We start from the raw sequence: 103,353 nt of genomic DNA on the forward strand, positions 1-103,353 counted from the left end.
AAAAGGTAATCGATATTAATCTAACAGGGGTATTTCTCAGCGCCCAGGCTGCTGGCAAGATCATGCTCGAACAAGGTGGTGGCTCCATTATTAATACAGCATCGATGTCTGCTCATATCGTGAACCATCCACAACCTCAATGTGCCTACAATGCGTCTAAAGCAGGTGTGATTCAACTAACCAAATCACTTGCGGTGGAATGGGCTACTAGAAATGTACGAGTGAATTCGATAAGTCCAGGATATATGGGAACAGAGCTTACTCTAAACTCCCCCAGTCTACAGCCATTAATTAAACAGTGGAATGAAATGACGCCAACGAAGAGGATGGGAAAACCTGAGGAATTACAATCCATCTGTGTTTATCTTGCGGGAGATACTAGTAGCTTTACAACAGGATCGGATTTTGTCGTAGATGGTGGTTTTACAAGCATTTAAGCTTAGATAATATTCGATAAGGATGTGAGGAAATGGGGAAATGGAACAAAAGAATCGGATATGGTGTAGGGGATTTAGGCTGTAATCTCGTTTTTAGTACGATGGCATCTTACTTAATGTTTTTTTACACAGATGTTTTCGGGATTACCGCAGCTGCTGCTGGTACATTAATGCTCGTTACCAAAATAATCGATGCCTTAACAGATACTGGCATGGGGCTCATTGTAGATAGGACAAAAACACGATGGGGACAGGGCAGACCATATTTCTTAATCGGCGCCCTTCCGTTTGCCATCTTTACGGTTTTAACTTTTATTGTACCTGATTTTAATATGACCGGAAAAATCATCTGGGCATATGTTACCTATTGCCTGTTAAGTACTGCTTATACGGTGGTCAATATTCCGTTAAATACGATTGTTCCTAGACTAACCTCTGATAATCATGAAAGAAATGTGTTGGTGACCTCTCGGATGATTTTCGCGCTTATTGGAACCGCTTTAGTGATGTCGATTACAATGCCACTAGTCGAATTATTCGGTCAAGGTAATATGCAAAAAGGGTTCTTAATCACCATGAGTATGTATGGATTGATTGCGATGCTGTTATTTGTGTATACATTTACTAATACAAAAGAGGTAGTCCCTCCTTCCGTGACACCAGGAAAATCGTCTATTTTACAAGACTTAAAGGGATTAACTGGCCAAACGATTATTTTTTTAGTGATCAATTTCCTGTATTTCGGTTTGTTTGTTATTCGAAATACGACCGTTATCTATTATTTTACCTATAACCTTGGTCGGACAGAATGGTTAACATTTGTTGGGCTATTCGGAATTCTATCTGGCTTACCTATGCTATTTGTCCTACCATGGCTCCAGAAGAAGATGTCTAAGAAAAGTGTGCTCATATTAAGTGCTGTCATCTACATCATTGGCGATTTACTAATCTTTCTCGGAAAGCCATCTCCTAGTCTATTAATTGTTGGTCTAGCCATAACTGGTCTCGGGATCTATGGAATCTTTGGTAGTACCTTCGCAATTCAGCCAGATGTAATTGACTACTCTGAATATAAGAAAAACCGTAGTATTGCTGGTATGATTGCAGCATTTCAAGGCTTTTTCGTTAAAGGAAGTATGGGGCTTGCCAGTGCTTTCATTGGATTATTATTAAGCATGGGTGGCTATGTTCCTAACGTGGAACAAACCACTATCGCCCTTCAATATATTGAAATTAGCTTTATATGGACACCTATCGTCATTTGCTTACTCATTATAGGTGTCATGTACTTCTATCATTTGGATCATAAGCGAGCAGAAATGGATGTGGAGCTAGAACATAGACGTTCTTTAACCGAGAAGGCGATGATGAAGGAAAATATGACGATGCAATAACGAGAAAAGGCACTGCCTTTTCTCGTTTTATTTAGGTAATTTGTACCAAAAAGCAAAAAACGATTCAGAATGCTCATGTTTCCTTTGAAATGATATGTTAATCTAAAAATGACCACTGAGTTCTACATAAAACTAATTGGTCACTTTAGTTGATGGGAGGTTTTAAATTGCCAACATATGCAGTGGTGGATAAGGAGACTTGTATTGGCTGTGGAAATTGTGAAGGAATAGCTCCAGATGTATTTGATTTTGACGATGAGGGATTAGCATTTGTTAAGCTTGATAACAACCAAGGCAAAAAGCAGATTCCAACCGATCATATGGAGGATCTAATCGAAGCTACAGGGTTATGCCCAACAGATTCTGTAAAGTTGTCCGAGCTACCATTTAATCAAAAATAGAAGGGAGTTACCTTATATGGCAGTGGAAGTCATTTCATTAAAGGAAATCACCAAATTCCAATCACGTGCGGAGGAGTTTTTTCCAATCAAATGGTACCAAGAAATGCTAGAAAATTCCCCTGTTTATTATGATGAGGCAACAAACACCTGGCATGTTTTTAAGCACAAGGATGTATTAGAGGTACTTACGAATTATGAGTATTTTTCAAGTGTCGGTACGAGAACGACGATTCCTGTTGGTGCGGATAACAAAGAAGGTTCACTACCAGAAAAAACAAATATCAATTTCGTTGACCCACCTGATCATCGAAAAAGACGCTCCTTATTATCTGCTGCATTCACACCAAGAAGTTTAAAAAATTGGGAACCTCAAATCCAACAAATTACAGATGAGCTAGTCGATCAGATGAAAACAAAGTCTACTGTTGATTTGGTTAATGACCTGGCTGCTCCTTTACCTAGCATCGTCATCACTGATTTATTCGGTATTCCCATTCATGATAGAATGCAATTTAAAGAATGGGTCGACATCCTTTTTCAGCCAATTGATACAACCAAAAAAGCGGAAAGTGAATGGAAGAAGCAAGAAGCAGCAAAAGCATATTATCAATACCTTTATCCTATTGTCGTCAGCAAAAGAGAAAATTTAGCTGATGATATAATCTCTGATCTGATCAGAGCAGAAGTTGACGGAGAAAGGTTTACAGATGATGAGATTATTAGAACCACCATGTTGCTTTTAGGGGCAGGTGTAGAAACAACGAGCCATTTACTTGCCAATACCTTCTACTCGATACTTTATGATGATACTTCTGTTTATCAGGAATTAAGAGAGAACCTGGATCTTGTTCCGAAGGCAGTTGAAGAAATGCTCCGATATCGTTTTCACTCTTCCAAAAGAGATCGTACAGTAAAGAAGGACAATCATTTATTAGGTCATGATTTAAAAAAAGGAGATGTTGTCGTTGCATGGATGAGTGCAGCGAATTTGGATGGAGATGTATTTGAAAATCCTTTTACATTAGATATTCACAGACCGAACAATGTAAAGCATCTAACCTTTGGTAAGGGTCCCCATTTCTGTTTAGGTGCACCACTTGCTCGATTAGAAGCAAAAATTGCATTAACGACCTTTTTACAGGCATTTAGTCGGATCGAAGCGATTCCGACCTTTGACCTAGAGAAAAATTTAACAGATTCCGCAACGGGACAATCTTTACTATATTTACCTGCTAGGATATATTCATAAATTAGATGGGAAGGGCCAAATATTTATTTGGCTCTTTTCTCTAATTGTAGGTTTTCTTCTAGCTTTAATCTCGTAGCTTCGATTTCCGTAATATCACCAAGGTTATGTAGCATGCCTCTTAAGATAACCGATCTTGGCTGCATACTAATTAATTCTTGTTCCATAATGGCTAAGGTTTCGATTGCTTCGGCTCGCTTTTCGCTTGATATGGCTAAGCTGTTCAATTCTTGCTTTAATTGTTTGATCAAATGAAGCGGGTGTTCTTTTTCTTCTACATTTTCTTGTAAATATAAGGACCATAAATTCTCGTTGATGAGCGGTTCATCGTTATTTGCCAGCATGCCCTTGAGAATATAATCGATTTGTGTAAAAAGTTTATGAACGATTTTATGAACATCCAACGGGAAATGCTTCCAATAGATTAACTCGATATACTGTCTTATCATTCCCATTAATAAAAAGGCACCATCTGATACAAATGGTTGGATTTTGTCCCCATATATTCTCAATAAATACTGCTCTGTCCATTTAATTTGAGCGATATTTTGCTGATGTAAATATGGAGAAATTTTATTAGATGCTAATTCAAAAAGATCTCGACTTTGTAACCGATAAAACTCATGATGGTTCATATAGTGTTTGATTTTTATTTCGAGCTCCTTCCTGAATTTTTCAGTGGTCGTGAGCGTCGCATCTAATTCGACCTGAGCAATTTCATCCTCGATACTTTGGAAATAATGCTGAAGGATGTTCAATAGCAGGTCTTCTTTTGATTTAAAGTACACATATAAGCTACCCTTTGACACACCACAAACATCCGCCACTTCCTGCATCGAGATTCGATGATAGTTTTTCGTTGAAAAAAGCTTCCTTGCTGTGATTAGTATGTGCTTTTCCTTGTCGACATCTTTTCGTCTCATTTTTAAAGCCTCCACTTAAACTCAAAGCCTGTTATATTTTTCTTGCCATTTGCTGTAATGGATCCCACACACCATTATAAGGTGGTGCATAGGCAAGATCTAGATCGAGTAGCTGTTTGACTGTCATTTTATTATATAAAGCTGTTGCTAAAACATCAATGCGTTTATCGACACCTTTTTTACCAATCACTTGTCCACCAAGTAAGGCATAGCTGTTTTTATCATAGATAAGCTTGATATGTAGGGTTTCCCCATCAGGGTAATATCCTGCTTGATTGTTTGCCTCTAACACTTCCACAGCATAGGGAAGCTTTAAATGGTTTGCTTCTTTTTCTGTTAATCCTGTGCGGCCTAGAGTCAGGTCAAAAAACTTTATGATGGATGTTCCGACAATTCCTTTAAATGTCAACGGATTTCCGGCCATATTTGCACCAGCAATTCGTCCTTGCTTATTAGCAGTTGTTCCAAGCGGAATGTGGTCATCTAATTGCTTCACGCGATGATACTGTATAGCACAATCGCCCGCTGCATATATATGAGGGATGGAGGTCTGCATATAGGCATTTACATGAATCGCCCCTTGTGCGTTCATATGAATGGCAGAATTTTGTAAAAAATCGGTATTTGGTTTCACACCAACGCTTAAGAGCACTAAGTCAGTGGAATAGCTCCCTTTATTGGTAATGACGGTATTCACTCTTTTGTCTCCAGAAAAACCTTCTACTTCCTCACCTAGTATTAAGGAAATTTGGTGCTTTTCTGCCTCTTGATGGATAATCGTTGCCATATCCAGATCAAAGATTGTTGCTAGCTGATCGCTACGTTGGATGAGTGTCACGTTCTTACCAAGCGAATGAAAGCTTTCTGCCATTTCTAAACCGACATACCCTCCTCCAACGATAGTTACATTCTTAATTTTGTTATTTAAATCTTGGAGTATGGCTTTTGTGTCTATTAATGTCTTTAATGGATGTATTCCATCAAGCTCTATCCCCTTCCAATTAGGGAGAACGGGATCAGATCCTGTCGCAATCAGTAAACGATCATAGTCTATTTCAAGAGCCGTGCCTGTCTTTAGTTGAACTCCATATACTTTTTTCTTTTTTTCATCAACATGGATTACTTCTGTAAAAGTTCTAGCATCTATCCCATATTTCTCTCTAAAGGTTTCCACAGTTCTTGCAATCACCTTATCTATATCTGGTACGACGCCATTAATAACATATGGCAGTCCACATTGCCCATACGAATAATCCTGCCCACGTTCTAATACCGTAATCTTAGCTTTCGAATCTGTCCGCGTGATTTCCATTGCAGCACTCATCCCTGCAGCAACTCCACCAATAATGACATATCGCATCAAGCGTGCCCCCTTTTTAATTTTCCAGTAATTCTTCACTACAGGATGGACAGAGGAGCTTATTATTTTCATTGGTTCCATCTAAAAATCCATCCCTACAATATACCGTCTCTCCACATGCCAAGCATTCGCCTACGATCTCTTCCAAGATATTGTCCCTCCGTTCTTTAAAAGATATTTTTAAAGATTGTAGCATATTTGTTTTGTTTATCCTAATGGAGAGATGAAGGTGGTTGGAGATTTTGGGAGTGGGCGAGCTTTTGGAGCTATTGTTTATTTTTGCGAGCGGTGTGGATTTTTTTGCAGTTGCTGCTTTATTTTTGCGAGTGGAGCGACTTTTTTTGCAGCTACTGCTTTATTTTTGCGAGTGGAGCGACTTTTTTTGCAACTAATAAAAAACGAAGGGAGCATATCACTTTAGCCCTTCGCTTTTTTCTATTAATTCACGATCTTGAATTTCTTAAATAATAACACACATATCCCTATAAATAACAACAGGCCACCTATTAGAAGAAAGGTGAAAAGATTGGTTGCTGTATTGGGAAGTGAATTTCCTTCGTTTTGATTCTGATGATGATCCTCTATTTTCTGTTCCTTTTCGCTTTGGTCATTTTCTAGCTTTTCTGACTCTTTTTCATTAGAGGGATTGTTAGTTGATTGATTGTCATTCCCGTCATTTCCATCTTTCTCAGGTGCTTCTTCCTTTTGTTCATCACTAGAATCTCCGTCCTGTTCGTTATTAGGCTCCTCTTTATTTGGATCCTCCTCCGGTTCTTTTGGTAACTCCGGTTGCTCTGGTTCTTCTCCTTGAAGATCAATAATTCGACCTTCTATCACAGGGTCAACCTGCCCATTTAGATCCTCGACCATATAGTCGCGTAGTTGCTCCCAGTCGATTTCGCCAATATCTTTTACTCGACCTTCCTCATATGCTTTGGCGAATACCTCAAAGCCGTCTCCACCTTTTCCTGTAAAATTATTCGTAGTGACAGAGTAGATCTGATCTTCGGCTATTTTTTGATATTCTCCGTTTCTTGCTATTTCCATTGAAATGACACGAGATCCCTCAGTCTCCCCACTGTCATAAGTGAACCTCATACCTGCAATTTGTAAAAATCCACCGCTCTCTTTTGGTGCTTGACTTACACTATGTTCGAGTATTTGTTTTATTTCTTGACCAGTTAACTGTGCTACGACAGGGTCGTTTCCGAAGGGGAGGACCGCCATTACTTCCCCAACTGTAATAGGGCCTTTATCAATAGCTGCTCGAATTCCCCCACCATTTTGCATGGCAATGACAACACTTGGATCCTTTTCTTTCGCCTTTGCTAGCATCGCATCTGTAATTAAATTTCCTAATTCTGTTTCATTGGCACGAACACTAACTTCACTATCACTAAGACGTGGATTTAACAAAGGTTTTGCTGCAACGGCACCTGTCTCTTGATCAATGATTTTGTCTATTTCCTTTTTGTATGGGGCTAGAATTTTGCTGGCATCCTCATTTGGTTCTTTTTCCGTGACATCGATTAATTGGCCTGCACTTTCAGTTACAACCCCATTTTCATTAAACTGCACATCGAGTCTTCCTAAGAGTTGAGCATATTGATATGCTTGCACGATAACCGTTGGGTCCTTGTCCGCTCCATTTTCATCCTTTTCGACAACTACCGGTTCTTCTAATTTTGAATGGGAATGTCCACCGACAATTACATCAATCCCATCGACATATTTTGACAATTGCAAGTCATTTCCCATGTCGGGGTTACTATCATAACCAATATGGTTCACTGCAATAATTTTATCAATACCCAATTCACTAAATTGATCCACTGCTCGCTGTGCTTCTTCTATATAGGATAAAAATTCTACATTGACTGGACTGGAAATATTCGCTGTATCCTCTGTGGTAAGTCCAAATATACCGACTTTTTCGCCATCGACTTCCTTAATGATTCCATCATAGACCATTCCACTTTCGGCAGATTCTATAAATCCATCATTGACGATCCCAGACATATATGGATCATTTGAAAAATCAACATTTGTGCCTAGTAATGGGAAATTAGCAGCTTGGACAAATTCTTCTAAGGATTGATGACCATCCTCGCTTGAACCGAGGTCAAACTCATGATTTCCAAATACCATGGCGTCAAAGCCCATCATATTTAATAAAGCTAAATCGGCCTTTCCTTTATACTGATTAAAGTATAGTGTTCCTGAAAATACATCTCCACCATGAAATAAAAGTGCCTCTGGTTCCTCTGCACGCACCTCGTTAATAGCTGTAAGCATTCTTGGTAACGGCTCTACATGTGCATGTGTATCATTCATATGCATGATCGTTAGCGAAAAATTCTCATTATCGCCTTCTGCTGCAAGGATACTAGTTGGTAAAATTAAAGAACTCGTGAGTAGAATAATAGTTAAGAGCTTGAATGAAAATCTCAATTGGCTACCTCCTTTTAGATTAGATTAATAGAATACGCTAGGACTTCTCCCATCATTGTAGAAATCCACTATTAACTAATCATTAAAAATATGTAAAAATTATGTAAAACTACTAATAGTTATAACATATTTCGGCAGGATTTTGGTAGTGTTTTCATTAATTTTATTGGGAATAGTTAGGATAGGTATCTTGGTGATCTCATGTGCGGATCGAGAGATTACCTCGATATAACTATTTATCTTGGTTATTTCACCAGCTCTCCGTACGAAAACCAATATAAAAAAATATATCTTGGTTATCTCGCGAGCATCCTTCGAGATAACCAAGATATAAGCTCAAAGACTAGCAGATTTTTATCATTCAATGAGAGAGGAAAGCAACCACTCTATCAATTCCCTGAAACTAATCCAAATAATTCAGGTAGCCATAAGGACACGGCGGGAACAAAGGTGACGATTAATAAAACACCTACAATGACGAAAAAGAAAGGCATGATTGGCTTTACCACGCTTTCGATTTTTAGTTTGGCGACTCTTACTCCAATAAACAGAACGGGTCCGACTGGTGGGGTGATCGTCCCGATACTCACATTTAATACCATCATTACCCCAAAATGAACAGGATCCATACCTAATTCCATGGCGATTGGGAGAAAGATTGGAGTGAAGATTAATACAGCGGGGGTCGGATCCATTAATGCGCCAATTATGAGTAGGATAAGATTCATAATTAACAGTATGATGATCGTATTATCTGAAATGGATAATAACAAATCTGAGATGAGTCCAGGTATATTCGTAAAAGACATCACCCATGCCATAATGCTAGAAACCCCTATTAGGAAAACGACAATCGAGGTAATTTTTGTTGCCTCTAGCAAAATTCGGGGTAAATCTTTGATTTTAATTGCTTTATAAATAAAAGATAGAATAAAGGAATAGACAACGGCAATGGCAGATCCTTCTGTTGCGGTAAAAATACCGCCAACAATCCCGCCAATTACGATGACGATGAGAAGTAGGCTCGGTATCGCATCGAGAATCACGAACAGCTTCTCTTTTAATCCTAGTGATAAATGGGAAGTATATTTGCGATGCCTTGCAATGAAAAAGGCGACAAGCATACAACCAAGTCCCCAGAGAATCCCAGGGATATATCCTGCCAAAAATAAGGCGGCGATCGACGTACCACCACTAGCTAAGGAATAAACGATCATAATATTACTCGGTGGAATAAGCATCCCTGTAGGTGCTGATGATATATTAACAGATGCACTGAATTCGGTACTATATCCTTCTTTTTTTTGCATTGGTGTCATGGTGGTACCAACCGCAGCGGCTGCAGCTACTGCAGAGCCGCTGATCGAACCGAAAAGCATATTCGCAATGGTATTCGTGTGCGCCAATGAGCCTGGCATTTTTCCTGCGAGGACTCGTGCACAATGAATCAGCCTTGAAGCAATCCCGCCATTATTCATGATCACACCTGCGAGGATAAAAAAGGGAATTGCTAACAGGGTGAAGGAATTCATTCCAGTGAACATCCGCTGGGCAGAGGACAAAAGCGCATCCTGAAAAAATAGAATATAGAGCATGGAAATCAGTGATGCGATTCCAACACTAATACTAATAGGTACCCCTATGATCAGACAAAACAAAATCCCTATTGCTAAGATCAAGCCAACTACTACTGCTATATCCATGCAAACCCCTCCTTGCCTCCATGATTATTCTGTTTTAACCTTTTTTCGTGTTTGGACTGTTTGATAGATGTTATACGTGCAATAGAATAAAATACACAAGCCACTCACTGGCATGACAGCATAAAGATAGCCAATTGGAATTTGTAAGGAAGCATTCATCTGTGTCCAAGCAAGCTCTGCAGCAATAAACCCACCGATAAGTAGCACAAATAAGGCAAATACCATATTCAGTGCCTCAATCACTATTTCATTTACAGCTTTCAATCCTTGTGGGAATTTATCCTTCACCACTTCCACTGCCATATGTCCTTTCTCCCCGAATACAATGGCTGATCCAAACATCACAAGCCAGACGAAGCAATATTTTGCTAATTCCTCAGAGACGACACTTGGGTTATTTAAAATAAACCTAGTTATCACCTGCCATGTCACAAGTAATACGAGAAAGGCAAACAAAGTAATACAAATAGCGGAAAGCGCTTGATCCAGTCGTTTTTTTACTGCATCCATTTCATCACCTCATTTATTACTCTAGCTTTTGCATTTTTTCATAGATTTCCTTTGCCTTCTCAGAGGTTAATTTTTCTTCGATCAGAGGTCTTACTGCATCTTGAAATACCTTCACATCAACTTCATTAAACTGTGCTCCCGCTTCCTCGGCCGCTTTTTTTGCTTGATCGACATCTTCTTCAAATAGATCATATTCTAAGTCGATGGCATTCGCTAATTCCTCTCGAAAAATAGCTTGATGCTCTTCTGACATTCCTTTAAAAAGATCTGCATTGATAAGCAAGTAATCAGGTAACATCACATGCTGGGTATAGCTATAATACGGGGCAACCTCGACATGTTTGAGATCATTGTAGACAAGCTCATTATTTTCCGCGCCATCGAGCACACCTGATTGAATCGCCGTATACACTTCCCCCTGCCCCATTGGTGTTCCGACACCGCCCATTTTCTCCATCATTTGCACATTTGTATCACTTTCCATGACACGTATTTTCATTCCTGCCAAATCCTCAGGTGTTTCTATCGGAGATTGGCTATTATAGACATTTCTTACGCCTCCATGAAATGCTCCAAGGACGATCATCCCTTGATCCTCCACAGAGTGGTATAAATCTCCTACGATATCTTCATTATTGATAACGGATTTCTGATGTTCCTTGGAATCAAATACATATGGCAAATTAAACACGACGAAATCTTCATTGAAGTTCTCCATTAAACTTCCACCTACGATAGACATCGCAATCGTTCCAGATTGGACAAGTTCTATCGTTTCACGCTGGGCTCCTAACAATTCGTTTGGTGATATCTCTACTTCATATTTTCCATCTGTTCGTTCCTTCAACTTCTCCCCAAACTCCTCCATTGCTTTAAATTGAGGATGATTCTCTGGCTGGTTGAAGGCTACCTTCAGTACGGTTGCTCCGGACGACTCTTCCCCTTCATTCTCTGTTGTATCCGCCGCTTTCCCACAGGCAGAAAGGAACACAATTAGGAAAACGCTTACTAAAATGACGGAAATATAAGACAATCTTTTCATTTTGAAACACCCCTTTTATTCTCGCATCCTACCATTAGTTACATGATTAACAGGATAAGACACTAGCTTTTCTTTCTTAAAACGAACGACTTCTCTGGCAACCTTATATTTTAACTCATATGCTGCTTGCTCGGAATACCAAGCCATATGAGGTGTTAGAATAATGTTTGCAGAATTTCGTAACGGTGAATCAATATCCAGTGGTTCTATTTCCGTAACATCGAGTGCAGCTCCTGCCAGCCACTTTTGAGTAATAGCATGAGCCAGTGCCTCCTCATCGACAATGCCACCACGTGAGACATTGATTAAATAACTCGTTTTCTTCATTTTTCTTAATTGTTCTCTTCCAATCAGATGATAGGCATCCTCTAATGGACAATGGATACTAATGACATCTGCTGTTTCTAGTAATGCATCAAGCTCTACTATTTCGATAAATGGTAGGACTAATTCGTCCCTTTTGTACTGATATTTAGGATCATAGGCGATAACTCGAGAGCCGAGGGCATGGACTCTTTCCGCAAAGGTACTACCAATTCGGCCTAATCCGATAACACCAACCGTTTGATCACGATGACGATAAATGGGAATGCTTTCCCGATAGTCCCAATTACCGTTTAAAACAGAAGCATTCATATGCATGATTTTTCTTGATAGATTGAGCATTAAGGCAAGGGCATGATCTGCCACTTCCTCTACTCCATAATCAGGAATATTGCAAACCTGGATTCCATATCTAGTCGCAGCATCAACATCAATATTATTGACACCAACCCCATACCGGACGATAAGCTGAAGCTTTGGTAGATGACGAAAAACCTTTTCTGTCATTGGTGCATATTGGTTCATGATTATTTCTGCTTGTTGACAGCTAGCGATCACATCCTCTTCTGTTTTGCATTGCTGCATTTCAAAATCGATTACTGCTTCTCGGAAAATTTCTGTTTCGATATCGATATGGTCATGGTCACAATCGGTAATCATCACCTTCATGTTTCTCCCCCCTTTTATTCAGTTATTTTAAAAATGGTCGACCACCTTCCTAAGCTTAAACAGAATCCCTCCTCATAATTTTTGGCTCAAAACGGTAGACAATCCCTTCCCGTCTTTTCGTAATGTTGCTTATTTTCTCTAACAATAATTCGGCTGCCTTTTTTCCCATCGCAAAAGCTGGTTGAGCAATCGTCGTTAATGCAGGATTATAGACACTGGCAAAGGTTACATCATCAATGCCAATAATCGCCAAATCCTTTGGAATCTGTAGCTGGTTTTCTTTCATATAATGAAGGATTTCGACTAATACTAAATCGTTTAAAGCAAGCATCGCATCTGGGGGCTCCCTAAGAGCTAGCATTTTCCTTAAGTGATCTCGGACATTAGTCGTTTCTACATTGGCGATATATTCTGGCCTTAAGGATAGACCATTTTCTGTGATAGTCTGCTTGTAGCCAGTGGTTCTCTCCATCCTTGGTGTTATATTTGGTAACAATGGTGGGGAGATCATAGCAATTCTCTGATATCCCTGCATCAAAAACGTTTGAATCGCTAATTTGCTTGCCTTTTCATTATCTAGTAGCACTGTATCAATTCCGACCCCTGAGACCATTCGATCAATAAAAACCGTGGGATAATTGGTCATTATCAATGTTTGATATAAGCTTTTGTTAGCACCTGTTGGAAACACGATAATGCCATCTACCTGTTTTGCTTGAAGCATTTCGATAAACTGCTTTTCCTTTCTGGGATCATCGTCTGCATTACAAGCAATGACATGAAAGTTTCTCTCACTACAATAATCCTGAATCGCCCGAATAATTTGTGTGGAAAACACATGCAAAATATTGGCTACAATCACCCCGATCGTGTTGGTCTTCTTCTGTTTTAAGCTTCTTGCTAAAAAATTTGGACTGTAGTTTAATTCCTTGATCGCAGCTTCAATGCGCGCTTTCGTTTCCCCTCCCATGTAGTCATATCTTTCATTCAAGTATTGAGATACAGTACTTTTGGATACTCCTGCGTGCTTAGCTACATCTGTTATCGTTATTTTTTTCATATAATTCTGGCACTCCTAAAGCTTGCATGATTACTAAATCGGTTTAGTATACATTTAGTAAGATTATAGATTTACGGAGGTGGTTTTAGAACAATTTTTATTAGAAAAATTGGCATATCCAAAAAAATATGGAACAAGAGGTATCCTCTTATTCCATATTTATGATTAATGCTGCATCCCTTGTTGTGGGGCTTTTCCATATTGTTGTAGCATCATACTTGTATCTTGAGCGCTAAGCTCAGGGACTTGATAGTAACCATTTTTGTTTTGATAGAGGAATAACTCATAGCTCATCTCAATCGCGTTTGGTACACTATCTGCAATCACTCTACGCAAAACTGGGTTGTTAATTTCTGCTGCTGCCATTGCTAATGCAGAAGCTGCAGATTTCGTATGACCTAACATAAAGGAAGAATAGCATTCATCCGTAAGCTCACTAACGGATTGTTTTGGTTGCTTCGGTTGTCCTGGATTCATGCCATACTTTACATCATTGCTTTCTTGCATCTTATATTGTTGTGTGGGTACTTGAGGATCTTGACCAGTATGGAAAGAATCTACAATGGTGTTATACATTTGTGTCATAAAAGCTGATTGACGTTGTAGAATGCTTTTCAATTGAGGATCTTGGATATTTTGATCATAAAGCTTGTACTGTTCTAAAATTCCAATTAAACAGCCAATCACTTCGTGTGCATCAAACAGCTCGTGCGCACCACGGTTTACATCCATTCCTTGGTTCGTCATATTTTGTGGCATTTGTGTACCACCTTGCATTTGATTTTGGTTTTGATTTTGCACAATCAATTACCTCCCATGTTTTAAAATTCACGTATATATTTTCCAATACTTAAACAAATATGTATGAAAAATATTGAAATTTCGATAAAAGATTTTCCTATAGTAAATTCGTCAATTGATTTCTCTAGGATAATTGCTTAAAGTAAAATAGAGAACATTGATTAAGGAGAAATGTAAATGGACAATAAGATTAGACTAGGGATCGTAGGTTACGGTAATTTAGGTAAAGGAGCAGTGGAAGCGATCAAGCAATCTCCTGATATGGAGTTAGTAGCCGTTTTTACTAGGAGAAATCCAGAAGCACTAGTTCTAAACGAGCCTGGTGTAAAGGTATTATCTATAAAAGATGCGGTTGAGTATCAAAAGGACATTGATGTCATGCTGCTTTGTGGAGGTTCAGCAACAGATTTACCGGAACAAACTCCCCATTTTGCTAGCATGTTCAATACAGTGGATAGCTATGATACCCATGCAAAAATCCCAGAATTTTACCAATCTGTTGATAAAGTTGCGACAGAGCATCACACAACAGCAATTATCTCTGTTGGCTGGGATCCGGGATTATTCTCGATTAATCGGGTAATGGCTGATGCAATTTTGCCTAATGGGGCGAATTATACCTTCTGGGGAAAGGGCTTAAGCCAAGGACATTCCGATGCGGTTAGAAGAGTGAGTGGTGTAAAAAATGGTGTCCAGTATACGATTCCGTCCGAGCAGGCAATAGAAAAAGTAAGAAGTGGCTCTAATCCGGAGCTAGCGACAGCGGAAAAGCACCTTCGTGTTTGCTATGTAGTGCCAGAGGAAGGTACAGATACTGGAGCAATCGAGCAGGAAATAAAAACAATGCCTCATTATTTTGCAGATTATGAAACTGAAGTCCACTTTATCACCGAAAAGGAGCTAAAACGCGATCACGCCAAAGCGCCACATGGTGGGTTTGTTATCCGTGGTGGGAATACAGGACAAGACAACAAGCAGATCTATGAGTTCTCCCTTCAGCTAGATAGTAATCCTGAGTTTACAGCAAGTGTATTAGTTGCTTATGCAAGAGCTGCTTTTAGGTTAAGCAAGGAGAAACAATATGGTGCCAAAACCGTTTATGATGTGACACTCGGACAGCTCTCGCCACGTTCTGCAGAAGAATTGAGAAAAGATTTTCTCTAATTCTCAATAAAAGACTGCCCTTGAGATAGTTCCAAGGGCAGTTTATCGTTAGCTTTATCGACTTTTCACCAATAGTTCTACTGCTTCCTTTACAAGCTTGTCTGTATCTTCTCCATTTTCGATACTGTCGCGTACACACTGCTCTAAGTTCATACTAACGATAAGACCAATCGTACGATCAACCGCACTTCTAGATGCAGATAATTGAGTGATAACATCGCGACAATCCTTTCCTTGCTCGATCATTGTTAAGACACCTTTGATCTGGCCCTCGATCCTTTTCAAACGATTGACCACAGATTTATTATATTCCATCATGACTCCCTCACTTTTTTTCACATGGTTTGTTGCCCATATTATACTCTAAATAAGGCGCTGTTTGTAATAATTGTGTTTATACTCTATTCGACAAAACGTTCCATAGACATGACGAACAAAGTATGATATTTTTTTGTTATCGATATCACTATTAGTCTTATGGGGAGGTGACGAATTATAGGCCTTACGTATTTAGCAAATGACAAATAGACATCTAGAGAAAACCCTTAAAAGAACATAGGGGTTTAATTTTTCACCTCTATTGAAAACGATTACAAATAGAAAGGTGTTATCAAATGTCAAAAACAAAATGGACCGCAATCGTTCTATTATTTATTATGCTATTGACCCTGCATTCCTACGATCGCTTATTTGCAGAGGAATTAGCTACACCACTGAAATTTGATTTTGGTTGTGAAACAAGCCCAACAATGGAAGAATATCTTCCCATCTCCAATAAATTATTATATGAGGCAGAAACAGGATACGGGTTAGATAAGGAAGTATCCTGCCGAGATCGTGGTGCTCCTGATGATTTAAGGAGAGATTTTACCAATGGAAAGGATTATTCCTTTATTGTTGATCTCCCCAATGGCGGTTACTTTGTCAAGATCATTTCTGGTGATCATATTGCTGCCAATAAGACCGATATCACAATTGAAGGGGAACAGCAGGATAGAATCGAGGCAACCACTAATCAATTTGCTGAAGAAATTTATCCAATAGAGGTCAAGGACCATCAATTAAACCTCACATTTGATGAGGATGGTCGAGTAAATAGTCTGGAAATTTATTCAACGAAGGAAACTAGTCCACCAGTATGGCCAGAGAATAGTGAGCTTATCTTGTCCAACATTACGGAAACTAGTGTCGACTTGAGCTGGACAATGCCAACAGATAATGTAGCGGTTACGCAATATCGAATATATCAGAATAATACATTGATCAAGGTGATTGACGCAGAGGCTACCGAAGCAGAACAAAATAAAATTTCCTATCATCTATCTGGTAGCGACCTAGATTTAACGAACACAGAGCTACGGATTGAGGCTGGAGATGCATCAGACAATTGGACAGAAAATGGACCAACTGCCCATACACAACGGATACCAGAGGAAATTAAAATCAATGGCCCGAATAAAATACAAGTATCGAATGAAGAAGGCAAGCAAATTTCGTATCAAGCTGAAGTGTTGGATCAGTTCGGCTTTGAGCTCTTAGAAGAAGGAGTAACCTGGGAGCTAGCTGGAAAAATTCCGAATAGCATTCGTCTTGATCAAAATGGCAAACTAACTATTGATTCTCCTCCCTCTTCCCCGTTAACGATGGTTTTAATAGCGATAAGCAAGTCAAACCCCGATGTAAAAATAGAGCAAGAAATTACGATTTATCGACCTGTAGAAGAAAGGATTATCATAATAGGCCCGAGAGGAATTGCCTTACCGGAGAAAGGAAAGAATACCTTTAGTTATCGTTCCCAGGTCATGGACCAATTTGGTGCGATCATACCAAATGCCGAGGTAAATTGGAGTATTACAAGTAATTCGCCTAAAGGTGTAAAAATGAGTCGGGATGGGAAGCTAACGGTTTCTTCAAATGCCAAAGAACAATCCTTTATGATTCAAGTAACTTCCGCGAATGATAAAAAGCTTTTCCAGAAAGAAAAGCTTCACCTCACGACAAAGCACTATAAATATTTACCAATTGATGGCGGTTTTACGGTGGAAAATGGCGAAGAATCCTATAATCGCCCTTTATACGGCCCTCATCACTCTCCAAGAATCATCGCCTTAGTTGGGGATAAGCCTGATAGTTTGCTCTTCCAAAATAGAGGAAATAAGGATCAAGAGAAATTAGGTCACGTATTTTTTGGTTTAAAAAACGGGAAGTGGTTTGCTGACTTCGAATCAATTACCTCTCGATATGTTTACGGACATCAAGAATATGAGCTACGAGATCCATCTATTGATGGAACAATACGGTTAAGTTTTGTTCGCCCTACTGATTCGGAAGGATTACTTATCAAGGTTACTCTACCAGATGCCTATACAGATGATTTAGTGGTGGCCTCTGGTGGTCGTGATTATGGGAGCTATGGTTCCCAAGATTATGAGTCGATGAAATTCCATCCGGAAGATACAGAAGGAACCGAAGTAAGCATCGAAAATAATTATTTTTCCATTCGTGGTGGTGGCCCGACATTGTATGGGACAGCTAATATCCCTTTAGCCTTACAGAAGGGAGACGCATCCGTTTTTTCTCAAGGGCCTGACGCACTCCTTGAAAAAGAAGCAGAAGCTCAGCCAATGGCAATTGGTACAACAGAAGGAAATTATGATAATTACATATATTTTAATATGACAACAGATGATATTGGGTCTCCTGAAATGGATGCCTATTTAACAGAGCCAGAAACCGTATTTGCAAAAAGCCTTGATTACTATAAGCAGCTTTCTCAATCGATAAAGTTGGATACACCTAATCCTTATTTGAATGCTGCACTTCCTGCTGCAAGCCTAGCTTTGGACGCCTCTTGGAGCAAACCAACCTTCATGCACGGTCCCATCAATTGGTTTGTCGCATTACCTGGATGGAGGTCTACTTATGGTGTTACCGCAGCAGGCTGGGAGGATCGAGCCTTTGAGAATGCCGAGGCCTATTTTGAAAAACAAGCATCCAATGGGAGAATACCATCTAAGCTAAATGGCGATTCCCATTACAATATGGGGGAAGTATTGGTCGATATGATGCTCTACAATTGGGAATGGACAGGGAATCTCGATATTTTTAAGAATGGTGGCTTTGATTTTATTGCCAAGCATTTAAGCTGGATGGATGAATACATGGAAACAGAGGATGAAGGATTATATGAAAGTCACCTCAATGCATGGAATACAGACAATAAATGGAACAATGGCGGAGGAGCGACTATCGCAAGTGTATACACCTGGCGTGCCAATAAAGAAATGGCTGCTATCGCTAAACAGTTAGGCAAGGACCCAACGATCTTTGAACAACGTACAAAACAAATCGAACAAGCGATGAAAGACAAGCTTTGGGTGGATGACATCGGCGTTTTTGGTGAATACAAGGATGTCTATGGCTTAAAAAGAGTGCATGCATCACCAGACCTCTCCAGTATTTATACACCAATCGATTTAGGATTCACCGATCCATTTGAAAGCTATCAAATGCTACAATTTTCAGAGAACCGTATAGAAAACGAGTTAGGGACTACTCCAAGAAATGGCCGTTTACCTTGGACTTCCAATTGGTTACCTAATGTCTATTCAAGTAGAGGTATCTACACAGCAGAAACGATCAATTTAATGCTCACCTATTATCGTCTAGGACTGACTGAGCAAGCGCGAGATCTACAGGCAGGCGTTGATGCAAACCTGTTTGCAGGACCAGGACCTGGTGTTCTTTCCTACATTCAGAATCAGGATGGATCTCAATCTGGGCACGTCGATTTTACCGATGTGACCTCGATGTATGTACGAACAGCTGTGGAAGGTCTATTCGGTATAAAGATGGATGTTCCAAATCAAAGGGCGACGATTCAGCCTGCGTTCCCTCAAGACTGGGAGTATGCCTCCATTGATACAGATTATTTAGCTTATGATTATCACAAAGATGGTGCAAAGGAAACAATAGTCATTCATAGCGAGAAATCATTAGCATACGATATTAGACTTATCGCCAAGGATACGAAGATTAAGTCCGTGAAGATAAATGGAAGCGCCGTGGATTATTCGCTCGAACCAGGGATTGGTCATCCTTGGCTGACCATAGAGACACCTGAGGGCAAGAAGGCGGAAGTGGAAATTACCTATCAGAATCCGAACAAGAAGCATATGCCGGAATTAAAGGCAAGCGCTGTCGGAGCTATCGATGAAGCATATCATTTTTCCGTAAAAAAAGGCAAAATTGTTCGTCTCCATGATCCTCAAGGAATACTTGATAGAAAGCAGTCGTCGATAAAAAATTCAAAGGCATCGGTTGTCCTTAAAAATAAGCCTGGTGCCCATACGTTCTTTGTGCTCGTGGAATCTGGGGAAAGCGAGATGTGGTTACCTGTCAATCTCAACCTCAAGGAGCCATTAGAAATAGTGGATGGACAGTTAGTCATAAAAAATGACGAAGCATTTGCTCAATTTGCGATCGAAAATAATAGTCAGGAAAACATCAACCTGAAAGGGACAGCACAGATTGCTGGAACCGATTTTCCTTTACACAGGATGATAAAAGCAAATACAACATCTGATCTGGTAACATTTAAAATCGAAAACCCATCCATGCTGACACCTGGCGAGAATTTACTGACAATTTACGGAAACAACAAGCAAGAAATTAAGACAAATATCGTAAACTGGGAATTAGATGATCAACTATCTGGTGCTTATCACAATGCTTACCAAAGCCACCCTATTGATTTAAGTAGCCTAGTAAACCAGGATTTAGCTAATTTACATCAGAACAAATATACCCCACAGCCTGAGTTGTTTTATTGGGATAATATCCCGAGTACGGTAACGGAATATGGGCTAAATTGGTGGCAATATCGAGATGGTCAAGATAAAGTGAAACCGAGCCTAACGAAGCTTGATTATGAAGGGGACCATTTTAAATCAGATATGGGGATTCCATTTTTAATTACAAAAGGGAAGGAAAATGCTGTGTTTACTTCACTCTATGATAACTTCCCAGACAAGGTCGAAATTCCTGTGAACATGACGGGGAATAAACTCTATTTCTTTCTGACAGTTGCTACCAATCACATGCAAAGTCGTATAGAAAATGCTAAGATCACGGTAAACCTTGAGGATGGTACGCAAGAAATATTACCACTTACGAACCCTGAAAATATAGATGATTGGTTAAAGGAAAATACCTCAAGTGCTTATGCACAAAGTGGATTTATCCAGGAGCTAGGTGACGGGGCACATGGTAACATTCTAAGTATCGACTTAGGCAAAGCCAAGGACATTGAAAGCGTGGAGCTTCAAACACTTAGTAATGAGGTTTTAGCAGGTCTTCTTGGATTAACAGTGCTCGAACAGAAATAAAAAATCTGCTACCATCAGTGGGGGTTTTCGCGCCCCCATTGATGGCTCTTCTTAATTTCTTCCTCCACGAGAATTGGACCTAGCTTTACTTCTTTTTTGTTCATTCGGTATCCTATCTCCATCCGTTCTCTTTTTCTTATGTGCGTTTGAATCCTTCGTCATCTTTACACCTCCAACCTTTTATTTTTTCTTTTCTAGCATAACCTCGATGTGTCAACTTATTCTATCTTGTCAAAGGTACTATTGATCGATAAGATGTGGAATAATTGTTGGTTCAGTTCTTCAATCGATGTCTTATATTGCTGCCGATGCCATTCCATTAAGATACCAAGGATCGCATTGGACTGATAGCTAATCAGATAATCTGTTTGGATATCGGATTGTATTTCATTATGATTTTCATGAAGCGAATCCTCCATAAAGGAACGAATCGTATCAAAAAGTAAATAATAATACATCATTGGAATATTCTCATCAAAAATAATTTGGTAAAAATCCTGATATTTCTTGACATGATCGAATATTTTGATCATATCTGCTTCAAGATTGTTAATATGGAAGTTCGTTTTATAATAAGGCTCTGAATAGGATAATCGAAAATCCTCGACAATTACTTCTAAATAGTGCTTGAAAACGCCATGCACATCCTTATAGTGAAGGTAAAAGGTACCTCGATTAATGTTTGCCAAGCGACATAGCTCTGCAATTGTAATAGCTTCTAAAGGCTTCTTTTTAAGTAATTGGAGTAAGGCATGCCGTAAACTTTCCTCTGTTTTGGTAATTCTTAAATCTTTTTTTCTCATTATTGAACAAATTCCTCCATAAATGTTTATTACTAGTCACATTCTGTATTTTTCGTTGTTTGTACTTCTATTATCTATCCATTATAATTTTTATTGTACACATGTTCAATAAAATTTGTTAGAGGAGGTTCAAAAAGTGAAATTGAAAGATAAAGTTGCTGTTATTACAGGTGCTGCTTCCGGTATGGGGAAAGAAATAGCTAAACTATATGCGAAAGAAGGGGCAAAAGTAATCATTGCCGATTTAAATGTAGAAGATGCAGAGGCTGTCGCCAATGAGATTAATAAAAATGACGGTGTGGCGAGGTCTGTTCAGACTAATGTCGCTAAACAGGATGATATTAATCACATGATCGATACGGCTATAGAAGAATTCGGCACATTGGATATTCTAGTGAACAATGCCGGTATTATGGACGGATTTGAGCCTGTTGGAGATATCCTTGATGATCGATGGGATCTTATCTTTGATATCAATACAAAAGGAGTCATGAGAGCAATTCGTAAAGCGTTACCGATTTTCTTAGAAAAGGAAAGTGGAATTATCATTAATACAGCATCTACTGGTGGGTTAAATGGTGCGCATGCAGGTGCGGCATATGGAGCGTCTAAGCATGCCGTGATTGGTCTAACCAAAAATACTGGCTATATGTATGCACCAAAAGGTATCCGCTGTAATGCCATTGCTCCAGGGGGAGTTGCCACAAACATTTCGAGCTCAATGAAAAATGTCAGTGAACTCGGGATGGAACGCACAAAAGCCGTTCAAGCGGTCATGCCAAGAGTTGGCCAGCCTGAAGAAATCGCTCAAGTAGCCTTATTCTTAGCATCAGAAGAATCAAGCTTTGTGAATGGAACAGTTATTACTGCAGATGGTGGTTGGACCGCAGCTTTCTAGAAAGTATTTTACGAGGTTGTCTTTGGACAACCTCTCTCTATGGAATAAATGCTTCCCTAGTTTTGGTTCATTTTAATCAAGGCATCTAGTCCAAATGCGGTTTATCCGCGTTATAAAGCACAGTTCAATCAAAGTAGACGGGAGTTGTCTATCTTATCTTGAATTACCCTAACCGCCTCCTCTACTCCACCAGAATGACGAAAGTCTTCGGCGAGCTTTTCTGCATTCTCAAGAAATGTCTGATTATTGAACATCGTATCCACTGCTTTTGCCAAATACTTTGGATGAATCCCTTTTAATTCTACTCCTGCACCAAGCTCTTTGACGCGATTAGCAATCATTCTTTGTTCACTATGCTGAGGAAATAGCACCATGGGAACACCAAAATAAAGACTTTCATGGACACTATTCATTCCACAATGTGTAATAAAAACATCTGCTTTCTGTAGAACAGCAAGCTGATCGACCTTGTTTTTTACAGTGAAATGATTGGGTATAGCACCTAAAGATTCGATCTTCGTTTTTTCTCCAACGGACATGACTACTTCATCTCCACTGTTTGCAAATGCCTTGATGCAATTTTGGTAAAATGCGTGGTTTTGATGAAGGACTGTTCCTAATGAAATATAGATAACTTTTCGCTCCTTGCTTACTTCCTGAAGTTTCGATGAGGAAGCAATAGAAGGACCGATAAATGAATATTTATTTGAAAAAGTATTCGCCATAGGTTGGAATTTTTTCGTCGTATAAACAATGGTATCTGTCTCATTATCATTTTGAATCAACGATAGAAAAGAATCTACTGGATATCCATACTTATTCAGTTCCTTGATTTTCCGCTTAATTCTTGGCATTCCAATGATCATTTTCACGATTTCTTTTATGTCTCGTTTCATTAGTTTTGCCGTATATTTATTAAAAGCAAATGTAGTAGTGGAACAGATATATGGAACGTTTAACTTATTGGCAAATAATTTGCCCCAAAAGCATAAGGAGTCAGAGATGATGCAATCAGGCTTAAATGCGGTTAGTTCTGTACAGACTTTTTCATCTAATGCGATGGTCGTATCTGCCACCATTTCAATCAATGCCGCAAAGTCCTTTCCTGCCTTACGGTCCAATTCCTTTTGTGACATTGGTGGCAAAAAGGAATCACAAGGTACGAAATAAGCCCCTGCTCCTTCTATTTTTTCTTGAAATTCCTTAAAAGAATAGTATTGAACGCTGTGACCTTGATGAACCAGCTCAGACACTACCGGAATGGTTGGATTAGTATGACCATGTGCTGGAATGGAAAAAAACACAATTTTACTCATATGGATGACCTTCTTGTGGTTCTGTATTTCGTATCATATCCGCAAATTCCAAAAAGCTATCACTTTTTAATATTGCTATACCTTTAGTTAGATCTTCACCTAGCACAATAAGCTTATCTCCTGCCAGAATCTGATACATATCTCTTGCCTGCTTCGGTATCACGACCTGCCCTCTCTCCCCTACCTTCACCACTCCAAAAAAATGCTTTCCTTTGGGACCCATCTGCTTGATCTCCTCTTCACTCACATCACTAGACAGCTGATCTAAGCTTATTTGGAAGATATCAGCCATTCTTTTGCTTTTATCAATATCTGGTAGCGCCTCGTCATTCTCCCACTTTGCCACCGTTTGCCTTGAAACTTCTAGCTTTTCGGCTAATGATTCCTGGCTCATTTTTTTTCGATTTCTTAAAGTACGAATATTCCTACCTATCATGTCACCAGCTCCTTCTATCTCAAATATATAAAAGAAAACTGGTAAAGTCTATCAACATTTCCATGCATTTTATGTTAAAAATAGTGGCAATGGTATAATGAGACCTAATATCACGAATCATAAGCATGATTACCATTTTATACTTAGGAGAGACATCGATGAAGATTCGCTTTGGTTATGTAGCTAACGTATTAGGATTATGGGATGCCAGTCCCTCGAAAAGCTTTACTTTTACTAATTATTCTAAGCTTTCCAAGCAAGAAAGATGGGAGAAGCTCCTATTCATTACAGCCCAAAACCTAAAACATACCAAGAGAATATTACACTACAATATTGCACATGAAATAGAGCTTTACCGTTTTTCCAGCTTGCTTGTCCCTTTAGCCACCCACCCGGAGGTGATGTGGGATTTTATTACCCCATTTAAAAAGGATTGGCAGGAGCTTGGTCAGTTAATGGAGCAATATAACATTCGGCCAAGCTTTCATCCAGGTCAGTTCACACTATTCACAAGCCCAAAAGAGCATGTCACGACAAGTGCTGTAATCGATATGGAATATCATTATAAGATGCTGGAAGCGATGAATGCTCACGATAAAGGGATCATTAATATCCATATTGGTGGAGCTTACGGGGATAAAAAAGCTACATTAAAAAGATTTCATCAAAACTTAAAGAAGCTGCCACCTCATATTAAAAAACGGATGACATTAGAAAATGATGACAGAACCTATAATGTGGAGGAAACGTTACATACATGTGAAAAGGAGAACATTCCAATGATCCTCGATTTTCATCATCATTTAGCGAATCAATCAGAGCAGGGGCTTTCTCACTATCTGTCAAGAATTTTTCAATCATGGGGCCATTCTGGAAACATTCCGAAAGTCCATCTCTCTTCACCCAAATCGGAACAAGCGTTTCGTTCTCATGCGGATTTTGTCGCACTCGATTTTGTTCTTCCTTTTTTTAAAATGGCAAAGGAGCTTAATCAGGATTTTGATATCATGATTGAAGCAAAGCAAAAAAATCTGGCTATGCATGCTCTAGTGGAAGAGATTTCATCGATCCGCGGTGTAAAAAGAATTTCTGCCTCATCTGTTGAATGGTAAGGCAAGAGGCTGATCCATGGAAGAATCAGCCTCTTTTTCCTTACCTACTCTTTATCTTCAGTTGTAGTAGAAATATCAGTATCTTCACTAAATTCTGTTCCATAATTTAAGCTACGTGATTCAACAGAGGCTGTATCTGTTTCTTCGTCTGATTCAAAAAGTAGGGTTAAACAATATAAACTGCTGATACCTACTAAAGAATAAATCACTCTGGAAAGTAGACTATCCTGACCACCAAACATTGCTGCAACTAAATCAAATTGGAAAAACCCGATTAATCCCCAGTTGATACCACCTATAATAGTTAAGGCAAGTGCTACGCGTTTTAAGGTATTCACTTGATTACACCTCCTAACCAACATATTTTATAGAAAAGAAATGGATTCATTTCTTCGCCTTTATTTTTCACTATTCCTAAATATTCATACGAAAGCTAGCACACATAATAATAAATTTATTGAAAATCGAAGCAATAAAAGGATTTTTGAATGATTAGGGTGGATGTGTTCATAATAATAAATAGTATATTGGAGATAGGGGAGATTTCTTTTGATCGAGTTGCAAACAGAACTTGAAGGCAAAAAAACATTTTATGGGAATATTCAAAAACAATCGAGCGGGCTTAACTTTACATTAGGAGAAAACTGGGACTATGATAAGGGATACTTGGATTCGCTTCTATCGAGAAAAGAAGGGGAGTCCATTTACCTGCGCATACCTTTCCATGTTCTAGAGGGTGAACTTGAAAATCCAAATGCTTTGATCGAATTTGAAAGACCTTTCGTGATCAACCACGTTGTTCGTCTAGGTTTGGACGATACTGCGAGCGGCGTGACGACCGTTTCTGGTCTAAGCCAATTCCAACATCCTGTCGATAAGGATGGATTGATTGACGATGAACATAAGTGGAAGGAAATTGGAGAACAGGCTGTGCAGCAATTAATCGCAAGTGTTAATTTGAGGTAGCTTTACTGCTATGTAAATAACTCCCTCCTTGAAAGGAGGGAGATTATGGGTTTATTTCTTTGACGGAAATGGCTTGTGTTAATTTATTTGTTTTACATCCTTCAAAGTCCTTCTCTTTCACTAAATTGACCTTAATCGCGGCTTCTAATTTTTCTGTATCTGGTCGTTTCACTAGAAAATCTGCTAAATTTAGCTCTTCCAATTTTTCGACCGTTTTCTCTTCATCATACTGAACCTTTGAACGAATGACCCGTTGAACTTTATATTTTCCATGCCTTACCTCGCCCTTTTGTTTTTTTCCAAAGGTTTCATCTAAGTATTCATGAAGCTGTTTTTTTATTAGATTTAATTCTTTTTCTATTGTCTTCTTCTCGATATTTAGATCAGCATACCGTTTTAAATATTCCTCGGTTATTTCAAAGGACTCCACCGTCATCGTCTTCCCCCCTAATGTCTAGATATTCCATTATATGAAGATAGATGGGGATTATGACTTGTCCATTTACAGTATAAAAAGAGATTTTATAGAAAAAATAGGGTTATATTATGTGAAATACAGGAGGCGAATCAAATTGGATAATCAAAAGGTTATAAATGAGCTTAATGCCTATTTAAAGGGGGAATATATGGGGATTCATTCCTATGAACAGTACATCCATCATGTAACAGACCCTCAAATCAAAGCAGAGCTTCAGCGTATTCAGCAAGAGCATAAAGAACATGCCGCCAAAATAGCCGAACGAATTCAGGATCTTGGTGGAAAAGCAGTCGATGATACTGGTGCAATCCTAAGTCTGAAAGAAGGAATGATGAAGCTAAAAGGCATCCCTAATACCATAGAAGAAATTTTAGAAAGTGCGATTAAAGGGCAAGAAATGGGAATGAAAATGACTGAAGAAATCGTTCGAGGAGATTTAGATACCGACAGTAGAGATTTAGTAGAGGAAAATTTAAATGAGGATCGAGAGCAGATTGATCGGTTGAATAGGCTTGTGTAATGAAACTTTATCAGTGGGGTTGCCCCACTGATTGTTTTTGTTTTTTTAAAAGTGCACCTGGCACTTATTCCATGTATACTGGGGTCTATTAGTCATATATTGAACACTCTGGCCAATGCTTGCATGCAAACTGGGTTATATAATCATATATTGGACATCTGGACCCCCTGATCGCTTGCGAGCTGGGATATATAATTATATACCGGGCCTGTCCTGCTAATGAAGGAGATAGCCAAAATGGAAGTGAATGACGTTTTAATATTTACGATTTCACTAAATAATACATCGTCATTCGTCATAGGAAATAAAAAATCGACATTCACCCTCCTAAATCAGTGAATGCCGATATCTAAGAAGGACCCCTAGTATCCTAATCTCTTTGTGTGTGGAGTACTTTCTCTTTCACTGAAGAACGGTATTTAAATACCATCTTTAAATTATCTTCAGGCAAATTTACTTCATCTACAGTTAACGTGAATACCTTGCTTTCCCCAGGTGAAATACCGTGAACCTTTAACTCATCTTCATCAAAAGTAATAAAATCAGACTTTTCTATTATCACATTCCCTTTTAATTCAGCTGAGTCATTGTTAGATACTATAATTTCGATTGAATCGCCATTTTGAATTGATGATTGAAACCCATCTATGTCAATTCCAATATTTGTCTTACCACCTTGAGGTACAACTTTACGTGCAAAAGAGATTTCATCTATTAATACAGATCCATCCCAATTATTTAATGTAGAGGATCTTACCCATACTTTAATTCGGTCAAGCGAATCAAGGCCATCCCAATTATTTAAGTTTAAGGCGATGTTATTCCAATCACTATTATGTTCAATATCAAAGTATCCTTCCGCCACATTTCCCCCACTATAAACTTTTACTTTTGCTTGATAAGTCAGTGCTTTGTCCATATCAGGAACCTTTAACGCTAGATTCAAGTATGGTGTGTTGGAAACATCCAATGGTTCTTTTAGGTTAAGCGTTGCTCCACGCCACAACGATGCTAAAGAATGAAAACTAACCTGCAGTGATCCAGCTCCATTGAAACTATCTTGTTCATTTAAAAAAACTGTTTGGCTATTATCAGCTGCTTCCCAATTACCAATATCTTGATCAAAATTATTAATAACATATGGTTGCAACGGTTTCTTCACTAATTCTACCCCAGCGAATTCTGGTAATTCTCTATCAGCCAATTGGGTTGAGTCAAAATCCGGTATGACATCCTTCCAGTTTTCAATTCCAATAATGGATTTAGCAAACTCAGTAACCTCTAGGGATTTTCCTGTATCGATATACTTGAAAACATCGTAAATATATTTTTTCTCATCTGGTGTACTTATTTCCCCTTCAGCTGTCGTCCATAGGCCTAATTTAAGCCCACCTTCTTCAGCATGGTCGGTATGTCGGTGAAGGATAAAGGAATCAATTTCATCTAAAAATTTCACCTTATAATAAGCGTATGCATAGGCAGCTGCCTGAACCTTTTGTGCTTCTTCTGAATTATCTCCACTGTGAAAGCCTTGCTCTGACAATATAATCCGCCTTGGGTTATCTTCATACAACAATTCTTCTTGGTTCATATATTCAGATAATACTTGAAGATTCTTAAAGGTAATTACATCTGTGTTGAAATCATCTGTTGCTTTATCATCATTCCAGAATCTTGGTTCGAATAAATTTTGCGGATATGGGTGAAACGCTATATGCCAAGGGATATCGCCTTGAGATTTGATCCCTTCATTTAATAGATTAATAATTTTTTTATTATCATATTTCCACGTTGAATCTGCTGGAATGTTTTCATCCCAAAAGTGATCTAAAGAAATATAGGTTCTAGCATGTGCATAGTGACTTTTCACAATAGTGTTAGTTAGTCTTAACGTTCTCGCATACTCATCTACATAGTCCCAGACTAATTTAGGACCCATATTATTCCAAACCTTATTTTGTCCAACTTCATTACCAACTATATAGTTAACCGCACGGCCATACTTTTCATCTTCCCTTGTATAACGTTCAGCTAGAAAATTTGTTATTGCACTATAATACTTCGTGCCTATTTCATTTTTTGTATTTACAGCATACACTGTTCCACCTGGTTCCGCGTCTGGGTGGATCAAAAATTCATTAGGTGTATCCTCATTCATTCCTGTGTTATACATTATCAAGATGAGAGAAACAATCATGTTATTATCAGACATGCTCTTAATCTGATTATCTAAGCCTAGCACATAATCCTTTTTAAAATAGAAGGTTTCTCCTTCAAACTCGTATTCTATTGTGTTATTAGGGTGATTATCGCTACGATAAAGCATTAGATCATACGCCACATTAATGGCTGCATGACTGATACCTAATTCTTCTGCATCATCCGTCATCTGTACTTGAATTCCTTTTTTACTTTCTGCTTCTGGAAAAGGAAAATCATTCTGAGCTAATAGTTCCGGATTCGTTACATATTTAGCATCATCCACTAAACTATATTCTCCTTGTTCATTTTGTAACACTGCCACAAATTTTGAATAGAGTCGATGATTATCACCATCAGTTAGTGGAATTTTAAACGAAAATGTCGAATTTACCGATTTTTCTGCGATTGGCGTAACTTCCTCCCACCCCTGTTGTTTATTTTCATATGGTGCCAATTCATATAAAAACAATTTGGCATTTTTGTTATTGTTTACATATTCTTGGTTAACTGTTCCTTCAATCCTAATTGCTTCATTATTTGTTATGACACTCTCATGAATTTCTCCCTTGTAATCTATTAACTCTACAGGCTCATAGTCAAATTCTATTTGATTAATCACTAATTCTCCACCTGCTTGATCAACCATTGGTTCGATTCGAAATTGTTTAAGTGTACCCCGCCATAAAGATTTATCAGCAAAGGAAAAATCAATTGTTTGCAAACTTTCTGAGGGATCAACATCAAATATTTTAGATTTTTCAGCATCCCAATTGGGCTCTTCTTCTGTTATCCAAGAAATTTTAAACTTGTTTGCGTCTGTTTCGTTTTTCATATTAATCGTTAATTTATTTCTCAATGATAAGTCTTGTTTGAAAACCGGTGAATAGAGTGATGGATTTTCACCAGTTACATTCATGTATAAATTACCACTATGCACATCTAACTGACTAGCTTCACTCGTGAAACCTTCTTTATCTCCAGCAACTGAAAATGTCATATCTATCATACTTGTTGCTACTAAATAATCAATTTGAAATTTACCATCCCAATGATCATATCCCGGCCCTCCTGGTTCTATCCCTTCCAGATCAAAGTTTTGCATATAAGAAATTTCGATCTTTGTAATAGCATCTCGATTTCCCCAATCTTTCATATCTAACAAGAAGGTATTCCATTGATCTGAGTTAATCTGCGCAATTCCCTCATAGGAATCTTGATTACTATGTAACGTTACCTTAATAAAATAATCAACTGGTTGCCATCCCCAAGAATTAGCAGCTAATGCCAAATAATTATGATCTGATAAATTTAAAGGTGTATCAAATTCACGATATATGGTACGCCATTCATAAACTTTTACTAGTTCGGGTGTCTGTTCAAGAGCACCAGATCCCTCGTATACGCTATTCGGTCCATTTGCAATACTTGTTACATAGTTGATTTCCTTTGAATTTTCACCTGCTTGCCATGTAGCTACATTTTCAGCTGAATTGAAATCATTAATGACCTTACTTGGATATATCATGGATGCATCCATAATATTATCAGTAGTTTTTAAATCTTCATCATAAGCTCCAGCAAATACTGGTATCGTACTAACGGAGAACAAAACCAATATAAATATTAAGAGTAACAGCTCTTTAAAATGAAGTAAGAATCTTAGAGGAGTTGTTTTTCCGGATAATAATAAAAAGTTAGATTCTTTTCCAACTATGGCATTAGGTAACAAAAAATCATTTAAAGATTGATTATTCTTCATAAGTTCCCTCTTTCCTATTAAATTTCCACTAGTTTTTGACATCTATTAATTAGTGTAGGTCAAGCTACCATTATATTTTTTATAATAACCTGGTGAGCATCCCACTTTTCGACGGAATAAACGGCTAAAAAATGCTGGATCATCATAGCCTACCTTCATGGCAACATTAATCACTTTATCATCTGAATGCACAAGGTAATATTTCGCCTTATCAATTCTGATTTGATGTATCATTTCCGTCACTGTTAGTCCGGTATGTTGCTTATAAATACGATTTAAATGCCTAACACTTATATTAAATACATTAGCTACAACCGCAGTTGATATTTTTTTATTGTAATATTGCACTAAATAATGGTTAATTTTTTTAATTAGCAATGCTCTTTCATCATCTATTTGATTCGTTTGAAAAGTTTTGATGCATTTTGAATGATTATGATTTGGTATTCTAGATAACAAAATTAGTATTTCAACAAGACGTAGCCAGATTATGGGTTGCGATCCAAGCGTGTTGCTATCTAATTCCTCTTTCATACTAAGCAATATCCGTTTTATATTGTTAGCATTATGCTTTTCGAGTTTGATAGGTATGTTTAGCTTTTCTTTATTATCTAATAATGATTGGATGTCAAAACTATTAATAAAACTTGATGAGCTAAAGTCTGCAATATATGTTTGTTGAATCAGTTCAGGTGGAAATTTACATTTTATGATTTCGAGTTCATTAGAGGATGTCACAGAAAAAGTATGCCGTTCACCTGGATATATAATAAAAATATCATCAGCAGATAAGTATTTGCTGTCTTGCCCTTCCACATCATGCTTCATACATCCATTTACAACGTATACTAACTCAACGAACTTATGGTTGTGAATGGATGATATATTTTTCTGTTTATCTGTAACATCTTCAATCCAAATTGGATAAGCTGTATCGTTCATATACTCATCTTTGCTAATAATCATTTTAATCACTCTCCCTAGTATAACTTCACAATTATAAAGGTTAGATGGGTAATTCTTTTCATGTTATTCCTTGCTGGGCATTTTCGTATAATTCTCCATTGATAAAAACAGAAATGTTATCATCAAAAACTCCTTCCCATTCTAATTCTTTTGGAATATTGCAGTGATATTCATAATTATTTTCATCTATTTTGAACCATGCAATTGCTATGTCACCATGTCTAGTAGGGATCATACCTTTCACATTTTTTAATTCTCCAATATAGGGATGTAGCATTACTTTCTTTAAACCTATTTTAGAAATATCAACTCCTAAAATATGTTGATTTAACAAATATCCCGGGGTTGATCCCCAACCATGACATTGACTTACTGGAATGTAATCCACTAAATAAGTTGGTGTATGCCCCTGAAATTCATGAGGAATGGTACAACTAGGTTTGTCAGGATCAAATGCTTCCCACCAAGTGGTTGCTCCTTGCTTTAACATACTCCCCCAATATTTTTTCATGTGAGACATTGCCAATGCATGATAATTAAGTGAAAACAAGCTTTCTAATAAAATATGATAGAAAAATGGACCTTTTAAATGTGGAAGTGTATCTTTGATATAATAATCTTCCACAAATCTTTCTGCCTCTTGCCTTGTCATAATTCCAGTCCAAATCGCAATAAAATTCGTCTGATACGTAATGGAATTGGACTGTTCATCACCTACTAAACAATCGACAAATACATTCTTTTTCTCGTTCCATTGATATGTTCTAATACTTGTTTTCAAATCATCAGCTTTTTCTATCCAGCGTTGTGAAAGATTATGATGACCTAGTATTTTTCCCATTTCACTTACAATTTTCAAAGCTTTATAATAGAACATAGAAATAGCACTCACTTGACCCCTTTTATCAATGTAATCCGCCCAATCAACGAAACACCAAAACCCGCGATCCTTATCAATAGTAAATAAACCTTTTTCTGTTTCGTGAGATTCGAACCAAACCATTAGCTGAGTAATGGTAGGCCATAATTCTTCTAAAAATGCTTTATCTCCAGTAAATTGATAGTAGTCCCATACACCATAGACCCAATGAGCACAAAAATCTGGTAATAACATTTCATTACGCTCTGGTCCGGTTCCAGGTAATGATCCATCTTCATTTTGAATACGAGCAATTTGTCTCAAACATTTTTTAAGTAAAGCTTCATCACCAAAAACTTGATAAATAACCCTTGCCATGATAACAGCATCAACAACCCATAAAGCCCTCTCCCTTAAAGGAGTATCTTCAAGATGATCTTGACTATTTATTTTCGTCGTATACACACTCACATCCCATATTTCATTCAATAATGAATCATTTGATAGAAATACGCCTTGCTTCTCAAAAGGATAGTGCACCAAATTGATTGCAACTTTACTTACTTTAACTGGCTCAGGAGTTGCCTGTATCACTACTTTCATATAACGGAATGCACGTCTCCCAAAAGGCTGCAGCTTATTAGTGCCCTTTTTCAAAATGAAAGTATCGTACAAGCTTACGTCTAAGGATTCTCCATAATATAGCTGCAATACACCGCCTTCAGGTACTATCAGCTCCAAATTAACATAGCCAACCATCTCTCTAGTAAAATCATAGGTTATCGATGGCATAGCTCCTGGCTTAGATGCATCAAACAAAACTTCCTGCAAAAATGAACACTCTGTTGTCATCTTGCCATAATTTTCAGACATAGCTACGATTTCCTTCGGGTAAGCGTATTCATTATGAAGAAATGGAATTTCTCTTGGAATAAGATTTTTCCAAGGAGAATCTTTTGCATTTACTTTTGCAACAACATCGGCCTGTGACCAGCTAGAATCATCATATTCCAACAAATGCCAATCATCTTCTCGGTTAGCTAAATAAACTTCTTTATATCCATTCCATTTGTGTTGTCTGCTTACATCTTGCACCCATCTTTTTGATTGACGACATTTCCACGATTGATCTGTCACCAATTCATAATTACCGGTATGGAATTGTAAATAGAATCCACCTGGTCCTTGATATTGTTGTGTAACAATATCCTCACTTCCAAAGTTATATACTAACGCTGTAATAATATTTTCTTGTCCCATCATTAAATATTCATGGACATTATATTCATCATAATATTGCCATTCATTATCAGATGGAGAGGGACCACGACCAATTCGATGACCATTAACCCATAATATGTACTCCTGATTAGCTGAAACTTTAATAATCGCGTTCTCTTCTAATTGGTTAAGCATGAAACACTTTCTAAATTCCAAGTAAACGTTATCATTTCTTTGTAATAAATGATGCCAAATCCATTTTGCATTCCTATTCATAGAAGTTAGCCTCCAACCTCTTTATTAAGTATATGTTTATATAATAAAGTATACTTAATTGTTTGTAAAGTATTTTTTAGATTTTTGTACCTGAAATATAATTAATTGTTGAAAGAAAAGTAGACTGGCAATACAAAAATGATTTCATTTCCGATTTATTATCATTCTAACTAGAGCTAGAGTTATTTATGCCTTTTTAATATACGCAGTCATACTTTATTTATTGGAGCGAATGGACAGCGTATACTATAAACAGAAATAAAAAATCCAGAGATTTTAAATTTCTCCAGATCTTTTTATTTCAGATAGCATTTTTGTACTATCTCTTACTATTAATTTAGGATAAATCTCATCTTTTATTAACTCTTTATTATTATTTTTATCTAACATCGCGTATTCTTCTAATAATTCAACTGACCTTTTTCCTAAAGTATACGAATTTTGATTAATGGTTGTTAGAGCAGGTGAATAATACTTACTTAATTGAAGATCATCTATGCCTACTACACTAATATCTTCCGGCACGCTTAATCCCGCATCTTTTATTGCTTCAATAGCACCAAATGCTTTTAAATCACTAGTTGCAACAACTGCTGTTGGGGGATTATTTAATGCTAGTAAACGTTTCATACCTTCAAAACCCATTTGTTCTGATTCGTGCTCCCCACTAACAATCTGTATATTCTCCGATCTAAAAAGAATTTGATGATGCGATAATGCTAATTTATATCCTTCTAGTCTCAACATAAATTCTTGGTTCATATCTAGGAGCGAATCTCCTGTAAGAATAATTCCGATATTATGGTGTTTGTGAGCTATCAAATGTTGTGTCGCTAGATAGCCGCTATTCACATTATTAACTACTACATATGGAATTTCTAAATGAGGATAATAAAAATGCGACGTAATAAGTGGACGCCTTTCTTGCTTCCATTTATCTAGTACATCTAAGCTAATGCCGTCACCTTTTCCATCATTCAATATGATGAGTCCGACACCTTTTTCATTAGGTGGTTCACCATTGCGGTGGTAATTCCACATTTCAAATTTTATATTTTTCTTTTCACAATCATGATGAATTCCTTCTAATAAATCAACATAAAAGCGATGGGATAATAATTGAAAAGAGACTTCCGTATGCACATAGTAAATTTTGGTGATTTTATTTTGTTCACTTTCCAATTGATTTTTCAAGGATGGATTTACAAAGGATCCTTTCCCTCTAATCCTCGTAATAATACCATCAGTTGCTAGTTCAACTAACGCTCTTCTTGATGTTATTTCACTCGTATTAAACATTTTCGCAATTTCAATTTGTGTTGGTAATGGTTTATCTAGAGGATATTTATCATTAATTATTTGTTCCTTTAATGTTTTGTATATTATTTCATACATTGGCTTTTTATTCATTCTATTCACCTCTTAAATAAAGTATACTTTATTATCATTAAGAGTCAATCAAAACAGATTAATAAATGACTTGCATTAAAGATATACTTTAAAAAAGACTACATAGTCATGATAAAAATAGTCAACGATTACTTGCTTCATCTGTTTCTTTCGATCAGCTTTGATCCTTATCGCTCGTCAAATCCAGATTGTTTGAAAAAAACATCCCATAGGACCTGAAGGAGACAGCATCCGTGTAGCGCTACAATTTTTTAAAACTTGCATTCGTTTATCTCTATCATAGGCATAAGTTTTCCTTATACTTTATATTGGAAATTTTTATTAAAAGTAAATGATCAAACACTATTAATGGTTTTTAACGATTACTTCTGCATCTTGAGGGCATCTTACTTTTATACCTTTTGGAGCTTCAATGTAACTTTTCACTACTCCCTCTACTTTTAATTCATGCCTCACAAAAATATTCCCTTTAGGCGTCGGATAAGTTCCCTCCACCCAATCTAAATCTCCAAGCATTGGCTTGATTTCAATCGTTTTACAACCTGCTTCTATTATCCTTATTCCCAGTACAAACTCTGAAAGCCATGCTGTAGGACCAGATGCCCACCCATGACATAGGCTATGTCGGTATTTAATATAACAATGATCACCATATGTACCATGCACATCTACCTTACTATCATCTTCTGTGACAACTTCATCTATTTTGGCAGCATCTTGAAGCCATTCAACATCAAAATCTTCCCAGAAGGTTGTGGCCCCTAAGCTTAACATGCCTCCCCAATACTCACGTATAGTCTCCAGACTACCGATAATATCACCAGCATGCACCCGTGCTTTTAAAACATAATATCCGAGAAAAGTTGAAATATCTTTAGCACCATCAATAGAAAGAACTTCTTCATTGATAGAGTTTTTGTCGACAAGCCCTGCTAATGACATCAATGCTGCAGCTTGCTTACTTTGACCATGTTCAGGTACATACTTTCTCAGAAGAGCTGCCGACTCCAAATATCTTTCAGCAAGCAAGGATTCATCTAGTTCTTTGCATAGCATAGCCCCCGCCTCCATTGCTAAAATGAGCAAACTATGGACACCTGCATCTACAGCCTTTGTATTACTTGTCGATGGCCAATCGATGAAAGGATTCGGCGTCGTATTTCTACCATTTTCTAAAATAAACGAATCTAAGAAAGACAATAACGATAATAAATAGTCTTTTTGTTCTTTTAAATACTCTACATTACCATTTTGCATATACCAATCCTTTTGAATAAGTATCCACCACATAGAATACGATGGAATGCCGTTCATCCAGCCTGGGATTTTAGTCTCATCACGGATTAAATCTAGACTTCTAGGTACAGAATCATCATAGCCGAACACAGATTGGATTGTTGAAGTTTCTGGGTGCATATCACCGATCCATACGAGACGATCACGCTTAATTCCGTCCCATAAATAATTTTGCATATTAAGATGGACCGTATACGCTCCAGTTTGCCATATGTTATTTAACAGATCATCGTTAGATCTAAAGCTTCCTTTATATTCAATATCTTGATAAATGAATACAGCTCGAATTGATTTTAAATCTACAAAACTAGCTTCATCTAGTAAATCAATCCGTACAAACCGAAAACCAGTATTCCCAACTTCACTCATGCCCATAAAGCTTACTTCAACCTCTTGATCACGTATGGCATGATCATTCGTTGAATTATTTTCCCCCAACTCACTCATTGCCTCCATCGCAGACTCACCAAATCTTACTCTGAGCCTTGTCTTCCCATTCCCTCCCTTCCATGCAAGGATTTGTATTCCGCCGTGGAGCTCGACGCCGAAGTCTAGCAAAAGACCAGCTCTATTCCCATTATTCGTTAACCTACATGCATTACCAGTATCTAAGGTAATCTGGCCACTTCTTTTTTCTAAAAGAATTTCTTCATTTTCAACTTGTGCATCTATTCCCTCCGTTTTCCAAATCACTCGTTTTGGCATTACATACTTTCTTACACGATTATCATTGTCGATCCTATTTAATAGATCTAAATCTAGTATATCCGTTAGTTTTCTATGACCATATTCATACAAATTTTACTCCTCCCATCTATTAAACTGCAATCAGTGGGGAAATCTTCCCCACTGATTTTTCATGTGATTCGTTATAACAAATCTTACTACATATTCTATAAAACACTCCCGTTATTCAACCGCTTTCCAACGATCATAGGCATCTGAGTGTATTTGAATATACTGCTCCATCCCCATGTCCTCTAATGTATCAAGATACTCATTCCAATCATTTTCTATCGATGCACCACCTGTTATAAATTGCGCTTCCATTTGTTCCACATAGTCCTCAATATCTGTTCTAAATGTATTTAAAGTTTTTATTTCATCTTCCGTAAAGTGAACATGAGGAAACATAGGTTCAGCAAATGGCTTAATATTTTCCAGTGTTTGTTGCATAATATGAGCATCTTGAGGATCTGTTTCTTCCTGTTTATACAGCTGTAACTCTTGTATGTGATCATGTGTTCTAGGTTCGGCAACACCTAGTGGCTTAATTTTACTGATGAATTCATTTCGTTCCATACCTTCAGGAGTTAAATATCTTATCCCTTGTTTATCATCTATATATTCAAAATCCTCGCCTTCAATTCCATAATTATATAAAATGGCTCCTTCATCACTGTACAGATAATCAACCCATCTAATCGTTGCCTCTGGATGTTCATTCACATTCGTTATGGCGAATACACCTGGTTGAACGAGTGAAGTTCTCGGTGCTATTTTTTTATTACTAACTTCAGAGGTTAATGGAGAAAGCGCAACATAATCTTCATTTTGTTCAATACCTACTGTTAAAAATGGCCCTCCATCATAAAAAACTCCTAATTGTTCGTTTGCCCCTTTCGCATTTACATGTTGCTTGTCTTGTGTAAAGGATTCAGAATCATAAAGGCCCTCCTCAAACAATTTGTTCATAAAAGTCAGGTAATCTCTATATTCTTCCTCCATTGGTGCAAATCTCACGTCACCCGTTGTAACATCAAGATGTCCTGTAAATCCAAATGCAGCCTGAATAACATTATGCACATTTACATCCTTAGAACTTGCCATTGGTATTTCATCTGCTTTCCCATTTCCATTAGGGTCTTCTTCTTTAAAAGCTTTCAAGACAGAATATAGATCATCGATTGTTTCCGGCATTTCTAAGCCTAATTTGTCTAACCATGTTTGATTAATCCATAACTTTTGATAGGATAAAAATCCTAATTCTGAATCAACGAAAGGTAACGAATAAATATGACCGTCAGCTGCAGTGATGGACTTACGAACTTCTGGTTTTTCTTCTAGCATCTTTTGTAAGTTCGGACCATGCTCTTCAATTAGTTTTTCTAACGGTATTAGCTGACCTTCTGCACCATAATCTGCCTCTTGCTCTATCGTTAGCCCCATCCCTAGTAAGACATCTGGGAGGTCGTCACTAGCAAAAGCTAAATTGAGTTTTTCTTCCATACTTTCAGCACTTGGGTTATTAAAGTGAAAACCAATATTCGTTTTTTCCTTTAAAACTTGAAAAACTTTTAATTCGTCCCATGGTACTGTCTGGTGTGGCGTAGAGGGACCCATCATGATTAACTCTATTTTTTCATCAACAATTGGGTAGCCCTCTTCATTAAATATATCCTTATTTAAATCGGAACTTGTTTCTTCCTGCCCTGAGTCTGAACAGCCTGACATAATAAAAACACTCATAACAAAAGCGAAAAGTAGATGCTGTCTTTTCAATGTGTTATCCTCCTATACTCAATGGTTAATCTCTAACAAAACCTATTGAAACTAACACCGCCAATTGACTCCTTCCATTTGTGACCACTATACTGCTTTTAGTTTTCTCGCCACGTATCATAGGCTTTTTGGTTAATTTCTACTAAACGGTCAACATTCATTTGCTTTAAAGTATCTATATACTCTGGCCATTCATCAAAAGAAACATCTCCTACAACAAAGCTTGCTTGCATTTGCCCTACATACTTTTCAATGTCACTTTGAAGTGCTGATACTTCATTTCTTTGTTCTGTAGTTAGATATACATCTGGAAAAGATATAGTAAAGTGTTCTTCATATTTCTCTACAACTTCTTTGTCAATATTATTGTTTAATGGAGAATCTTCCTTATGGACCCATTCCTTGGACATGTAATGTGGCACAAAAGTTCCTGCTGCAGGTGTTCTTTCTGCATTTGCTTCGGCCATGCTTTTCCCTTCAGGTATAATTTGCTTCCATGATGTTTTGGTTTCATCGGTCCATTCCCAGTCTTCCCCTTCAATACCCCCTGTTGTTCCAATAAATACACTACCTTCTTCTGAATAAAAATAATCAACCCACCTCATCGCTGCTTCAGGATTTTGAATCTTATCTGTTAAAGCAAATGTTCCTTGAACTACGCCTGAAGTGGATGGCCACATTAATTTATCATTTATGGAACTCGTTAATGGAGGTAGTGCTACGTAATCCCAGCTCTCTTCTTCCGGAACTTTTAAAAATGCACCTGCATCCATAAATAAGCCTAAACGCATATTTTGCCCTTTAGCATTTAATTGTTGCGCATCCTGTGTAAATGTTTCTTGATCTAATAACCCTTCACTATAAAGCTTGTGCATGAATTTAAGAAATTCTTTATAATTATCCATTGCTGGAACGAAAACAACCTCATCATTTATTACATTTAAATTGTTATTTCCGAGATAACCAAAGGCACCCATCAATCCATACTTAATATCATCTAACCCTGATGATCCAACAGGTATAATTTCTGAATCCTTTTCATGAAATGCTTTCAAGATTTGATATAAATCCTCAACTGTCTTAGGCATATCCAATCCAGCTTCATCGATCCACTTTTTATTAATCCAAAGCTTTGGACCAGTCAAATCCCTCGGCACATCGATAACAGTAGGAAGTGCGTAAATATGTCCATCTGGTGTGGTAATGTTCCGTCGAAGATCTGGATTTTCTTCTAATAACTTCGAGAAATTAGGAGCATATTCTTCAATTAAATCCTCCAACGGTAGAAATATGCCTTCTGAGCCATATTTCATCTGATCGGCAGTACTTATAGCTCCTCCAAAGAAAGCATCTGGATAATCTCCACTAGCAAGTAAAAGGTTAAATCTTTCTGTATAGCCATCTCCGGAAGGTGTTTCCCACTCAATGTGGATATTTGTCATTTCTTCATATTCTTGAATGATTGACATATCCTTCCATTCTGCTTGGATAGGGTTTTTTTGACCTACCATTTCTATGGTTATTTTTTCATCAACTATAGGAAAACCAGTTTCATTAATAGTAACTTGCTTATTATTATCTGTATCATTGCCCATTTTGTTTGAATCGGTACATCCAATTAAAGTAGCAATTACAAATAAAACAGAAAATAAAACATACCATTTTTTCAACCTTCTCACTCCCTAATAAATTGTTCTTACTTTGTGCCAACACCTTTATACACTTATGCCTCCTTTTCATAAGCTCTTTCTTTTCTCTAATAAACGATATATAGTTGTAAATAAGACCTCTTACTCTTTAATTGAACCAACTAATACACCCTTCACAAAATACTTTTGAAGGAATGGGTAGACAATGAGTAATGGAAGTGCTGATACGATCATTACTGCGTATTTGATTATATCAGCAATTCTAGCTTGCTCTGCAAAGGATTCTAAATTTTGGCCAGACATCATCATATCCACACTCATTTCATTCAAAATTAATATCTCACGTAAAACTAGTTGTAATGGGTACATACTTGAATCGTTCAGGTACATGAGTGCATTAAAATATTGATTCCAAAGCCCAACTCCATGAAATAATGCCATTACAGCTATAATTGGCGTAGAAAGAGGTAATACAAGCTTAAAAAATATATAAAAATCTGTTGCTCCATCCATTTCAGCTGCTTCTACTAATTCGTTGGGAACATTTTGCTGAAAAAAAGCTCTCGCTACAATGATCGACCATACTCCAAGTGCATTTGGCAGAATCATTGCCCATGTAGTATTAATCATGCCTAAATCTTTAATTAATAGATACGTAGGAATCAACCCACCGTTAAAAAACATGGTAAAGAGAAAAAACCACATAATCCCTTTTTTAAAGGGAATATCTTTCCTTGAAGTTGCATATGCACAAGGTAAAAGTATAAACAAATGTACTAAAACACCACTAATTGTGTAAATAATTGTATTTTTATAGCCGTTCCAGATATCTGCATTCTGAAACACCCGTTCAAATCCTTCGAAGGTAATATCCTTTGGAAATAGCCACATTTCCCCTGAATTTACTAAAGTAGGGTTACTTATTGATGCGCTTACAATATACAGTAATGGATAGATAACAATGGCAATAAGAAAAATAATAAACAGTGTGTTGAAAAAGATAAAAACTTTGTCTGCTGCACTTTCACGTTTCAATTCCTTCACTCCTTTCTACCAGAGACTATTATTGGTTGTTTTTTTAGCTATATAATTAACGGTTACAAGTAAGGTCAAACTGATAAGTGAGTTAAATAAGCCGACTGCTGCTGAGAAACTATACTGTCCTTCAAGTAACCCTGATCGATAGACAAATGTTTGAATAACATCAGAGGCTTCCATATTTAATGGATTTTGTAGCAAATACACTTTTTCAAATGCAATAGCCATTAGGTTGCCAACTTCTAGTATAAGCAATATAACAATTACTGGGAGTACCGCTGGAATGTTAATATGTAAGATTCGCTGAAAACGAGTGGCCCCATCTACTGTAGCTGCCTCGTGAAGTTCCGGGTTTACACCAGCCAATGCTGCAAGATAGATAATTGCTGACCATCCCAGATTTTGCCATACACCTGATTGTACAAATATCGTTTTAAACCATCCAGGCTCAGCTAAAAAGGCAATTGGTTCCATTCCAAAAAGACCGAGAAAATTATTCACAATACCTGTAGAAGGACTTAAAAAAGCGACTAGCATACCTGTCATTACTACGACAGAGATAAAATGTGGTGCATAGGTAATCGTTTGTGTAAATCGTTTAAACATACTACTTTTTATTTCATTCATTGACAATGCCACGATTATTGGTACTGGGAACATAGCCAACTGATAAGCACTAATCAAAAGTGTGTTGCTTAGAATGTCCCAAAAATAATAGGCATTAAAAAATCGTTCGAAATGGTCAAAACCAACCCATGGACTTCCTAGTATCCCAGCTGAAGCACTGTATTCTTTGAATGCGATAATCACACCATACATAGGGTAATAATTAAAGATTGCAAAGAAGACTATTGCTGGCACCATCATGGCATAAAGACGCCATTTCTTTTTCATTTTTTTCCAAACTTTTGCGGACGGTTTAACAGATACTATTGTTTCTATTTCAGTCCCAGCTTTTGTTGCCATTATTCTTTCACCCCTTTTTATTATTGAGTACTTAATAATAATACATGATAGTGTTTATACCCATCATCAAGTCATCTAATACTACTTATACTTTGTGCTAGGCATTAACTTTTCGAGTAATTAATCCCCCTTACAGTCATGCTTATCTATTATCTGTAATCGCTTACTTTTCCCATGAGATATTTTTAAAACCTAACTAAATATTACTTCATTCCAAATAAGCAATCATTGTCCCGTCCGCCAAGTTTAATGGTCATTTCGGTCATGTTAAGGTGAGACAGTAATCAGCGGAGAGATGTTTCTCCACTGATATCAGCACTTGCAATATCTCCTTGATGGAGAATTCGTAGAAGAAATAGATTGGAGTGTGAGGGAGACTAAATTATGAGCTACATATAAAACAGAAATACCTCTTACACCATCACCTATGACGGTATAAGAGGTATTCTATTACAATTTTTTAGCGTGAATTTTGACACATGGGAAACAACCATACCATAAAAATGCTAATGGGAACGACCGATTAGTTCAAAAGGTTTCTTAAATCGGTAAACTAAAAGCTATACGAATAGTCTAAAAACCTGTCTTTGCAATAAATCTAGGAACCACAGAATATGGCTTTTTGCTTCGTGCTCTCACTTCATAAACATTCTCATGCGAGATAGTCAATTCTTTCATGAAGTCCTCATATGGCTGTTGCGCTACATCCACGAGTCCGATTTGATAATTCTCTCCGTCAAATCTCCCTAGAACAGGCTGATCATTATATTGAAAATAGTGAACACCAATGAGGCCTGGTACTGAAGCAGCCTGCTCCACATAATAACGGTAAGCCTTTCCTCTCTCTAATTGATTCTCTGTCGCTTTTATTCCATAAGCTGGTAGACCTACGTCCGCTCCTCCAAAATGAAATTCACCAATAATAACGGGGATTTTCAGCTTTTTGCTAATGGATGTTATTTGTCCTTTATTCGGTTTATCTTGATAACAATTAATAGAAAATACATCAAATAGCTCACAGCCCTCTAACAAACTCTCACTAGAAATCCATGCATATCTTATTCCCATATTCAAGTGATTTGGATCTACTTCCTTACAGCAGGTTAATGGAATTTCAATATATCTTCTTATCATTACCTTCTGAAAAAATACAAAATCTTCTCCCTCTATCACCGATTTTGGCAATTTGAAAGACTCTGATGAAAACAGATCTTCGAAGGAAGTCAAATTAGTCTGCCATGCCTCATTTAATCGACCAATTTCGACATACCTTTTTGCTAAATAGTCTACAAATGCTCTTTTACAAAAACTGGTTTCTCTTTGATTGATCATTAGTTCTACCAAGTTTAACTTATTGATAAACGCCCAATGTGGCTCATTGCGCATAAAATATCCAACCACTCTACGATCATCTCGTATTTCTTCAAGTTGTCTAGCAAACTTTCGAGCATTATCTTGATATGCTGGATCAAAAACGTCTGGAAAATCTCGATATATCTTAAGAGATGTTTCTGGGAAATCACGCATTTGGAACACATAGGGAAGCTCTGAGAAGGAAATAAAGTGATCGTCAGACCAGTTGCCAATTGTGTTGAATTTCCATTGCTTCAATCTTTCATTGGTTAAAAACATCCATTTGTTATTCCAATCCTCACCGAAAGCTCTGATTAAATTCGCTATATGAAAATCAAAAGCTTCTTCATCAAATGCTTCGGTAAACCTATTATCTCCGATAGGAAGTGATGGTAATAGATTTTCCATTCCTTTTATTTTCATCGGACTATTTGGCCGAACACAATTTACACCAATACTAAAGAAAGGATCACCTTCGGGACTAATTAGCCACCAATTAGTTCCATCATAGTCTGTACGAAAAAAACCGTTTGACGCAAACTTGCGCTCACCATCAAAGAAGAAAGGTCGTTGACGAACCTTTGCCTCTTCATAGGCTTGTATAAGCCTCGCTTTTAATTGTAGTGTACTTCCTATTCTCCCTAGCCATTCTCTGAAATTATTTTGGCCCATTTCATCGATATACTTCATTTCTTTCACTTGGCATTCTGGCTCATTGGTGAGTAGCTCTATGTTCGAAATCATGAATTTTCTTGAAAACCGAGAGGAGGGTGTCTCGATATAAACGGAATCGATGTATTCTAAATCAACAACAGGATCACCTCTTAAAACGGTTTGCATCACATTAGGATAACGCTCAAGAAACAGCTTTTCCCCGTTCAATGCGCTTAGCGGAAGACAGATTGTTGTCAGAACATGAGGTAGAATCCCAAAGTGAATTTGTACAAACCTACCGCTCCTCTCTTCAAATCGACAGATGATCACAAGAACATCCTCTGATTCATGAAACACGTCAGCAACAAAATATTCATTTTGTAAAAAGGCGTGCTTCGAAATTGCTGTCAGATCCAATTGAAAGCCACCACCATTACAAGAAGTAGCGATACTTAATGAGACATCATCCATATAATCCACTACTGTCTTATTAGACAAATTTATTACGTGTTCCTTCAAAAACTGCATTTATCTCAACTCCTTTTTACTCTTTAACCGAGCCCATGACAATGCCTTTCACAAAGTATTTTTGCAAGAATGGATAGACAAGTAAAATCGGCAGTGCACCTATAAATATCTGAGCAGATTTGACCGTACGCTGTGATAAGTTTTCGAGATCCTCAGGGTTCGTACTGATTTTACTCATATCTTGTTGAACGACTATCGTTTGAAGGAAGGTCGCTAATGGATAATTGGAGGTTTCCCTCATATAAATCAAACCATCGAACCAAGAATTCCAATGAAATACCATCGTAAAAAGGGTGATGGTGGCTATACCCGCCATTGATAACGGCAGATAGATTTGAAACAGAATCCGGAAAAAGCCAGCACCATCTATCTTTGCAGCTTCCTCTAATGATTTAGGAATCGTTTTAAAGAAGTTCATTAATAGAATAAGATTAAAGGCATTTACCACCCCCGGTAAAACGAGTGCCCATACCGTATTGGTCAGATTCAGATTGCTGACTAGAATGTAGCTTGGAATCATACCTCCAGAAAATAGCATGGTGAAAACAATGAACCACATATAGAAATTTCTACCCTTAAACTCCTTTGATAAGGCATAGCCAGCAAATACTAATACAGTCATCGTAATAAACGTTCCGAGGGTAGTTCGATAAAAGGAATTATATAATGTTTGTAAAAATAAGGGATTATCGAATGTTTTCTGATAGGCCTCCAGGGTAAAATCTACTGGTAGAAGGTTAATAATATTCGCACTTGCCGCTTCCTTTCCACTGAAGGAAACTGCAAGTACATGAATTAATGGCAGAACACATAGAATAGCCATTGCAATTAAAAACGTATAATTAAAAATATTGAAAATTTTGTACCCCAATGTCTTATGATACATTTAGATTCCTCCCCTAATAGACTAAAAAATTCGATAATTTGCCAATTTATAAGCTAACCGATAGGCAACCACAATTAACACAAAGCTTATGAGTGATTTAAATAAACCAACAGCTGTTGCAAAGCTGAAATTCCCGCTCTCCAAGCCCATTCGATAAACATACGTATCAATCACATCCCCTTTGTCATACACCAAAGGATTATAAAGGTTAAACACTTGATCAAACCCAGCATTTAAAATATTCCCTAGCTGAAGTGTGCTAATGACGATAATAATTGGTAGCATTGCAGGTAAAGTAACATGCCATGTTTGCTTAAATCGATTTGCTCCGTCCATTTCCGCTGCCTCATACAAATCCGGATTAACCCCACTAATCGATGCCAAATATACAATCATAGAAAAACCAAATTCCTTCCAAATATCGCTTGTAACGAGCACAGTTCGGAACCAATCTCCATTACCTAAAAAAAATATTGGCTCGATACCAAATCCAGATTCCAATAACCTATTCACAATACCCCCGTTTATCGATAAAATATCAATAAGAATTCCACCTAGAATAACCCATGAAAGAAAATGAGGCAGATAAACCATTGTCTGAATTCCACGTTTAATACTCATTTTCCTAATTTCGTTTAATAACAATGCCATGATGATCGGAACGATTAATCCGAAGACAATCTTCAAAACGGAAATAATGAATGTGTTCCAGATTACTTGGACAGAATCGTCGAACTTGAATAATGCTTCAAAATGCGAAAATCCCACCCATTGAGAACCGAAAAAACCTTCCCAAGGCTTATAATCCTGAAAAGCCATAATATTTCCAAACATTGGTAAATAGTTAAAAATAATCGCAAATATTACTACTGGTAAAACAAGTAAATGAAGTGGCCATGTTTTCTTCCATTCAAACGATGCCATGAAATGATTTTTCTTTTTTCTCCTTTCTCTTGACTCACTTATTACGCCTTCTGTGTATGCGCTTACTCTTTCCTTCACCTTGACCCCTCCTCGACACAAAAAATATGGCAAATCAGATATTGTAAAAACAACTTCATCTGTTATTATTATATCAACTCAAATAGCCGATACCTATGACAGGTAATTAACATCTATGACCACATTTATAACCAATTTTTAATAGCTGGGGGGAATAAAGTGATTAAATACAAAATCTTTAATAAACTTGTATTAGCTTTATTTATTTTACTTCTCGTTTGCTCTGTGCTTTTTACCATTACACAAAAAATAAACGAGTCCATTATGCGAAAAAATTTAGAAGAATCCACGAAAAAACAGCTAGACTACTCGGTGGAACAATTTGAGAAAGATCTACACCAGCTAGAAGTGATGAGTATATTACTGATCAACGATAGAAGTATTAAATCTTTCAGCACATCCTATGACTTTAGTAGTAGAATCGATCACCTGTTGAAGCGAAAATATGTGGAGGAAAAATTAAAAATTCAACAAAATGTGATTGGATCTAACCATGCATTCACTATCTACTGGCCACAAACAAATGAGATCATTTCTACCAATCAAGAAATAGAATATGATGCGTATGATTTCATCCATACTCCAAAAAATAAGTGGTTCTCTAAATGGTCAGGTGGTTCTCTTACCTTTGGCTTTATGGTAACGAGTCCATTAACTATTAATCATTTTGAAAACGTTAACACTATTGTTGAAGCAAGTTTTTCTGCTGAATTTTTAGATAATGTCTTAGATTTGATTAATGCATCGGGGAATGCCAATTCCTTTATCTATTTATCAGATAAAACTAGTTATGCTACTAACGAAATCAATGACTCAATGATTTCAGAAATCACAAAAAAGCCATCATTTAATCAAGATTCAGGTTCCTTCATCATTGAAAATCAAGACATCAAGTATGCCGTACATTATCGTTATATTTCTTCCATTGATGCCAAAATAGTAGGCTATACAGAGCTCGATAGCTTTCTAGCTCCACTTAACGATATAAAATATTTAGTTTATTTATGCCTTTTTACTTTGTTTATGACAGGCATTCTAATGGCTTATCTTCTACACAGACATCTACGATACAACATGAAGCATTTAGTAAACAAAATTGATCAGTTAGGAAAAGGGGCGTACGACACCAGGGTTACCATCCAAGCGAATAACGAGTTTGACTATCTTTTTTCCCGTTTCAATCGCATGGCTCAAAAAATACAAGCACTGATAGAAGATGTTTATATAGCAAAATTAAGAACTCGAGAGGCACAGTATAAGCATTTACAATCTCAAATCAATCCTCACTTTCTCTATAACTGCCTTTTCTACATCGTATCAATGGCGAAACGTTCACCAGAGGCAGTCACCACGATGGCTAATAATCTTGCAAGGTATTACAGATATATTACGAAGAAAAATACAGATCTTACAGAACTCCACGATGAAATATCTTTTTTGAGAAACTATCTCGAGGTTCAAAGTCTTCGAAATAGTCAATTAACTTATAAGATAAATATCGCAAAAGAAATGGATCATATCTTCATTCCACCTCTCACGCTTCAACCGATTATCGAAAATGCGATTCTACATGGTATCGATAATCGTAGGGGGGCAGGAGAAATCATCGTAACTGGAGAAGCCACTAACGAATGTTATCGATTAATCATTGAGGATGACGGAAAAGGACTTCCATCATTTGAAATCAATCAGCTTTTACATTCCATTAATCAGCCCAATATTGGCGAGAGTGAGAGCTATGGTTTATGGAATATTAACCAACGACTTCTTCATTATTATGGAGAGCAAACGAACATTTCCATCCAGTCAAGAAATCCAAATGGTTTGAAGGTAACGATTTCGATTCCTAGGTTGTCCAAAATCAGAGATAATAGACAGCTTGTCCCTAAGAAAGGAGCTATATAATTGGATATCTTAATGGTAGATGATGAAAATTTTGTGTTGGATTACTTAGAAGACTGTATACGTAGCTTTGATTTAAAAATAAATGCAATTCACCGGGCGACGTGTGTAGATGATGCCTATGATTTATTATCCAATATGTCGATTTCTATTCTCCTTACAGATATACGGATGCCAGAAAAAAATGGCTTTGACCTACTAGAGCTCATTTATTCAGAGGAGCTACCTACCAAGATCATTCTGTTATCTGGTTATTCAGAATTTGATTTTGCAAAATCTGCAATACAGTATGGAGTGATGGACTATCTACTGAAGCCAATAATGCCTGATGAATTACAACGCGTTTTAGTAAAAACGATGGAAACTGTTACGAAGGAAAATAGGAAAAGAAAGGAGTTCATTACTAAGAGAATTAATTATAGACAAAGTCAACATTTTTTGAGAGGACAATTCCTTTTCGAATTATTCCAAGGGAAGTCCTATTCTGAGAAGGAATTCACGAAAAAACTAGCAGAACTGCAGCTTGATATCCCTTATCGAAGTGATTGTATCGTTAGTTCGATTTTGATGAAAACTAACAGCTTCAGAGGTGATAGCCAAGATTCCGAACTATATCTAAAAGCGATCATGAATATTACCGAGGAAATACTCCATGAAGCTATCCCTACAAGGGAACAGCTGTGGTACTGTATCGATCCCTATCATTTCTTCCATTTCGTTATTCCTTTAAACTTAACCAATTCTGATGATCTCATGAAACAGAAGCTGAAGCGAGTGAAGCAAACAATCGAAGCATTACTAAACATTCGGATAGTCATGCTTCAATCTGAGTCTATTCAGTTGAACAGGGATCTCCATTCGACATATATGCAAATCGTTAACTATACCTTGCGATTAACCGAACAGAAAGATACGATGGTTCATCGGATTAAGAACTTAGATCCTTCAAGGTCACCCAACTATTTTCAGCACCTAACCGAGGCTCCTTCGTTAATCGATTTAATGGAGGTTGCACGATGGAATGAGGCCTATCAAAAGGTGGAGGCGATTCTTGACAAAATGGAAAAAGACGCTGTTTTCACACAGCAGCATTTAATGGAAATAATGTATTACTTCTTCAGTTGTTTTTCCTATATCTCTGCAAAAAATAATAGGCAACACACCTACTTTCCAGAATATATCACCTTTATCCAGAATCCGTTTACTATTAGCACACCCCAGGATATCAAAAACTGGATACAAAAAGGCATGGATTATTTGAGTAATACAGAAAATGAAAACACATCGAATAAAAACTTCTTAATCGCACAGATTCATGCCTTTATTTCAAAGAACATTCAACAAAATGTAACCTTACATTCGATTGCGGAGCATGTTTATTTACATCCTGTCTACCTGTCGAGATGGTACAAAAAAGAAACAGGATCTAGTATTTCCTCTTATATCTTTCAATTACGCATGAAAAAAGCTGTGACATTATTATTAACGACGAATAAGAAAATAGCCGATATTTCTCAGGAGGTAGGCTATCAGAAAACGCAATATTTTATAAGATTATTTAAGGAGCATTTTAAAATGACCCCCCAAAAATATCGGGAATCTAAAAATAGTCTAGAAATCCACCACTCTTAAAGTAGTGGATTTCTTCTTTATTTATTAATACTCTGATACCATTCATTCACTTCTTTTTCAATATCTTTACCACCTTTGGAATAGTATTCCTCGACAAATTCATCAAACTTATCTATCGAATATTCTCCATAAATAATTTTTGCGAAAGTTTCTAATTCAAGTGTTTCTAGATTTTCTCCTCTTGATTTCATTGTTTCAGTAGGCGCTCCAAGGAATAGACTTGGTGTATTAATGTCCCTCATCTCATAGTTTAGAGCTCCGGCTTTTATTTGTGCTTCTGAACTCTGCGCGATTACCTTCTGCGCACTAGTTTCTGGTTCATTTCCCTCATATATAAAATGATGATCCTCAGAAGACTTCAATGGTATTTCAGGAATATTCCAGAACAAAGTATATTTTCCCGGAGTTGCCGCTTGATCTAAAGGGGTTGGGAATTTGGTAGGATCATAGACAGCCTCTCCATCTACCATCGCATAATCATAGCCTTCAAAGAAACCATGCTCAAATTCTCCTGTTTCAAAAATTCTATCATAGATTTTGTCAAAATAATGAAAAAATGCGTCCATATGTTCAAAGCCTTTCCGGAACATCATCACTTTCCCCTCATTTAGACTATTCATGAAACGAGCTGATTTTCCATCCTGGCCAACAGGGAGGGAATAAGCTTCTAAAACCGCATCTGGATTCGTTGATTTCACATCACCTAAAGGCCAGCCTTCTGCCCAAAACGGTGCAGCGATCATTCCGGATTTTCCTTGAATGAATGCTTCCGTTGCCTTTACCTCATCCAAAACCGCTAATTCTTGATCTAAATACCCTTTACTATACCAATCTCTTAATTTATTTAAGCCTTCTTTAATTCCTGGTTGCACAGAACTATAGACTAGACTGCCTTCTTCATTTTCTAGGTAAGTACCTGGAATATATTTTCCTGTATATGCACCAAAGACAAAGCTCACATCAGACATCCAATTATTAAAGCCATTCCTTCCAGAGAAGCTGAATCCGAATGTATCATCCACACCATTTCCATCCGGATCATCATTTGTGAATGCTTCCATTACTGATTCAAATTCTTCTATCTTCTTTGGTGGCTCTAATCCTAAATGATCGAGCCAATCTTGTCTAATCCATAGAACCGGACTAGTACCATCTCCTGCAGTAAAGATTGGTAATCCCATTACCTTTCCATCATATGTTACCTGATTAAACGCATAGCTATTTTCCTCGTAAACCTCTTTCAGGCGATCGGATGCATATTGATCAAAAGCCTCTGAAATGTCCATCACTTGACCTGATTGGATAAGGTCATCAATGAGAATAGGATCTTGTACGATAAATGCATCCGGTAGCTCTTCATCGGACGTAAGGGATAGGCGTAGCTGTGTATGATAGGCACTATTGTCAGCAGACTCCCATAGATCCTTTATTTTTATCCCTAAGGATTCCTCCGCCCATTTGTTATGAATATTTTGGTGAATATTTTCTCCATTAATGAAAACATAATCAGAGCCTACTGGTCGAGCTGTGGTAATTTCTACAGCAGGTTCAAATTTTCCATCTTCATTTACCGTTGTTTCAGTTTCTTCGCTAGACGTGTCTGATGTGGCATCATCCGAGCTAACTTCCTCTGAACCTCCTCCATAACTACAGGCAGACAATAAGAAAACGATTACAATAAAAATAATAAGAAATAATTTGCTTTTCATATTAGACCTCCCTTTATTTATCTCCCCATTATTATAGCTGGAAAATTACTGTGTAGATATGCCCCATTATCTACAAACATAGCCAGACAATCAACCAAATTTGCTCTGAAGTTAAGAAGAGCCGCGGCTCCCATCACCACGGCTTATAAAACATTATACAAATTTCACAACATCCTCAAACGGCCGTCTACTTTTCGGCGTGGCATCCTGTACTCGATAGCCAAATGCCGCCATTACTGAAATCGTGAAATGATCGTCCTCTAAAAGTCCTTCCTTCCGCAGCAATTCGTTCATTGCTGCGATGGAAAATCCTTCAATCGGACAAGAATCTATTCCTATTTGTGCAGCTGTTGTCATCATGTTTGCTAATGCAATATAGGTTTGCTTAGATGCCCAGTCTGCCAAACGACGATCATCCTCTAACAGGTCGAAATCCTCTTTTTGGAAGTTTTCAATCATTGGTAACATGCTTTGTATTGCCTCGTCTGGATAGTTGTGAACATTTTTGTAGTGATCCATTAAATAATTGGAACGATAATTCATATCCTTTGCTGTTCTAGCCAAGAAAATGACAAAATGGCTCGCATCCATTACTTTACCTCTTGCACCCCATGAAGTGTCTTTAATCTTTTTTCGTAATACCGTACTTTGAATAACTAAGAATCTCCATGGCTCTATCCCAAAGGAGCTTGGAGAAAGGTGTCCCGTTTCTAGAATAAAGCGGAAATCCTCTTCCGCTATCTTTTTATTTGGATCAAATTTTTTCGTTGCATGCCGAAAATGCATTGCATCCATTATATCCTTTTTTATTTGTTGTTTATCCATCCTTACACCTCCCAAATGTTTCCTTTTCTATTATAATTAGTTTGGGAACGAGAAGATAATATTTTGCTTTGATTAGTGATACTAGTAAACGGGCAGTACCATTAATTGCAAGATAATTGCTTTTCAAACACACCTACTCACTAGCATTGCGTTGATTATGCCGGGAAACCTTCATTCTGTTTCCACATATTTTCATCGAACACCACTTGCGCCTACCGCTTTTATCGATAAACAGTAAAACACAATCTGGGTTAGCACAACGTCTAAGTGCTTGTAGATCTCCTGTGGTATACAATCGCAATGCATCAAATGCTACTAAGGAAACTATTGCATCCAAAGAATCCCCGACTGGAATCGGCACAAGACTCCCTTCTTTTATCCGCTTATAAGAAAAGGGCGCTTTTTCGATTAATGATTCTAGATGGGATACCCATTGGTCATCAAGATCTCCCTTATCTACAATACGTTCAAACCCTTCTCGTAAAAACTCTCTCAAATCAAGAAGAGCATGGAGTCCATCTGATATGACATATTCTTTATCGAATTGCTCATCCACTATATTTCCTTCCTTTAGCATTGTTTGAAACCAATCGGCGAAGTTCCCCTTAAGCAGGTCATGCCGAATTCCTCTTCTTACAATTTCCGTATTAACTAGATCTAATGATAAGTAATTTGAGGTAAGTGGGAAAGTTTCATTGTTTGGCATTTACTATCCTCCTGAAAATTTTGAACTAACCATATTATAACCTATTTACAAGTTAATTAAAATCATCTATACTAACCACTATAAACAAAATAAGTGGTTAGTTTAAAAGGAGTAGATGTTAATGTCAAAATCCATCAAACCACCTTTTACGCAGGAAACTGCACTTGCTAAGGTGAAGGCAGCAGAGGAAGCATGGAACACAAAGGATCCAGAAATGGTAGCTCAAGCCTATACCGTGGATTCACAATGGAGAAATCGTACTGAATTTTTTAAAGGAAGAGAAGCCATCAAGGAATTTCTTAGGAAAAAATGGGCAAAAGAGCTTGATTATCGTTTAATGAAAGAACTCTGGAGTTACACAGAAAATCGCATATCGGTTCGATTTGAATACGAATGGCGAGATGCAGAAACCGATCAGTGGATGCGAACCCATGGAAATGAACATTGGGAATTCGATGATGAAGGGCTTATGAAGCGTAGGGATATGAGTGCAAATGACTATCCAATTAAAGCATCTGAGCGTCGATACCAAAAATAAATTAGGTGGGAGGTGGTTAAATGAAAACAGGACATGTAGGACTAAATGTAAGAAACATGGAGAGATCTCTTTCCTTTTATAAAGACATTTTCGGGCTAGAAATTATAAGAGAATCTAAGGAAAATGGAAAGAAGTATGCATTCTTAGGACATAACGATAAGATAACCATCACTTTATGGGAACAAAGCCAAACAGAATTCTCCAAGGACCAATCAGGACTTCATCATTTAGCGTTTGAGGCAGATTCAATTGAAACAATCAAAAGGATCGAGGAAAAGCTAGTTAATATAGGCACTAACATGATTTATCAAGGGATTACGCCACATGAAGAAGGAGCTGAATCAGGTGGGATCTTTTTCTTAGATCCTGATGGGATTCGATTAGAGATTTACACTCCTTCAGGCACCTCATATCATGCTCACAATAATACGGAAGGTCCTGCTTGTGGGTTCTTTTAATGATGAAATATCATCGAGGGGAAATCGAAGTGCAAGAAAAAGCTTGTTTAAGGGAAGAGGCGTCCCGTGTAAGTAAGATTGTTCGTGAAAATATCGTGGATGTTGCTGCGAGATTTATTGAAAAACAGGTGATGCTAATTATTGGATTACAGGATGACAATGGCTTGGTATGGACTTCTGTAGTTTATGAAAGGCCTGGTTTTGTGAAAGTAGTAGATTCACAAACAATTTCCGTGCGAGCCCTTCCTCAACCTTCCGATCCCATATTTGCTGGTTTGAAGACAGGCAATACGATAGGGATATTAGCCATTGAGTTTGAAACAAGAAAACGGATGAGAGTAAATGGGATCATTACGAAGGTTCACGGGACTGGATTTACTGTAGATACAAGAGAAGTGTACTCGAACTGCCCAAAGTTCATACAATCGCGTACCTTTTTAGGCTTCCAAACAATGAAACGCCAAGAACCGAAACTAGCTACACACCTAGATAAAGACCAGAAGGAAATGATACGTGAAGCAGATACATTTTTTATTGCAACCCACCATTTAGAGCATGGTGCAGATGCTTCTCACCGCGGGGGATTACCTGGATTTGTCCATATTGCTGACCCCCAGACTCTATTAATCAAAGATTATCCAGGAAATCATATGTTTAATACACTAGGAAATCTAGTAGAAAATAAACAAACCGGCTTGTTGTTTCTTGATTTCGAGGCAGGAAACCTTCTTCAAATTAATGGAGAATCGACAGTACATTGGGAGGGGACCGAGAGGTTTATTCATTTGAATGTGAAGCAAATAAGAAATGTCATAGGAGGTTTCCCGCTCGAATGGGAGTTTGGTAGTTATTCTTCTTTTAATCCTTTGTTATAGGAAAAAAGTATGTATAATCTTTAAGGAAGCAACATTGTGACAGATATTGCTCTTTATGTTATAATGATTATAAGAAATGCGTATACTAATAACCCGTAGCTGTCACTACGGGTTATAGATAAGCGGTTCCCCTAGAGGGATCGGCTATCGGTAATCGATAGACCTCACCTACTTCTTTTGCGGTTAATAGGGAGGTCTATTTCCGTTTGATCAGTGATACAATCAAAGCGAGCAATGCAATCAAGAAGGTGCCAAAACTAAATAACACCATTAAACTTTCATACATACCCATAGGCATCACCCCCTTTCATAAAGGGGATTAGCCGACTATCCCTAAAAGAACGCTATCCTATTCAATTGTAACACATTTGTATCAAACATACATTCTCTTTAACTCGCACTATATTAATATATTCTAAAGATATGAGGCTTTGTTTAGTGTGCGCTTAATATAGATCTCACAATGGTACGTCAAGAACCGAAACTAGTTACACACCGGGATAATTACCAGATGTAAATGATTCGTAAAGCAGCTACATTTTTCTTTTAATCCTTCGTTATAGGAATATAGCAACTAGTTATGTATTAGGAAAATCCGAGCAGATTTTACAATTTAACAGTATGCAAAAGGAACTCTTCAAACAAATAGGGCGTGACCTTCCCTGCGCTCCCGGATATGATTAAGCCTTCAATTCTTCCACTTCATTCTCAGATAGCTCAGTAATATCACAAATTTCAGCTGTGTTATAACCTTTATTAATCAATTTTCTTGCAACTTCTTTTTTTCCTTCTTTTAATCCTTCTCTTAAACCTTTATCACGCCAGGAATTTGGTAACTTTTTGACAAATTCCTCTAAGGACTCATCCTTTGTATCGCGTAAATGTTCCATTAACTGCTCCTCCTCATTACGGTCTAGTTTTAAATAAGACTCAAAGAAACCATGAATTAATTCCATCTTAGCTGGATCTAACTCTAATGTTGTAACAAACGCAAAAATTCTTTCTTCACTTGAATTCTCTCAGATTGTTTATAGTCCATTTTACTTAATAATGCAACTGCTACAGGATTAGAGGATGCAAGAAAAGAATGCCAATTCTCTTTTCTTAATTCCACTTTCAAAAAATGGAATGTTAATACGTGATAGAACGGAAAGGACATGGTAAAAACGTCTGGTTCGTCTCGAATTTGATCATAGGTGAATATGGTACTACAACCCTCTCTTCTTCTTAATAACAAAGATAGCATAAAAGTTGTTCCATATCAAGAACATAAGTTCGTTAAATTGCAATCGATTCTACCTTTAATCTACTTAAAATGATCAAAATATATAGGTATGATAAACTAATCATAATAGAAATTGTAGAAAGGGCGTGCGGTGAACATGACAAATTCAATAAAATTAACCTCTTTAAGCTCAAAGGGTGGTTGTGGCTGTAAGATTGGTCCAGCCGATCTAAGCCAAGTGCTTAAAATGCTCCCACCAGCTCAAGCGAACCCTCATTTATTAGTTGGGCTCGAAACAGGGGATGATGCTGGGGTATACCAATTAAACGAAACAACAGCTTTAGTTCAAACCTTAGATTTTTTCACACCGATTGTAGATGATCCATATTATTTTGGTCAAATTGCTGCAGCAAATGCGATTAGCGATGTTTATGCAATGGGAGGCACTCCTATTACGGCATTAAACATTGTAGCATTCCCCATCTCCACCTTAGATAAATCGATTCTTACAGATATTTTGCTTGGTGCAAGTGACAAATTGGCTGAGGCCGGCGTGACATTAGTTGGTGGACATTCAATTGACGATCAGGAGCCGAAATTTGGTTTAGCCGTAACAGGTACAGTACACCCAGATTATGTCAAAACAAATGCAGGCGCAAAACGAGGAGATCGTTTGATTTTAACCAAACCAATTGGTGTTGGAATATCGACATCAGCAATTAAGCGCGATCTTTTAAATGAAACGGAAATCGAACGCGTTTCAAAAGTGATGGCAACATTAAATAAAACAGCTGCAGAAACGATGAAAAACTATCAGGTCCATGCATGTACAGATGTGACAGGGTTTGGATTACTCGGACATGCCGTCGAAATGGCTAAGGAGAGCAAGGTAGAAATCCGAATAAATCAGGAGCAGGTGCCTGTTTTACCAAGAGTACGGGAATTAGCCGATCAAGGAGTCATCCCTGGTGGAACGAAAAATAATTTCCAGCATATTAAAGATGTCGTAGCCTTCCCAGAAAAAATGGACCAGATAGATAAATGGATTCTAGCAGATGCGGTAACATCAGGAGGACTTCTGATCGCTGTTTCTAACGACCAAGCCGACGATCTACTCACAGAATTACGGGAACAAAAAGTAGAAGCTGCGATAATTGGAGAAATATTAGATGGAGCATCAGGAACTATCTCCGTTCATTAGAAACAAATTAGGAAGGATTGTCAGAATATGATTGAGGACATTCAGGCAGATGAACTGTATCAGCTTAAAACAAACAACAATCATGTGTTAGTAGATGTACGTTCACCTAAGGAATATCAGGAAGCGACGATTCCTGGCAGTGTGAATATCCCGATATTTTCCGATCAAGAACGTGCAGTAGTTGGTACCATTTATAAACAAAAAGGGCCAGAGGCAGCAAAAGAAAAAGGCCTTGAGATCTTTTCTAAAAAGCTGCCGGATTTTATTAGAGAATTTAAAAAAATCGATATGCAAGCTACCGTATTCTGTTGGCGTGGTGGGATGCGGAGTAAAACGGCCACAACAGTTTTAGGATTAATGGGAATCGAAGTCCAGCGGTTAAGTGGTGGAATCCGTGCCTATCGAGAATGGACGGTCGAGCGCTTGAATCAGTTTGAGATGAAACCAGAGCTGTTCGTTTTAAATGGTTATACTGGCAGTGGTAAAACCATTTTACTGGACCGGCTCAAGGCGAAGGGATATCCAGTGATTGATCTGGAAAAATTGGCAGGTCACCGTGGCTCGATTTTTGGTCATATCGGAAGGAATCCTGTCAATCAACGCTCATTTGATTTTGCTTTACTTGAAAAATTACTTGAGGTCCAGCAGGAACGCTTTGTATTTATCGAAGGGGAAAGCAAGCGGATTGGAAAAGTAGTCATTCCGGACTGGTTTGATCAGAAAAAAGAAAATAGCAAGCAGATTTTTGTCCATTTGCCAGTAGAGGAACGGGTGAGGAATATATTAGACGACTATCAGCCATGGTTGAATCCAGAACAATTTAAGGAAGCCTTTCACATTATTAAAAAAAGGCTACCAACCAACATCTCTAAAGAGCTAGGCGAATATCTAGATGCTCATGATTTTACCAAGACAGTGGAGCTACTACTAACTTATTATTATGATTCTCTCTATGATTATTCAACCAATTATCCAGAGAGTCAGAAGACAGCTTTCACTGCATCCAATGTAGAGGAAGCGGAGGAGCAATTGGTGAAATGGGTTTCGGATCGGTACGGGAGTAAGGTGAAATAATTCTAACTTTTCAGGAGATGCGTGACTGTTTGATATTCATACGGTAGCCCTACATATTTTAAAAAAGGGCTACCTTTAAGCTTTCGTTAGTCAGTATGTTGTTTGATCAAATCAATCGTATGGAAAAGCAGTCGCTTATTTCCCCATTCCCCATGTCCTGGGACAACGATTTTCACTTGTGGATATTTCTCGATTACTTTTTTAACAGAGTCATCCCATTTTTCTACATTGGCATCAGAAAGATTTCCAAGATCCTTTGCATCTAATGATTTGATGAAGCATCCACCAAATAAAATTTTATATTGGGGTAGCCAAGCCGTAATGTTATCCTTTGAATGGCCTTCACCAGGATACATGGTCTTTATAACGGTGTCACCTATTTTCATCATCGGTTTTTCATCGAGTATCGGTTTTGGCGAAGGATATCCATTTTCTTTTGCTAGTTTCGCTGTCAAACTTGTACTTCGCACTTCTATCTTCTTATCTAATAATGCTTGAATTCCTCCAATGCTATCATCATGTGCATGGGTAACAATCGCCAGAACGACTTTTTTCTTCAAATGTTTTTGAATCATTTGTAATAAAGCTTTCGTTTTTGGATGATTCCCCTCTGTATCCCATGCAGTATCAATCAAGACCGCCCCTTTGTCAGTGGTAACAACTAACCCATTGTGGGGAATTTTGGTGCCCTTCCACTCATTATAGGATGTATGTACCCATACTTTGTCAGTTAATTGGGTCAATCCAATAGACTTGTCTTGACTAGTAATATGGGTAGGAGATTTTTCAGCTTCAGCATTTACTTGATCATTCAGTTTGGCAAGGTCTTCTGTAATTGTGGTTTCTTGATTTTCTTTAGGTTGAGTAGGTTGAGAGTTATCCTCTGAACAACCTATAAGCATGATACATAGGAGAAGCAATACTGGCCCAATTTTTTTAAATTTACTCCATGAACTCCTCATCATCTAACCTCTTTTCTACCAAGTGCTTTTTTGGTTTAGGTAGCTAAACAAACGGATCAGAAGGCCTTCTTTTTCATACTGCTACCCTTAAATTCTATTATAATAAATGGAATAAAAGATCGATATGCTCGGTTTTTGCCACTGTACCCGTACAGAAGAAAGAGGATGTGAAGAAGATTATATGATCATAGTGTAATGTGATAGAGAAAAAGATGATTATTCTCCCACTCCAAACTGTTTTAAATGATGATCAAGGTGCTTATATATTCCTTTTCCCCATTGCTCAGGAGTAAGTTTACCGAAAAAAGGATGTGGATGAGTCGTACACTTCTCTGGGCCATTATTCTGGAAGGTTATTATTTTCCCCTTCAGTTTTTCCTTCTCTGTTTCAAATTCTTTTTCTTCGACAATCAAAATGGTCGGAATGGTGGACATATTTTGGGCTAATGGCTTGTCGTTATAAAACATCGGTTTCACAAGATTTCCTATGAATATTCCTAACCAACCTCGCGCTGGATGAGATTGTCCCATTGCAATATCTTGAAAGGCTGAGCAATGTGCTAACATTTGGGCAACATCCATTTTACCCCATTTGGATTTTGAATCTGGGCTTAATTTGTCAATACGGTTTAAAATTTCTTGTAAATGTAATGGATTAAAAATATTTTTCATTTGTACGCCTCATCCCTACTAATTTCTCTTCTGTTTTTTAGTTAGAAATTTTACCAAAATCTGAAAACAATTATAGCATAATAATCCAATTTCCAGATCATAAACAGAAAGCTTGCCTATTCAAAATCAAAGAGATATGATTATTATTTGCACTATAAGAATATGGAGATGACTTATGTTGAAAAAGTTCTTAATTAAGCCATGGTCAGCGATCATGATTGCCATTTTTTGTTCGATTCTTTGGGGAAGTGCCTTTCCTGTTTTGAAAGTGAGCTATGTCGAATTACAAATGGCACCGAACGATGTGATGGCTAAAATGGTTTTCGCTGGGATTCGCTTTTTAATAGCAGGTATCATTGTGCTAGTATTACTAGCCTTTATGGATATTAGAAAATTAAAAATCACGAAAAGACAATTACTAGTATTAACTCTATTAGGAATTATTCAAACAGCTTTACAATATTACTTTTTTTATAATGGATTAGCCATCGTATCTGGCATGCAGGGAGCTATCCTATCCTCAAGTGGGATCTTTTTCACTGTATTGCTTGCCCATTTTTATTATAACAATGATCGGTTAGATCGAAAAAAATGGCTTGGCATTATCGCAGGATTTATTGGAATTGTCCTCGCGAATTGGGGACAATCCTTTGCAATCTCCTTTCAATGGAATGGAGAAGGGTACATGATTTTGGCAGGGTTAACTAGTGCAATTGCGACCATTATGGCAAAGGAATTAGCGACTGGTATTCATCCTTTTGCTATCACTGGATGGCAGTTAACGATAGGCGCTATTTTATTACTCTTGGTCGGCTACCCTCAATTGCAGGAGGGCTCCATTGTTTTTACCCCTTTAGGTTGGGGATTGTTACTCTATTCCGCCTTATTGTCAGCCATTGCCTTTGGATTATGGTATTCGTTATTAAAATATCAGGCTGCAGGTAAAATCAGTATGTATAAATTTATTGTTCCTGTAGCTGGCGTATTGTTCTCGGCGATGTTTATCGATGGGGAAGCGTTAAATGTGATGATCTTCGGAGCTATCGTGATGGTGGCATCAGGGATTATAGTGGTGAATTATCGGTCTTGATGGGAGAAAGGAGCTATCCCTTTCTCCTCTAATTAATATCACATTACTTGTATATACCCTTCTGTCCCATTCACAAGAATTCGCTGCCCGTCTTTAATTTGTTTGGTCGCATTCTCTACTCCAACCACTGCAGGCAAGCCATATTCCCGTGCGATAACTGCTCCATGTGTCATTAGACCTCCAACTTCGGTAACGAGACCTTTTATTGATACAAATAATGGGGTCCAGCTTGGATCGGTAAAGGTCGTAATTAATATATCTCCTTCTTCTAAATGAGCATCCTCTAAATCTACAATCACACGTGCACGCCCCTCTATCGTTCCGGTTGAAACGGGTAAGCCGGCAATAGCATCTGCTGGCAAATCCTCTCGTTTGTATTTTCCTACAATAATTTCACCATCCGACGTCATCACTCGTGGCGGGGTGAGCTTTTCATATAAATGATACTCATCCCTGCGCTGGTTGATGATCTGATAATCTAGCTTTTTCGTTTGGATTACTTCACGAAGCTCATCAAAAGTGAGATAGTATATATCACTTTTTTCATGAATCACCCCTAATGGGATGAGTCGTTCTGCCTCTCTTAACAATGCCTGCTTATAAACAAAGTAACGATTAACCATACCGTATTTTGGGTATTCTCTATATCCGCTAAAATTTCGGATCAGGTCGATCCTCTGCTTTGTTTCCTTCGCCTTTTGTTCCCCATCTGGTAGCTGCTTCAAGCGCTCTAGTAGCTCCTGTTCCTTTTTCCAAGCTATTAGCCGGCCTTGTTCAAATCTTTGTTTACTAGCATTGGGCTCAAAGTTTTGGATATTACTAAGAATCAACGGAATAAGTGTTGTAGGTTTTTCGCTCCAGCGGGGTTTCGTTAAATCGATTTCTCCAGCACATCGCATTCCATACTTTTCAAGGAATGCAGAAATGGCGTTTTTGGTGTCCTGCCCACCTTCCAATTGAAGGAGCTCATCCAAAAAATTATCCTCTCCTTCCACCTTTTGTAAATATTCCATTACGTTGGGATACGGCCGAATCACATCGGCAACATCTAATAGTGCAAGGCCCATTTCTGACGTAATATTATTTGGTACAGATTGAGAGAGCGTGTCCGCTACATTTTTTTCACCTAGCCACTTATGCATTTTTTCATTAATCCACATGGCAGCATTCATTGCAGCCATAAGCACACCCATACTTTGCGGATCTGATAACATTTCCCTTAATCGCTGAATATCATCCAGTATAAAATGGAACAAGTCTGACCCTTCTTTTGTTTGGATCACTTGTTTTAACTCTTCCATAGAGGTTTGGTTTCGCTTCATCAATTCCGTTACGATAGTTGGATCATTATCAAATGGGGCTTCAGAACCTATAGGTGATAGCTTATCGGGACTCTCTTCTTCTTTAATAGGTAAACCTTCTCGCTCGATGATCGTCATCAGGGCATCCTTTATAAGTGGGTCGGACTGGCCTAGCGTGTTTAGTAGCATTTCTCTGCCCTCAGCTGAAGCCAATCTAGGGGTAATATCAACAAACAATCTTCCACCTGCTACATGCATCGGTGCAGGTGTTGTTAACAAGAAACAGGACAATCCTAGTGGTTTCATAGCAGCTGTCATCATTTGTTGATGACCGACAGATACATAAAAATGGTTTTCTTCGATCTCACCTACTTCTGGGATCGGATAAAGTGTCGTGATTGGCCGACTCTGAACGATATAAAATTCATGATCTACCAAGCACCATTCGATATCCTGTGGAGCTCCAAAATGTTGTTCTATCTGCTTTCCGATTTGCGCCAATTGTAAAATTTGCTTTTCCGTAAGGGTCGGAGAAACTTGGCGGTTTGGATCGAGTTGTTGTCTTTCTGTTCCACCGTCCTTTCTTGTATGGATTGCTAATTCTTTAGTTGCTATCCTTTTCTCGACGATTTGATCATCCTGTACTTTATAGCAATCAGGCGTAACGATGCCTGATACTAATGCTTCACCAAGTCCAAAGCTAGCATCGATCGAGGTGACCTTTCGATTTGATGTAATCGGATCTGCGGTAAATAAGATGCCAGAAGCTTTTGGAAAAACCATCCGCTGAACTATGACAGACAGGTACACGTTTTGATGATCAAATCCATTTTGCATCCGATAAATCACAGCACGATTGGTAAAGAGGGATGCCCAGCATTTGCTAATATGGCTCAAGATGTGTTCTTTGCCGATAATGTTCAAATAGGAGTCCTGCTGTCCGGCAAAAGAGGCATGTGGTAAATCCTCTGCCGTTGCACTAGAGCGAACGGCATATGCATGCATCTCGCCAAACTGTGTGAGATAGTGAGTTATTGCTTCTCTAATTTCTGGAGGAATTTCTATTTCGATAATGGTTTGGCGGAGCTTCCTGCTGACTTCACCAATTTGTTCTTGATCTTCAACAGTTAGCAGGCTAAGTTGCTCCAACAATGCTTGAATCCCTTCCTTTTGTCCGATAGCTTTTTGAAAGGCCTCTGTTGTGAGGCAAAATCCTTCTGGTACTTGTATTCCTTGGATTCTAGATAATTCTCCTAAATTCACTCCTTTTCCACCAACGAGCTTGTGCTGGGATTTTTCGATTTCATCAATAGCTAGAACCAAACCACTCATTCCACATCTCTCCTAACCTATAAGATTCTCTATGATTGTAGCAACTGCACAGACCAATAAACAGTCTATATTTACGATTTTTTATATGCTATAATGTAAGTGGAGATAGTGATCATCAGCTATTTTCTCTCTGATCGACTCTTTCCTATATATAAATTCCTACCATTACATTTTCAGAAAATTGGAAATGTTTACTTTTTTGTAAAAAGGATTGTATTTTTAAATAATCCTCTGTAAAATTATTTGTAATCGTTTACAAATAATAGTTTGGAGTGGGATGAACATGATTACTTTCTTAATAGCAATATCAGCCTTAGTTCTTGCTTATTTCACCTATGGAAAATATGTGGAGAAAATATTTGAGCCGAATAAAAAGCGACAGACACCTGCCTACGCGAACCAGGACGGTGTAGACTATGTCCCAATGCACAAACAAAAAAACGCACTTATCCAACTATTGAACATTGCCGGAACTGGTCCGATTTTTGGTCCGATTATGGGTGCCTTATATGGTCCTGTAGCATTTTTGTGGATAGTTCTCGGCTCGATTTTTGCAGGAGCTGTGCATGACTACTTAACTGGTATGATCTCTATTCGAAATCGAGGGGCACATATTCCAGAGCTTGCTGGGAAATTTTTAGGGAACATTTCCCGTCATTTAGTCAATGCCTTTGCGTTACTGCTTTTATTGCTTGTCGGCACCGTATTTGTCACGACACCAGCATCGTTATTGCATAATTTAATTGATGGCAAGGTTGCTTTAATCGTGATTATCCTCGCTATCTTTGCTTATTATATATTGTCTACTATTCTACCAATTGATAAAATTATTGGCCGAATTTATCCGTTTCTTGGTGCAATCTTACTCATTGGTACAATTGCCGTGGGAGTTGCCTTAGTTTTCTCAGACTATCAGATTCCAGAATTAACTCTTGCTAATATGCATCCTGGCGACTTGCCGATTTTCCCTATTTTATTCTTAACGATTACTTGTGGTGCTCTATCTGGATTCCATGCCACTCAATCACCACTTATTTCTAGAACCGCTCAAAATGAAAAACAAGGACGTTACATTTTCTACGGGATGATGGTGGCAGAAGGGATTATTGCGATGATTTGGGCAGCTGCTGCCATGAGTTTATTTGATGGTCAAGGGCTTCAAGGTTTGATAAGTGAAGGTACCGCTTCGCTTGTCGTCAATGAAGTTTCGATGACACTACTTGGTGCAGTTGGTGGAACCATTGCTGTTTTAGGTGCGGTCGTACTACCGATTACTTCTGGCGATACGGCATTTCGTGCTGCACGTAATATCATTGCCGATTATATCAATCTAGGCCAAACCAAGCTTGCAAAACGGCTAGTTATTGCCATCCCAATGTTTGTAGTATCTTATTGGTTAACAACGATCGATTTTAACATTCTATGGCGCTACTTCTCGTTCGCCAATCAAGGTACAGCAGCACTAGCCCTTTGGATTGGTACCATGTATCTTTTTGTAAAGAGGAAAAACTATGTGATTTCACTTGTCCCTGCACTATTCATCACAGATATGGTGCTAACGTATATCTTATATGATAGCAATCTCGGATTTGGCTTATCCTATCAGGCGGCACATACAGGTGGTATCGTTATGACGGTTTTCATTACTGCTTTATTCTTCTGGAAAGGGAATAAAAATAGGGAAGGGAAATTGATTGTGGATATGGAGGCACCTTCTTTTCGTGGTGTAGCGTAAACGAAGTATGGCTGACTGGAAGGGTTAAACTGGACTTTCATAGTCAGCTTTTGTTTTACCAAGTAGAGTTTTCATTTCTACTAACTATTAAAAATCTAACTTTTTCATCCTTGCTTTCTTTGCCAATAATAAATGGCAAGTTGTGTCCTATCACGAATTTCTAATTTATCTAAAATAACGGATAGCATATTTCGGACAGTTCCAACGCTTAAGAATAGCTGTCCGGCGATTTCCTTGTTCGAAAGTCCTTGAGCAACTAAATCCACAATATCTGTTTCTCTTTGCGTCAGTCCTTCCAACGCTTCTCGATCTGGTTCCATAATTGTTTTTAATACATCTGCGTCTAAGACGGTTGATCCTGCTCTTAATGCCCTGATTTGCTGGGCCATGTTTTCAATCGCTGCTGACTTTATTAAATATCCCTCTGCTCCTGCTTTTAACGCAAGTCTAATATTCTTCTCATCCTGAAACGTTGTTAACATCATAATTTGAACAGAAGGCCACTGGTCTTTTATTCTCTTTGTACTTTTGATTCCATCCATTATTGGCATTTGTATATCCATTAAAATGACATCTGGTAATTCTCGTTGACATACTTCAATCGCTTCTTGTCCATTTGCTGCTATATCAACGACCTCCAAATCTTCTTCTTTCCCAAGTAATAGCTTTAAACTTTGGCAAACAAGTTGATCATCATCGACGATTAAAAGCTTCATCTGTTAACCTCCTTTTTCTAAAGGAATGACACAAACAAGCAAAAATCCATTTTTTCGATTAATGGATAAGCTTCCTCCCATAGAGCGGGAACGTATTTGCAAGCTTCTTAAACCACTTCCAGTGTGGCTATTTTTTTCAACCGAACCATTATCCTGAATCAATAGGCGCACAATCGATTCCGTGACTTGTAAATCCACCTCGACTATTGTGGCATTACTATGTCTAGCAACATTTGTCAAAGCCTCTTTTAAGCAAGCTTCTAACAGCCCCCATTGATGAGCTGAAACGGCTTGCATATCACCAGATTTTTGAAGGTTTATATCGAGCTGTTGAAAATAGTGTGCGATATTTTCTAAGCTTTCAATACCCATCCATGTTGTTGGAGTCATATTATGAACCGTATCCCTTAAGTTTTTCGTACTACGCTTTAAACGATTTTTCACTTCCTGGAGTAGTTTCTCGGCTTCCCTCGAATCTTGAATATACTCGTACGCTTGAAGAGCCAGGGATGCACCTGTTAAATCATGCCCTAAATGATCATGAAGCTCGCTAGCTATCCGGTTCCTTTCCATTAGTTTTGCTTGGTGGGAAGCTGATTGATTCGCTTCCAACAAATCTATCTTCATGCGTTCTAGCTCATATCTAGCCTTTCGCTGTTCATCTGCCTCCTGTCTATATACTACTTGATTTTTTAAGGAGATGAACGAAAAGACACCAAAGAAGAAGGTCTGCAAATAAAACCAAAATAATAGACTAGAAGCTGCTTGCGCAAAAAACAGACTTATAAAGATAAGAAGAGATAATAGCCATTTGCCTTTAAGGGCTAGCTCAAAAATTGGCAGTGCTAAAGCATAATAGCTAATATTTGTATGTGGGGTGAACAAAAAACAAATAAAAACATCCACTAAAACAAACCAAATCGGTAAAGCAAATCTCCAACGTAAACTTGTCACAATTAGTAAAAGAAGAATAAGGATAAAGGATCCATTCGTAGATTCACCAATAATCCATAAATGTATGAGAAAGCCGATAGTTAGAAAGCGCCAACCGTTTATAAATAGCATTGGTTCCTTTTGCTTCAACCTTCCCACACCTTTACTAATAGATTTTTCTTGTACTTCCAATAATGATACATACGATGGTATATAACCATAGTACACTATTAATCAGTAGAAAATCGAGGATATTTTCTCCAAAAACAATCCAATTCAGCCCTTCCGCAAGCCAATAGGTTGGAAAGATAACAGCGATTCGTTTTAGCAAATCTGGAAATATCTCTATCGGTATTATTAGCCCTCCTAGTACTACGATTAAAAAGATGAGGGACATATAAAGGAGAAAGGAGGTATCTTTCCTTCGATAAAAAGAAATCCATGCCAGAGCAATCGCCAGTGAAGCAAAGCAAAACGATACAAAAAGCAAAAAGAGCCTGCTTGGCTGGTATAGCTCTTGGCCAAAAAGAATGCCACCATATACAACAATGGCACATTGTAGGATAAGGATAACTGAGTAAGCTAATAAATTTTGACTTAAATATTGGAAATGGCTAACTGGTGCTACCGCTAGTCGTTTAACCACACCTTTTCCTCGATCCTCTAAAATAATGGTGGCTAAACGAATGCCGATAAACAAAATTAAAATTCCAAAATACTGATAACCATAAGGAAGAAATGGCCACCCCTCTCCTTTAGGTAAAAAAATACAAGCTATCGGAAAAATAGTAAGAAAAATTAAATTGGTCGTATTACCAAAAACTCTTTTTAAAGCAAAACGAAAAATAGTCACAACTTTCTCCTCCTCCCTAGATTGAGCATCACAATAAATAAGAGGACGATCGCCACTAAAAGGATATTCGCTTGAAACCACGCTTTTCCCGTATTCGATTGGCCCATCTCATTAATTGACATGATCGATAAGGTTAGTGGATTACCATACGTTCCAAAAAAATCAAAAAAGATATTCTCAGGCATTGGAAAAAATAATCCTGCCAAGACGACAAATCCAACACCATACAATTCACTTAATCGTTCCGCGATTTTATATTTTTTCACAGAAAAGGTGAAGATCAGACAAACAATGATCGATAAAATGGCCATTAAGGAAATGATATAAATCATCCATGCCCAATTAGCCCAAATGATGCCTAAAACAAATTGTGTATAAATCATTAATAAAACACCAAGTAAAATCGAATATCCAGCCCCACATATCATGATCGAAAAAGCATACATTCTTTGGTTAAAGGGTAAGGTGTATATTCTCATTCTGTTTTCTTTAAATAAATCATGATCGATTAAATACATGACAATCGCACCTGCAAAAAGCTGAAACACAAGCACCATCGTCAGTGCATTTTGATAATGATAAGGCACTCCTGTTTCTGTGACAGATTCTGATAGAATAAATGAAAAAATCGTGATGAGAATAATAGGAATGACAAGAAGCAATAACAAAACAATATAGTTCCTGGCCATTCTAAGTACAGTAAATTTGACTGTTGAAAGTACTCTCATTACTCCTCCTCCTTATCCCTTAGCTGCTTACCCGTTAAAGTTAAAAAGACATCCTCTAAGTTTGGTTTATCAGCTTGAATGCCAAGCACTCCAGCATGTTCCTTCACAAGTGTGATGATTCGATCTAAATTGCCAGATCCAAATGTTGAAATAATGATGATTTGGCTTCCAGCTACGATAGCCTTCTTTACCCCAGCAATCTTTTCCAGACTATTCACTGGGACACTGTCAGGATCGGTAACGTCAATCCTCACTTTTTCTTCATGCTGTACTGTTTGAATTAATTCCTCAACCGTACCATTCTTTATGATTTGGCCTTGATCCATAATCGTTACGCTAGAAGCAATTGCTTGAACCTCCTCCATATAGTGGGTCGTATATAAAATAGTCGTACCATTTTCTCTTAATTTTTTCACTGCTTCTAAAATATAATTTCTTGACTGTGGATCAATTCCAACAGTGGGTTCATCCATGATTAGAAATCTCGGCCGATGTGTTAGTGCACAAGCAATATTTAACCTACGCTTCATTCCTCCAGAAAATCTAGCTGGTACTTTATTCCCCTTATCTGCTAAACCAACAAACTCCAACGCTTCTTCTACTCTTTTCTTTTTTTCTTGCCTTTTTAGCCCATAGACACCTGCAAAGAATTGCAAGTTTTCCTTTGCTGTTAATTCCTCAAATATCGTAATCTCCTGTGTTACAAGTCCGATTCTTTCTTTATTTTGATTAGAGAATGGATTTTTCGAATTCCCGAAAAGCTCTATCTTCCCACGATCGAAAGGAATCATTCCAGTTAATGTTTGGATTAACGTTGTTTTACCTGCCCCATTAGGACCAAGCAGACCAATAATTTCTCCTTCTTGGATATCTAAGTCTATATAATCTAGGACAACATGAGAGCCATACCTTTTAATAACACCTTGCATAGATGCAATCGTCATATTGTTCACCCTTTCATTTCTTGTTACCTTCATTATCGCCATACCTATTCCCCGTCGGTAGTTACATTTGTCATTTCATGCTTGGAACGTGATGGAAAATTATATAGTGATGGAAGAAGATTGGTTACTAGAATGGTATTGACTAATGTTGTTCATACAGACGTTGCCACAAGACGTGGTGGTTTTAATCTACAATCTGGAAAAAAGTTGGATTAAATTAAAATGAGCTGTCGTAACAACAGCTCATTTGAAAGTCAACCTAATGTATATAGATTTCAGTATAAACTTTTACAGTTTTCTGGTAGTTTAAAAGGATTTTCTGTATCAATACGATCATAAAACATAATTCCATCTAGGTGATCTATTTCATGCTGAATAACAATAGAGGAATAGCCTTTAAGTTTTAACACTATTTCTTCTCCCTCTAAATTAAACCCTTTCACTTTAATCCGCTCATACCTTGGGATAAGCCCTTTTATATCCCGGTCAACAGAGAGGCAGCCTTCGCTTGGTGGCAAATAAATCATAGAAACAGAATGGCTGATTATTTTCGGATTAATAAGGATATATTCATGCTCTGTACCTTTCTCATCTCTCAAATAAGCTACGAACATACGCTTATTCAAACCAATCTGATTCGCTGATAAGCCTACTCCTGCACGTAATTTATATTTTTTGGATAGAACGGGATCTTGACTATTTTTCAAGAAATTCATCATACAAATTAATGTTACCTTATCTTCATCAGATGGAGGTACCAGTACTTCTTGTGTTGGTCGATGTAGGATTTCGTTTCCTTCTCTTACTATATCTTTCATTGTGATCATGTAATTTGAATGAAATTTACTCATAAATAAACAATTCATCCACCTTTACTTTTAATGTTTGTGATAATTTGAAAGCCAGCTCCAATGTGGGGTCATATTTATCATTCTCGATACAATTTATCGTCTGTCTAACAACTCCACACTCCTTAGCAAGTTGCTCTTGTGTTAACCCCAGTTTCTTACGTATTGCTTTAATTTTATTTTTCAACAGTATCACCTATGTCAAGTATATTGGACATTAATATTATAACAACCACAACAAATATGTCAATTACTTTGGACATTTTCTATTATAAAGTACCAAGAAACTACACACGAAATGAGGAAATATTAAAGTAGATTTTATGGGTAGAAGAAAAAGATATACTTAATTGAATATTCCCATCAATCTTTAGGCTATAGAACGTCTGTCTCCCTTTTATCGTGTAGCCACCCTCATTCTAAAGTAAGAAAATGAAATTAGATGAAGAATATACCTTTTTAAATCATGAAGTTACTTCTCCATACGATGATGATCCTATTATCCCTGAACATAAATTGGAGTTACCTTTTGATTTGGGTTTTATGAGCTATTAAGTACCAAGTTTATTAGATCTAGTCTTGATTTTGGCACTTATCATCGTTATAAGTGTCACTTTTAGTCGTATGGTAATTATTTTTGGTACTTAATTGTGGTTTAAGTACTATTTTGACAAAGGACTTTTTTATTCTGGTACTTAAATTTGTTCTTCACTAGCACCCATTCTTTGGCAATTACACTGTCAAACACAGACTCCCTAAAATAACTTTCGATGCACACCCTCGTTTACTGCACCAATCCGTTCAATTGCATGCTGTGACCTCACATTTCAATTGTCTATTTTGATCTGAACACTACTCTCCTTTTTTATGACATATCCTTCCTGGTCACGTATCTGAAAAAGCTGATTCTTTTTTGGTTTCTTGGACTTTTTGGGTACTAAGGATAAAACTAATGATTGCTGCAACGCTACAAACATACGGGAGGAAAGAGTATCCCCAATTAGAAATGACAAAACCACCAATCATAGAACCAAGAGTTATACCAATATACAAAGCCGTATTATTCCAAGCCATAACAATTCCTCGGTCATTTGAATATTCAACTGCTAATCTTGCTTGGTATGATGTAAATCCTGCATACCCAACTAAAGCCCACATAAACAAGAAGAAATAGATCCAATCACCTGATGTGAAGAAGATACCTAAACAAACGAAAATTAGGGTCAAGAAAATGAGCGTAACTTTCGAAATCTTCCTTTCTCCAAATCTATCTGTTAGTTGACCACTTATAAGACTTCCTATAACAGCACCGATCCCATAAAAAGTAGTAGCTAAAGCGATTTCTGATGATGAGAATCTATTTTCGGAATAAAGAGCTGCACCTAAGTAAACATATAGAGCATACATTGAAATAGCCCAAATAGTTGTAACACTTACTGAACCAAGCATTCTTAGCAGATTTCCTGTTAATAGATTCCTTGCCGAATTATTTTTGGAAATATATTTCCATATATTATAATTTACTACCGCCAATATAGCTCCTATAATAGCCATTACAACAAATACTGAACGCCAACCAAGAAAATGCTCTAATAACGTACCAAATGGAGCTCCTGCCCAAAGGGCTGTTAAGTGCCCTGAAACAACAATCGAAAGCCATGTCCCTGTCCGGTTTGGTGGTGCAATATCTCCAATGATTGCATATATCAAAGGAGTAATTGAAGCAACGGATAAACCAGCTAAAATACGACTAACAATTAACCAAAAAAATGAAGGAGCAAAAGCAGTTAGTACGTTAGAAATGACGAACAACACTAAGCCAAATGTAATTAATGCTCTCCGTCCATTTTTATCTGAGAGCCACCCGAAAAAAGGAGCAAAAAAAGCATACGTGACAGCAAAAACTGTTACCATCCATCCAGTCATCGCTGAACTTATATTATAAGCTTCTGAAATGAACGGTAGTAACGGAGATACTACAAATAAGTCAATACCCATTAGAAACAAAGTTATCCAACCAACACTTAAATATACCCTCACTTTAAGCTCCATTACATCCCCCATTTACAATTATTGTTACATGTATATTCTTTGGAGCTATAAAAAGGACCTCTTGTTAAATAAACTGCCCGTTAGCACATTACATCTCACACTATTTTAACCTAATATTCCATCATTTCGTTTTAGATTTATGCCATGATACAAGACGATCATTTGATAATCGTAGTTGAACTCCTGCTACCTATAGTCATTTACAATCTTTTGTGTAGGAGAATACAAAAAAGACGGCTTCTCACTAAAGAAAAGCGCCCTTATCATGAAGACTCGGTTTCAAGATAGCCTTACTCAATGCAATTACCAAACTTATTAACTGGTAATGCTTAATAAGAAAATAGACGCTCTGCGCTCTTCTTAATGCAATCATTACTTAAATATGCTGTGATGAACGCATCTGGTACCTTGTAGCTTATAAAGCTGAGTCGATTGTAGGATTAGAAAATAGTTGACTTTGGCAATTAACTTGTTTTATACTTTTTTATATAGTTGACAAAGTCAATCATTTTTAATTTAAAGGAGTTGTTAAGTTGTGACGCAACCGACAGTTTCAAGCGTATCTAAAGTTAGACAGTTTAATCGTTTTTATACCAATGTTCTCGGTTTACTCAACCAACAGGTGTATGGTAGTCCTTTTTCTTTAACAGAAACTCGGATTTTATTTGAAATTAATAGTCTAAGTAACTGTACAGCAAAGTTATTGCAAGAAGAACTGGGGTTGGATCGTGGGTATGTGAGTAGAATATTGAAACGTTACGAAGAACAAAATATGATCTACAAACAGAAATGGGAGGAAGATGGTCGTACTTATTTTATTCACTTAACTGAAAAGGGAAAAAATATTTACAGAGATTTAGAAAAAAAAGCGAATCAACAAATTGAATTTCTTTTAACAGATTTAGATAGTGATAAACAACAAAAGCTCATCGAATCAATGAGTAGAATTGAAGGCATCTTGTCGGAATGCTTTGATCAAAATGAAGCGAACATTTCCATTAGAGACGATTATACTGTTGAAGATAAAAAAGATATTATCATTGAAAAGCAAAGAGCTTTTTATACAGCTAACCATGGATTTGATGAAACATTTCTAGATTATCTTCACGAGACCTTTAATGCAAAAATTGAGAAAATTTGGATTGCAGAAGATAACGGGAAATTTGCAGGTTGTATTGGATTAGTCGAAGAAAATGAAAAAACTGCTATGTTAAGGTGGTTCATTGTTGAGTCGTCCATTCGCGGAAAAGGAGTAGGCACACAATTGGTGCGAGCACTACTTGATTACTGCAAAGAACAACAATACGAACGAGTGTATTTATGGACTGTGAGTAGTTTGCCGATAGCAAGACGATTATATGGAAAATTTGGTTTCAAAATAACTGAAACAAAAGAAGAACAATTATTGTGGGGACAGCCAATTGTAGAAGAACGATGGGATTTAGAATTGAAATAATCACTACTTATTCCCTTTCCGCCCTCATAGCCAAAAGCTTCCAAAAATGTATACGATGCTAGTTTTATTCTTGTTCCATGAATGGATAATATAACAACAAGATCGTTGATATGGCGGTCTTGTTGATCTAAGGGGGCAGACTAACGTAGTAAAAGTAGCTCTTAAAAATAAAACTATGCTCATTTAATCGAGATTCAGAAACAGTCCCTTTGAAGCCTTCTATTCATTATTTTTTATCACCATCTGGATTATGTCCTTCATATCGCTGCGTTTCGCCGTAATAAAAATGAATACATTTGTAATTCTTAATCCAATCAAGAATTTCAGCTCCATTGTAGAACATGCATGTCAAAAGATTGTGGGCCACCTCACTTCAATCGTATGAATGTGTTTCTTTTCCACAATCAATATAAATAAGCCGACAAGCATTTATACTTATCGGCTTTTACATTACAACTCTTCACCATTTGTTTCAATTTCCGATAATAGACATAATTCATACACCGATCTAGGAGCTTGCTTCATTTCTATTAGTTCTCTAACTTAACGCAGGGGATATCACCAAATTTCCTCTGTGACCAACAGTTATCTTATGAATATATGGGTAAAAATTGCAATTTAATATAATTTTTTATCACCTATTGTAACATGATACCAAGTTTATTAGATCTAGTTTTGATTTTGGCACTTATCATCGTTATAAGTGTCATTTTTGATCGTGTGGTTATTGGTTTTGGTACTTAATTGTGGTTTAAGTACTATTTTGACAAAGGATTTTTTTATTCTGGTACTTAACCTTGTGATTGACTTTTATTTATGGGATTTTGAGGTTTGCAATTTTTTAAAGAAGTTTCTTTCTTTTAAAAAAAGAAGAGCCTTCTTAAAGAGCTCCTAATGGTTTAATTAATTTAAAGAATTATCATTGTAAATGGAGTTACGATATTTTATATCTAGCCCTTTATCTTTATTACTTTCTTTAGCATGTTTCATTGCGTTCTCAGAAAGGTTACTTTACTTAAAATATGCTCTATATGCTGTGATGAACGCTTCTGGTGAAGATCTCACGGTATACGTATATACACCTTGTAGCGTATGCAAATAGAGAATACCACCTTTATTTGCAATTTCTCGATAAGAAAAATCCATCACATCCTTAATCGGAAACTCTCTATTGTGTGTAACGACCTTATCGCTATATAAGTAAATGATTCGGTCATGTTCAATATGAAACTGTTCAATACTTGTCACTTTTCTTTCTATTTTTATATATGGGTGCTGTGCTATCAAGCTCATATGACCCTCCTCCAAAAACAAAGGCTTTTTATAATTATGTTATCACAAATATCCTTACCTTTTAAAACAGACTTCAATCAAGGGTGATTCAGTAGTTTGATCGTTTTGCCTACACGGGAGCGTCAGAAAATGCGATTTACAACGTTAAGCACATAGAAATCCCAATTTCTTTTTATGTATTAAGGGGAAATTGGGAAAGATCTTCAGCATCCCGTTTCGTTGCTAACCGAACATTAAGTGTCATTCGCTACACTCCTTAATAATAATTCCTTCTCAAGTTAAAGACCAAATTGGCTAAATTCAGCTTTGATTTTGGCACTTATCATCGTTATAAGTGCCACTTTTAGTCGTGTGGTTATTCGTTTCGGTACTTAATTGTGGTTTAAGTACCATTTTTGACAAGACATTTTTTATTTTGGTACTTAACGTTTCCCCATCAGCTTATTGTCCTTTAAGCAGCTGGTGTTGAAGAAGTCATACGTGTGCATGATTTATGAATTTTGGAATAAATATATAACAGAAAGGAGGAGGCTCTTATAACGAAAAAAATTCTATTATTTTGTGATCCCGGAATTGATGATTCTTTAGCGATTATGTACACCATGCTGAATCCTGACATCGAGCTTGTTGGTATCGTCACTAGTTATGGGAATGTGACAAAAGAACAGGCTACAGCTAATGCTGCTTATTTAGTACAGTTAGCAGGGAGAAATGACATTCCGATTATCCCTGGTGCTTCTCAGCCGGTGCAACAGGAAGATGTGACGTTTTACCCCGAAATTCACGGTGATGGAATCGGTCCGATACATCCTCCTAGTAATATGCAATACCAAACATATCCTTTTGATACGATTCGTTATATTATAGAAAAATATAGAGATGAGCTTATCATTGTAGACACAGGGCGTTCTACCACCCTTGCCATGGCATTTATCCTATTTCCAGACCATTTAAAAATGGTGGCTTCCCTCTATGTAATGGGTGGAGCATTCTTTGTTCCAGGTAATGTTACAGCACTAGCTGAAGCAAACTTCTATGGAGATCCAACGTCATCTAATTATATTCTTAAGTTCGCACACAACTTGACCATCACGCCTTTAAATGCCACTCAATTTGCAATTCTCACCCCAGATATCGTGGACGCCATTTCTAAAAATAAGAAAAACATCTATGCCTTTATGATGGCTCCTGTCTTTGAATATTACTACGAATTTTATAAAAAATCAGTACCAGGTATTTCCGGAGCGCCTATTCACGATCTTCTTACTATTATGGTTATTAATCATCCTACTATTGTTGATTACATATACTATGATGCAAATGTGGTTGAAGGCGGAGAAGCAAAAGGAATGTCTTATATTGATTATCGACCAACAAGTAAAACAGGAAAAACACGAATTGCCATCCAACTTCATTACGAAGCCTTTATAGATGAATTTAGTAGGATTATGTTACCGAAATGATAATAGATAGTTAACTCGTGTTGCTTGTATTCTAACGGGAAGTTTTAGCCGAATAACAATGGTCATTTCAGATACAAAAATAAGATTTCATAGCATTTTTTATATAATTAATGAGTGCTATTACTTCACTCTCTAGTCCCTCCCAATTATCCATACACTCTCCTCGATAGGCTTTTCTTGCTATGTCGACTAAAGTCGCATGCTCTTTAGGTAAAAGGGGAATCGCCCATTCTGCAGCCACATCTTTTGGAGAAATTTTACCTGTAGTCATTGTTTGCCACATTCGAGCTAGGGTCAAAATTACATTACGCTCATCACCTTTAATACCCTCCATCAACTCTGGGTAAGAATCCTTAATCGCCTCTCGAATATCTGTCATAGGCACGGGAGCAAGTATATCTGAAGCATCAGGACCAAATAGAGAAATACTATTCTTTCTTGCTTGTGCTAAAACAATAGCCAAATCAGGATCATAGCCTGGATCCTTAATTTGACCATTCTCAAAATCATCCCTAAGCCACTCACCATAGACAATTTCTTTCTTTGGTGGATATTGCCAAGGCATAACATCACTGTGATTTATAACCGTGAGTTCAAGTGGTCTCAAAGAATCTTTATTTCCTATCTTTCCAGAAATAAGCATTAGTCTATCAATTAGTTTCTTTCGAGTTACTTCAGGTAAATGGTTATTCACTATCACGAGGACATCGACATCACTGTTAATGCGTAAGCCACCTTTTACTGCTGAACCATATAGATATACTCCGATTATTGAACTTCCAAATAACTCCTCTACGATTTTTAATGCTTGAATTGCTTGTGCTGGTATTTTTTCATTGCTCAAATTGTTCAAGTAAATACTCCTCTCTTCTGATCCTGCCTTGTTCGTTTAAGTGAATAACACCACCATATCATAAATCTACAATCGAAAACCATATGTATAAACAGAGAAAACACAGAGAACTTACTTTTCTCTGTGTCACTCCCCTTCACTATCCACCCTCTTCACAACTTTCGCCGGCACTCCCGCCACCACACTATCCTCCGGAACATCCTTAGTCACCACTGCTCCTGCTGCGACAACGGCGTTATTTCCAATATGAACACCAGGAAGTATGGTTGCGCTAGAACCAATCCATACATTTTCGCCAATCGTAACGGGAGATGGATATGTCGTGCTTCTAGATTCTAAGGATAGCCCATGATTAAGTGTGGCAATCGTAACATTCATGCCGATCAATGTACCGTCACCGATCGTAATGCCTCCTCTATCTTGGAAGGAACAACCCGTATTGAAAAACACATTCTTCCCGATCGTGATATTTTTCCCAAAGTCTGTATAAAACGGTGGAAAGCACATAAAAGAGGGATCAACCTTCGATCCTGTTAACTCACTAAAAATATCTACTATCTCCTCTTTTGAATGATAGGATGTGTTCAATTTCATCGTTATTTTTTGGGCATCATAGCTGCATTGTGTTAAAAGCCCATGTAATTCTTGATCCACACCTGAAATCGGATTACCTTTCTTGCAAAATTCAATAAACTCTTCCATATTCATTATTCATTCACCTAGCTTTTGAGTTATATTTCGAGATATTATTCTCTTTTAACAATAGGTTACTCCTTATAGTTAACTCTAGGTCAAGAAATAAACGAACATAAACCCCAGCAACCAGTTATATTTATTTTTCAATCCTGACATAATGTTGTCAGGGTACTTCTGTATAATGATTTTATATGATATTATGCTAACCTTACAGGAGTGGTAATAATGGTTGAGAATCATTATGTTAAACTTGTCGGCTTGAAGGAAAATAACTTAAAAAATATAACACTCACTATTCCAAAAAAGAAGATCACTGTGTTTACAGGCGTTTCCGGATCTGGAAAATCTTCTATTGTATTCGACACAATAAGTAAGGAAGCTCAGCGTCAGTTAAATCAGACATTTACGACATATATTCAAAATCGATTACCAACCTATAGTCCAGTAAATACATTATCCATTGAGAACCTATCCCCTGCCGTGGTGATTGATCAAAGACGATTAGGAGGAAATGTACGTTCAACGCTTGGTACAATCACAGATATTTACTCATTATTGCGATTATTATTTTCTCGAGTGGGAGAGCCCTTTATTGGTGAATCCGATGTTTTTTCTTTTAACAATCCGAAAGGGATGTGTCCAAACTGCCAGGGAATTGGACGAAAGGTTGAACCAGATATAGAGAAACTATTCGATCATACAAAATCCCTTAACGAAGGAGCGATTTTGTTTTCCACGTTTTCCGTAGGAACATGGTACTGGCAGAAGCATTTAAACTCAGGCCTATTCAATCCGAATAAAAAGTTAATGGATTACACGGATGCAGAATGGCAAATGTTACTACATGGAAAAGATGAGAAAATTATATTACCCTTAAAAGACGAACCCACCAAATATTATGAAGGCGTTATAGACAGATTTAAACGGATGTACTTAAAAAAAGACATCCGTCAATTATCGCATAATGTTAAGAGATTCATTACCATAACACCTTGCACCACATGCAATGGAGCTCGTTTAAGTCAAGAGGTATTAAATTGCAAAATAGATGGCTATAACATCGCTCAATTCACTGCTATGGAAATCGGAGAATTAATAAAAGTAATCAAAACAATAAAAGATCCAATAGCTAAACCTATCCTATCGAACATTTCAAGTCGATTACAGCATCTCATTGACATGGGACTTTATTATCTTACCTTAAACCGAGAAACATCCACCTTGTCTGGGGGAGAATCACAACGTGTAAAAATGATAAGACATCTTAATAGTAGTTTAACAGATATGATGTATATTTTTGATGAACCGAGTATCGGATTGCATCCCCGCGACGTACACCGCCTTAATAGAATGCTCCAAAAAATTAGAGACAAAGGAAACACGGTTATAGTGGTTGAACATGACAAGGATGTTATCCGTATTGCTGATCATATAGTGGACGTAGGACCAGGTGCAGGTACAAATGGTGGTGAAATTGTCTATGAAGGAAATCTAACAGGATTATTGGAAGCAGATACATTGACTGGAAGATATTTAAGAACTAAACAATTATTAAAAAAGGAAGTCCGTCCATTTAAGGAGTATCTTTCCATCGTTAAAGCATCCAAAAACAATCTAAAGAATGTTACTGCTCGTATTCCTTGTGGTGTTCTTACTGTTATTACTGGCGTAGCTGGTTCGGGGAAAAGCACACTGATTTTAGACGAATTTTTAGCACAGTATCCAAATGCGATTGTAATCGACCAAAAGTCAGTGGGTACCTCGATTCGGTCTACCCCTGCGACTTATACGGGCATAATGGATATCATTCGAAATTCGTTTGCCTCTGCTAATAAAGTAAGTAAGTCCCTTTTTAGTTTTAATTCAGAGGGGGCCTGCCCAGAATGCCAAGGGAATGGATTTATTCATACAGACCTTGCTTTTCTGGAAAGTATGAGAACAACTTGTAAAATATGTAATGGAAAACGGTTTAAAGACGAAGTACTTCAGTATAAATTAGACGGAAAATCCATTTCAGATGTATTAGACATGACAGTGTTTGAGGCACTTTCCTTTTTTCAGGAGGAAGAAGTGCTTTCCACCTTAAGAGCATTTTCAGAGGTAGGATTAGACTATATGACTTTAGGTCAGCCATTAAACACCTTATCGGGTGGTGAGTGTCAAAGAATGAAATTAGCTGGCGAGCTACACCAATCTGGCAACATTTATGTTTTGGACGAGCCGACAACTGGTCTTCACATGTTCGATATTAGCCATTTATTATCCATTCTAAATCGTTTAGTGGATAATGGCAGCACCATCATAGTGATTGAACACAATTTAGATATCATGAAACAAGCGGATTGGATTATCGACCTTGGACCTGATGGTGGTAAAAATGGAGGAGACATTATGTTTGTAGGTACTCCACATGATTTAGTAACAAGGAGCAACTCGCTAACTGCACAATATCTAAGAAATGATATACAGGAGGACTTACCTTGAAAATCGAACGTTTATTAGGAATCATTGTGTTACTGATTTACAGGAAAAGAATGAAGGCGGTGAACTTATCGAGGTACTTCGAAGTATCAGAGAGAACGATATATAGAGATATTGATTCTCTTCAACGTGCAGGGATTCCGATCGTATCGCTTCCTGGTCAAGAAGGCGGTTATGAATTAACGGATCAGTTCAAATGGGATAAAAAGTATCTATCGCTAGAGGAATTACTCTCTATACGGTGGGCGTTAGAAAGTATGGAAAAGGCTACTGGTTTCGAAGATATAAATGAATTGGTTTCGAAAATTAATCAATTAATCGACTCCGATCCCACCCAAGATAAAAATATCCAAATACAACTTTCTCATTCGAATCATCGTTCGCAACATATTCAAACAATATACAAATCCATTCAAAATAGTAATGTAATTAAAATTCGCTATGTGGATCATCAAGGAAAAGAAACAGAGCGAGAGATAGAATCCATGGGGATTTTTTTAAAAGACTACCACTGGTACTTGTGGGCATATTGTTTACTACGAAAAGAACTCAGAATCTTTAAGCTAGCACGGATCTTGAATATTCATCCTACAAATCGCTATTTTACGAGACGTCCGTATACAATGGAAGATATATATGAAAAAGAAGATGGAATATCTGGAAACAGCATAGAGCCATTTACCGTCTGCTTCCAATTTAACCGAGAGATGAGAGCACAGGTATTAGATAACTTTCAAAAAGATGAAATAGTGGTTAATCCAAATGGGACGTTCATTGTTAAGAAAAAATATTACACCATGGATAAAGCGATCATTCAAATTCTTCGTTTTGGAAATAAAGTCCGTATTATTTACCCGAAAGAGTTGGTGCAAAAGTTTACCAAGTGCTTGGATGATATGAAAGATTTATATAGAGAGCAATAAATAATGCTCGTCAATACTCTTTTCCAAAAGATTATCAAGAACTTGGTGTAAAAATTGAATCTAATAATAGCAATCATGACACGCCTACACCTAACACGCTTTAGCCATTCTACGATTTTTGTGAGTCCTACCTATAAATCTGTTAATGCAAGATCTTTTTTTAAAAAGGAAAACCATATGATACAATAAATGTATAAAATGTTAACATTTTCAATTTATGTATAAGGGGGTGTTTATAGTGGTATTAGAGGATTTATTGGGGCCAATATTCGTATTCATTATTAGCATATTTCTTCGATTTAAATTTTAAAAAATGAAATTTATATTTGTAATTATTATAAGCGTGGTAATTGGGACTTTCTTCTCTCCATTCATTTCAGAAGTAAATAGATCGATATTAGATGTGTTCCTATTCAATTGTTTCGTATCCCTTTGTGCACTATGGTTGGTAAAATGGTTTATATATATGAAACCTAAACAATTAGAAATTTACAATTCTATTGAGAGATTTTTTTCAAATAATGATGACTTAACTGTAGAAGAAAAAGAAGAGTTGAGTAAACTACCTTCAGAAAATATGTTTGGATTACCGACTTTAATTTTGGGTGGTGTTGGATTTCTTTTTGGTCCTCAACTTTTATTTGTTCCCATAATTGCATTGTTATTTGGCATATTAACATTTGGAACGTTGGATAAAAGCAGAGGTCAAAATCCTTGGGCTTTTTACATAGGGATAACCTTTTCCATTATTGGAATAGTTCTTCACGAATTAGGTTACACCCACATATTAAATTAACTAAGACAATTATTTATTTTTAGGTATTTGCCATAGTATTGAGTAGAGGTTTTGTAATACTAATAAACGACTTCTTATCCAAATTGATTTGACCACTGATGGTGAGTGAAGGGCAACAATACACCCCTCTCTCTAAAATATACTCAAATCCCATTGCTTCGCGATATGTCGAAGAAGCCTAATCCCTGCAATACTATTGCCTTGCTCATCAAGCGCAGGACCATACACCCCAATTCCGCAACCTTCTAGAAAAGGGAGCTCCTCATTTCTAGCTCTTGGTGGTGAAACTGCAATAATACTACCAGACACCCCACTTTTTGCTGGGATTCCGACATATGCAGCGAATTTTCCTGAGGCATTATACATGCCGCAAGTCAGCATCAAGGCCTTTGCTAAACGGGCAACTTGTCTTGGAATAATTTTTTTCTCCGTTTTTGGATCCTCGCCATCATTTGCTAATATCATCCCAATACGGGCCAAATCCTTTAGGGAAATTTCGATCGAACATTGCTTGAAGTAGGTTTCCAATGTTAGCTCTAGGTCTGATTCCAATGAGCCAATTTCGACGAGATAGTAGCCGATGGCTCGATTTCGCATCGAGGATTCTTTTTCAGATGCAAATACATCCATGTTTAATCTGGGACGGTAGCCTAGGATATTTTCTAACAGCTGAAATAGGGGCACTAGTTTCTCATCCGATGTTTTTCCGTTTAATAGTGACGTTACTGTTATAGCGCCAGCATTTACAAATGGATTAAATGGCTTTTTGAGCTGTTTCATTTCTAGGTGCATAATGGAATTAAAAGCGGCACCTGTAGGCTCTACATCGACACGATCCAGTACATAAGAAATGCCTCTTTCCATACATGCAATAATAAAGGTGAACACTTTGGAAATGCTTTGTATCGTAAAGGGTATCTGAACATTGCCAGACTCTATGGTCATCCCGTTAATGCCCGTGATGGAAATGCCTAAGTGTCTTTTATCAGCTTGCGCTAAAAGTGGTATGTAGGAAGCGACTTCCCCTTCCTTCGTATGTTTCCTGTAAAAAGTCACCCAATCATCCACATAATTTTGCAGCCATTCTTTTGTTAGTTTTGTATTTTGATTAATAGCTCCCTGTACCAAAAAACCACCTCACTGGTGGTAGTTTGTGTATTTTCTTGGGAAAATAGTCAGGGGATTGGACATAAGCTACCCTTTTCCCTCTTTCCATTCCATTACATATTCCTCCATCACTTCTTTTAATTCTTGTCCTATACGGGAATAGGCTTCATCATTAAGATTAGCAAGTGATACACGAATCGACCATTCTGGTGCTAAAAATCCTTGACCGCTTAATAGGACAATCGATGATTTCTCGGCTAATCGGTATAAAATATCTTCTGGTTGATAATTTTCTAAAAGATATTCTGTAAAGCCTTTTTCATAATAATGATTGCACCAGATTTCCAGATCGATTTCTGTATAATAGTCTGCATTATTTGGTAAATGCTTCTTCGACAATCCTAGACCTTCATATAAACGAAGCATCCTTCGATCTAAAATGTCGTTGGTTTTTTGTTTATACTCATTATTGGTATCAAGCATGGCAAATATGGAAAGTAAGGCCATTTGTACTTGCTGTGGTGTCGATAGTCCAGCGGTGTGATTCATGGCGACATCTCTACTGTCTGCTACGATTCGATCGATAAACTTCGTATGTTCTGGAGTTCGGGTAAGAGAAGCATACCTTCTATTTAAATCCTCTTTCTTTTTTTCAGGTAATTCCTCCAATAACTTATCAAAAACATTATTCTCACTTATAGCAATGGTTCCTAAGCGCCAGCCTGTCACACCAAAATATTTGGAAAAGGAATACACGCCAATCGTATGAAAAGGTAAATCCACCATAATCGAGCGAAAGCCTTCTACAAAGGTTCCGTACACGTCATCAGAAATGATCATTAAATTAGGATTGTCATGCTGTACAATTTGTGCAATTTGATCTATGGTTTCTTTTTTTATCGAGACAGATGGTGGATTGCTCGGATTGGTTAGAAATAGTGCCTTGATTTCCTTATCCTTTAACTTTTCTATTTCCTCTGCAGGGTATTGCCATGTATGGTTCCCCTCCTCATCTATTTCGGTTGCCATAATTTTAACGAGCTCAAAAGCATTATTCGGGAGTTCTGGAATCTCTATGTATGGTGGAAAGATCGGAACCATCACCGCGATTTTGGACCCCTTAGGAAGTAGGTGATTTTTATATAATGTTTCAAAAATATAGCACATCGCTGCCGTGGCCCCTTCGACTGCAAATAAATCAAACGTATTTTCCTGATCATATAGCTCCTTCGATAAAAAGTCATGCACTACTTTTTCCGTTCGAACAAGCATCCGACCAGGATTAGGATAGTTATCCCCGATGATTCCATCTACTAATTCATAGACCCAGGTATCTCTTTCAAACTGTTTTCTGTTGATTCCGTAATCAATGATTTCCTTTAGCAGCTGCATTCCTGGAATGTGCGGATTTTCTTTCGCATAATTTTGGAAGCGTTCTGCTATTCCATTACGATTTGGCATGCCAGCTAAGTCACCTTCATCCCATACTCGTCTTGATTCAGAGACCGCAAATTGTCCAAGCGCAAAAAATGCTTCTCTTGGGGAGGCGGCAATCCAATTGGGATTACCGCGACCCGCATCAAGCATCGTCCTAGTTATCCTCTTTTTTCCTTTGGCAAGCTCAATAAGTTTTTCTTTTATTTCAAAGGGGCTTATTCTACTTGCTTTATTTAGTTGATTCATCGAAATCCTCCTAAACAATCTACTATCTTCATTTACATAAGTATTCCACTATTAGGCGTGAAATATTATCTGAAGATACATTTCTTAGGATAACTGCATGTTTAGGAGATAGAATTCGGTGATCTTAAAGGTTATTGCATTACGATCCAGAATGTTGAGTTTTTGAGTGATTATATTACTTTATGGCCTGAACTAACAATACTTTTGTATCCTAGAACAAGAGTTTTATAAACGCTCACATTATGTGATCCTATTCATTTTTTGAAGTTTTCCAAATGAATAGAGCTAAGATTTTGAATAATGAACAAAAAATCCTTTTTCACAGGCTTCTTTTTATCAAAAGGTAATACTTTGTATCATTAAAGCAATATCAATGTCCACAGACTCAATTGTATTGCATTTTCTAATATAGGACCGAAAATATTAATAATTATTTACATTTATATACATAAGTGATATCATTATAATATAAAAATATTTCATACAAAGGTGGTTATATTCATTATGTTGCAGGAGCGAAAAGCATGGACAATAAATGGTTATCTAGGTATTCTCCTTATAGTTTTACTCTTAGGTTTAACCGCTTTTACCTTTTTTCAAGAACAATTCGTTGTTGGAGTCATAGCTCTTCTCATCGCCATCCTACTTGGAAGTGGTATTACGTTAGTCCAACCTAACCAATCAGTGGTTGTTACGTTTTTAGGAAAATACATGGGTAGTATTCGACAGGAAGGTGTAGTAATTACGATACCGTTCACTGCAAGACGAGTTGTTTCCCTTCGCGTTCGAAATTTTAATAGTAAAAAATTAAAAGTAAATGATGTGAATGGGAACCCGATTGAAATTGCTGCGGTTATCGTTTTTAAAGTAACAGATTCCGCAAAAGCAGTATTTGAAGTGGACCGCTATGAGCAGTTTGTGGAAATTCAAAGTGAAACAGCCATTCGTGCCGTTGCAACGAAATACCCTTATGACACTTTTGAAAACGTGGAATTAACCTTAAGAGGAAATGCCGAAGAGGTGTCCGGCGAACTAGCTTCCGACTTACAGGATCGTTTAGAAGTTGCTGGTGTAGAAATTATCGAAACAAGGTTAACCCACCTTGCTTATTCGACTGAAATTGCTCAGGCTATGTTACAACGTCAGCAAGCAGATGCCATCATTGCAGCAAGACGGAAAATCGTTGAAGGAGCAGTAGGAATGGTACAGGATGCCATCGAGCAATTGGAAAAAGAAAATATTGTAGACCTTGATGAGGAGCGTCGTGTCGCCATGATTAACAATTTACTTGTTTCGATCGTAGCAGACCATGGAGCACAGCCTGTCATTAATACCGGCACACTATATCAATAAAATTTGTTAAAAAAGAGGGTTTCTATGACGAAGAAAAAACATTTCCCATTGCGAATAGACCCTAAACTCTATGAAATATTGCACAGTTGGGCCAAAGATGAATTTCGTAGTGTAAACAGTCATGTGGAATTTTTGTTACGAGAATCTGCCAAAAAAGCTGGGCGATTACCAAAAACTCAGGATAAAAAAATTGGGGAGGATTAAGTTCTTCTCCTCTTTACTGTAGGTGTGGTGTATGCCTTTGATTTACTAAATAGAAAAAGGATCTTAGCCTAAGATCCTTTTTCTCATGCTATTAACATTATTCATTGGACAGTTTTAATTGATCAAGCACTTTAAAGAAAAGGCTCAGAATAATGGCAATGATGGTGGCTAAGCCCATACCTGTTAAGGAAACATCCCCGATATTAATGGCAGCACCACTAATTCCAATGACGAGCACCACACAGGTTAATATCAAATTCTGTGAGCGGCTATAATCAATTTTCGCTTCCACAAGCATGCGGATACCACTTGATGCGATTATACCGAACAATAATAGTGAAATCCCACCCATTACAGGCGTTGGAATCGATGTGATCAGTGCAGCTAATTTTCCACAGAAAGATAATATAATAGCGATAACAGCTGCCATACCAATGATCCACGTGGAGTAAACTCTCGTAATTGCTAAAACCCCGATATTTTCTCCATAGGTTGTGTTAGGTGTTGCACCGACAAGACTAGAAATAATGGTGGAAATCCCATTCCCCGCTAATGAACGATCTAAGCCCGGTTCCTTTGCCAAATCCTTTTTGACAATATTCCCTGTTACAAATAAATGCCCAATATGCTCAGGAATAAGGACAATTGCCGCAGGAATTATAATCAAGATTTGGGACCAGTCAAATTTTATTTGGTAAAATTCTGGCATGGATATCCATGCAGCTTCCTTTACAGTTGTTAAATCAACTAAGCCAAAAATAGCAGCGATAACATATCCTGCAATAATACCAATCAAGATAGGAATAATTTTCAGAAATCCTCGTAAGGTTACCCAACAAATAATGGTAATCAGCAAGGTTAGGAATGATACAATAGCCGCTTTAGGATCAATCGCCCATGAAGCCCCTGCATCTGCTGGCGCAATCCATCCTGCCATTTCTGCTGCAGTCGGCACAAGCTCAAGACCAATAACAGCAACGATAGCTCCCATAGCTGCAGGTGGGAAAAGGACATCGATCCAAGCAGTTCCGGCGATTTTGATGATAAGAGCAACAACGCATAAAATAATACCGACAAATAGGAACCCACCTAGTGCATAACTATAACCCTCCATCCCCGAATAGTGACCTAAAACGACAAGCACCGGTGAAATGAAGGCAAAGCTAGAGCCTAAATAAGCTGGAATCTTTCCTTTCGTAATAAAAATATAGAGCAATGTCCCGACACCATTCATCAATAAGATGGTCGCAGGGTTAACACCGAACAGTACAGGAACCAAAACCGTCGATCCGAACATCGCAAATAAATGCTGAAGACCTAATGGTAAGCTCTGCAAAAAAGGTACACGCTCGTCAACTTGTATTTCATCATATTTTGCCACTTTATTTTCCCCCTTGAAGTAAATATAGGGTTCAAACAGTTACCGCTTAATAGACAAAAACACCTTGCTAAAAAAAGCAAGGTGTTTGCGGATTGATACAACCATAGACTACCAGATTAGCTATGGTTATGAACTTCACAGACTTTGAATCTATTCCACCTTGCCAGTCTCACAGGACTGAATTAAAGGTAACCGTATGAACTTATCTCAAATATTATTACAATATATTGTCGAAATGTCAATGTTTTTTTGCAAACGGAAGGATTGTCACTTTAATTTTAAACGACCATACTCTTAAAGAACAACTTGAAATAATGGCGACTGCCAGAACATATTATCACCCATCAAGATTCTTGTCACTACGTAATATGTTGAAAACATGTGATCGATTAATAATATTGAATTTTGCGAAATGGAGTACGCTAGTGGTTGTTGTGGCTCTGCGGGTATCTATAATATAGTTGAAACAGAAATGTCTATGAAAATATTAGATTCGAAAATGAAACACACGAAAGCTACACAAGTTAACTACTGTTGTGACCGCAAATCCTGATTATTTACTACAAAAGAAGCTTAGTATCAAGAGAGAAGGAGTAAACGAATCTGTACGTGCAGTTCATATCGTCGACCTATCGCTAAAAAGCTGTAAGTCGAATTAGGCAATTTTTCTATCCTCATCCCCCTCATTCAATTGTCTTTTCCCATCCCAGAAGTAAATACGAGGTAGACCCGATAACAACCAATATTCATGCAATAAGGTAGAGCTAACAAACAATATCAAGGTCCAATCTATTTGCCTCAAAAGAATCTCTCCCTTCGTAACTAATTTATGGCGAAGGCAGGTTGTCTAAGAACGTTTTCACTTTTTGATAAGAGTGGGGTTTTGACCTCCAAAATTTGCTATATAAGTACCAACTTTATAATCTTTGGTTACATTTTTGGTACTTAAATTGGTTTTAAGTACCAAATTTATGATCTTGGGTTGCAATTCTGGTACTTAAATCGGTTTTAAGTACCATTTTTACTTGTTCGCTTTCTAGTTTTGGTTCTTATTCGTCATTGTATTCGCTTACAATAATTATTCTTCTTCCAGCAGGCGGCGTAAGGTTTTTCCTACTAATGATTTTGGAAGGCTATCTCGGAATTCGTATATTCGTGGTATTTTGTAGGCGGCAAGCCTTTCTCGGCAAAACTTCTCCAGCTCCTTTTCGTCTGTGGTCGCTCCTTTTTTCAAGACAATGTAAGCCTTCACTGTTTCGCCTCGGTATTCATCCGGAACTCCGACTGCGGCTGCATCCATTATCGCTGGATGTTCAAACAAGACCTCCTCAATTTCTCGAGGGTAAATATTGAATCCACCGGCGATGATGAGATCTTTTTTTCGATCGACAATGTAAAAGAAGCCTTGATCATCCATTTTGGCCATATCACCTGTATAAAGCCAGCCGTCTTTTAAGGTATTACTCGTTTCCTCCGGTCGCTTCCAGTAGCCTTTCATCACTTGTGGTCCTTGAATGATCAGCTCCCCTACTTCTCCGTTTTCAAGTTCTTTTCCTGTTTCCGGCTCGACTACCTTTGCGATTGTATCTGGAAAAGGGATCCCAATCGAGCCGAGCTTCCGTTTTTCCCATATGTTATTCGCATGGGTGACTGGTGAGGCTTCGGTTAATCCGTAACCTTCAATCAACTTACCACCTGTTATCTCTTCGAATCTTTCCTGGACCTCACCCGGTAATGGGGCCGCACCACTAATACATACATTGATGGACGATAAATCATAGTTCTTTATTTTTGGATGATGGATTAATGATAGATACATCGTTGGTGCTCCTGGAAAGGTAGTCGGCTTCATTTTGTCAATTAGCTTGAGCGCCATGTTTACATCAAACTTAGGGAGAAGAATAAGCATGCCACCTAATTTTATAGAAAGGTTCATGAGTGTAGTCATTCCAAATACGTGAAAAAAGGGGAGCATCGCCAAGTATCGTTCTCTCTTCTCCTCACTCCGATATACCCAAGCTCTCGTCTGCAACGTATTGGCGACAAGATTATAGTGAGTAAGCATGACACCTTTGGAAACGCCAGTTGTCCCTCCTGTGTACTGAAGCAATGCCAAATCTTCTTCCACATCTATGAGGACATTGATCGGCTTAGCTGGCGCATTAGATAGGAGTTTCTTAAACGAATGGGTATGCTGATCATAGCTGACCTCCATTGATAAACCGTCTTTTTTGGCCTTGATTGGGTACAGGATATTTTTAGGAAAGGGCAAGTAGTCCTTCATGGAAGTAAAAATCGTATGCTCTACTTCTACTTTCGGCAATACGTTTTGGACACGCTTAAACAAATGATCCAAGGCAATAACGACTTTCACACCAGCATCATTCAATTGATGCTCCAGCTCTCTTTCTGTATAAAGAGGATTGGTTTGAACGACGATCGCACCAATCATTAATGCTCCGTAGTATGCGATAATGGATGCAGGACAATTCGGGAGCATAATTGCTACCCGATCGCCCTTTTCGAGCCCTAACTTTTTTAAGCTATTTGCGAATTGATAGGTTTCTTTTAATAGCTGCTCATAAGTGATCTTTTTTCCATAGAAAAAAATTGCGGTTTGTTGCGGGAACTTTTTTGCTGTGTCTATCATAAATTGAGCCAAATTTTGCTTTGGATATTCGTATGACGGTGCGACTTCTTCGGGGTAGTACTCTAACCATACTTTTTCAGACATATCCAACTCTCCTTTTTGGCTATGGTCCTTTAAACGACATACTTCTCAGCTGCAATGACACGTGCTGCAATTTGCCTTTTCCGTTCTATCGTATTGATCGGTGTTCTGCGCGCTAGCTTTTTTAAGACAGATAGCTGTGTACTTAGCCTATCTCCAGACTCCACCTGAGCTAACGAATCCTTGGCGAGCGCTTCGATCGTTTCAAACGATTCGTGGACAAATACTTGCGTCATTGCGATGGCATTAGCCGCTTTCTCTTCGCCCTCTTTGGCAACTCGCTTTTTCGTTCTAAGAAACGCACTTTCCGCTGCATACACTTGGATCATGATGTCAGCTAAGTGACTGAGGATTTCTTGTTCTGAATCTAGCTTTTGCTGGTATTTTTGTACGGCTAGACCGCCAATCATGAGGAATATTTTTTTCGCCATCTTAATGAGGTACTCTTCTTGCTCCAAGAGCCCTGTAAACGTCCGTTGTGGCATAAAGGTAAGCAGCTCTTCTTGTAGCTGTTGTGCTTTTTGCATAAGTGGGAGTTCGTCCTTCATTGCTCGCTTAATCAGTGTCCCTGGTATGAGCAAACGGTTAATTTCATTCGTTCCCTCAAAAATTCGATTGATGCGTGAATCACGATAGATGCGCTCGATTTTATATTCCTTGATAAATCCATAGCCACCGTGAATTTGAACTCCCTCATCGGCAATAAAATCTAACGTCTCTGAACCAAATACTTTATTGATCGAGCATTCTAGCGCATATTCAGCAATCGCTTTGGCAGACGCCACTCCTGCATCAGACCTGCTGAAATCAATCGCTTTCATACTCGAATCTATTAATCCAGCAGTCCGATAGACCATACTATCCAAAACATATGCCTTTGTATTCATTTCCGCTATTTTTCTTCGAATAAGAGAAAAGGATGAGATCGGTTGCTTGAACTGAACCCTTTCATTCGCGTAGGCTGATGCTTCCTCAATCGTATCCTTAGACGAACCGAGACAACCAGCGGCAAGCTTAAATCGACCAATGTTCAATATATTAAAGGCAATGAGATGACCTTTTCCAACCTCCCACAACAGATTTTCTGCGGGAACCTTCACCTCTTCTAAAATTAGGGGGCAGGTGGAAGAGCCTTTGATCCCCATTTTCTCTTCTTCTGATCCGATACTAACTCCTTCCATCGTTCTCTCCACAATAAATGTACTAAAATCTGTTCCATTTACTTTCGCATAAACAATGAAAATATCAGCAAAAGCCGCGTTCGTAATAAACTGCTTTGTCCCATTTAAAATATAGTGCTTCCCATCCTCCGATAATGTGGCGGTTGTTTTGGCACCAAGCGCGTCCGAACCAGAGGATGGCTCTGTTAGGCAATAGGCGGCAATTTTTTCCCCACTCGCTAAGAGGGGCAGGTATTTTTTCTTTTGCTCCTCTGTGCCAAAATAAACGATCGGCAATGTACCAATCCCGACATGTGCACCAAGGGATAGACCAAACGATGATGCCTTTGATAATCGCTCACTAATTAGTGTCGAGCTTATTTTGTCTAAACCAAGGCCTTCATATTGTTCTGGCACATCTGCACTAAGAAGCCCCAATTCTCCAGCTTTTTGTAGGAGCTTGACGGTGAGATCATAATTTAAGCTTTCAATCGCTTCATCCTGTGGCAAAATCTCGCCTTCGATAAAATCCTTTGTTGTTTCGCCAATCATTCGCTGCTCTTCGGTAAAATCCTCCGGTGTGATCACCGAGTTATAATCGACATCGTTAATGATAAAGCTTCCACCTATTATTTTTTCACCCATCATTTTCGTTCCCCTTTCTATCATGGTGCTTAGATTCGGCGAGTATCAATCTGGGTGCACTTCAAACACACCAGCTGCCCCCATACCGCCGCCTATACACATTGAAACGACCCCATACCCACCGCCTTGTCGCTTCAGCTCATAAAGTAAGGTTGAGGTTAACTTAGCTCCTGTACATCCGAGAGGGTGGCCAAGTGCAATCGCTCCCCCATTTACATTGACCTTCTCCTTATCGATATTCAATTCGCGAATGACTGGTAAGCATTGTGCTGCAAATGCTTCGTTTATTTCAAAAAGCTTGATCTCATCCTGACTAACCTTTGCCATATCGAGGGCTTTTGGAATCGCCTTGATGGGACCAATGCCCATAATCTCAGGCTCCACTCCAGCGACAGCAAAAGAGCGGAACGTTGCTAAAGGCTTTAAACCAAGTGCTTCGGCCTTCTCTTTACTCATCAACACACACGCTGCTGCACCATCACTCATTTGCGACGAATTTCCGGCTGTTACAGACCCTCCCTGCTTGAATGCAGGCTTCAGCCCTGCTAGTATGTCAACACTTGTATCTGATCGAATGCCTTCGTCTGTATCGACAATGCATTGCTTTTCCCAGCGCTTGCCGTTTTCATCGACACCCTTATGGACTGTGTGGACTGGGACAATTTCTTCCTTAAACTTCCCATCCTTCACAGCTGCAGCTGCTTTCTGGTGGCTTTCTACGGCAAAGTGATCCTGATCCTTTCGGGATACTTGATATCTTTCTGCCACTTCTTCTGCCGTAAAACCCATCCCCATATAGATTTCTGGCATTTCCTCAACGATCTGTGGATGTGGGGACATCTTAAACCCTGACATCGGGACATGACTCATACTTTCTACTCCTCCACCGATCACCACATCAGCATGACCAAGCATGACACGCTCTGCTGCAAACGCAATCGACTGCAAGCCGGACGAACAAAAACGATTAATCGTCATCGCTGGAGTGGATGCCGGAAAACCAGCGTATAGGGAAATAATTCTTGCCACATTTAAGCCCTGTTCTCCTTCTGGCATGGCACAGCCAATAATGATATCCTCCACATCCTCTTTTTTTAATCCGTTGGCCCGCTTGATGACCGCATTTAAAACCGTACTTCCTAAATCCTCTATCCGTGTTTGGGCAAATCCGCCTTTCTTTGCCTTTCCTACCGGTGTACGTGCAATCGATACAATCACTGCTTCTCTCACAAGGTTCACCTCATTTCTAAAATTAATTACGTAATGGCTTCCCTTTACTTAACATATACTGCATGCGCTGCCTAGTTTTCGGCTCCCCGCACAAGCTTAAAAAGGCTTCCCGCTCGAGATCAAGCATATATTGTTCACTCACTCGCGTCCCTGCAGGAACATCCCCTCCCGCTAATACGTGGGCCAATTTATTGGCAATTAACTGGTCATGGTCACTGATATAACCTGCCAGTTTCATTTGATAAGCACCTAGCTGCATCAATGCCTTCCCTTCACTACCGACGACACGAATATCCTCTTCTGGCTTCGTGGCATTGTCCTCTTGAACCAATCTTAGGGCAGCTTGCTTTGCTTCGAATAGAAGATGATCCTGATGGACAACAACAGTATCCTGCTCACGCAAATAGCCTAGCTTTTTCGCATCGAGAGCACTTGTTGATACCTTTGCCATACCGAGCGTTTCAAAAATTTTATTGACATATGGTTGTAAATCCACCTCTGGATTCGTAACAGTGAGGCTAAGACGAGAGATCAGCTCCTTACACCCTCCGCCTGCTGGAATTAAGCCAACACCAGCTTCGACTAATCCGTAGTAAGTTTCGGCTGAAGCAACAACCCGATCGGCAGGCAGACAAACCTCCACTCCTCCACCTAAAGTCATACGATGTGGGGCTGCAATAACCGGCTTTTCAAACCGCTTTAAGTGATACATCGTATTCTGGAACAAGCGGATAATATGCTCGACTTCGTCCCACTCTTCGTCCTGTGCTTCCATTAAGAGCATCATTAAGTTGGCACCGACACAAAAATTCCTTCCTTGATTGGCAATAACGAGCCCATCGTAATTGCTACGGACTTCCTTGATGCTTTCTTCAATCATCATTAAAATATCTGCACCGATCGCATTGTTGGGGGAATGAAATTCAAGACATGCGATTCCATCTTCCAGATCGATCAGACTTGCTCCGCTATTCGCTTTTATTACCTTGTTCTGCTCTTTTAGTGTACGTAGGGAGATCACTTTAGGGTTTGGCTCTAGCTGTTTGTAAGCATCATTTGAAACGAAATATGTCGTACCTTCCTTCCTTTTGTAAAAGGATGTATTCCCTGCCTCAATCCAATCTTTCACCCATTGCGGAACACTTGATCCTTCTTTTTCCATCCGATGGACCGATTTTTCCAATCCAATTGCATCCCATGTCTCAAATGGACCAAGCTCCCAATTAAAGCCCCATTTCATTGCTTCATCAATTTCCACGATCGAATCGGCAATTTCTCCTACCTTTTCGGCAGAATAAAGGAGGACTTCTTTTAGCGTATTCCAGGCTAGTTCCGCGTAACGATCCTCTGTACTAAAGAGCGCTCTAAGCTTCTGCTTCGCTCCTTTTGCCATTTTGGCAGCTTCCAAGGATGCCCCGGCTATTTTCTTTTGTGGTTCATATTCCATTGTTTGAACATTAAGAGAGAGAATCTTCTTCCCTTTTTCGTTCTTCACCTTTTTATAAAAGCCCTGCTCTGCCTTTTCACCAATCCAACCTTTATCAACCATCTGCTGTAAAATTTCCGGGACCTTAAACACCTTTTTCTCTGCTTCATCGCTTACTTTTTCATACATATTGTTAGCAATATGCACAAACGTATCGAGTCCTACTATGTCTAATGTTCGAAATGTCGCACTTTTCGGACGCCCGATTGCCGGTCCAGTACATGCATCGATCTCCTCAATCGTATAACCCTTTGCTAGCATTTCATTTAGGGTGACATGCATACTGTATGCTCCGATTCGGTTAGCGATAAAGTTCGGGGTATCCTTTGCGATCACGACACCTTTGCCGAGCTTATTCTCACAAAATGGACGCATCACATCAACGATTTCTGTTAGTGTCTCATCACCTGGAATAATTTCTAATAGCTTCATATAACGAGGTGGATTAAAAAAATGTGTGCCTAGAAAATGCTGTTTAAATTCCGTACTACGCCCGTCGACCATTGCATTGATGGAAATGCCCGATGTGTTGGAGCTAACAATTATCCCCTTTTCCCACACTTTTTCCACACGCTCAAACAGCTGCTTCTTGATGGAAAGATTTTCAACAATCACTTCCACCACCCAATCGACTTCCTTTATTCGCTCCAGATCATCCTCGATATTGCCAGGAGTTATAAGTGATGCCAAATCCTCATCATACAGCGGGGCTGGCTTATTTTTTTTCAGTTTTTTTATTGCATTTACCGCTAAACGATTTCGGACTTCATTACTATCTAGAGTCAGTCCTTTTCTTTTTTCCTCCCCTGTCAATTGACTAGGAACGATATCGAGCAAGAGACAAGGGATCCCCACGTTTGCTAGGTGGGCGGCAATACTCGCTCCCATAACACCCGAACCGATTACAGCTGCACGTCGAATTTGTCTTTCCATACGATTACCCTCCTGTTCTAGATCATCCTGTAAGTTTGCTAGACTCGCCAAAGACAGCTTGCGCTAAGATTTCGGCAATATCCTTTGCCTCCACCTGCTCCTCTACCTCCATTGCCTTCGTGCCATCATCAAGCATGGTTAGGCAATACGGACATGCACTACTAATCACCGTTGGATTCACGTCGAGCGCCTGCTCCGTACGAGCGATATTCACCCGCTTTCCGGCCGTTTCCTCCATCCACATCATCCCGCCTCCAGCGCCACAGCACATGCCATTCTCCCGGCTACGAGCCATCTCCACTAACTCCACTCCTTTAATCGAACGGAGAATATTTCGAGGCTGTTCATACACATTGTTGTAGCGCCCGAGATAGCAGGAATCATGATACGTAATCCGTTCGTTCAATTCATACATTGGTGTTAACCGGCCCTCTTTCACTAGCTGATCGAGAAGCTCGGTATGATGAAGGATCTCCACCCCTTCTAAGCCAAACTCAGGGTATTCATTTTTCAGTGTATTAAATGTATGCGGACAGGCAGTCACGATTTTTTTCACCTTGTATTTCTGCAATGTCGCGATATTTTCCATGCACAGCTCTTGGAAAAGTAATTCATTACCCATTCTTCTTGGCGTATCTCCAGAGTTTTTCTCCTCATTTCCGAGAATCGCAAAGTTGACACCTGCTTCATGTAGCAATCTTACCAATGCTTTAGACACTTTGCGGCTACGATTATCGTAAGATCCCATCGAACCGACAAAGTAAAGCACATCAAAATCAGGGTTTTCCTTTACTGTCGGCACCGGAATCCCCTCAATATCTTCGGTCCACTTCGCCCGGTCTTTTCGATTAATTCCCCATGGATTCCCTTGGCGTTCAATGTTTTGCATCGCACGCTGGCCTTCATGAGGAACCCGGCCTTCCATAAGAAGCAAATGTCTCCGCAAGTCCACGATTTTATCCACATGTTCATTGCCGACTGGACATTGATCCTCACAATTCCGACAGGTCGTACATGCCCAAATCTCCTCCTCTGTCATCACATCACCAACAAGATTTAGCTCCTCTACCTTCCTATCTGTTGTCGACCACATCTGCTCTTGGAGCGTCATCGTCGGTTGAATCGTTGTTCCTTTTCCCCACTCGGCCTGTACTCCATCCACCTCTTGGACACTGTGTATTCCATAGGAAAGCTTTGGTACCCAAGGAGACTTTGAGGTAATGGCTGCACCCTTTTCTGTAAGGTGGTCTCGCATTTTTGCAATAAGGTGCATTGGGGAAAGAACCTTGCCCGTATTAGAAGCAGGACACGCATCCGTACAGCGCCCACATTCCACACAGGAATAGAAGTCGAGCATTTGCTGCTGGGTGAAATCTTCTATTTTTCCCACACCAAACGATTCGGCATTTTCATCCTCCAAGTCAAGGCTTCTCAATTGGCCAACTGGCTCTGTTCGCCTGAAAAAAATATTAATCGGAGCAACCATCAGATGAAAATGCTTCGACTGCGGAACATACACTAAAAACGCGAGTAAAATCAACAAATGTGCCCACCAAAACGTGTAATAGAGAATAATTGCAGTGATCTCATTCAGTGACATGAATCCTGCTGCAATCACCGAGGAAATCGGAGCATACCAAGAAAAGGCCAGATCATGAATCACCCGCTCCAACCCTAGTGTGAGTAAAATAGATAACATTAAGGAAAAAATGAAATAAATCACGATACTAGGCTTCTTTCCTCTTTTTAACCGCGATAGCTTCTCCCCATAACGGCGATAGGCAGCATAGCCAACGGCAAGAAAAATGAGAAAAACCGTCATTTCCTGAAAGAGGTTAAAGACGTGATAGCCTGGAACCGGAAGTCTATCAGCCCCTAGACCTTTCACAATGATATCCAAGGCACCAAACTGTAGAATGATAAACCCATAGAAAATAATCACATGCATGATCCCGCTTTTTTTGTCCTTTAACAATTTCGTTTGACCAAATACTTGCAAGACGAGCGTCTTTAAGCGTTCATCTAGCTTTTTTTCTATTTCCACCTGCTTTCCTAGCTTCATATAAATGTAGCGATGATAGACGACTTTTCCAAACAAATACAAGCCGTAACCAGTTACGAAAAGAAATGCTAGAAATTGCATCCATTGCCAAGCCACAATAATCGCTCCCTTCCTGATACATGGAGTTTTTGGACCATTTTTTCATTGCAAGAAACACACATGAAAATGTAAAGGCTCTCATACAAATATGGATATGAACCTGTTTAGAAGAAAATGCTAACCATTTGTGTTGGAAAGGAGAATGATGAATGGATATTTATGTGATCCTGAAACAAACCTTTGACACCGAGGAAAAAATTATCATAGAAGATGGTCAAGTTACCGAAGACGGTGTGCAATATGTCATCAATCCATATGATGAATACGCCGTGGAAGAAGCGATTCAAAAAAGAGAGGAGCTTGGAGGGAACGTTTTTGTTATTGCGGTAGGTCCTGAGCGGACATCAGAATCCCTCCGTACAGCTTTGGCAATGGGAGCCGATGAAGCCATATTAATAGCGGATGAAAGAATTTGCTCAGACGAAAATACTGTATCCAAGGTATTAGCTTCCTACTTAGGCAGCCAAAAGGTTGATTTGATTCTAGGGGGTTATTTTTCCGTTGATAATGGCGCTGGTCAAGTCGCCATTCGATTAGCACAGCTCTTAGACATCCCACATGTCGGCTCGATTACGAAGCTCGATATTCGTGATGACAAAGCGATAGCAGATCGGGATGCAGAAGGTGACCTCGAACAAGTGGAAGTAACACTTCCTGCTGTTTTCACTGCACAGCAAGGGTTAAATGAACCACGTTACCCTAGCCTCCCCGGCATTATGAAAGCGAAGAGGAAACCTTTTAAGCAATTAACTTTGGATGATCTTGATATAGACGAAACCGAGCTAGCTCCAAAAACAGAGAGAATAGCACTTTCTCTCCCTCCCCAGAAAGAAGCAGGGCAAATTCTAAAGGGCGATACGGCTGAGCAGGTGAAAGAGATTGTGGAAAAACTGCGTCATGAGACAAAACTATTATAATAAGGAGGCATTCCTATGAGTAAAACCATTCTAGTCGTTGCGGAACACCTCGATGGAGCATTGCGTCAGGTCACCTATGAAGCAATGCAGGCAGCAAGATTGTCCTCAACAAATAACGATAAGCTCCATATTGCCTTGATTGGGCATCAAGTAGAAGACTCAATAGAATCACTTTCCTATGTGGCCTGTGAAAAAATATACGTGATCGACCACCCAGATTTAGAGCAGTACAATCCAGAAGCCTATTCGAATGCATTAAAACAAGTGATCGATATCTCGAATCCAGACGGTATCATTTTTGGACATACAGCGATCGGCCGTGATCTCGCTCCGAAAATTTCAGCAAGGCTTGATGCCGGACAAATTTCAGATGTAACTAGCATCGAGAACCTCGACGATCATGTGGTGTTCACCCGGCCAATCTATGCGGGAAAAGCCTTTGAGAAAAAGGTTTTCCAAAGCTCTCCTTGGGTGGTCACCATTCGACCAAATAATATTTCAGCAGCTGATTTAAGGGGAGAAAAAGCGGAAATGGAACAGATCGAATACGCTAAGCCAGCATCTTTACGAACAGTGATCAAAGACGTCGTCCGAAAAACATCTGGAAAAGTCGATTTATCAGAAGCTAAAATTGTTGTCTCAGGCGGGCGCGGAGTGAAAAGTGCGGAGGGCTTTAAGCCTTTAGAAGAGCTAGCCGATGTCCTCGGTGGAGCAGTCGGTGCCTCAAGGGGGGCTTGTGATGCTGATTATTGTGACTATTCCTTGCAAATTGGGCAAACCGGCAAAGTTGTTACACCAGAGGTCTACATTGCCTGCGGGATTAGTGGTGCGATACAACACGTCGCTGGAATGAGTCAGTCGAAGATTATTGTTGCCATTAACAAAGATCCGGAAGCCCCAATCTTCCAAATTGCTGATTATGGCATTGTCGGAGACCTGTTTGAGGTCGTACCTTTACTAACGGAGGAATTTAAAAAGGTGGTAGATTAATAGAAGGTGTCTCCCTGAGACCCTTCTTTATTTTTCAAAATAGATCCAGCGATGCTCTCCTCTCTTGTCATAATACTGTTCTAATATTCGAAAAATCCGTCTCTTGGATACCAATTTACCACACCAATGATAAATAGCCGATGAAGTTATTTTTCGTTCAGGGAAGAGAAATTGATGCTCCTTACAAACTCTTATAATCGCATCACTACCTTTTTCGATATAATTACATAATCGACATTCGATGCTTTGTTTTTTTGGATGTGTATTCATTTCACCACACTGATCACAAGGAATCCCTTTCTGTAATTCTTCATATGGATAGGTTGGAAATGGGTTAAATGGAGGATGCTCGATGTGATTTGTTAGAAGTTTTTCGGAAGCTTGTTTTTCCTGGGAGGTGATTTTAGCAGTGGCTGGAAAATGCATGATAAAGCGGTTGATTTGTGTTGGTAAGATCAATTGTTTATCAAGTGGAGCTTGAAAGATGGAACACTCGGGGTTTACAAATATGACATAGGATAGTAAGGGAAGATTTATGTTTAATGACTGAAGTAAGCGTCGGAGTACGGAATGCGCTCGATCACGCTGCGCTATCGGATTATCGATTTCCACATCGTTTACCAGCCATAATTTATCATCATGCCAATAATATTCCCCTTGGAAGTTTTTTATCTCAAACAAGAAGATCTTTCCGTTTTTCAATAAAATAGTATCGATTTGACAATATTTACTATGGTGTAGGAATAAGTCTTTTAAGATGATATGCTCTCCCTTTAGCTTATCCAAGTATGTATCAAACATCACCTCCCCCTCAAAACCTTTCGCTAAACTTCGGTACCGTTTTTTCTCTTCTTCGGTTAGTGGCTTGCGTTTAGACAAATACTCGTAAGCGATTAATTCATTAGGTTTTTTTCTAGGTTTTGCAATCATTAGGTATACCTCCTTTTATGACATATGATAACATAAATTAGCTGAGATAAGAATAAGTGCGTAATGAAGGGCATGAGAGTTCATTTTGGCGCTTAGGGCCGGGGTTTAAGTGCCAAATGAGACTCATTATTTTTATTTTTGGTACTTAGGCGGGGTTTAAGTGCCAAATGAGACTCATTATTTTTATTTTCGGTACTTAGGC

86 protein-coding genes and 1 pseudogene (1 of these 87 only partly in view) are annotated in these 103,353 nt (G+C 38.1%); 29 read left to right on the forward strand and 58 right to left on the reverse strand.

The features are described 5' to 3' along the window. The 4 genes from DLJ74_RS06185 to DLJ74_RS06200 all read left to right on the forward strand — a co-directional run. On the forward strand, window positions 1-437 hold the 3' portion of the coding sequence (locus DLJ74_RS06185) for an SDR family oxidoreductase (RefSeq protein WP_109983774.1). The gene continues 340 nt to the left of window position 1, outside the view; 437 of the gene's 777 nt are visible here — the last part of the coding sequence; its start codon lies off the left edge, out of view; the stop codon is at window positions 435-437. Between the two features lie 32 nt (window positions 438-469). Continuing rightward, window positions 470-1,831 carry a glycoside-pentoside-hexuronide (GPH):cation symporter gene (locus DLJ74_RS06190; RefSeq protein WP_109983775.1) on the forward strand — a complete coding sequence of 454 codons (1,362 nt, stop codon included), beginning with the start codon at window positions 470-472 and terminating at the stop codon, window positions 1,829-1,831. Between the two features lie 167 nt (window positions 1,832-1,998). Then, window positions 1,999-2,232, forward strand: coding sequence for a ferredoxin (locus tag DLJ74_RS06195; RefSeq protein WP_109983776.1), 234 nt, complete (start codon window positions 1,999-2,001; stop codon window positions 2,230-2,232). A 16-nt stretch (window positions 2,233-2,248) separates the two neighbouring features. Then, a complete protein-coding gene (locus DLJ74_RS06200) occupies window positions 2,249-3,481 on the forward strand; it encodes a cytochrome P450 (protein ID WP_109983777.1) in 1,233 nt (410 codons plus the stop codon). A 23-nt stretch (window positions 3,482-3,504) separates the two neighbouring features. Here DLJ74_RS06200 and DLJ74_RS06205 read toward each other — a convergent pair whose 3' ends face one another. The 10 genes from DLJ74_RS06205 to DLJ74_RS06245 form a co-directional block, all read right to left on the reverse strand. Then, window positions 3,505-4,401 (reverse strand): TetR/AcrR family transcriptional regulator, encoded by an 897-nt coding sequence (locus DLJ74_RS06205; protein WP_109983778.1) that lies wholly within the window; start codon window positions 4,399-4,401, stop codon window positions 3,505-3,507. 31 nt (window positions 4,402-4,432) lie between these two features. Next, a complete protein-coding gene (locus DLJ74_RS06210) occupies window positions 4,433-5,761 on the reverse strand; it encodes a CoA-disulfide reductase (protein WP_109983779.1) in 1,329 nt (442 codons plus the stop codon). Between the two features lie 16 nt (window positions 5,762-5,777). Beyond that, window positions 5,778-5,909: a hypothetical protein gene (locus DLJ74_RS20885; protein ID WP_277679743.1), complete on the reverse strand. Its 132-nt coding sequence runs from the start codon at window positions 5,907-5,909 to the stop codon at window positions 5,778-5,780. Between the two features lie 290 nt (window positions 5,910-6,199). Further along, window positions 6,200-8,212 carry a 5'-nucleotidase C-terminal domain-containing protein gene (locus tag DLJ74_RS06215; RefSeq protein WP_109983780.1) on the reverse strand — a complete coding sequence of 671 codons (2,013 nt, stop codon included), beginning with the start codon at window positions 8,210-8,212 and terminating at the stop codon, window positions 6,200-6,202. Between the two features lie 389 nt (window positions 8,213-8,601). Continuing rightward, window positions 8,602-9,915, reverse strand: coding sequence for a TRAP transporter large permease (locus tag DLJ74_RS06220; protein WP_109983781.1), 1,314 nt, complete (start codon window positions 9,913-9,915; stop codon window positions 8,602-8,604). A 24-nt stretch (window positions 9,916-9,939) separates the two neighbouring features. Further along, window positions 9,940-10,425, reverse strand: coding sequence for a TRAP transporter small permease (locus DLJ74_RS06225; protein WP_109983782.1), 486 nt, complete (start codon window positions 10,423-10,425; stop codon window positions 9,940-9,942). A 16-nt stretch (window positions 10,426-10,441) separates the two neighbouring features. Further along, the gene (locus tag DLJ74_RS06230) at window positions 10,442-11,467 is read right to left on the reverse strand and encodes a TRAP transporter substrate-binding protein (RefSeq protein ID WP_109983783.1); all 1,026 of its coding nucleotides are present in this window, start codon (window positions 11,465-11,467) and stop codon (window positions 10,442-10,444) included. Between the two features lie 15 nt (window positions 11,468-11,482). Then, window positions 11,483-12,460, reverse strand: coding sequence for a C-terminal binding protein (locus DLJ74_RS06235; RefSeq protein ID WP_109983784.1), 978 nt, complete (start codon window positions 12,458-12,460; stop codon window positions 11,483-11,485). 55 nt (window positions 12,461-12,515) lie between these two features. Further along, window positions 12,516-13,520, reverse strand: a complete 1,005-nt coding sequence (locus DLJ74_RS06240) for a LacI family DNA-binding transcriptional regulator (protein ID WP_109983785.1) — start codon at window positions 13,518-13,520, stop codon at window positions 12,516-12,518. A gap of 165 nt (window positions 13,521-13,685) precedes the next feature. After that, window positions 13,686-14,321, reverse strand: coding sequence for a spore coat protein (locus tag DLJ74_RS06245; protein WP_245902275.1), 636 nt, complete (start codon window positions 14,319-14,321; stop codon window positions 13,686-13,688). A 177-nt stretch (window positions 14,322-14,498) separates the two neighbouring features. Here DLJ74_RS06245 and DLJ74_RS06250 point away from each other — a divergent pair, with 177 nt between their 5' ends. Continuing rightward, entirely contained in the window at window positions 14,499-15,485 is a 987-nt protein-coding gene (locus tag DLJ74_RS06250; RefSeq protein ID WP_109983786.1) for a diaminopimelate dehydrogenase, read from the forward strand. A gap of 54 nt (window positions 15,486-15,539) precedes the next feature. Here DLJ74_RS06250 and DLJ74_RS06255 read toward each other — a convergent pair whose 3' ends face one another. Further along, window positions 15,540-15,800, reverse strand: coding sequence for a metal-sensitive transcriptional regulator (locus DLJ74_RS06255; RefSeq protein WP_054788671.1), 261 nt, complete (start codon window positions 15,798-15,800; stop codon window positions 15,540-15,542). 299 nt (window positions 15,801-16,099) lie between these two features. On the opposite strand from DLJ74_RS06255, the gene DLJ74_RS06260 reads away from it, so the two are divergent. After that, window positions 16,100-20,872, forward strand: coding sequence for a hypothetical protein (locus DLJ74_RS06260; protein WP_109983787.1), 4,773 nt, complete (start codon window positions 16,100-16,102; stop codon window positions 20,870-20,872). Between the two features lie 218 nt (window positions 20,873-21,090). Here the strand turns inward: DLJ74_RS06260 and DLJ74_RS06265 are convergent, their stop codons facing one another. Further along, window positions 21,091-21,675, reverse strand: a complete 585-nt coding sequence (locus DLJ74_RS06265; RefSeq protein WP_054861021.1) for a TetR-like C-terminal domain-containing protein — start codon at window positions 21,673-21,675, stop codon at window positions 21,091-21,093. 136 nt (window positions 21,676-21,811) lie between these two features. Between DLJ74_RS06265 and DLJ74_RS06270 the strand changes: the two genes are divergently transcribed. Further along, complete coding sequence (locus tag DLJ74_RS06270) at window positions 21,812-22,573, forward strand: SDR family oxidoreductase (RefSeq protein ID WP_109983788.1); 762 nt, start codon at window positions 21,812-21,814, stop codon at window positions 22,571-22,573. A 128-nt stretch (window positions 22,574-22,701) separates the two neighbouring features. On the opposite strand, the gene DLJ74_RS06275 is transcribed toward DLJ74_RS06270, so the two are convergent. Beyond that, complete coding sequence (locus DLJ74_RS06275) at window positions 22,702-23,889, reverse strand: macrolide family glycosyltransferase (protein ID WP_109983789.1); 1,188 nt, start codon at window positions 23,887-23,889, stop codon at window positions 22,702-22,704. Further along, window positions 23,882-24,325, reverse strand: a complete 444-nt coding sequence (locus DLJ74_RS06280; protein WP_109983790.1) for a helix-turn-helix domain-containing protein — start codon at window positions 24,323-24,325, stop codon at window positions 23,882-23,884. The genes DLJ74_RS06275 and DLJ74_RS06280 overlap by 8 nt, the downstream gene beginning before the upstream one ends. A gap of 158 nt (window positions 24,326-24,483) precedes the next feature. Between DLJ74_RS06280 and uvsE the strand changes: the two genes are divergently transcribed. Next, entirely contained in the window at window positions 24,484-25,437 is a 954-nt protein-coding gene (gene uvsE / locus DLJ74_RS06285; RefSeq protein ID WP_109983791.1) for a UV DNA damage repair endonuclease UvsE, read from the forward strand. Between the two features lie 44 nt (window positions 25,438-25,481). Here uvsE and DLJ74_RS06290 read toward each other — a convergent pair whose 3' ends face one another. Next, window positions 25,482-25,775: a DUF378 domain-containing protein gene (locus DLJ74_RS06290; protein ID WP_054788679.1), complete on the reverse strand. Its 294-nt coding sequence runs from the start codon at window positions 25,773-25,775 to the stop codon at window positions 25,482-25,484. 211 nt (window positions 25,776-25,986) lie between these two features. Between DLJ74_RS06290 and DLJ74_RS06295 the strand changes: the two genes are divergently transcribed. Continuing rightward, complete coding sequence (locus DLJ74_RS06295; RefSeq protein WP_054861017.1) at window positions 25,987-26,403, forward strand: YugN family protein; 417 nt, start codon at window positions 25,987-25,989, stop codon at window positions 26,401-26,403. A gap of 43 nt (window positions 26,404-26,446) precedes the next feature. On the opposite strand, the gene DLJ74_RS06300 is transcribed toward DLJ74_RS06295, so the two are convergent. After that, window positions 26,447-26,839 (reverse strand): hypothetical protein, encoded by a 393-nt coding sequence (locus DLJ74_RS06300; protein ID WP_109983792.1) that lies wholly within the window; start codon window positions 26,837-26,839, stop codon window positions 26,447-26,449. 136 nt (window positions 26,840-26,975) lie between these two features. Between DLJ74_RS06300 and DLJ74_RS06305 the strand changes: the two genes are divergently transcribed. Then, complete coding sequence (locus DLJ74_RS06305) at window positions 26,976-27,401, forward strand: DUF2383 domain-containing protein (protein WP_109983793.1); 426 nt, start codon at window positions 26,976-26,978, stop codon at window positions 27,399-27,401. A gap of 370 nt (window positions 27,402-27,771) precedes the next feature. On the opposite strand, the gene DLJ74_RS06310 is transcribed toward DLJ74_RS06305, so the two are convergent. The 12 genes from DLJ74_RS06310 to DLJ74_RS06365 form a co-directional block, all read right to left on the reverse strand. Next, a complete protein-coding gene (locus DLJ74_RS06310; RefSeq protein ID WP_109983794.1) occupies window positions 27,772-31,362 on the reverse strand; it encodes a DUF5722 domain-containing protein in 3,591 nt (1,196 codons plus the stop codon). Between the two features lie 45 nt (window positions 31,363-31,407). Next, window positions 31,408-32,328, reverse strand: coding sequence for an AraC family transcriptional regulator (locus DLJ74_RS06315; RefSeq protein ID WP_054861009.1), 921 nt, complete (start codon window positions 32,326-32,328; stop codon window positions 31,408-31,410). A gap of 58 nt (window positions 32,329-32,386) precedes the next feature. Beyond that, window positions 32,387-34,684 (reverse strand): alpha-L-rhamnosidase-related protein, encoded by a 2,298-nt coding sequence (locus DLJ74_RS06320; RefSeq protein WP_109983795.1) that lies wholly within the window; start codon window positions 34,682-34,684, stop codon window positions 32,387-32,389. 276 nt (window positions 34,685-34,960) lie between these two features. Beyond that, a complete protein-coding gene (locus DLJ74_RS06325) occupies window positions 34,961-36,094 on the reverse strand; it encodes a substrate-binding domain-containing protein (protein WP_109983796.1) in 1,134 nt (377 codons plus the stop codon). A gap of 345 nt (window positions 36,095-36,439) precedes the next feature. Further along, window positions 36,440-38,188, reverse strand: coding sequence for an alpha-L-rhamnosidase-related protein (locus tag DLJ74_RS06330; RefSeq protein ID WP_245902276.1), 1,749 nt, complete (start codon window positions 38,186-38,188; stop codon window positions 36,440-36,442). A 111-nt stretch (window positions 38,189-38,299) separates the two neighbouring features. Then, entirely contained in the window at window positions 38,300-39,892 is a 1,593-nt protein-coding gene (locus DLJ74_RS06335) for an extracellular solute-binding protein (RefSeq protein WP_109983797.1), read from the reverse strand. A 98-nt stretch (window positions 39,893-39,990) separates the two neighbouring features. Then, window positions 39,991-41,562 (reverse strand): extracellular solute-binding protein, encoded by a 1,572-nt coding sequence (locus tag DLJ74_RS06340; protein WP_109983798.1) that lies wholly within the window; start codon window positions 41,560-41,562, stop codon window positions 39,991-39,993. A 120-nt stretch (window positions 41,563-41,682) separates the two neighbouring features. Next, complete coding sequence (locus DLJ74_RS06345) at window positions 41,683-42,576, reverse strand: carbohydrate ABC transporter permease (protein WP_109983799.1); 894 nt, start codon at window positions 42,574-42,576, stop codon at window positions 41,683-41,685. 15 nt (window positions 42,577-42,591) lie between these two features. After that, window positions 42,592-43,545: an ABC transporter permease gene (locus DLJ74_RS06350; protein WP_109983800.1), complete on the reverse strand. Its 954-nt coding sequence runs from the start codon at window positions 43,543-43,545 to the stop codon at window positions 42,592-42,594. Between the two features lie 573 nt (window positions 43,546-44,118). Further along, on the reverse strand, window positions 44,119-46,080 hold the full coding sequence (locus DLJ74_RS06355; protein WP_109983801.1) for a beta-galactosidase: 1,962 nt from the start codon (window positions 46,078-46,080) through the stop codon (window positions 44,119-44,121). A gap of 16 nt (window positions 46,081-46,096) precedes the next feature. Continuing rightward, window positions 46,097-46,966 carry a carbohydrate ABC transporter permease gene (locus tag DLJ74_RS06360; protein WP_109983802.1) on the reverse strand — a complete coding sequence of 290 codons (870 nt, stop codon included), beginning with the start codon at window positions 46,964-46,966 and terminating at the stop codon, window positions 46,097-46,099. Window positions 46,967-46,987: 21 nt separating this feature from the next. Beyond that, window positions 46,988-47,890, reverse strand: coding sequence for an ABC transporter permease (locus tag DLJ74_RS06365; RefSeq protein ID WP_109983870.1), 903 nt, complete (start codon window positions 47,888-47,890; stop codon window positions 46,988-46,990). Between the two features lie 237 nt (window positions 47,891-48,127). Here DLJ74_RS06365 and DLJ74_RS06370 point away from each other — a divergent pair, with 237 nt between their 5' ends. Continuing rightward, window positions 48,128-49,873 carry a sensor histidine kinase gene (locus DLJ74_RS06370; RefSeq protein WP_109983803.1) on the forward strand — a complete coding sequence of 582 codons (1,746 nt, stop codon included), beginning with the start codon at window positions 48,128-48,130 and terminating at the stop codon, window positions 49,871-49,873. Further along, window positions 49,874-51,502, forward strand: a complete 1,629-nt coding sequence (locus DLJ74_RS06375; RefSeq protein ID WP_109983804.1) for a response regulator transcription factor — start codon at window positions 49,874-49,876, stop codon at window positions 51,500-51,502. 17 nt (window positions 51,503-51,519) lie between these two features. Here the strand turns inward: DLJ74_RS06375 and DLJ74_RS06380 are convergent, their stop codons facing one another. The 3 genes from DLJ74_RS06380 to DLJ74_RS06390 all read right to left on the reverse strand — a co-directional run bounded on the left by DLJ74_RS06380 (window position 51,520) and on the right by DLJ74_RS06390 (window position 54,742). Further along, window positions 51,520-53,211: an extracellular solute-binding protein gene (locus DLJ74_RS06380; protein WP_109983805.1), complete on the reverse strand. Its 1,692-nt coding sequence runs from the start codon at window positions 53,209-53,211 to the stop codon at window positions 51,520-51,522. A 153-nt stretch (window positions 53,212-53,364) separates the two neighbouring features. Continuing rightward, the gene (locus tag DLJ74_RS06385) at window positions 53,365-54,036 is read right to left on the reverse strand and encodes an NAD(P)H-dependent oxidoreductase (protein ID WP_109983806.1); all 672 of its coding nucleotides are present in this window, start codon (window positions 54,034-54,036) and stop codon (window positions 53,365-53,367) included. A gap of 133 nt (window positions 54,037-54,169) precedes the next feature. Continuing rightward, window positions 54,170-54,742, reverse strand: coding sequence for a CGNR zinc finger domain-containing protein (locus tag DLJ74_RS06390; protein ID WP_054788681.1), 573 nt, complete (start codon window positions 54,740-54,742; stop codon window positions 54,170-54,172). A gap of 121 nt (window positions 54,743-54,863) precedes the next feature. Between DLJ74_RS06390 and DLJ74_RS06395 the strand changes: the two genes are divergently transcribed. From DLJ74_RS06395 to DLJ74_RS06405, 3 genes are read left to right on the forward strand one after another with little or no spacing between them, the layout of a single operon-like run. Beyond that, the gene (locus DLJ74_RS06395; RefSeq protein ID WP_109983807.1) at window positions 54,864-55,280 is read left to right on the forward strand and encodes a nuclear transport factor 2 family protein; all 417 of its coding nucleotides are present in this window, start codon (window positions 54,864-54,866) and stop codon (window positions 55,278-55,280) included. Between the two features lie 20 nt (window positions 55,281-55,300). Further along, window positions 55,301-55,738: a VOC family protein gene (locus tag DLJ74_RS06400; protein WP_109983808.1), complete on the forward strand. Its 438-nt coding sequence runs from the start codon at window positions 55,301-55,303 to the stop codon at window positions 55,736-55,738. Continuing rightward, on the forward strand, window positions 55,738-56,613 hold the full coding sequence (locus tag DLJ74_RS06405) for a pyridoxamine 5'-phosphate oxidase family protein (protein ID WP_146202428.1): 876 nt from the start codon (window positions 55,738-55,740) through the stop codon (window positions 56,611-56,613). The genes DLJ74_RS06400 and DLJ74_RS06405 overlap by 1 nt, the downstream gene beginning before the upstream one ends. A 196-nt stretch (window positions 56,614-56,809) precedes the next feature. On the opposite strand, the gene DLJ74_RS06410 is transcribed toward DLJ74_RS06405, so the two are convergent. From DLJ74_RS06410 to DLJ74_RS06420, 3 genes are all read right to left on the reverse strand, one after another. After that, entirely contained in the window at window positions 56,810-56,905 is a 96-nt protein-coding gene (locus tag DLJ74_RS06410; protein ID WP_109983810.1) for a putative holin-like toxin, read from the reverse strand. 388 nt (window positions 56,906-57,293) lie between these two features. After that, the gene (locus DLJ74_RS06415; RefSeq protein WP_109983811.1) at window positions 57,294-57,503 is read right to left on the reverse strand and encodes a hypothetical protein; all 210 of its coding nucleotides are present in this window, start codon (window positions 57,501-57,503) and stop codon (window positions 57,294-57,296) included. Window positions 57,504-57,586: 83 nt separating this feature from the next. Further along, window positions 57,587-57,859 (reverse strand): hypothetical protein, encoded by a 273-nt coding sequence (locus DLJ74_RS06420; RefSeq protein WP_109983812.1) that lies wholly within the window; start codon window positions 57,857-57,859, stop codon window positions 57,587-57,589. A 136-nt stretch (window positions 57,860-57,995) separates the two neighbouring features. Here DLJ74_RS06420 and selD point away from each other — a divergent pair, with 136 nt between their 5' ends. Together selD and mnmH are read left to right on the forward strand one after the other, a co-directional pair. Beyond that, a complete protein-coding gene (selD, locus tag DLJ74_RS06425) occupies window positions 57,996-59,039 on the forward strand; it encodes a selenide, water dikinase SelD (protein ID WP_109983813.1) in 1,044 nt (347 codons plus the stop codon). Between the two features lie 27 nt (window positions 59,040-59,066). Further along, window positions 59,067-60,113 carry a tRNA 2-selenouridine(34) synthase MnmH gene (gene mnmH, locus DLJ74_RS06430; protein WP_109983814.1) on the forward strand — a complete coding sequence of 349 codons (1,047 nt, stop codon included), beginning with the start codon at window positions 59,067-59,069 and terminating at the stop codon, window positions 60,111-60,113. Between the two features lie 86 nt (window positions 60,114-60,199). Here the strand turns inward: mnmH and bla are convergent, their stop codons facing one another. Both bla and DLJ74_RS06440 read right to left on the reverse strand, forming a co-directional pair. Next, window positions 60,200-61,075: a subclass B1 metallo-beta-lactamase gene (gene bla, locus DLJ74_RS06435; protein ID WP_245902277.1), complete on the reverse strand. Its 876-nt coding sequence runs from the start codon at window positions 61,073-61,075 to the stop codon at window positions 60,200-60,202. A 216-nt stretch (window positions 61,076-61,291) separates the two neighbouring features. Further along, window positions 61,292-61,747 carry a DUF1569 domain-containing protein gene (locus DLJ74_RS06440; protein WP_109983815.1) on the reverse strand — a complete coding sequence of 152 codons (456 nt, stop codon included), beginning with the start codon at window positions 61,745-61,747 and terminating at the stop codon, window positions 61,292-61,294. Window positions 61,748-61,922: 175 nt separating this feature from the next. Between DLJ74_RS06440 and DLJ74_RS06445 the strand changes: the two genes are divergently transcribed. Next, window positions 61,923-62,837 (forward strand): DMT family transporter, encoded by a 915-nt coding sequence (locus DLJ74_RS06445; RefSeq protein ID WP_109983816.1) that lies wholly within the window; start codon window positions 61,923-61,925, stop codon window positions 62,835-62,837. Between the two features lie 38 nt (window positions 62,838-62,875). Here the strand turns inward: DLJ74_RS06445 and ppsA are convergent, their stop codons facing one another. Further along, window positions 62,876-65,470 carry a phosphoenolpyruvate synthase gene (gene ppsA, locus DLJ74_RS06450; RefSeq protein WP_109983817.1) on the reverse strand — a complete coding sequence of 865 codons (2,595 nt, stop codon included), beginning with the start codon at window positions 65,468-65,470 and terminating at the stop codon, window positions 62,876-62,878. A gap of 283 nt (window positions 65,471-65,753) precedes the next feature. Between ppsA and DLJ74_RS06455 the strand changes: the two genes are divergently transcribed. Further along, window positions 65,754-67,205 carry a carbon starvation CstA family protein gene (locus DLJ74_RS06455; RefSeq protein ID WP_109983818.1) on the forward strand — a complete coding sequence of 484 codons (1,452 nt, stop codon included), beginning with the start codon at window positions 65,754-65,756 and terminating at the stop codon, window positions 67,203-67,205. Window positions 67,206-67,309: 104 nt separating this feature from the next. On the opposite strand, the gene DLJ74_RS06460 is transcribed toward DLJ74_RS06455, so the two are convergent. The 8 genes from DLJ74_RS06460 to DLJ74_RS06495 all read right to left on the reverse strand — a co-directional run bounded on the left by DLJ74_RS06460 (window position 67,310) and on the right by DLJ74_RS06495 (window position 74,279). Beyond that, the gene (locus tag DLJ74_RS06460; protein WP_054860982.1) at window positions 67,310-67,921 is read right to left on the reverse strand and encodes a response regulator; all 612 of its coding nucleotides are present in this window, start codon (window positions 67,919-67,921) and stop codon (window positions 67,310-67,312) included. 3 nt (window positions 67,922-67,924) lie between these two features. Beyond that, window positions 67,925-69,004, reverse strand: a complete 1,080-nt coding sequence (locus tag DLJ74_RS06465) for a sensor histidine kinase (protein ID WP_109983819.1) — start codon at window positions 69,002-69,004, stop codon at window positions 67,925-67,927. Between the two features lie 16 nt (window positions 69,005-69,020). After that, window positions 69,021-69,707, reverse strand: a complete 687-nt coding sequence (locus DLJ74_RS06470) for an ABC transporter permease (protein WP_109983820.1) — start codon at window positions 69,705-69,707, stop codon at window positions 69,021-69,023. Further along, window positions 69,704-70,435, reverse strand: a complete 732-nt coding sequence (locus DLJ74_RS06475) for a multidrug ABC transporter permease (protein WP_109983821.1) — start codon at window positions 70,433-70,435, stop codon at window positions 69,704-69,706. Before DLJ74_RS06475 ends, DLJ74_RS06470 begins: the two co-directional genes overlap by 4 nt. Further along, window positions 70,435-71,421 carry an ABC transporter ATP-binding protein gene (locus DLJ74_RS06480; protein ID WP_342767724.1) on the reverse strand — a complete coding sequence of 329 codons (987 nt, stop codon included), beginning with the start codon at window positions 71,419-71,421 and terminating at the stop codon, window positions 70,435-70,437. The genes DLJ74_RS06475 and DLJ74_RS06480 overlap by 1 nt, the downstream gene beginning before the upstream one ends. 233 nt (window positions 71,422-71,654) lie before the next feature. Continuing rightward, window positions 71,655-72,230, reverse strand: a complete 576-nt coding sequence (gene def / locus DLJ74_RS06485) for a peptide deformylase (protein ID WP_109983822.1) — start codon at window positions 72,228-72,230, stop codon at window positions 71,655-71,657. Beyond that, entirely contained in the window at window positions 72,223-72,414 is a 192-nt protein-coding gene (locus DLJ74_RS06490) for a helix-turn-helix transcriptional regulator (protein WP_054788688.1), read from the reverse strand. The genes def and DLJ74_RS06490 overlap by 8 nt, the downstream gene beginning before the upstream one ends. 698 nt (window positions 72,415-73,112) lie before the next feature. Next, window positions 73,113-74,279: an MFS transporter gene (locus tag DLJ74_RS06495; protein ID WP_109983823.1), complete on the reverse strand. Its 1,167-nt coding sequence runs from the start codon at window positions 74,277-74,279 to the stop codon at window positions 73,113-73,115. A gap of 535 nt (window positions 74,280-74,814) precedes the next feature. Here DLJ74_RS06495 and DLJ74_RS06500 point away from each other — a divergent pair. Then, window positions 74,815-75,735 (forward strand): bifunctional helix-turn-helix transcriptional regulator/GNAT family N-acetyltransferase, encoded by a 921-nt coding sequence (locus DLJ74_RS06500; RefSeq protein ID WP_109983824.1) that lies wholly within the window; start codon window positions 74,815-74,817, stop codon window positions 75,733-75,735. A gap of 1,011 nt (window positions 75,736-76,746) precedes the next feature. Here DLJ74_RS06500 and DLJ74_RS06505 read toward each other — a convergent pair. Beyond that, entirely contained in the window at window positions 76,747-77,028 is a 282-nt protein-coding gene (locus DLJ74_RS06505) for a hypothetical protein (RefSeq protein ID WP_054860976.1), read from the reverse strand. A gap of 536 nt (window positions 77,029-77,564) precedes the next feature. Here DLJ74_RS06505 and DLJ74_RS06510 point away from each other — a divergent pair. Further along, entirely contained in the window at window positions 77,565-78,491 is a 927-nt protein-coding gene (locus tag DLJ74_RS06510; RefSeq protein WP_109983825.1) for a nucleoside hydrolase, read from the forward strand. 67 nt (window positions 78,492-78,558) lie between these two features. On the opposite strand, the gene ant(9) is transcribed toward DLJ74_RS06510, so the two are convergent. Continuing rightward, window positions 78,559-79,344 (reverse strand): aminoglycoside nucleotidyltransferase ANT(9), encoded by a 786-nt coding sequence (ant(9), locus tag DLJ74_RS06515; protein WP_054860975.1) that lies wholly within the window; start codon window positions 79,342-79,344, stop codon window positions 78,559-78,561. A 126-nt stretch (window positions 79,345-79,470) separates the two neighbouring features. Next, window positions 79,471-80,052 (reverse strand): DapH/DapD/GlmU-related protein, encoded by a 582-nt coding sequence (locus tag DLJ74_RS06520; protein ID WP_109983826.1) that lies wholly within the window; start codon window positions 80,050-80,052, stop codon window positions 79,471-79,473. Between the two features lie 213 nt (window positions 80,053-80,265). Here DLJ74_RS06520 and DLJ74_RS06525 point away from each other — a divergent pair, with 213 nt between their 5' ends. The 3 genes from DLJ74_RS06525 (at window position 80,266) to DLJ74_RS06535 (ending at window position 84,240) form a co-directional block, all read left to right on the forward strand. Next, the gene (locus tag DLJ74_RS06525) at window positions 80,266-82,524 is read left to right on the forward strand and encodes an ATP-binding cassette domain-containing protein (RefSeq protein WP_109983827.1); all 2,259 of its coding nucleotides are present in this window, start codon (window positions 80,266-80,268) and stop codon (window positions 82,522-82,524) included. Then, on the forward strand, window positions 82,521-83,444 hold the full coding sequence (locus DLJ74_RS06530) for a helix-turn-helix transcriptional regulator (RefSeq protein ID WP_109983828.1): 924 nt from the start codon (window positions 82,521-82,523) through the stop codon (window positions 83,442-83,444). The genes DLJ74_RS06525 and DLJ74_RS06530 overlap by 4 nt, the downstream gene beginning before the upstream one ends. Before the next feature lie 466 nt (window positions 83,445-83,910). Next, a complete protein-coding gene (locus tag DLJ74_RS06535; RefSeq protein WP_054860972.1) occupies window positions 83,911-84,240 on the forward strand; it encodes a hypothetical protein in 330 nt (109 codons plus the stop codon). A gap of 132 nt (window positions 84,241-84,372) precedes the next feature. Here DLJ74_RS06535 and DLJ74_RS06540 read toward each other — a convergent pair whose 3' ends face one another. Both DLJ74_RS06540 and aspD read right to left on the reverse strand, forming a co-directional pair. Then, the gene (locus DLJ74_RS06540; protein WP_109983829.1) at window positions 84,373-85,368 is read right to left on the reverse strand and encodes a glutaminase; all 996 of its coding nucleotides are present in this window, start codon (window positions 85,366-85,368) and stop codon (window positions 84,373-84,375) included. A gap of 66 nt (window positions 85,369-85,434) precedes the next feature. After that, complete coding sequence (gene aspD, locus DLJ74_RS06545; protein WP_109983830.1) at window positions 85,435-87,030, reverse strand: aspartate 4-decarboxylase; 1,596 nt, start codon at window positions 87,028-87,030, stop codon at window positions 85,435-85,437. Window positions 87,031-87,537: 507 nt separating this feature from the next. On the opposite strand from aspD, the gene DLJ74_RS06550 reads away from it, so the two are divergent. Next, on the forward strand, window positions 87,538-88,383 hold the full coding sequence (locus DLJ74_RS06550) for an SPFH domain-containing protein (RefSeq protein ID WP_219987218.1): 846 nt from the start codon (window positions 87,538-87,540) through the stop codon (window positions 88,381-88,383). A gap of 24 nt (window positions 88,384-88,407) precedes the next feature. After that, window positions 88,408-88,587 (forward strand): type II toxin-antitoxin system antitoxin, encoded by a 180-nt coding sequence (locus DLJ74_RS06555; protein ID WP_054860969.1) that lies wholly within the window; start codon window positions 88,408-88,410, stop codon window positions 88,585-88,587. 97 nt (window positions 88,588-88,684) lie between these two features. Here the strand turns inward: DLJ74_RS06555 and uraA are convergent, their stop codons facing one another. Next, window positions 88,685-89,968, reverse strand: a complete 1,284-nt coding sequence (uraA, locus tag DLJ74_RS06560) for a uracil permease (protein ID WP_109983831.1) — start codon at window positions 89,966-89,968, stop codon at window positions 88,685-88,687. 385 nt (window positions 89,969-90,353) lie between these two features. On the opposite strand from uraA, the pseudogene DLJ74_RS06565 reads away from it, so the two are divergent. Further along, a pseudogene (locus tag DLJ74_RS06565) lies at window positions 90,354-90,627 on the forward strand (heterodisulfide reductase-related iron-sulfur binding cluster); the annotation flags it as partial. Here the strand turns inward: DLJ74_RS06565 and DLJ74_RS20385 are convergent. The 6 genes from DLJ74_RS20385 to DLJ74_RS06590 all read right to left on the reverse strand — a co-directional run bounded on the left by DLJ74_RS20385 (window position 90,624) and on the right by DLJ74_RS06590 (window position 100,296). Beyond that, window positions 90,624-90,770, reverse strand: a complete 147-nt coding sequence (locus DLJ74_RS20385; RefSeq protein WP_181397443.1) for a hypothetical protein — start codon at window positions 90,768-90,770, stop codon at window positions 90,624-90,626. The pseudogene DLJ74_RS06565 and the gene DLJ74_RS20385 overlap by 4 nt on opposite strands. 276 nt (window positions 90,771-91,046) lie before the next feature. Next, the gene (locus DLJ74_RS06570) at window positions 91,047-92,702 is read right to left on the reverse strand and encodes a long-chain-fatty-acid--CoA ligase (protein ID WP_181397444.1); all 1,656 of its coding nucleotides are present in this window, start codon (window positions 92,700-92,702) and stop codon (window positions 91,047-91,049) included. 29 nt (window positions 92,703-92,731) lie between these two features. Further along, window positions 92,732-94,504 carry an acyl-CoA dehydrogenase family protein gene (locus DLJ74_RS06575; RefSeq protein ID WP_181397445.1) on the reverse strand — a complete coding sequence of 591 codons (1,773 nt, stop codon included), beginning with the start codon at window positions 94,502-94,504 and terminating at the stop codon, window positions 92,732-92,734. 45 nt (window positions 94,505-94,549) lie between these two features. Next, window positions 94,550-95,734 carry an acetyl-CoA C-acyltransferase gene (locus DLJ74_RS06580; RefSeq protein ID WP_109983834.1) on the reverse strand — a complete coding sequence of 395 codons (1,185 nt, stop codon included), beginning with the start codon at window positions 95,732-95,734 and terminating at the stop codon, window positions 94,550-94,552. Between the two features lie 22 nt (window positions 95,735-95,756). Continuing rightward, the gene (locus DLJ74_RS06585) at window positions 95,757-98,153 is read right to left on the reverse strand and encodes a 3-hydroxyacyl-CoA dehydrogenase/enoyl-CoA hydratase family protein (RefSeq protein ID WP_109983835.1); all 2,397 of its coding nucleotides are present in this window, start codon (window positions 98,151-98,153) and stop codon (window positions 95,757-95,759) included. Window positions 98,154-98,175: 22 nt separating this feature from the next. Beyond that, window positions 98,176-100,296, reverse strand: coding sequence for a (Fe-S)-binding protein (locus DLJ74_RS06590; protein ID WP_109983873.1), 2,121 nt, complete (start codon window positions 100,294-100,296; stop codon window positions 98,176-98,178). 167 nt (window positions 100,297-100,463) lie between these two features. On the opposite strand from DLJ74_RS06590, the gene DLJ74_RS06595 reads away from it, so the two are divergent. Together DLJ74_RS06595 and DLJ74_RS06600 are read left to right on the forward strand one after the other, a co-directional pair. Then, a complete protein-coding gene (locus tag DLJ74_RS06595; RefSeq protein WP_109983836.1) occupies window positions 100,464-101,231 on the forward strand; it encodes an electron transfer flavoprotein subunit beta/FixA family protein in 768 nt (255 codons plus the stop codon). A 15-nt stretch (window positions 101,232-101,246) separates the two neighbouring features. Next, complete coding sequence (locus DLJ74_RS06600) at window positions 101,247-102,221, forward strand: electron transfer flavoprotein subunit alpha/FixB family protein (RefSeq protein WP_109983837.1); 975 nt, start codon at window positions 101,247-101,249, stop codon at window positions 102,219-102,221. Between the two features lie 27 nt (window positions 102,222-102,248). Here the strand turns inward: DLJ74_RS06600 and DLJ74_RS06605 are convergent, their stop codons facing one another. Beyond that, the gene (locus tag DLJ74_RS06605; protein ID WP_109983838.1) at window positions 102,249-103,151 is read right to left on the reverse strand and encodes a nuclease-related domain-containing protein; all 903 of its coding nucleotides are present in this window, start codon (window positions 103,149-103,151) and stop codon (window positions 102,249-102,251) included. Window positions 103,152-103,353: the final 202 nt, after the last annotated feature.

This window comes from Gracilibacillus dipsosauri (assembly GCF_003176895.1).
Taxonomy (GTDB): Bacteria; Bacillota; Bacilli; order Bacillales; family Amphibacillaceae; genus Gracilibacillus; species Gracilibacillus dipsosauri.

What these genes read in the sequence shown, in the direction of transcription:
- DLJ74_RS06410 (WP_109983810.1), bottom strand. Translation starts at nt 56,905, where the DNA reads ATGGGTATGTATGAAAGTTTAATGGTGTTATTTAGTTTTGGCACCTTC.
- DLJ74_RS06275 (WP_109983789.1), bottom strand. Translation starts at nt 23,889, where the DNA reads ATGAGTAAAATTGTGTTTTTTTCCATTCCAGCACATGGTCATACTAAT.
- DLJ74_RS06380 (WP_109983805.1), bottom strand. Translation starts at nt 53,211, where the DNA reads ATGAAAAGCAAATTATTTCTTATTATTTTTATTGTAATCGTTTTCTTA.
- DLJ74_RS06575 (WP_181397445.1), bottom strand. Translation starts at nt 94,504, where the DNA reads ATGGGTGAAAAAATAATAGGTGGAAGCTTTATCATTAACGATGTCGAT.
- DLJ74_RS06555 (WP_054860969.1), top strand. Translation starts at nt 88,408, where the DNA reads ATGACGAAGAAAAAACATTTCCCATTGCGAATAGACCCTAAACTCTAT.
- DLJ74_RS06220 (WP_109983781.1), bottom strand. Translation starts at nt 9,915, where the DNA reads ATGGATATAGCAGTAGTAGTTGGCTTGATCTTAGCAATAGGGATTTTG.
- DLJ74_RS06390 (WP_054788681.1), bottom strand. Translation starts at nt 54,742, where the DNA reads ATGCCAAACAATGAAACTTTCCCACTTACCTCAAATTACTTATCATTA.
- mnmH (WP_109983814.1), top strand. Translation starts at nt 59,067, where the DNA reads ATGATTGAGGACATTCAGGCAGATGAACTGTATCAGCTTAAAACAAAC.
- DLJ74_RS06595 (WP_109983836.1), top strand. Translation starts at nt 100,464, where the DNA reads ATGGATATTTATGTGATCCTGAAACAAACCTTTGACACCGAGGAAAAA.
- DLJ74_RS06385 (WP_109983806.1), bottom strand. Translation starts at nt 54,036, where the DNA reads ATGGATAAACAACAAATAAAAAAGGATATAATGGATGCAATGCATTTT.
- aspD (WP_109983830.1), bottom strand. Translation starts at nt 87,030, where the DNA reads ATGAATCAACTAAATAAAGCAAGTAGAATAAGCCCCTTTGAAATAAAA.
- DLJ74_RS06605 (WP_109983838.1), bottom strand. Translation starts at nt 103,151, where the DNA reads ATGATTGCAAAACCTAGAAAAAAACCTAATGAATTAATCGCTTACGAG.
- DLJ74_RS06355 (WP_109983801.1), bottom strand. Translation starts at nt 46,080, where the DNA reads ATGCAGTTTTTGAAGGAACACGTAATAAATTTGTCTAATAAGACAGTA.
- DLJ74_RS06445 (WP_109983816.1), top strand. Translation starts at nt 61,923, where the DNA reads ATGTTGAAAAAGTTCTTAATTAAGCCATGGTCAGCGATCATGATTGCC.
- DLJ74_RS06365 (WP_109983870.1), bottom strand. Translation starts at nt 47,890, where the DNA reads ATGGCATCGTTTGAATGGAAGAAAACATGGCCACTTCATTTACTTGTT.
- DLJ74_RS06360 (WP_109983802.1), bottom strand. Translation starts at nt 46,966, where the DNA reads ATGTATCATAAGACATTGGGGTACAAAATTTTCAATATTTTTAATTAT.
- DLJ74_RS06525 (WP_109983827.1), top strand. Translation starts at nt 80,266, where the DNA reads ATGGTTGAGAATCATTATGTTAAACTTGTCGGCTTGAAGGAAAATAAC.
- DLJ74_RS06415 (WP_109983811.1), bottom strand. Translation starts at nt 57,503, where the DNA reads ATGGAACATTTACGCGATACAAAGGATGAGTCCTTAGAGGAATTTGTC.
- DLJ74_RS06460 (WP_054860982.1), bottom strand. Translation starts at nt 67,921, where the DNA reads ATGAAGCTTTTAATCGTCGATGATGATCAACTTGTTTGCCAAAGTTTA.
- DLJ74_RS06255 (WP_054788671.1), bottom strand. Translation starts at nt 15,800, where the DNA reads ATGGAATATAATAAATCTGTGGTCAATCGTTTGAAAAGGATCGAGGGC.
- bla (WP_245902277.1), bottom strand. Translation starts at nt 61,075, where the DNA reads ATGAGGAGTTCATGGAGTAAATTTAAAAAAATTGGGCCAGTATTGCTT.
- DLJ74_RS06495 (WP_109983823.1), bottom strand. Translation starts at nt 74,279, where the DNA reads ATGGAGCTTAAAGTGAGGGTATATTTAAGTGTTGGTTGGATAACTTTG.
- DLJ74_RS06320 (WP_109983795.1), bottom strand. Translation starts at nt 34,684, where the DNA reads ATGAATAGGAATGCAAAATGGATTTGGCATCATTTATTACAAAGAAAT.
- DLJ74_RS06400 (WP_109983808.1), top strand. Translation starts at nt 55,301, where the DNA reads ATGAAAACAGGACATGTAGGACTAAATGTAAGAAACATGGAGAGATCT.
- def (WP_109983822.1), bottom strand. Translation starts at nt 72,230, where the DNA reads ATGAGTAAATTTCATTCAAATTACATGATCACAATGAAAGATATAGTA.
- DLJ74_RS06235 (WP_109983784.1), bottom strand. Translation starts at nt 12,460, where the DNA reads ATGAAGGTGATGATTACCGATTGTGACCATGACCATATCGATATCGAA.
- DLJ74_RS06505 (WP_054860976.1), bottom strand. Translation starts at nt 77,028, where the DNA reads ATGAGCTTGATAGCACAGCACCCATATATAAAAATAGAAAGAAAAGTG.
- DLJ74_RS06310 (WP_109983794.1), bottom strand. Translation starts at nt 31,362, where the DNA reads ATGAAGAATAATCAATCTTTAAATGATTTTTTGTTACCTAATGCCATA.
- DLJ74_RS06190 (WP_109983775.1), top strand. Translation starts at nt 470, where the DNA reads ATGGGGAAATGGAACAAAAGAATCGGATATGGTGTAGGGGATTTAGGC.
- DLJ74_RS06570 (WP_181397444.1), bottom strand. Translation starts at nt 92,702, where the DNA reads ATGTCTGAAAAAGTATGGTTAGAGTACTACCCCGAAGAAGTCGCACCG.
- DLJ74_RS06250 (WP_109983786.1), top strand. Translation starts at nt 14,499, where the DNA reads ATGGACAATAAGATTAGACTAGGGATCGTAGGTTACGGTAATTTAGGT.
- DLJ74_RS06200 (WP_109983777.1), top strand. Translation starts at nt 2,249, where the DNA reads ATGGCAGTGGAAGTCATTTCATTAAAGGAAATCACCAAATTCCAATCA.
- DLJ74_RS06230 (WP_109983783.1), bottom strand. Translation starts at nt 11,467, where the DNA reads ATGAAAAGATTGTCTTATATTTCCGTCATTTTAGTAAGCGTTTTCCTA.
- DLJ74_RS06600 (WP_109983837.1), top strand. Translation starts at nt 101,247, where the DNA reads ATGAGTAAAACCATTCTAGTCGTTGCGGAACACCTCGATGGAGCATTG.
- selD (WP_109983813.1), top strand. Translation starts at nt 57,996, where the DNA reads ATGACAAATTCAATAAAATTAACCTCTTTAAGCTCAAAGGGTGGTTGT.
- ppsA (WP_109983817.1), bottom strand. Translation starts at nt 65,470, where the DNA reads ATGAGTGGTTTGGTTCTAGCTATTGATGAAATCGAAAAATCCCAGCAC.
- DLJ74_RS06535 (WP_054860972.1), top strand. Translation starts at nt 83,911, where the DNA reads ATGAAACCTAAACAATTAGAAATTTACAATTCTATTGAGAGATTTTTT.
- DLJ74_RS06315 (WP_054861009.1), bottom strand. Translation starts at nt 32,328, where the DNA reads ATGATTATTAGCAAAGATGAGTATATGAACGATACAGCTTATCCAATT.
- DLJ74_RS06300 (WP_109983792.1), bottom strand. Translation starts at nt 26,839, where the DNA reads ATGACGGTGGAGTCCTTTGAAATAACCGAGGAATATTTAAAACGGTAT.
- DLJ74_RS06205 (WP_109983778.1), bottom strand. Translation starts at nt 4,401, where the DNA reads ATGAGACGAAAAGATGTCGACAAGGAAAAGCACATACTAATCACAGCA.
- DLJ74_RS06520 (WP_109983826.1), bottom strand. Translation starts at nt 80,052, where the DNA reads ATGAATATGGAAGAGTTTATTGAATTTTGCAAGAAAGGTAATCCGATT.
- DLJ74_RS06395 (WP_109983807.1), top strand. Translation starts at nt 54,864, where the DNA reads ATGTCAAAATCCATCAAACCACCTTTTACGCAGGAAACTGCACTTGCT.
- DLJ74_RS06480 (WP_342767724.1), bottom strand. Translation starts at nt 71,421, where the DNA reads ATGGCGATAATGAAGGTAACAAGAAATGAAAGGGTGAACAATATGACG.
- DLJ74_RS06225 (WP_109983782.1), bottom strand. Translation starts at nt 10,425, where the DNA reads ATGGATGCAGTAAAAAAACGACTGGATCAAGCGCTTTCCGCTATTTGT.
- DLJ74_RS06350 (WP_109983800.1), bottom strand. Translation starts at nt 43,545, where the DNA reads ATGGCAACAAAAGCTGGGACTGAAATAGAAACAATAGTATCTGTTAAA.
- DLJ74_RS06240 (WP_109983785.1), bottom strand. Translation starts at nt 13,520, where the DNA reads ATGAAAAAAATAACGATAACAGATGTAGCTAAGCACGCAGGAGTATCC.
- DLJ74_RS06455 (WP_109983818.1), top strand. Translation starts at nt 65,754, where the DNA reads ATGATTACTTTCTTAATAGCAATATCAGCCTTAGTTCTTGCTTATTTC.
- DLJ74_RS06440 (WP_109983815.1), bottom strand. Translation starts at nt 61,747, where the DNA reads ATGAAAAATATTTTTAATCCATTACATTTACAAGAAATTTTAAACCGT.
- DLJ74_RS06420 (WP_109983812.1), bottom strand. Translation starts at nt 57,859, where the DNA reads ATGCTATCTTTGTTATTAAGAAGAAGAGAGGGTTGTAGTACCATATTC.
- DLJ74_RS06260 (WP_109983787.1), top strand. Translation starts at nt 16,100, where the DNA reads ATGTCAAAAACAAAATGGACCGCAATCGTTCTATTATTTATTATGCTA.
- DLJ74_RS06475 (WP_109983821.1), bottom strand. Translation starts at nt 70,435, where the DNA reads ATGAGAGTACTTTCAACAGTCAAATTTACTGTACTTAGAATGGCCAGG.
- uvsE (WP_109983791.1), top strand. Translation starts at nt 24,484, where the DNA reads ATGAAGATTCGCTTTGGTTATGTAGCTAACGTATTAGGATTATGGGAT.
- DLJ74_RS06590 (WP_109983873.1), bottom strand. Translation starts at nt 100,296, where the DNA reads ATGCAATTTCTAGCATTTCTTTTCGTAACTGGTTACGGCTTGTATTTG.
- DLJ74_RS06210 (WP_109983779.1), bottom strand. Translation starts at nt 5,761, where the DNA reads ATGCGATATGTCATTATTGGTGGAGTTGCTGCAGGGATGAGTGCTGCA.
- DLJ74_RS06585 (WP_109983835.1), bottom strand. Translation starts at nt 98,153, where the DNA reads ATGGAAAGACAAATTCGACGTGCAGCTGTAATCGGTTCGGGTGTTATG.
- DLJ74_RS06280 (WP_109983790.1), bottom strand. Translation starts at nt 24,325, where the DNA reads ATGATAGGTAGGAATATTCGTACTTTAAGAAATCGAAAAAAAATGAGC.
- DLJ74_RS06325 (WP_109983796.1), bottom strand. Translation starts at nt 36,094, where the DNA reads ATGAATAAAAAGCCAATGTATGAAATAATATACAAAACATTAAAGGAA.
- DLJ74_RS06405 (WP_146202428.1), top strand. Translation starts at nt 55,738, where the DNA reads ATGATGAAATATCATCGAGGGGAAATCGAAGTGCAAGAAAAAGCTTGT.
- DLJ74_RS06265 (WP_054861021.1), bottom strand. Translation starts at nt 21,675, where the DNA reads ATGAGAAAAAAAGATTTAAGAATTACCAAAACAGAGGAAAGTTTACGG.